This window comes from Phreatobacter cathodiphilus, assembly GCF_003008515.1.
GTDB classification, from domain to species: domain Bacteria; phylum Pseudomonadota; class Alphaproteobacteria; order Rhizobiales; family Phreatobacteraceae; genus Phreatobacter; species Phreatobacter cathodiphilus.
This window is the reverse complement of the sequence record NZ_CP027668.1, coordinates 917494-1032836: the sequence shown is the minus strand read 5'-3', so window position 1 is coordinate 1032836 and position 115343 is coordinate 917494. Positions and strand designations below refer to the sequence as shown.

Sequence of the window (115343 nt, the reverse complement as noted above, 5' to 3'; positions counted from 1 at the left end):
AGATCAAGGGCTATGCCCTCGACGACAGCCACATGGTGCTGCTGGAGCCGGAGGACATCGCCAAGGCGGTGCCGGAGAGCGACAAGCGGCTGACGGTGGAGGCCTTCATCGCCTGCGACGACATCGACACGGTGTTCTTCGACCGCCCCTACTATCTCGCGCCCGCCGGCGAGGTGGCGCGCGAGGCCTTCCTCGTCATCCGCGATGCGATGCGCGAGGAAAAGGTGGCGGCGCTCGCCCGCACCGTGCTGTTCAAACGTGTGCGGACGCTGATGATCCGCGCTCACGGCGAGGGTCTCATCGCCCACACCCTCAACTACGACTACGAGGTGCGGTCGGCGGCCACGGCCTTCGAGGATGTTGCCGACATCAAGATCAAGAAGGACATGCTCGACCTCGCCCGCCACATCGTCGAGACGAAGGCCGGCACCTTCGATCCCGCTGCCTTCGACGATCGCTACGAGGCGGCCGTGGCCGAGATGGTCCGGGCCAAGCTCTCCGGCAAGCCGCTGGCGCGCCGCAAGGACCCGAAACCCGCCAAGGTGGTGGACCTGATGGAGGCGCTGAGGGCGAGCGCCGGCATGAAGACGGACGACCCAGCAGCGCCAAAGAAGGCCGCGGGCTCAGCGGCCAAGAGGCCCCGCAAGGCCGCCGGCGGAAGCTCCCGCAAGGCGCGCGGCAAGAAGGCGGCGTGAGCGGTCGCAGCGCAGCCGGCCCAGGAACCAGTTCCCGGCCGGCACGTTGGCCTTCGCGTCCCGTCGAGCGGCGCGCGTGAGCACATGCCATGGATCTCGTCTTCGCCGACCTCTCCGCCCCGGGCATCACCCGCCATCGGCACGGCAAGGGCTTCTCCTACAGGGACGGAACAGGACGGCGCCTCACCGAGGCCGCAACGCTGCAGCGGGTCAGGGCGTTGGTGATCCCGCCGGCATGGCGGGACGTGTGGATCTGCACCGATCCCGCCGGCCACATCCAGGCGGTCGGCCGCGACGAGAAGGGCCGGCGGCAGTACATCTATCATCCCGGGTTCCGCGCCGAGCGCGAGGCGGAGAAGTTCGAAAAGCTCGTCTCCTTCGCGCAGATCCTGCCGCGGCTGCGCCGGCGGGTGGCGGCCGACATGGCGCTGCCGGGGCTCGAGCGCGACAAGGTGCTTGCGACGGTGGTCTATCTCCTCGACCGCACGCTCATCCGCATCGGCAACGAGACCTATGCCCGCGACAACGGCAGCTTCGGCCTGTCGACGCTGCGCAGTGGCCATGTGGCGGTGGCGGGCTCGACCATCCGCTTCACCTTCAAGGGCAAGAGCGGCAAGGAGTGGCGCCTGGCGATCTTCGACAAGCGGGTGAGCCGGATCGTCCGCACCTGCCAACACCTGCCGGGCCAGCACCTGTTCCAGTATCGCGACAGGGACGGGGATCTGCGGGCCGTCTCCTCCGACGAGGTCAACGACTATCTGCGCCGCGCCGCCGGCGGGCCGGTCAGCGCCAAGGACTTCCGCACCTGGGCGGGCACGGTTCTCTGCGGCCTCGCCCTGTCGCTGGCCCCTCCCCCGCCGAACGAGCGGCAGTTGCGCAAGCAGTTGGCGAGTGCGGTCAGGGCGGTGTCGCAGCGCCTCGGAAACACGCCCGCCGTCTGCCGCTCCTCCTACATCCACCCGAAGATCTTCACCGCCCATACCGAGGGCCTGCTGGCCCGCTATGCCCGCCGCATGTCCCATGCGCTCGCCCCCGAGGGCAAGCTGACGCCAGCGGAGCGGGCGGTCCTGAAGATCCTGACGGGGACGGTCGACCAGAAGCGGGCCGAGGCTTCCGGCGGCGCGCCGAGGCCCGGCAAGGCGGGGGCCGGCGAGGCCCGGCCGCAGGAGCTGACGGCGCAGGCCGCCTGAGCCGGTCCGGCGGAGAGTGACGGAGCGTCCGCCTCGGGTTCCAAGGGCCGACGAGGGAACAGCCGCGGTCGGGTCGACGTTGGACAGGGGCCAAAGGACGAGGTGACGACGATGGACAACCGGGACAGACTGATCCTGGCGCTCGCGGCCCAGCTCCGCGCCGAGCGCCAGACACGGCAGGCCTTCGCGGAGGCGGTGAGGTCGGGGCTCGGACGCGAGGTCATGGTCGCCATGCTGGAAGACCCAGTCCCCGCCATCACCCAGCTCGACCTGCTCGCCGCCGACGCCGTCGCGGCCTCGGCACCGCATTATCCGCGGGCGGCCTGATGGCGAAGGCGCAAGCGGCCGACCGGCTCGGCGCCTATCGCCAGAAGCGCAACTTTGCCAAGACCCGCGAGCCCGATGGGCGCCTTGAGGCCGAAGCCGGCAAGGCGCAGGGCGGCAGTTTCGTCATTCACAAACACGCCGCCCGCAGGCTCCACTACGATCTGCGCCTCGAACATGACGGCGCGCTGTGGAGCTGGGCGGTGACGCGCGGCCCGAGCCTCGACCCCGACGACAAGCGCCTCGCCGTCCATGTCGAGGACCACCCGCTGAGCTACGGCGGCTTCGAGGGCACGATCCCTGCGGGCGAATACGGAGCCGGCTCGGTCATCGTCTGGGATCGCGGCCGCTGGACACCGGAGATCGACCCGGCCAAGGCCATGGCCAAGGGCCACATCGCCTTCACCCTCGACGGCGAGCGGCTGAAGGGCGGCTGGCACCTCGTGCGGCTGAAGCCGCGCAAGGGCGAGAGCCGCGACAACTGGCTGCTGATGAAGTCCAAGGACGAGGCGGCCTCCGACCGCGACATCCTGGCGGAGGAGCCGACATCGCTCGTTTCCGGCCTGACGGTGGAAGAGGTGGCCGAAGGCAAGCCGCCGAAGACGGCGCCTGGGACGAAGATCCCCGCCGGGAAGGCGGGTGCGAAGAAGCCTCCCGGCAAGGCCGCAGCCGGGCCCGCGATGAAGCGGAAGGTCGCGGCGCGCGCGCCCGCCTTCGTGCCCCCCTGCCTCGCCAGCCTCAAGGAGCGGCCGGCAGAGGGCAAGGGCTGGATCCACGAGGTGAAGTTCGACGGCTACCGCGTCCAGGCCGTGGTGGCCGGCGGGGAGGCGCGCCTGCTGACGCGCACCGGCCTCGACTGGACCGAGCGGTTCGGCGGCGACCTCGCCGCATCCTTCGGCGACCTGCCCTGCGAGAGCGCCGTGATCGACGGCGAGGTGGTGGTGCTGAACGATTCCGGCGTCTCGTCCTTCGCCGCCCTGCAGGCGGCGCTGTCGGAGGGGCGGCGGGAGAATATGGTCTACTACGCCTTCGACCTGCTGCACCTGGACGGCGAGGACCTCACCGGCGAGCCCCTGGTGGCCCGCAAGGAGCGGCTGGCGGCGCTGATCGAGGGCGCGGACCCGGCGCGGCTGCGCTACAGCGAGCATTTCGCCGAGCCCGGCGAGATCATGCTCGCCCATGCCTGCCGGATGGGGCTGGAGGGGGTCATCTCGAAGCGGCTCGACGCCCCCTATCACAGCGGCCGGCGCGGCGACTGGATCAAGGCCAAGTGCACCCGCTCGCAGGAATTCGTCATCGCCGGATACGTGCCCTCGAAAGCCCATTCGGGGCGCATCGGCTCGCTGGTGGTGGCCTATCACGAGGACGACGCCCTGAAGCACGCGGGCCGGGTGGGAACCGGCTACACGGGCACGGTGGCGACGGCGCTGAAGCGCCGCCTCGACGGGCTGCGCGCGGAGCGCTCGCCCTTCTCGGGCAAGGAGGGACGCCAGAAGGACGTCGTCTGGGTCGAGCCGACGCTCGCCTGCGAGGTCGAATACCGGACCTGGACGGCCGACGGCCTGTTGCGCCAGGCCGCATTCAAGGGACTGCGCGAGGACAAGCCGGCCGGCGAGATCGTGCGCGAGGACGCGCCCGCCGCCGATCCGGTGCAGGAGGAGAGGCCGAAACGGGCGAAGAAGGCGCGCGCGCCGGCCGCCCCCGCTACGTCGGTGGTGCTGTCGAATGCCGACAAGGTGCTGTGGCCGGACAGGGGCCTGACCAAGGAAGGCCTGCTCGCCCATTACGGCGCCGTCTGGGCGCGCATGGAGCCACTGGTCGTCCGCCGCCCGCTGAGCCTGGTGCGCGCTCCCGACGGCATTTCCCGCCACTCCTTCTTCCAGAAACACGCCTCCCCCGGCATGGGCAAGACCATCCGCACCGTGAAACCGAAGGGCGAGAGCGACGCCCTGCTCTATGTGGAGGATTTCGACGGCATTGCCGCGCTGGTGCAGATGGGGGTTGTGGAGATCCACGTCTGGGGCTCGACGATCGACGATCTGGAGCGGCCCGACCAGGTGATCTTCGACCTCGATCCCGGCGAGGGCGTGAGCATGGATGCGGTGCGCGAGGGCGCACTGGCGGTCCGTGACCGGCTGAAGGGCATCGGGCTCGAGAGCTTCGTCAAGCTGTCGGGCGGCAAGGGATTCCACGTGACGGTTCCGCTGACGCCGGCCGCGGACTGGGCGGCGGTGAAGGGCTTTTCCCACGACTTCGCCCGCGCCATGGCCGCGACCGAGCCGGGGCGCTACACCGCGACCCTCGCCAAGAAGGCGCGGCGCGGCAAGATTTTCATCGACTATTTGCGCAACGGTCGCGGCGCGACGGCGGTGGCGCCCTATTCCACCCGCGCCAGGCCGGATGCTCCGTTCGCCATTCCGGCGATCTGGAAGGACGTGGAGGGCGGCCTGGAGCCAAACGCCTTCAAGGTGGGCGACGCCCTGCCCGCGCGCGACCCCTGGACGGGTTTCAGGGCCGCGGCGCAGCCGCTGGCTGCCATATGAACAGCCAAGCGCAACGGGGATCGCCGTCATGATGTCGCGCTGGCAGTGGGTCCTGACGCTGTTCGCCCGCAAGCTCTGGATCCGCGTCAGCGTGATGGCGCTGATCGGCGTGGCGACCGCCGTGGCCGGTATCGTCTTCGCGCCCTATGTGCCGGACACCTGGACGATCAAGATCGGCGCCCAGGCCATCGACGGCATCCTCAACGTGCTGGCCTCCAGCATGCTGTCGGTGACGGTGTTTTCCATGACCACGATGGTCTCGGCCTATGGCGCGGCGACCAGCAACGTCACCCCGCGGGCGACCCGTCTGCTGATGGAGGACAACACCAGCCAGAACGTGCTCGGGACGTTCATCGGCTCGTTCCTGTTCAGCCTCGTCGGCATCATCGCGCTCAGCACGGGCCTCTATGGCTCCGAGGGGCGCGCCATCCTGCTCGTCGTGACGATCGGGCTGATCGCGCTCATCGCCATCACCATTCTGCGCTGGATCGATTATCTCGCCCGTTTCGGCCGGCTGGGCGAAACCGTCGCGCGTGTCGAGGATGCGACCTGGGACGCGTTGCGGACGCGACGCGAACATCCCCACCTCGGCGGCCGGCCGATGGACGATCCTCCGCCGCCGGAGGCCCGTGCGGTGTTCGGCAATACCATCGGCTACGTCCAGTATATCGACATGGCCGCGCTGCAGGAGCTCGCCGCCGACGGCGGGCTGACCATCTTCGTCACCGCGCCGCCCGGCGTCTTCGCCGATCCGGCACGGCCCGTCGCCAGGGTCGCCGGAGAGATGGACGACAAGGGCGCCCTTGCCGTGGCGCAGGCCTTCACCATCGGCCCGGAACGCACGTTCGACCAGGACCCGCGCTTCGGCCTCTGCGTGCTCTCGGAGATCGCATCGCGGGCGCTGTCTCCCGCGGTGAACGATCCGGGCACCGCCATCGACGTGATCGGGCGGGCGGTACGGCTCCTGGTGCGCTGGAATGGCTGCGACGGCCCCGAGGACGATGCCGACGTCGCCTGCGAGGACGTCCGGGTTCCCGCCATTGCGGTCGACGACATGTTCGACGACGTCTTCGCGCCCATCGCCCGCGACGGCGCCGGCACTCTCGAGGTGCAGTTGCGGCTGCAGAAAGCCCTCGCGAGCCTGGCGGTAGCGGATGCGGAGGTTTTCGGCGCCGCGGCGCGCCGTCATTCGGCCACCGCGCTGCGGCGGGCCGAGGCGGCGCTCACGCTTCCCGAAGAGCGGGATGCCGTCGCCGCCCTCGCCGCGGGGATCGGCGCCGTCAGGACGGCCGGCTGACGCTCGCCAGCCGCTGCAGCGGCTCCAGCAGCGCGTCGTACCGATCGGCGCCGAGATGATCTCGCACCCTGTCGATATGGGCCTGGGCGGCGGCGTGGAGCCGGGCGAGCAGCGCTTCTCCCGCCGCCGTCAGCGACAGGGCCACCGAGCGCCGGTCTGTCGGCGAGGGCGCCCTCAGCACCAGGCCGCGCGCCTCCATCCGGCGGATCAGCGGGACGAAATTGGTCTTCTGGATGCCGAGGGTTTCCGCCACCTGCGACTGGCCCGCACCGGGATTGCGGTCGATGACGGTGAGCACCGCATAGTCGGCCGGCGAGACGTCGTGCTCGGCAAGGCTCGGCAGGATATCGGCAAAGACGGCGAGCTGGGCCCGGCGCAGCAGATAGCCGACATGGCTGTCGAGAGGACCCAGATCCAGCGCCATCACCACCTCGGAAAACTGCGTCACCGTGTGCCGATCGGTAAAGGCCCCGCCCCATTGACACAAGCGCGGCGGCGGAAAATAGTTATCCTCAATAACCAAAAACGATTGCCATGGGAGTGGCGCCCTTGTCTGTCCTGTCCCCCTGTCCCGGCCTGTCGGTTCATGCCGAGGGTGCCGTGGCCGTCATCCGGCTGTCGCGGCCGGCCAAGCGCAACGCGCTCAACGAAACCATGGTGTCCGGCCTGTCCAGGGCCGTCTCTTCCCTGCCGGCCGAGATCCGGGCGGTGGTGATCCACGGCGAGGGTGAGCATTTCTGCGCCGGGCTCGACCTCGGCGAGGTCGACGGCGAGCCGGACCTCGCCGCCGCCATCCAGCATTCCCTCGGCTGGCACCGCGCCTTCCAGGACATCCAGTACGGACGGGTGCCGGTCATCTCGGTGCTGCACGGCGCCGTGGTCGGCGGCGGGTTCGAACTGGCCGCCGCGACCCACATCCGCGTCGCCGAGCGCTCGGCCTTCTTCGCGCTGCCCGAGGGCCAGCGCGGCATCTTCCTCGGCGGCGGCGGATCGGTGCGCATTCCGCGGCTGATCGGCACGCCGCTCGTCCAGGACATGATGCTCACCGGCCGTTCGCTCTCCGCCGAGGAGGCGCGTGCGGCCGGCGCCTGCCAGTATCTGGTGGAGGACGGCGCGGGTCTCGCCTTCGCCATGGACCTCGCGCGCAAGGCGGCGGGCATCGCCGACATGACGCGCTTCGCGGTGATCCATGCCCTGCCCCGCATCGCGGAGGCCGACCCGCATATCGGCTACCTGACCGAGGCGCTGATGGCCTCGACCGCCCAGACCACGCCCGAGGCCAAGGCCCGCGTGCGCGACTTCCTCGCCAAGAAGGCGGCGAAGGTCGCCCGCCCCGGCTGATCGGTCGGGCCGGCCGCCGGCCCGTCCCAGTGCATTCCCTGATACCATCGCCTCGTCCCGCCGCAGTCGGCACCCCCGGAGGCCCCCGATGTCGCGTGTCGCCCCTCGCCCGATGCAGGCCGCCGATGGCGGCTGGCACAGGCTCGGCCGCCTCGATCCCCTGGTGGAGGACCGGGCGGACGGCACGCGGCTCGTCACGGTGCGCCAGCAGCTCGCCCCCTATCCCCGCGCCCTTCCCGACCGCCTCGTCCATTGGGCGGCGGCGGCGCCGGACCGCACCTTCCTTGCCGAGCGCGGACCGGACGGGGCCTGGCGCCGGCTGACCTATGGCGAGGCGCTGGGGCAGGTGCGGAGCCTCGCCGCGGGCCTGCTGCGCCATGATCTCTCCGCCGAGCGTCCCGTCGCCATTCTCTCCGGCAACAGCATCGACCACGCGCTGATGGCCCTCGCGGCGATGATGGTCGGCGTGCCCTATGCGCCGATCTCGCCGCCCTACAGCCTGGTGGCGCGGGATTTCGGCAAGCTCTCCTACTGCCTCGACCTACTGACGCCGGGCCTCGTCTTCGTTGCCGAGGCCGGGCCGTTCCGGGCGGCGCTCGCCGCCGTGGCGAGGCCGGACCGGGTGGTGGTGGCCGCCCGCGGAGCGGAAGCCGCCGGAGCCCTTCCGCTCGCGGAGCTGGCGGGCGATCCGGCGGATCCCGCCGTCGATGCCGCCCATGCCGCGATCGCGCCCGACACCATCGCGAAGTTCCTGCTCACCTCCGGCTCTACCGGCGAGCCGAAGGCCGTCATCAACACCCAGCGCATGCTGATGGCCAACCAGGTCATGCTGGAACAGTGTTTTCCCTTCCTGGCGGAGACGCCGCCGGTCTTCGTCGACTGGTTGCCGTGGAACCACACCTTCGGCTCGAACCACAATTTCGGCATGGTGCTGACCCACGGCGGCACGCTCTTCCTCGACGAGGGCAAGCCGGTGGCGGCGGGCATCCTGCCCACCGTGCGCAATCTCAGGGAAATCGCGCCGACCGCCTATTTCAACGTGCCGAAGGGCTATGAGGCGCTGCTGCCCCACCTCCAGGCGGATATCGCCTTCGCCCGCCAATTCTTCAGCCGGCTGGAAATGCTGTTCTACGCCGGGGCGGGCCTCGCCCAGCCGGTGTGGGACGGGTATGTGGCGCTCGCCCGCGAGGTAGCAGGCCGCGACGTGCCCTTCGTCACCGGGCTCGGCGCCACGGAGACGGCGCCCTCCGCCATCATGAACCTGCGCACCACGGGACAGGCCGGCGCCATCGGCCTGCCCATGGTGGGGGTGACGCTGAAGCTGGTTCCCGCCGGGGCGAAACTCGAAGCACGGGTGAAGGCGGAGACGGTGACGCCGGGCTACTGGCGGCGGCCGGACCTCACCGCCAAGGTCTTCGACGAGGAAGGCTTCTACTGCTTCGGCGATGCGGTGGCCTATGCCGATCCGGCGGACCTGTCGAAGGGCTTCCTGTTCGACGGACGCCTGTCGGAGGACTTCAAGCTCGCCACCGGCACCTGGGTCAGCGTCGGGCCGCTGCGCCACGTCCTGAACTCGGCCCTCGATCCGCTGATCCGCGACACCGTCGTCACCGGCCACGACCGGGACGAGGTCGGCGTGCTGCTGGTGCCGGACCGGGAGGCCTGCGCCTCGTTCACCGGGCTCGCGGCCGGCGACCCGGGCCTGCTGGCTCACGAAGCGCTGAGGGCGGAAGTCACGCGCCGTCTCGCCGGCCTCGCCGCGGCCGCCACCGGCTCGTCCAACCGTGTCGTCAGGGCGATGATCCTCGACGACCCGCCCTCGCTCGAGCACGGCGAGCTCACCGACAAGGGCTCCATCAACCAGCGCGCCGTGCTCGCCCGGCGGCCGGCGCTGGTCGCGAGCCTCCATGCGGCGGCGCCGCCGGCCGGCGTCATCGCCCTCGATATCCGTGCAGGAGAGACCCCATGAAGGTCGACGATCTCGTCGCCATCGACATCCACACCCATGCCGAGGTCTCCTGCCGGCAGGAGCCCGATCCCTACTGGGCGCCCTACGAGGAGGCGGCGGGCAAGTATTTCAAGGTCGGCAAGCGGCCGACCATCGCCGAGACCATCGCCCACTACAGGGCGCAGAAGATCGGCCTCGTGATGTTCACGGTCGACACCGAGACGCAGATCGGCAACCGGCGCATCCCCAACGACGAGATCGCCGACGCGGCGCGCGACAACGCCGACATGATGATCGCCTTCGCCTCCATCGACCCGCACAAGGGGCGGCTCGGCGCGCGGGAGGCCGAGGACCTCATCAAGGGCGGCGTGGTCAAGGGCTTCAAGTTCCACCCGACCTGCCAGGGCTTCTACCCCAACGACCGGATGGCCTATCAGCTCTACGAGGTGATCGCCCATCACAAGATGCCGGCGATCTTCCACACCGGCCATTCCGGCATCGGCACGGGCATGCGCGGCGGCGGCGGCATGCGGCTCAAATATTCCCAGCCGATCCACGTCGACGACGTCGCGGTGGACTTCCCCGACATGACCATCGTGCTCGCCCACCCGTCCTGGCCCTGGACCGACGAGGCCCTGTCCATGGCCCTGCACAAGCCCAACGTCTACATCGACCTGTCCGGCTGGATGCCGAAATACTTCCCGCCGCAGATCGTCCAGTATGCCAATGCGCAGTTGCGCACCAAGATGCTGTTCGGGTCGGATTTTCCGCTGATCGCGCCGGAGCGCTGGCTCGCCCAGTTCGCCGAGGTCGGGTTCAAGCCGGAGGTGCACGACCTGATCCTGAAGAAGAATGCCATGCGGGTGCTCGGTCTCGGCTCGTAGAGCCGGCCCTGCAGGAGGAAACGCCACGTATCGTGCGGTCCGACCGGCCAGGAGAAGCCGGCGCGCCGCCGCCACCAGAGGGAGGAACCCATGACGTCCTTGAATCGCCGCCGCATGCTCGGCCTTACCGCCGCAGCCCTGACCGCTTCCACCCTGCCCGCCCCGGCGCAGCTCGTCCGCGGCAACGGGCGCATCCTCGTCGGCTTCCCCGCGGGCGGGCCGACCGACACGCTGGCGCGCCGTCTGGCGGAGAGCCTGAAGGGCTCGGTTGCCGACAGCTTCGTGGTGGAGAACCGGCCGGGAGCCGCCGCCAAGATCGCCATCCAGGCCATGATCGACTCGCCGCCCGACGGCCGCACCATCCTGGTCAGCCCGGACGCGATGTTCACCATCTATCCGAGCGTCTACAAGAAGCTCACCTACAATGCCGCCACCGACGTGACGCCGGTGACGCCGGCCACCTACGCCGTCTTCGCCCTCGCCGTGGGGCCGATGGTGCCGGCGGAGGTCAAGGACGTGGCGAGCTTCGTCGCCTGGGCCAAGGCCAACCCGACGCGGGCCGCCTTCGGCTCGCCGGCCGCCGGCTCGACCCCGCATTTCCTCGGCGAGCTGCTCATCGCCGCCGCCGGAATCCAGCTCCGCCACGTGCCCTATCGCGGCTCCACCCCCGCGATCCAGGACCTGCTCGGCGGCCATGTCGCCTCGACCATCACCCCCATCGGCGACTATGTGCCGCATGTGGGCTCCGGCGTGCTGCGCGTCATCGGCGTGTCGGACCGTGAGCGTTCGGCCTTCCTGCCGAACGTGCCGACCTTCGCCGAGCAGGGCTTCGCCCAGGTGGTGGGACGCGACACGTTCGGCTGCTTCATGCCGAAGGGCACGGCTCCGGCGCTGGCGGCGCAGATCGCAGCCGCCGTGGCCGAGGCGGTGAAGGTGCCGGCCACCCGCGACACGCTGCGGGCGGTGGGCCAGGAGCCCTTCACCATGTCGCCGCCGGACTATGCGGCCTATCTCGACCAGGCGCGCAAGACCTGGGAGCCGATCGTCAAGGCCTCCGGCTTCTCGCTGGAGGAGTGATCCTCCTTCGCGGCGGGCAGGCCAGCAGTCGCGCCCGCCGCATATCACATACGACGCCCGCGTATTGTCCACGCATGTCCTCCATTCGCTGAGGCCATGCCGGAAGGCGCGGGCCAGGCGCTAGTCTCGCCCGACGGGGACAACCCCGCGATCCGCAGCACAATCACAAACGCGGACGAGATGGAGGAAGACATGAAACGCAGGACATTCATGGCCGGCGGCGCTGCAGGCGTCGCCGGGGCGGCGGTCGCGGCGCCCGCCATCGCCCAGACCATGCCGGAGGTGAGCTGGCGCTGCGCCTCCTCCTTCCCGAAGTCGCTGGACGCCCTCTACGGCCCGCTCGACACGATGACGAAGCAGATCGCCGAGGCGACCGACGGGCGCTTCAAGATCCAGTGCTTCGCGGCGGGCGAGATCGTCGGCGCCTTCCAGACCCTCGACGCGGTCTCCGCCGGCACGATCGAGATGTGCCAGTCGCCTGGCTACTACTTCGTCGGCAAGGATCCGGTGCTGGCGCTGATGGCGGACGTGCCCTTCATCATGAACGTGCGCCAGCGCAACGCCTGGCTCTACCAGGGCGGCGGCCAGCAGCTCGTCAACGACTACGTGAAGAAATACAACGTCCATACGGTTCCGGGCGGCAATACCGGAACGCAGATGGGCGGCTGGTTCCGCAAGGAGGTCCGGACCCTGGAGGACCTCAAGGGCCTCAAGTTCCGCATCGCCGGGCTCGCCGGACAGGTGGTGGCCAAGCTCGGCGTCGTGCCGCAGCAGATCCCCGGCGGCGACACCTATTCCTCGCTTGAGCGCGGTGTGATCGATGCGGCCGAGTGGGTCGGGCCTTACGACGACGAGAAGCTCGCCTTCGTCAGGGTCGCTCCCTACTACTACTATCCCGGCTTCTGGGAGGGCGCGCCGACGGTCCATTACTGGATCGGCACCGAGAAGTGGAACGCCCTGCCGAAGTCCTACCAGCAGATCTTCAACAACGCGGCAGCGGCCAACAATCTGGACATGACGGCGATCTACGACGCCCGCAACCCTGCCGCCCTCCGGCGTCTGGTGGCGGCCGGCGCGCAGCTCCGCGCCTTCAGCCCGGAAATCCTCGACGCGGCCTACAAGGCGGCCAACGAGATCTATGACGACCTGTCGAAGAGCAATGCCGACTTCAAGCGGATCTACGAGCACCTGCGCGCGTTCCGCAACGAGGAATATCTGTGGTGGCAGGTGGCAGAATATTCCTTCGACACCATGATGCTGCGGCTGCGGCAGCGCAGCTGACGCCCTCGGGATGCGCCGCAGGCCGGCGCATCCCCCCTTTCCTGCCTAGTCTTCGCGCGGCGGACGGCGGTTCGCCGGTGTATCCTTGTACTCGTCGACCTGGACGCCCTTGCTGTCGAGGCTCTGGCCCGGCCGCCTCTGGGCCTTGTCACGGTTGCTGAGGATGTCGTCCTTCCGGACCTTCTCGTCCTCGAGCTCGGTCATCGCCCCGGTCCCGCTGCTCTGTCCTCCAGCCATGTGCTGCGTCCTCCCTGGGCGCCGCGGTCATGCGGCGCCTTGCTGAAAGGGAACGTCCGCCGCGCTCCCGGGGTTCCGGTGGCGAGCCGGGCGCCGCAACCGTCCGGGCGACAAGGCGGCGCATGCCGGCCGCGCGGAGGGACTCGATGGATTTCGGCGGCATGATATTCCAGAACTGGTCCGGCATCGTCCGGACGATCATCGTCGGGACACTGGCCTATGCGACCCTCGTCATCTTCCTGCGCATTTCAGGCAAAAGGACCCTCGCCAAGCTCAATGCCTTCGATCTCGTGGTCACCGTCGCCCTGGGCTCGACGCTGTCGGCGATCCTGCTGCAGGAATCGGTGGCGTTGGCCGAGGGGGCAGCAGCCCTCGCCCTGCTCATCCTGCTGCAGTTTCTCGTCACGTTCTCCTCGGTCCGCTCCGATCGGTTCGCCTCTGCCATGCGGTCCGAGCCGGCGCTTCTGGTGCGAGACGGGGAGTTTTGTCCCGGCGCGATGAAGCGCCAGCGGGTCACACAGGACGAGGCGCTGAGCGCGATCCGGGCCGCCGGCGGTCGGGACGTCGAGGAGGCGGAGGCGGTGATCCTCGAGAGTGACGGAACGCTCAGCGTGGTGCTGCGGTCGTAACGCGGCCCGAGCCGGTCGGGCGGTGGCTACAGCTTGGCGAAGAAGCCGTCGGGGTCGGGGGGGCGCAGGGACGGGCCGAGCGCCAGCATGGTGAAGGTCATGCCGGAGGGCGGAAAGACGACGGAGGTGGTGGCGTCGAAATCGGCGGCGAGCACCCGCGAGACGAGGTGCAGGCCGAAGCCGTGGCGCGCTGGCTCCGAACAGGGAGGACCGCCACTCTCCTGCCAGGAGAATTCGAATTTCGGCTCCCCCTCCGGCTCGTGGATCACCCAGCGGATGTCAACACGGCCCCCCGGCTGCGACAGCGCCCCGTAGCGCCGGGCATTGACCGCCAGTTCGTGGACGGCGAGGGAGAGGGACAGGACCTGCCGCGAGCCGAGCGTGACGTCGGGCCCCTCCACAAAGAACCGGCCGCCCTGGGTCTGAAACGGCTGGACGGCGGAGGTGACGGCGCCGCGCACCGTTCCCGTCGCCCAGGTCTGCGGCGCGAGGATGTCGTGGGCGCGCGCATAGGCACTGATGCGGGCGCGCAGCGTCGCCAGCAGCTCGTCGTTGCCGCGGTTGCGCAGCGTCTGGTTGACGATGCCGGTGGTCACCGCGAGCGTGTTCTTCACCCGGTGCTTCAGCTCGTGGTTGATGAGGGTCAGGTTCTTCTCGGCGATGGCATGGGCGGTCACGTCGTGACCCTGGACGAAGATGCCGGAGATCTGGCCGTCGTCCTCGATGATCGGCTGGTAGATGAAGTCGAGGACGAAGTCCTGCCGTGTCCCCTCCCCGTCGACCAGCGTGAGCGGGACGCGACTGCCGACGTGGGGTTCGCCGGTGCGATAGACCTCGTCGAGCCGCTCCAGGAAGCCCTGGGCAGAGGCCTCCGGAAGGGCGTCTGCGACGGTCCGGCCGGTCAGCGGGCGATCCCCGACCAGGGCCCGGTAGGCCGCATTGGCGAACTGCACCACATGCTGCGGGCCGATCAGGATCGCGATGAAGCCGGGCGCTTGCTCGAAGAGCTGTTGCAGGCGCTCCGACTGCTGGCGGATGCGGTTGGTGAGGCGCTGCCGGGCCGTGACCTCCTGGCAGGAGAGGACCACGCCGGCGACGGCCCCGCCCGCGATGACGGGCGAGAAGCCGTAGGTCCACCAGAGGCTGCGCCGCATGCCGTGCCGGGTGATCTGGACGAGCTGTTCCTCGTTCCAGCGCGGCTCCCCTCCCCCGATGACATGGGTCACCTGCGGCTCGAAGGTTTCCCAGATCTCGCCCCAGCTCTCGCGCGCCGCCCCGGCGAAGGCGGCGGGGTGGCGCTCCGGGCCCATGAGGGAGGCGAAGGCGTCGTTGTAGATCTGCAGGAGATCGGTCCCCCACCAGACCATCATGGGCTGCGGGCTCGCCAGGACGAAGGCGGCGATGACCTTCAGCTCGGCCGGCCAGTCCGCGGGCGGGCCGAACGGGGTCGCAGCCCAGTCATGGCTGCGCATCAGCGCGCCCATCTGACCGCCTCCGGCCGGAAAATGGTGATCCTCAGTCATGCGTACCCGGCACCCGATCAGAGATGATCAACGGTTGCAGGGCAGCGAGGTTCCCGCGGAGGCCGGCAGTGCGGCGGGGCGCGCCGCGGCGGGAGGAGCCGGACAATCACGCCTCCTCAGCGCACCTGCCGCAGGGCGCGCTCCAGCGCTTCCACGAGCATGTGATCGTCATAGGGCTTGGGCAACTGGACGAAGCCGTCGCCACCGGCGGCGGCGCTGTCGTCGCCGGAGGCGATGATGACCGCCGTGGCCGGGTAGCTCACCCGCACCTCGGCGGCGAAATCCTTGCCCGAACCGTCGGGCAGGTTGACGTCCGCGATCAGCACGTCGAACCGGGCCGAGGCCATCTTCTGCCGCGCCTCGGCGACCTTACCAGCCTCGGCAGAGCTGTGGCCGAGATCCTCCAGCATGTCGACAAGGGCCATGCGGACGAGGGCCTCGTCCTCGAGCAGGAGCAGGCTGAGCCGCTCGCCCGCGGCGAGTGCGGATGCGGGCTCGTTGCGGGGCGCTTCGGCCGGCCGGTCGCGCCGGCTGCGGGCCAGCACCTGGCGTACCTTCTGGGCGAGTTCCTCGCGCGTGTAGGGCTTGCTGAGGAGTTCCACCCCTTCGTCCAGCCGACCGCCGTGGACGATGGCGTTCTGGGTGTAGCCGGAGGTGAAGAGCACGGCGAGATGGGGCATTCGGATCTGCGCCTTGCGGGCCAGTTCCGGGCTCCTGAGCTTGCCAGGCATTACCACGTCGGTGAACAGGAGGTCGATGGCGAGACCGCTCTCGACGATGGCCCAGGCGGCGTCGGCGTCCTTGGCGGTGAGGACGCGATAGCCCAGCTCGCCGAGCAGCTCGACGGCCGTCGTGCGCACGGCCTCGTCGTCCTCCACCACCAGGATGGTTTCAGAGCCTCCCTCGGCCTTGCCGTCGGTCGCGGGGGCGGCGACGACGTCCTCCTCGCTGACGTCGCGGGGGAAATAGAGGCGAACCGTGGTGCCCTCCCCCGGCTCGCTGTAGATCTGGATGTGGCCGCCGGACTGTTTGACGAGGCCATAGACCATGCTGAGCCCGAGACCCGTGCCCTGCCCCTCCGGCTTGGTGGTGAAGAAGGGCTCGAAGACCTGCCCGATGATCTCCGGCGGAATGCCCGTTCCGGTGTCGGTGACGGCGAGAACGACGTACTGACCGGGCTTCACGTTCTCGAACTGGCGGGCATATTTCTCGTCGAGATAGGCGTTGCCGCTCTCGATGGTCAGCTTGCCCTGGCCGCTCATGGCGTCGCGGGCGTTGATGGCGAGGTTGAGGAGGGCGTTTTCGAGCTGGGCGGGATCGACCAGCGTGTTCCACAGGCCGCCGGAAATCACCGTCTCGATCTCGATGGATTCGCCGAGCGCCCGGCGCAGCAGGTCGTCGAGACCCCGCACCAGGCGGCCGAGATTGACGACCTTGGGGGCCAGCGGCTGGCGCCGGCCGAAGGCGAGGAGCTGGGCGGCGAGCTTGGCACCGCGGTTGACGCCGGTCAGGGCGAGGTCGAGCCGCCGCTCCGCCTTGGCGTTGCCGGCGAGGTCCTTCTGCAGGAGCTGGAGGTTGCCGCCGATGATCTGCAGCAGGTTGTTGAAGTCGTGGGCGATGCCGCCGGTGAGCTTGCCGACCGCCTCCATCTTCTGCGACTGGCGAAGCTCCGCCTCCGCCTTTTCGCGCTGGGCGATCGCCTCGTCCACCTTGGAGTGAAGCAGTTCGTGGAAGGACGCCAGCGCCTCGCGGCTCTTCAGGTCCTCCGCGATGTTGCGCACCTCGATGACGGTGCCGATGGGTGTGCCCGCCTCGTCGCGGATCGGCGAGGCAGTGTAGCCGACCGGATAGAAGTGGCCGTCCTTGTGGATGAAGACGTCCTCTCCCTGGACCCGGCTCCGGTCGGGGAACGCGCGGTCGATGGCACATTCGCAGAGCGGAAAGGGGCGGCCGTCCGGATAGGTGTGGTGGATGACGTCGTGCAGGGGCCGGCCCTGCGTCTCGTGGAAGCGGAAACCGGTGAGCTTTTCGGCCGCCTCGTTCATGAAGGCGCAGTGCTGGCGCTCGTCCATCATGAAGACCGCCATGCTGGTGTTGTTGAGGATGGCGTTGAGGCGGCGCGTCGTCTGCCTCAGGGCCTCCTCGGCGGCCTTCCGGGAGGAGACGTCTTGAATGGCTGCGAAGAAGACTCTTTCGCCGCCGAAGTCGAGAAGCTGAAGCTTCACGTCGACGTCGTAACAGGTGCCGTCCTTGCGGCAATGGACGGTCTCGAAGTCGAGGCGGGGAACCGCGCCGCTGAGGAGCGGGTCCACATAGGCGATGAAGTCCTCGCGGGAGAATTTCGGCTTGAGGTCCCAGGGCGTCTTGAGGCGCAGTTCGTCCAGCGTGTAGCCGAGATTGTCGCGCGCGCCCTTGTTGACGAGGATGAACCGGTAGGTGGCGACGTCGAAGATATAGACCTCGCTGGCCGATTCCTCGACGATCCGTCCCAGCCGCTCGTTGACCGATTGCGAGACGGTCCGCTCGAGATGGGCTCCGATGCGCGTGGCATAGAGCTGAAGGACTTGCCGCAGAACGGGCGTCTCCTCCATCGGCGCGGTGTGGACGAGGGCGACGAGACCGATGGCGTCGCCGCGGGCCGAGCGCAGCGGCGCGCCCCAATAGGCCTCGGCCCGCATGGCAACGAGGAGCTCGTCCTGGGGATACAGCGCGGTGACGCCGCGGGGATGGAAGCAGGCCGCTTCCGCCAGGATGTCGGCGCAAGGCGTGCCGGCGAGGTCATAGGTGAAATTGGGCCGGCGCTCCCCGTCCTGAACGACGGCGACGGTCCGCGCCCGCGCGAGCGACCGCTCGTCCACCACGGAGACCAGGGCGCAACTGACGCCGAGATCGCCGGCCAGGGCCTCGAGGGCGGCATAGAGGTAGTCGTCACCGGTGATATGGGCGATGGACGCGAGCCTCGCTTCGGCCCTCCGGAGGTCAGCCTCACTGTCCGTAATGGGTGGGAGGGGCCTCGCATCCGCGGCTTCGTGATCGCTCATTCTGCCTCACCATGCCTGCTCGCGCGCACCGGCCCCCGGACCGGTCGGTCCCATCTAAAGCCCTTCTTCGGTCAATGCCAACGTCGAGTTGCCGCATCGTGACGCACCAGGGCAGGTCACGGCCCGTCCGGTGTCGCAATAGCGGAGGATGCCACTGTCAGGGCGGACGGCTCGGCGCGTCCGGAGCCCTGCCGTGCGAGGGCAGCGCTGGGGGATGGCCGTGGCCAGCCTCTCGCCGAGGATCTCGAAGGCCGCATCGAGGGCAAAGGAGCGACGACAGCCCATGGGCAGCGCCCATGCGCGGCCGACGCTGGTATTTCGCCACCAGACCGGGACGGAGGTCGATGCGGCTCCACGCGCCCGCGCCCTCAGACCACCGTGCCGTCGGCGGGAACAACCTCGATTGCGACCTTGGTGCCGTCGAAGATGGCGCAGCGGCCAAAACGCGCGAGGTCGGGAGCGGGCTCGTCCAAGGTCCACATCACGGCGTCCTCGGCCCGGCCGGCGGCCGAGACGCGCCAGACTCCCATCCGGCCGCGGGCGGGGTAATCGACCATGGCGTCGGTGCGGGAGAGGTAGTCGAAATAGACGTCGTCGAAGGGGATCAGATAGAGTGGCCCCTTCTCTGCATCCTCCATCACCGCCGCCCCGTTGGTCGAGGCGAGCATCGTGTCGAGGAAGCGGACGTGGACCGAACCGTCGAAGGTCCGAACGCCGCCCTGAATATCCGTCGCTGCCATGTGCCGGCCCTCCTCGGAGAGAAACGCCGCGGCGCGCCCCCCGTTCCCGCAGGGGGCGGCGACAAGACCTCGGATCGGGCCCTGCCCGTGCCGCGCCGGCCTAGACCTCCAGCCACTGCTGGCGCACGACCTCGTTGGCCTTGAGGTCGGCGGGCGTGCCCTCGAAGACGATGCGGCCGTGGCCCATCACATAGACGCGGTGGGAGATGTCGAGGGCGATGGAGAGCTTCTGCTCCACCAGGAGGATGGCGACGCCGCGGCGGGCGATCTCGGAGATGAGTTCGCCGACCTGGCGGACGATGAGCGGGGCGAGGCCCTCGGTCGGCTCGTCGATCATCACCAGGTCCGGGTCGCCCATCATGGTGCGGCACATGGTGAGCATCTGCTTCTCGCCGCCCGACAGGACGCCGGCCGGGGCGTCGGCGCGCGCCGCCAGGTTGGGGAACATGTCGAGCGAACCCTGGATGGTCCAGCGTCCCTCGCGGGCCGCGTCCTTCATGCCGAGCATCAGGTTCTGGCGGACGGTCAGGTCGGGGAAGATGTCGCGGTGCTCCGGCACATAGCCTATGCCGAGACGGGCGATGCGGTGGCTCGGCAGGCCGGCGATGTCCTTCCCCTTGAAGCGGACCGTGCCCTGCGGGCGCACCTCGCCCATGATCGCCTTGACCGTGGTCGAGCGCCCTACGCCGTTGCGGCCGAGCAGGCTGACGACCTCGCCGGCGCCGACCGCGAGGTCGACGCCCTGCAGGATGTGGCTCTTGCCGTAATAGGCGTGGAGATTGGAGACCTCCAGCATCAGGCCGCCTCCTCGCCGAGATAGGCCTCGCGCACCTTTCGGTCGGCCCGGATCTCGGCGGGCGTGCCGGAGGCGATGATCGCCCCGTAGACCAGCACGGAGATGCGGTCGGCGAGACCGAAGACGACGCTCATGTCGTGCTCCACGATGACCAGGGTCCGCCCCTCCGTGACCTTGCGGATGAGCGCCACCGCCCGCTCGGTCTCGTGGTGGCTCATGCCGGCGGTCGGCTCGTCCAGCAGGACGACCTTGGCGTCGCCGGCGATGGTCACGCCGATCTCGAGGGCGCGCTGGTCGGCATAGGAGAGGAGGCCGGCGGGCGTGTCCCGCACCGCCGCGAGCCCGATCAGGTCGAGCACCTCCTCGGTGCGCTGCTCCACGTCCTTCAGGCCGGACATGAAGCGCCAGAAGACGTAGCGGTAGCCGAGGGCCCAGAGTGTCGCGCAGCGGACGTTCTCGTAGACGCTCATGTTGTGGAAGATGTTGGTGACCTGGAAGGAGCGCGACAGGCCGCTGCGGTTGATCTGGAAGGGGCGCGTGCCGTCGGCGCGGATGCCGTTGATGTGGATGCTGCCGGACGAGGGCGGGAAGGCGCCGGAGATCAGGTTGAACAGGGTGGACTTGCCCGCCCCGTTCGGACCGATGATGGCGTGGCGCTCGCCGGCCGGAATGTCCAGAGAGACGTCACGGATGATCTGCGCCGGGCCGAAGTTCTTGTGGACGTTGCGCAGGCTGAGGGCGATGGCAGGCTCGGTCACGGCGTCGCCTCCTTCAGGCTGAGGGCCGCGCTCAGGGTTCCGCGGCGGCGCCAGCGGACGGCCACGACGAGGATGGCGAGCCCGACCGCGACGATGACGAGGGCGGCGATCCAGCTCGATGCGGCCTGATGGTGGAACTCTTGGCCGAAGAGGAGCACGGGATCGCCGTCCTCGCGCACCCGGTAGGCCATTTCGACGAGGAGCACGGTGCCGGTGAAGGCGACCACGGCGCCGGCGAGGCCGAGGAGCCAGCCCGGCGCCTTCTCCGCGAGTTCGCCGCGGCGGACGACCCCGAGGACATGGTGGACGACGCCGCCGATCCCATAGGGCGCGAACATGACGACAACGACGAACATCAGGCCGAGATAGAGCTGCCAGACCTTGGTGAAGTCGGAGAGCATGGACTGCATGATCGAGATCAGCACGGCGCCGATGATGGGGCCGTAGAAGACGCCGATGCCGCCGATATAGGCCATGAGCAGGACCGCACCGGAATTGATGGCGCCGAGCTTCTCCGGCGTGATGATCTCGAAATTGACGGCCGAGAGCGAGCCGGCGAGCCCGGCGAAGCCGCCGGAGATCAGGAAGACCATGTAGCGGACCCGCTGCGGGTCGTAGCCGATGAAGGAGACCCGGTCGGGGTTGTCGCGCACCGCATTGGCGAGACGGCCGAGCGGCGTGCGCGTGAAGGCCCACATGGCGAGGACCGAGACGAACATCCAGAAGGCGATGAAATAGTAGACGTTGAGCTGCGGCCCGAGCGAGAAGCCGAGGATGTCCGGCCCGGCGGCCCGGTCGCCCGAGATGCCTTCCTCGCCGCCGAAGACCGACACGAACATCAGGCCGGAGGCGGCGATGAGCTCGCCGACGCCGAGCGAGATCATGGCGAAGGCCGTGCCGGAGCGCCGGCAGGAGAACCAGCCGATGACGGCGCCCGCCGCCATGCCCGCCATGAAGCCGACCAGCGGCAGCGCGGCGACGGGGATCGGCAGGCCCTGGGACTTGATCGCAGCCATCATGTGGATGGCGGCATAGCCGCCGAGGCCGAAATAGACGGCGTGGCCGAAGGAGAGCATGCCCGCCTGTCCCAGCAGCATGTTGTAGGCGAGTGCGAAGACCACCCAGGAGCCGATCAGGTTCATCAGCGTGATGGAGGGGCGCGAAGAGAAGACCATCGGCAGGATGGCGAGGATCACGGCGAAGCCGATCCAGACCGCAAGGGTCCTGAACGTGGAGGCGGAGGTCATCCTTCGCGTGCTCCCATGAGGCCGCGGGGCCGGAAGATCAGCACCAGCACCAGAATGAGGAAGGGCAGCATCGGCGCGATCTGCGCCAGAGTGATGCGGCCGAGGTCGGAGCGGTTGGAGACGGCGATGCCGATCCGGGCGAGGAAGTCGGAGAGCGAGGCGTCGACGGCCACGGCGAAGGTCTGGATCAGCCCGATCAGCAGCGATGCGACGAAGGCGCCGCCCAGCGAACCCATGCCGCCCACCACCACCACGACGAAGACGATGGGGCCGAGGGTCAACGCCATGGCGGGGTCGGTAACCAGCAGCGCACCGCCCACCACGCCGGCGAGGCCGGCCATGGCGCTGCCGACGGCGAAGACGCCCATGAAGACCAGCGGCACGTTGTGGCCAAGATGGCCGACCATGTGGGGATGGGTCAGGGAGGCCTGGACGATGAGGCCGACGCGGGTGCGCTTCAGGAGCAGCCAGAGCACCACGAACATGCCGACGGCGACCGCCATCATGAAGATGCGCAGCGCGGGGTAATGGGTGTTCCAGAGGGTGAAGAGCGGCTGCTGGAGCACGGCGGGAGGGGTATAGGGCAGCGGGTTCTTGCCCCAGACGAGCTTGACGATCTCTTCGATCAGATAGGCCAGCCCGAAGGTGAAGAGCAGTTCGGCGACATGGCCGTTGCGGTGGACGTGGCGGAGGCCAAAGCGCTCGACCGCCGCGCCGAACAGGCCGACCAGCAGCGGCGCCACGACGATGGCGATCCAGAAGCCGGTGACCGCCCCCACCGTGTAGGCGAGATAGGCGCCGAGCATGTAGAAACTGGCATGGGCGAAATTGAGCACGCCCATCATCGAGAAGATGAGCGTCAGGCCGCTCGCCAGCATGAACAGCAGCAGGCCATACAACAGCCCATTCAGCGTGGAGAAGACGATCGTCTCCATGCGCGGGACCCTCCGGAATGTGCGGAATGGACTGCGGCGGGCCTCGGGGACCCGCCGCAGCGGCTGGGCTCAGCTCGCCGGCCGGCGCATGCGGCAGGTGGTGGGCATGGCGGTCGCCGCGCCTTCGATCTTGATGTCGGTCTTGAAGCCGAGGCCGGTATTGTCGACGTCGAACTTCACGTTCTCCGCCAGCGTGGAGATGTAGAGCGGCTGGATGAGCTGGTGGTTGTCCTTGCGCATCGAGGCCATGCCGGTCTCGATCTTCATCTCCAGCCCCTCGAGGGCCATCGCCACCTCGCGGACGTCCACCGACTTGGTGTCGTTCATGGTCTTGGCCAGCATGTCGAACATCACCTTGACCCGGTAATAGTAGTAGTCGAGGTCGCGGTGCTTGGCCTTGAAGGCGCGAACGGTGTCGTCCATCCCGATGTCCGGGATGTTGGAATGCCACTCGGTCACCTGCCGAACGAGCCCGACAGCCGAGCGGCCCATGCCGCCGACCGCACCGAGGCCGCCGCCGTAGAAGGTGAAGTAGGGCACGTTGAAGCCGGCATCCGACGAGGCCTTGATCAGCAACTGCATGTCGTTGCCCCAGTTGCCGGTGATGACGGCCTGGGCGCCCGAGGCGCGCATCTTGGTGATGTAGGGCGAGAAGTCGCGGACGCGGGCGAGAGGATGCAGCTCGTTGCCGACGATTTCGATGTCGGGGCGCTTCTCCTTCAGCATCTTCACCGAGGAATCCGCCACGGCCTTACCGAAGGAATAGTCCTGTCCGATGATGTAGATCTTCTTGATGTCCGTCAGACCCTTGATGTAATCGGTCATGGCGGAGAGCTTCATGTCGGCGTCGGCGTCGAAACGGAAGTGCCAGAACGAGCACTTGTCGTTGGTGAAGATCGGGTCGACCGCCGCGTAGTTCAGGTACATCACGGTCTGCCGCGGATTGCGGGCATTGTGCTTCTCGATGGCGTCCACCAGCGCCGAGGCCACCGACGAGCCGTTGCCCTGGGCGATGTAGCGCACGCCCTGGTCGATCGCCTTTTCGAGCTGGACGATGGATTCCTGCGGGTTGAGCTTGTTGTCGAGCCCGATGATCTCCAGCTTGCGGCCGCCGGCCACGCCGCCGGCGGCATTGATCCGCTCGGCCTCGAACTGGAACTGCTTGAGGCCGCCGTCGCCGACCGGGGCCATGAATCCCGAGAGCGGATCGATGAAGGCGATGCGGACGGGGCCGGACTGGGCGCGGACCGGCATGGTCGAAAGGGCGGCCGCGGCGATGCCGGAACCGACCACGTGGCGACGGGTGAGATTCATCGTGTCGTCCTCCTAGGGTAGCGCCCGTCACGGGCGCCGGTCGCGGCGCGAGCCGCAGCGTTTCCGATGGTTCTGACGGCCGCTTGGCGCGGCTCTGGCAGGTTAAGGAGGGGTGGAACCGTGCGACCCGCCGGCCAAGCCGGAAGCGGACCGTGGCCCTGTTCCGAGGCTCTGGCAGCTGACCGGTCGCCGCCTGGTCGGGCAGTCCGAGGCCAGTTCTCCCCATAGATGGCCAGGGGTCATGCCCCGGCTCGTTGATCGTCCGCCGAAGCGAACATTCTCAGCAGTATGTTCGGCAAGTCGGAGCTTGTCGAGCCGTTTATCGGGGCCGAGTGACGGATCCTCAGCGTCTGCGGGCCGGATTGCCGCCGTTTTCGCCGGCCATTCCGTTTCCCCCGCCTGGCCGGGGCGTCGAGCCCGCCGGGGGTCGGCGTGGTGAAATGCCACGTGCCGCGATTGTTCCAGGTCAACAGCCGGGAGGCCGCGGTCCGGCAGACTTGGCCGCAGCTTCGGGTGGAGGCGACGATGGCGCGATCAACAGCGGCGACGACACGACGAGCGACCGGCACCCCGTCGGTCCCGGCACGCAAGGCGAGGCCTGCAGCAGCGCCGGCGGCCTCGGCGAACCTGCTCGACCGCAAGCTGTGGGCGCTCGCAGGACAACTGAACGGCGGCGTTTCGGTGCTGGCGCTGACGGGCGCCTGGCTCGACTGGGCGTCGCACCTCGCCGTCTCTCCGGGCCGGCGGATGGACCTCGCAACCCTCGCCTTCAGCCAGGCGATGCAGCTCGCCGCCGACGGCGGACCGTTCGGCCCCTGCGGGGAGGCCCGCGAGGGCGACCGCCGCTTCCGCGACCCCGCCTGGGACCGCTGGCCCTACCGGCAGTTCGCCTGCACCCACCGCGCCGCGGAGGCCTGGTGGGAGGCTGCGACGCGCGGCGTCCACGGCGTGTCGCCCCAGAGCGCCGCGATGGTGGATTTCGCCGCCCGGCAGATCCTCGACTTCTGGTCACCGTCCAACTTCATGGCGACCAATCCGGAAGTGATGCAGAAGGCGGTCGCCACCGGCGGACAGTCGTTGGTCGAAGGGTTCCGCCATTGGCTGGAGGATGCACGGATCACGGCGACAGGGGCGACCGCGGCCGGTGCCGAGGCCTTCCGGGTCGGGGAGACCGTGGCGGTGACGCCCGGCAAGGTGGTGGCCCGCACGCCCCTCGCCGAGATCATCCAGTATGCGCCAGCGACGCCCGCCGTCCACGCGGAGCCGGTGGTGATCGTTCCGGCCTGGATCATGAAATACTACATCCTGGACCTGCGGCCCGAGAACTCGCTGGTCCGCCACCTCGTCGCCCAGGGCTTCACCGTCTTCGTCGTCTCCTGGAAGAACCCGACAGAGGCGGACCGTGACGTCGCCTTCGACCAGTACCGGACCGAGGGGGCGATGGCGGCCATCGCGGCGGCGACCCGGATCACCGGCTCCCCTCGGGTCCATGCCGTCGGCTACTGCCTCGGCGGCACGCTGATGGCGATCACCGCCGCCGCCATGGCGCGGGACGGCGACACCCGGCTCGCCAGCCTCACGCTGCTCGCCGCCCTCACCGACTTCCACGAGGCGGGCGAGTTGCGCCTGTTCATCAGCGACAGCCAGCTCGCCCTGCTCGAGGACATGATGGAGGAGCGCGGCTATCTCGAGGGGCCGCGCATGATGGGCACGTTCAACCTGTTGCGCGCCAACGATCTCATCTGGTCGCGCATGGTGCGCGAATACATGATGGGCGAGCGTCGGCGGCTGTTCGACATCATGGCCTGGTCGCAGGACGGCACGCGCATGCCGGCCCGCATGCACGCCCACTATCTGCGCTCGCTCTATCTCGCCAACGATCTCGCCGAGGGGCGCTTCACGGTGGAGGGCCGCACCATCGCCCTCCAGGACATCCGCGTGCCGCTCTTCGTGCTCGGCGCGGAATGGGATCACATCGCGCCCTGGCGCGCCGTCTACAAGCTCCACCTGTCGCTCGACACCCCCGTCACCTTCGCCCTCACCAACGGCGGCCACAACCAGGGGGTCGTCTCGCCGCCGGGGACGTCGGGCCGGGTCCATCGCATCGGCACGCGGGAAGACGGGGATCCGCATCTCGACGCGGACGCCTGGTTCGCCGCCCATGACCCCGTCGAGGGGAGCTGGTGGATGTCCTGGGGGGACTGGCTGAACCGGACGTCGACGGCCCCGATGCGCCCGCCTCCCCCTCTGGGCGACGCGGCGGCCGGCTACCCGGCTCTCGACGAGGCCCCCGGCACCTATGTGAGGGGATGAGGAGGCCGCCATGCAGCTGCTGCCCTGGCTCGCGCTCATCGACGCCTCGCTGGCGGCGGCGCGCCGGACGTTGGAGGTCATGGCATCCCCCTCGCATGACCGGCCGGAGCCGGACTGGGACTGGACGACGCCGAACACCGTCATCCGCGAACTGCCCACCATGCGTCTCAGGCAGTTCGGCGGCGGCCAGGGCCCGGCCGTGATCCTCGTGGCGCCCTATGCGCTGCACCGGGCGACCATCGCCGACCTGGCCCCCGGCCACAGCGTGATCGAGGCGCTGCTGGGCGCCGGCACGGGGCGGATCTGGCTCACCGACTGGCGCAGCGCCGACGGGACGCGCCGCCACCAGTCCATCGACCACCAGCTCGAGGACCTTACGGTGGCGGTGGACGATGCCGGTTCGCCGGCTGCGGTGGTGGGGCTCTGCCAGGGCGGGACGCTCGCCGCCATCCATGCGGCCCGGTTCCCGGCCAAGACGGCGCGGCTCGTCCTGGTCGGCGCTCCGATCGACATGGCGGCGGCCCCGAGCCTGCTCACCGGGCTGATCGACCGGACGCCGCCGGCGGCGGTGGAGCTGATGCTCGACCAGGGAGGCGGCCTCGTGCGCGGGCGGGCCATGCGGGAGGCCTGGCCGAACGCCGCCGCCGACGAGGCCCTGATGGCGGCGGTACTGCAGCGGCGCCGGGTGACCCCGGCGCTCGCCGCGCGCTTCCGCGCCTGGAACGAGGACGTCGTCGATCTTCCCGGCGCCTTCTACCGCCAGACGGTCGACTGGCTCTTCCGGGAGAACCGGCTGGCGCGCGGCACCTTCCCGGCCCTCGGGCGGGAGACCGGCCTCTACGCCGTCGTCTGTCCGCTGGTCCTGGTGGCGGCGCGGGAGGACGAGATCGTCAGCGCGCCGCAGGTCCTCGCCATGGCTCGTCACGTGGCGACCCCGCCTGACCGGATCGCCACGCACCTCGTCGCCGGACGCCATCTCAGCCTGTTCATGGGCCGTGACGTGCTCGACCGGACATGGCCGGAGATCGCCGCCTTCCTCGCCGCCGGGACGCCCCCGGCCGCTCGCCCGGGCAAGGCGCGGGGGAAGCGGGCCTAGCGCGACGGGAGGGCGCGCGGGGCCGCCTTGCCGTCCGCACAGCTCGCCTGGATGGCGACGATCTCGGACCAGACCGACATCATCGCATCCACACAGGCCGGGTCGAAATGGCGTCCGCGCTCGCCGAGAATGTAGGACCGCGCCTCCTCCGGGCTCCAGGCCTTCTTGTAGGGCCGGGCGGAGGTCAGCGCGTCGAAGACGTCGGCGAGGGACGTGATCCGTCCGGCCAGCGGAATCGCCTCGCCCGACAGGCCGAAGGGATAGCCGGTCCCGTCGAAACGCTCATGATGTGAAATGGCGATCTCGCCGGCGAGGCGGATGAGTTCGGACGTCGACCGTTCCAGGATCTCCCCGCCCTGCTGGGCGTGCTTCTGCATCTCCAGACGCTCGGACGGAGTGAGCGGCCCGGGCTTCAGGAGGATCGAGTCGGGAATGCCGATCTTGCCGATGTCGTGCATGGGGGCGGCGATGCGCATCCGCTCGCAGAATTCGTCGTCGAGCCCCATGGCCCTGGCGATCTTCTCGGCATAGCGGGACATGCGATCGAGATGCTGGCCTGTCTCGGGGTCGCGCAGCTCGGCGGCACGGGCCAGGCGCGTGACGATCTCGGCCTCGCGCCCGCGGGCGATGTCCAGGGCCTTTTGGACTTCGCCCGCCAGCCAGGCCGCCTGGTCCTTCAGCTTCTTCTGGGCTTCGGCCAGTTGCATGAGGTTGCGGATGCGCGCCTTGAACTCGGCGGGGTCGATCGGCTTGACGATGAAGTCCGTCGCTCCGGCCTCGAGCGCTTCGAGGCGGACGGAGCGCTGGTCGCTCGTGGTCACCATGACGACGGGCGTATCCACGAAGCGGGGCCGCGACCGGACGGCGCGGAGGAAGCCGATGCCGTCGAGCTCCGGCATCATATAGTCGACGAGGATCAGGGCGGGAGAGATGTCGTCGAGGCTGGCGACGGCATCGGTCGGGCTCCTGAACGTCTTGGAACCCGACACGCCGCAGGCGTCCACCAGTGACTTGATGACGAGAAGATTAGTCTCCGCGTCGTCAACGATCATCACGGACATCGGCTGTCCCACTCCTTCAACGGCCGGAGGTCGGCGGCCGGCCAACCTCCTCCGACATAGTGCAAGGAGGTAAACGACGTCACCACACGATCATCCTACAGCACCCACCCCCGGCGAAAGCCATTGTTAGCATGACTGCGAAGATCTGGTCCGAGGAAAGCCGATCTTTACCGCAGCGGAACTCCGGTCGTGACAATTGGCGGCTGTTTTCCGCCAGAAGGCTCATCCGATGGCCCATTCTCAAGCCAGCGCGCAAAGACCGGTCCGCCACATCATCGCTCTGGCCACCGCTCTCGGCTTCGCGGTGATCGGAATGATCTGGGCCGCCGTCGAGATGGACATCCACCAGGAGCGGGCCTTCGCCCGCAGGACGGCGAGCCAGACGGCCCAGAACTACGCCCGGCTGTTCGACGAGCATATCCGCCAGGCCATCAACCAGACCGACACCACGATCAAGTTCATCCGCCAGGACTACCTCAGGGCGGGAGGCGACTTCGACCTGCAGGCCTGGGTGAACAACCAGTACAATTTCAAGGACCTGGCGCTGCAGTTCACCATCATCGGCGCCGACGGCCGCATGGAGACGACGACGACGGCGGGAGCCGCGCCGAGGATGGACCTGGGCGACCGGGAACATTTCCGCGTCCATGTCGACGCCCGGCAGGACAGCCTCTTCATCAGCAAGCCCGTTCTGGGCCGAGCGTCGGGGCGCTGGTCGATCCAGCTGACGCGCCGGATCGCCGACCCGGACGGAACCTTCCGCGGGGTCATCGTCGCCTCGCTCGATCCCTATTTCCTCTCCCGGTTCTACGAGTCCATCGACCTCGGCAAGGGCGGCGGCATCGCGGTCGTCGGTCGCGACGGGATCGTGCGGGCCATGGCGGGTCTGAACCGACAGACCCTCGGCAGCCGCTACGAGAGCGGGCCGGGCCTGTCCAGGGTCCTGGTCGACAGCCTGTCCGTGGAGATGGGACAGGGCGAGGAGATCGGCCGCGCGACGGCCTACCGGGCCGTCAACGACTGGCCTCTCGTCGTGGCGGTGCGCGTCGACGACACGGACGCCAGGCAGCTCCGGATCGCCACCGCGGCCCGGATGAGGCTGATCGCCGCCGGCCTGACGGTGGGCGTCCTCGGCGTCATCCTGCTCGGCATCGCCTATTGGCGGCGCTTCGGAGCGGCCCTTGCCGAGCTCACCCGGAGCCGGGCCGCCGCCAAGGCCGCGAGCCACGAGCTCGACCTGACGCTGAACAACATGGCGCAGGGCATCCTGATGGTCGACGGCAACGGCGAGGTTGCTGTGGTCAACCAGAATGCGCTGGACCTCCTGGGACTGCCGGACAGCTTCACCCGGGCCGGCTTCCCCCTCGCCGACCTGCTCCTCCACGAGGCGACCGCGGGTGGGAGCATCGTCGGCGACGTCCACGGCGGCGCGGCCCCCGATCCGGACCTGCTCTCGATCCGCGAGCACGAGCGGAACGGCAGGGTCCTCGAAATCTGCACGCGCCCCCTCCCCGGCGGCGGCTTCGTCCAGACCTATACGGACATCACCGAGCGCAAGCGGTTCGAGACGGCTCTGCGGGATGCGCGCGACGCCGCCGAAAAGGCCTCCCAGGTCCGCACGGCCTTCCTCGCGACCATGAGCCACGAAATCCGTACGCCGCTGAACGGCATCATCGGCATGTCGTCCATCCTGGAGACGACGCGACTGTCGGCCGCGCAGCGCGGCCACCTGAAGTCCATTCACGAATGCGGCGAGGCCCTGCTCGATATCGTCAACGACGTGCTGGACTATGCCAAGCTCGATTCCGGAGCCGTCCAGCTGGAGCCGACGGTCGTGGATGTGCGGGCCCTGACGACCTCCGTGAAGGAGATGCTGGGGCAGCGGGCGCAGGAGAAGAACCTCCGCTTCGACATCGTCGTCGCCGACGACGTGCCGGCCCTCATCGAGACCGACGGCACGCGCATCCGGCAGGTGCTGATCAACCTGGTCGCCAATGCGCTGAAGTTCACCCTGCAGGGCGGCGTCGTCGTCTCGGTGGGAACGCGCACCCTCGCCACCGGCCGGCCGGGGCTGCGCTTCTCCATTATCGATTCGGGCATCGGCATCGCCGAGGATTCACACGCGCAGCTCTTCAAGGAGTTCTCGCAGGTCGACGCCTCCATCACCCGCCGGTTCGGCGGCACCGGCCTCGGCCTCGCCATCTGCAAGCGGATCGTCGATGCCATGGGCGGCGAGATCGGCGTCGAGAGCACTCTCGGCAAGGGCTCGGTCTTCTGGTTCGACGTGCCGGCGCCACAGGCCGACGGAGCCCTGAGGCCGGCCGAACGGGCCCCCAGACCGAAACTCCCGACCCAACTCTCCGTCCTGCTCGTCGAGGACAATGCCATCAACCAGCAGGTGGCGACCCTGCTCCTGACCGCGATGGGCCACACCGTGACGGTCGCGGACCACGGCGCGGCGGCTCTCGACCTCGCGGCGCAGCGGGGCTTCGACGTCATCCTGATGGACATGCACATGCCCGTCATGGACGGCACCCGGACGGCCCGCGCCCTGCGCGCCGGCGACGGCCCCAACGCCCAGACCGCCGTCATCGGGCTGACGGCGAACGCCTTCGCATCCGACCGGCAGGCCTGCCTCGACGCCGGCATGGACGACTTCATCGCCAAGCCCGTCACCCGCGCCAAGCTGGAGGCGGCCCTGGCGCGGTGTTCCTGGCCGGCGGCGCCCGCCGTGGCCGAGGAGGCTGTCGGCGTCGACGCCGCGCTCCGCCACGCCCTTTTTGGCGAGATCGGTCCCCAAGCGGGCCGCAGGCTCATCGAGACCTTCGTCGACGAATCGCGCCGCCTGCTGGCCGGCATCGGCGCCGCGGCCGGGCGGGGCGATCTCACCGCCCTCGAAGGACTTCTCCACCAGTTGAACGGTGCCGCGGCCAATCTGGGGCAGGTCGGGGTCGTCGGGCTGACGCGCGTCTCACCCGCGGACCTGACCGAGCCGGCCGCGCTCACGGCCTTCTCGGACGGGATCGAGGCCTATCTCTCGTCGGAGGAACGGGCCCTGCGCATCGCGGCCTGACGGCGAAGAGCGGAGGCCCATGCAGCGTCCTGCCGGTCAAGTTCGGCCCGCGGCTTCGGCCTGCAGGCCGCGAGGAATTCCGTGTCAGCCGCCAAGCATCCGCAACAACGACCGCAAGGAGCCGTCATCCTGGAGGTATCCGATATCGATCACCCGCCAGCCGCGATCGCCCTGCTCCAGTTGGAACCGCAGCCGGTAGCGCCCAGTCTGTCGGTCACGGCCACTGCCAAACTGCCACATAACCGTTCCAGTGATCGTTGCGCGATCGCCCTGAATGGCAGCTGGCGTCAACTGGACGCCGGTCCGCTCAAGCGCGTCCTGCATTCCGCTGAGAAGGCTGAAGTCGAGCCGGCCTGGCTCTCTGTCACGAGCGCTCCGGGCAAAGTCCTCTGCGATCAGTCGATTGAGACGGCGCGACAGATAGCGCTCGTAGTAGCGCAGGCGTGTGGCATTGTTCTGCGAGTCGACGTCCCTGTCCCGGAACATGGCCGCGACCAGCTCATCGGGCCCCGGCCCTACGCCCGCAAACTGGGACGGCACGGGGGGTGGCGTCGTGGCCTGGCCGGGAGGACGGGGATTTGCAGACGTGACGACACCCCGTCGCTGCACGCATTCCTCGACCTTCGTGATCGCAGCGGCCATTCCGGTCAGCGGGAAATCATGATAGGCGCGGCCGACACTGAGGTTGGCCTGCTGCCCCTGCCCGAGACGGCTCAGGTCTTCGCGTTGAAGCCAGGCGATCGCCCAGCCGTCCACGGCCGCCCCGCTCACCGACACCTGGCGGCCATCGATATCGAGCGTGCCCGACCAGTCGGGATCGGCTTCTGCCTGAACGGCGAGCTGCCATTGACCGGAGTCGTAGCCGATCCGAAGCACCCGGCCGCCCGGCTGTGCCTCGGCGGCGCAGTAGGCGAAGGCGCCGCCGACCCAGGAGGCGTTGACCCCCCAATCGCGCACGGGGGCATAAGGGCGTTCGCCGGACTGATTGGGCCCCACGATATCGTAGCCGCCGTAGGAGTTCTTGCCACCGCCCGGCTGCACGATCGACGGAACGGCCAGACGTTGTTGCGGCCGGCTCGTCGCGGGAGCGGGCGTGGTCGCCGACGTCGCGTCGACGACGAAGGTAATGGATCGCGCGCCCGCCTCGACCTGCTGATAGGCGCAGCTGCTGCCATCCGTGGCCATCCACATATGGCCGAGGTAGGTATTGATCTCGATCGACTGGCCCGGAGCCAACCGGCCATAGGGCTTCGCCTCCCCGCTGTGGTCGATCCAGAACAGGTTGAGCGCGCCGTTGACGGTTCGATCTGCCCGGAACGTGATGCGGGTTGGCCGCCCGTCCTGCTCGGTTCTCACGGATCCCGTCGGCTGGCACGCCTCGAATGTCGGTGACAGCGTCGATTGAGCGTCGGCGGATGCGCAGAACGCGATCAACCCAGCGCCGAGAATGCCGCATGCGAGCTTCATCGAGGCCCTCCCATGGGAGTTGAGTGAGGGAGAAGGCAGAATCCGGTGCTGGGCTCAGGCCAGCCGCGGTCCGGCTTCACTCAAAGACCGATGGTGCCGCCAGCCGGGGACACGGCGAAGGTGGAGACGCAGCGGCCGCGCTCGTTGAGCGCAACCCACACATGCCCCGCAAACGAGTTCACCTGATACTGTTGGCCCCGGTTGATCTTCGCATAGAATACCGAGTTGCCGTTGAAATCGACCCAGTAGAGGTGCGCTTCACGGTGCTGGCCATTGAAGAAGGTCACAGGAACGCGCTGCGAGCTGCGGGGGGATTTCGTGCCTGCTCTCGGGCAGCCCGGTCCCGCGATCGGAGGTTCAGGCTGACGCTGCTGCGCCTGAGTGGAAGATGGCACATTGCTTACGATCAACGCAGCGCAGAAGGCCAATACGACGGTGTAAGCTTTCATTTCGCGCCTCCCCTAGCGTAATGAAGCGTAAAAAGGTCCCCACCGAGACGCAAGAGGTATTTCTTGGCCGTCTTCGACCTGACTCGCGCTGGCAGCGCCGCCCGAGGGCGCCGATCGTCTGTCGCAATCGCACGGGTATCCGAGCAGATCTCCCGCTGTCCGATCGGTGCACCCGCGGGCGGGCCCGCCCACATCGCCATTCGCCTGCGATCGCTTGGGGATGTCCGCGTCGCCGGCGCAGAACTGACGCCGGCCCGGTCGCTCTTCGGCCTAACGGGGGGACGTCGACCTCTCCCACGGTCGATAACTCCTCCGGGTGATGTGGCAGCGTTGCGGGACCATCGAGCGCACGAAAAAGTCCGTTAGCCGCGAGGAGGGGCTGAAACGCTCGATGAAGCCGTCACTTGAGACGGCGGTGGCTGGGGGACCTGGATTCGAACCAAGATTCTCGGAGTCAGAGTCCGATGTTCTACCGTTGAACTATCCCCCAGCAGCGCTCCCCGGGGGGGCGCGATGCCGTGCGAGGCGCGGTCATAGTCGATTGCGCCGGGCTGTTCAAGCCCCGGGCCGCAGGCTTTTGTCGGCCGGTAGCGGAAGGCTTGCAGCAGGCCTGCTCCCTGATACACTCGGGGCCAACTGAACAGATCAGCCGGTCGTCCGTCGAGCGCTCGCGCGTTCCGGCACCCGGCGGGAAAGGTCGCCATGACCCACGAGCCGCCCCGCGGTTCGCCGGGAGATTCGGGCGTGCGTCCGGCGGAGGAGGGGCAGGCGGGCGCATCCCGTTCCCCCCAGCCGCACCGGCCGCGCAGGCTCTATGCCGCGCTGGATCTCGGAACCAACAATTGCCGCCTGCTGGTGGCCAAGCCCGAGGGCGCGAGCTTCCGCGTCGTCGACGCCTTCTCGCGAATCGTGCGCCTCGGCGAGGGCCTGGCGCAGACCGGCCGCCTGAGCGAGGCGGCGATGGACCGCGCCGTGGAGGCCCTGAAGGTCTGCCGCATGAAGCTGCGCGACCGGCAGGTGGCACGCGCCCGCCTGATCGCAACGGAAGCCTGCCGCCAGGCGACCAACGGCGACGCCTTCATCGCCCGCGTCAAGGCCGAGACCGGGCTGGCGCTCGAGGTGGTGGACCGGCGCACCGAGGCGCAGCTCGCCGCCCAGGGCTGCGTGCCCCTCGCCGATCCGCGCTCCCGCGGCGTCATCCTCTTCGACATCGGCGGCGGCTCCTCCGAGATCGTCTGGCTGCTGCCGCGCGGCCCCGGCCGCCAGGGCGGACCGCCGACGGCGGAGATCCTCGGCTGGACTTCGCTCCCCGTCGGCGTGGTGACGCTCGCCGAGCGGCACGACGGCAAGCACGTGACGCGCGAGAGCTTCGAGCGCATGGTCGACGAGGTCGCCGCCATGGTCGAGCCCTTCGCCCACCGCAAGGCGATCCAGTCGCAGATCGAGCACCTGCACATGCTCGGCACGTCGGGCACGGTGACGACCCTGGCGGGCGTCCATCTCGGCCTGCCGAAATACGACCGGCGCCGCGTCGACGGGGCCTGGCTCGGCGCCGGCGAGGTGGACGTCATCCTCGACCAGCTCCTCGACATGTCCTACGAGGACCGCATCGCCCATCCCTGCATCGGCGCGGAGCGGGCCGACCTCGTCCTCGCCGGCTGCGCCATCCTCGAGGGCATGCGGCGGCACTTCCCCTGCCAGCGGCTTCGGGTGGCCGACAGGGGCCTGCGCGAGGGCATCCTCGTCAGCCTGATGCGGCAGGACGGCGTCTGGCGGCGGCCCTTCCACCACCGTCAGGAACCGGGGCCCAGCGGAGCGGGAGGCGGCCGATGACGACGAAGACCGGGGGCGGCCGCCAGCTAGCGGTGCGCCTGAAGACCGCCAAGAAGCGCACCACCAGCCAGCAGAAATGGCTGGAGCGCCAGCTCAACGATCCCTATGTCGCCCGCGCCAAGCGCGAGGGCTGGCGCTCGCGAGCCGCCTTCAAGCTGATCGAGATCGACGACAGGGCGAAGATCCTGAAACCCGGCCAGCGCATCGTCGACCTCGGCGCCGCGCCCGGCGGCTGGCTGCAGGTGGCGGCCAAGCGCATCGGCCTCGACCAGGGCCGCGGCAAGATCGTCGGCATCGATCTCCTCGACATCGACCCCGTGCCGGGCGTCGCCTTCATGAAGGGCGACTTCACCGCCGACGACGCGCCGGACAGGCTGAAGGAGATGCTCGGCGGCGAGGCGGACGTGGTGCTCTCCGACATGGCGGCGAACGCCACGGGGCACCGCAAGACCGACCAGATCAAGATCATCTATCTCGCCGAGCTCGCCATCCAGTTCGCCCGCGAGGTGCTGGCGCCCGGCGGCCACTTCCTCTGCAAGGTGCTGCAGGGCGGGACCGAGGGCGACCTCCTCGGGGACCTCAAGCGCGATTTCGCCACGGTGAAGCACATCAAGCCCCAGGCGAGCCGGGCCGATTCGAAGGAACTCTACGTGCTCGCCATGGGGTTCCGGGGCCGCGGCCAGGGACCGACAGAAGGCAACGCGACGGACGGCTGACGGACCGCCGCGTCAGTCCGTGGCGATGGCCTGGAACGGCTCCGGGATGGGACGCCCTTGCCCTCTCAGATAGCCGAGCATCGGGCCGACCACGGCGCGAACGGCGGGCCGGCGGGCCATGCGCCGACGCCAGGCCATGAGGCGCGGCGTGTCGTCCGCGAGCCTCGCCCCCATCCGCTCGCCGAACAGCTGCGCCATGAAGAAGGCGATGTCGGCATAGGAATAGGCGCCGGCGAGATAGTCATGGTGATCGATCATATCCTCGAACCGTCGGCAGACGGCGGCGGCGGCCTCCCGCCCAGCCAGTGCGGCGGGGTCGTGCGGCCGGTCCTGCAGGCTCATCAGGCGGATCACTGACGGAAAATAGACCTCGTCCGAGAGATGCTCGATCAGCCGCGCCCGGGCGCGGTCCGCGGGCGGTTCCGGCCAGAGCGGCGGCTCAGGGCGCAGATGCTCCAGATATTCGAAGATCTGGGTCGAATCGAAGATCTCGACCGGCCCGTCGACGAGGACGGGCACCTGCCGCTTCGGATTGATCCGGGCCACCTCGGGATGCTTTGGCTCGTAGAGGCGCTGCATGTCGAATGGCACCATGACGAGATCGACGGGGATCGCCTTCTCACGCGCGGCAATCTCCGCTTTGGCGCCGAACATGCTGAGGGGGCCGGAGTAGAGCGTCATCGTCATGGGAAGGCCCTTCGCCGCGAGAAGCGCAAAGCGGATCATGCGACGCGCCGAAACAGGTCAGCAGGCTGCCGGATCGGCCTGCGCGTCGAGGGGAGGGTCACCCTGCGCCACCGCCACGCAGGCTTCGAAGTCCAGCACGTCTCCAGCCCGGTGGGCCATGACCATCACCAGCTTCGTCAGGAACAGCGCCTCGTTCGCCTCCCCCGCCCGGTCGAGCGCGGCGGCGAGTTGCTCATAGACCTGCTCCAGGGCCTCGAAGGGAAGCGGCGTCGGCATGCTCTGCGCGGTCATTGCGGCCTCCCGAGACCGGCGTCGAGGGTTGCGAGGACTTCCGCGGGCACCGCCCGCCGCCAGCGCCCGGCGACGTGCAGGTCCGGCCTGATCACGTAGAGCGTGCCCGGCGCCGCACCATAGGCCTTGGCGAGGCGGTCGCCGGGATCGGCAAGGCTCCGCGCGCAGGGGTGTTCCAGCGTGCCGCCGACGACGAGGGCGCGCAGGCGCGGCTCTCGCTCGGCCATGGCCGCGACGAGGGCGGCCACATCGTCGGATATGGCGCCGTCCACGAAGATCAGCGCGCTGAAGCCGTCGCCGATATGGTCGGAGAGGAAGCCGTCGCCGAGACGGACATTCGCCAGCGCGGCGCCCGAGACGGGACCTGCGGAAAATTCCGCATCGCGGGCGGCGAAGGGCGTCAGCGGGCTCTGCGCATAGGTATAGGGCTGCATCTGCCGCGGATTGGCGAAGCCCCTGGCAAAATCCTCGGTGAGCGCGAGGGAGAGCACCGCCTCGCGCACCAGACGGTGGCCCCGGGTCGGCGGCGTCATGAACCGCGTGCTCTTGGTGGCGTTGGCGAAGACGTCGAGGGTCGCGCCGCGCCGCTCCGGCGAATAGCTGTCGAGCAAAGCCTCGCCGGCTTCCCCCCGCAGCACATAGGCGAGCTTCCAGCCGATGTTGTGGGCGTCGGCGAGGCCGTTGTTGAGGCCGCGCACGCCGAAGATCGGCACGATATGCGCGCTGTCGCCGATGAAGATCACGCGTCCCTGGCGGTAGTCGTCGAGAGCGAGGGTGTTGGCGGTGTAGATCGACCACCATTCGAGCTCCCAGGGCCCGCGATGGCCGAGATCGACCAGGATGGCGCCGACGCGGGCGCGGATGGTCGCCTCGCGCACCGCCTCTTCCGGGCTCTCGCCGGGGCGCAGTTGGTAGTCTACGCGCCAGATGTCGTCCGGCTGCCTGTGCATCAGCACGGTGCCGCCGGGGTTGGAGGCGGGGTCGAACAGGGCGCGCCGCTCGGTCGGGTGGTCGAAGGCCATCTTCACGTCGGCGATGACGTAGCGCCCCTCGTAGTTGTCGCCCTTGAGGCGCAGGCCGAGCTGGCCGCGCAGCGCGCTCCGGGCGCCGTCGGCGGCGAGCACGAAAGCCGCGCGGAGCGGATAGGACCCGTGCGGGCTTTCCACCGTCAGGGTGACGCCGTCGGCGCGGTTTCCGGTCGCGGTCACCTCGCTCTGCCAGCGGAAGGCGACGTGGCCGCTCGCCATGCAGGCGTCATGGAGGAACTGCTCGGTGTATTGCTGTTGCAGATTGTACATGGGCCGGAACTTCTCGTCCTCGGAGTCCGGCATGGTGAGGCGGTAGATCTCGCGCCCGCGATAGGAGCTGCGGCCGGTCGTCCAGCCGAGCGCCTTGGCGAGGAAGGCGTCGACCGCGCCGACACGCTCCAGGATGTGGAAGCTCGACCGGGCGATGCAGGTGGCGCGGCTGCCGTCGTTGAAGGTGGGCTTGGCGTCGAGGACGAGGGAACGTACGCCGTAGCGCGCCAGCGTCAGGGCGGCGGTCATGCCGATGGGCCCGGCGCCGACGATGACCACGGGGTGCTGCGTCGCGTCCCCGTCGAGTTCCGGCGCGCGCGCGGCGGCGAAATGCGGATAGGTGAAATAGAGGGAGTCCAGCGGCCCCCTGCCCTCGGGTCTCACGGCTGCGTTTCCTTCCCGCCGCGTTGGTCGCGGCTTCTGCCGGCAGGGGACCGGGCGGCGCCATGGGTGTCAAGCCACCGCTTGAACCGGCGGCGGCGATGGCTGAAGGTCGCTCCATGGATCACCGAGCCAACCCTGCGGCCGCCGCGGAGGCGGGGATCGACCGTATCGCCGACTTCGCCGGTCTCGACGCAGAGGCCCGCGAGCAGGTGGCGCGGCGCGCCCGCGTGGTCCAACTGCCGAAGGACTCGCATCCCTTCGTGGCGGGCGCACCCTGCGAGGCCTATCTCATCGTCATCGAAGGCTGCGTGCGCGTGCAGATCGTCGCCGAATCCGGCCGGGAGATCGTCCTCTACCGCGTCGCCAGCGGGGAAAGCTGCGTGCTGACCACCTCCTGCCTGCTCAAGCACGAGCCCTATTCGGCGGAGGCCCTGTGCGAAAGCGTGGTCACCGCCCTGGCGATTCCCGCAGGACTGTTCCACGACCTCCTCGGCACGTCGTCGGCCTTCCGCAAGGCCGTGCTGGAGAGCTATGCGACGCGGGTGACCGATCTCATCATGACCTTCGAGGAGCTGGCCTTCCGCCGCCTCGACAGGCGGCTGGCCGAAGCGCTGGTCGAACGGGCGGTGGACGGTGCCGTCACCGCGACCCATCACGACCTCGCCGTCGAACTCGGATCGGCGCGCGAGGTGGTGAGCCGGGCGCTCAAGGCGCTGGAGCAGGACGGCCTCGTGGGGCTGGGTCGCGGCATGATCCGGATCACCGCTCCGGACAGGCTCGCGCGGCTCGCCCGATCCGTGTGACCAGGTCACCGACAAGGCCGGGGAAAGAGCGTCCACTGCATCCATCGGCACCGGCCTTCCGCCGGCGCCCTGACGGAGGCTCCCATGTTCAGCACCAATATCGGCGGCGTCGACCGCATCCTGCGCATCGTCGCCGGCGTCGCCCTTCTGCTCTTCGCCATCACCGGCGTTCCCGCGACCGGCTACAACTGGCTCGGCTGGATCGGCATCGTGCCGCTCGCCACCGCCGCGCTCGGCTGGTGCCCGGCCTATACGCTCTTCGGCATGAACACCTGCCCGGTGTCGAGCCGCCAGGGCTGATCAGGCGGCGGCTTCGAACCCGCCCAGCACGGCCGTGAGGTTCGGCCCGAGCTGGTCGGAGAGATAGCCGCCCTCCTGCACGAAGAGCGTCGGCAGGCCCATCCGCGCGATGGCCTCGCCGGCGCGGCGGAAGCCGGCCGCCGTCACCTTGGCGCCGCCGAAGGGATCGTCGGCCGAGGCGTCGAGGCCCAGCGCGATGACCAGCATGCCCGGCGTGAAGGCGGCGATGGTCTTCGCCGCTGCCTCGACCGCCGCGACATAGGCATCGTCGCCGGAGCCGACGGGGATCGGCAGGTTCAGATTGGCGCCCTCGCCGGCGCCGGTGCCGCGCTCGTGCGCATAGCCCCAGAAGAAGGGGTAGAAGCGCGAGGGATCGGCATGGACCGAGACGGTCAGCACGTCTGCGCGATCGTAGAAGATGTCCTGCGTGCCGTTGCCGTGGTGGATGTCGATGTCGAGGATCGCCACCCGGTCGTGGACGGAGCGCAGGTACTGCGCCGCGATGGCGGTGTTGTTGAGGAAGCAGTGGCCGCCGGCGGCGTCGCGATAGGCGTGGTGGCCAGGCGGCCGGCACAGCGCATAGGCGGCACGCTCGCCCTCGATGACGAGTTCGGCGGCCGTCACCGCCACGTCGGTGGCCGAGGAGGCCGCGAGCCAGGTGTCGGGGCCGATGCCGCAGGCCATGTCCTGCATGTACCAGCCGGCGCGGCCGGTGATGGACTGGGGCATGGTGCCGCCGCGGCGGACCGGATGAACGTTGCCCAGCACCTCGTCGGAGGCGTCCGCCAGCGTCTGCCACTCGGCGGCCGCCTCCTCCATGAAGCGCAGATAGTCGACGGAGTGGACGCCGAGCCGCGGTCCCTGGCCGAAGGCCTCGCTCGGCACGAGCTCGTGGTTCCCGGCCCTCAGGCCGGCCGTCAGCCGCTCGGCGCGCTCCGGGCGCTCCTCGCCTCGAGCGAACTTGCCGCGCAGGATGAAGCGCTTGGGATCGTGGCCTTTGTGGAGGTCGGTGAAGACGGCTTTCATGGACACTCTGTTCCGCAGTTGCGTGGCCGCAATTCCTCCGACGTACGGCTGCGATCTGCAAGCGCCCACCGGCGCATCTGAATTGCATCAGAGTGCTAGTTTTTCTTCTTTCGCCGTCTCCCCGGCGGAACCTTCGGTTGACGACGCGGCGTCAAGGCATTCGGATCAAACTCCTCCGCAGGACGGACATCGCTCCCAGCTCTGACGTCTGCGGATCGAACTTCCACACCAAAATCGAGGTGCGTCATTTGCTCGATCGCGCTGACCGTCGTCAGAAACTCCGAGACGCGTGCAAGTTCATGCGGATCGGTAAACTCTTCCGCCTCAGGGCTCAGGTTTTCGGGGAGTGCCTCGACGAGCTTGTACTGGTCCGCAAGCAAAGCGATCGCGCGCAATTGTTGGTTTTCAACCCATACGGCGATTTTCCAGTAGGTCATCGGAACCTTCGATCCGAAGCGATAGTCAGGATCATCGGCTCGGAACACGGGTCCGGCGAAAACAGAAACGCGCTGCTTTTCGACCAAGGCATTGCGGAGCACGTAACTTTCGACGGCGCGCCAGCGCAGTCGCCCCTTGGTCCCCGGCTTGTCGAACGCACTGCCCTGGTTGAAGAACCCGATCTGCGGGCCCGCATTGGTGTAGAAGAAGGTGTCCCGCTCTGCCGCCAGAGCCTCTTCCCGGGTACCCCAGGCCGGGTCGCTGCGAAGAACGATGTGCCCCTTTTGCAGCATCCGGGCGATCCGGTCGGGATCATTCCCTTTCGGAAAACCGGGCACCTTCTGCCCTTCATAGAAGGGCTTCGTCATCTGATTCTCGATGTCGATGCGCCTGTCCGGCCGGAAATCGTCGGAGGCCTCTGCAGCCTCAAGATTCTCCACGCCCAACTGCTTGGCAGTTGGATTTTCTGTAGCATCCTTGTTTTCGCGGTCGACGTGCCAGAGTCTCGATCCATCGATATTACAAGCGGTGAAGAACGCCAGCCTTCGGTCGGCGTTCATCTTGATAGAGAAGTGGTGATACTTCAGTTCGTGAGGATCGTCCCCTCGACCGGCCTCGAGGTTGGGAGCGATGCGGCCGGCCGCGGGCCGGATTGCCGGGAGTGGAACAATGAAGCCTGGCAGAAAGCCGGGTTCAAAGCCTCCGCGGTCAGCGAAGTTCTCCACAGACCAGGCAGGGGGGGGCCGACGGCCGGGCAGACGCTCGGCCAACCCGGCTAGAACCGCGGGCGCGGCGGGCGCGGCGGGCGCGACCGGAGTGCTGGCGGGAATGAGAGGAGCCCGGACGCTGATCTCGATGGGAAATATCCACGATGTGGTGCCATCCGGCCGGGTCCGCACCGAGGGTTGCAGCACGTCTGCGGCCCTCTCACCCGCCAGACTCTCGTCCTCCTCATAGGCACGAGGGGCCGCCCGCCAGAGGGCCAATGCTTCGGCGACGGCCGGAGAGCGCCCGGCCCAACGCGTTTGCAGGTCATTGACGATGGCACTCACCCTGATTCCCTCGTTGATCTCCCGCGTCAGCAGGCGACCGTCGGGCGTCTGGACTTCGAGATGCGGACCACCCCAATGATGGAGTGCGATCGGCTCCCACTGATTGTTGAAGACGGGTGAGCCCGACGATCCGGGCTCCGTGTCGGCGACATAGTGCAGAACCTGCGTGGTGTCTTCGCGATTGACCAGCCGGTTCTCCCGCAGGACGATTTCCTTCATTCGCCCAGCAGGGTGCTGGATGATGTTGGCGACTTCCCCGAGCATGTGCTTGTCGGCGGCATCAGACAGCGCCTTGTAGCCGAAAGCCCCGATGTCACGGTCGCCGTCAATGCGCGGCCCGACCGCGATCAGGCAGTAGTCGAGGCGGCGGACGTCGTCGAAAGCAAAGCAACGAGCCGGATCGAGTGCATATCGGCAGAACTTGCGTGAGCCCCCGACATCGTCGTGCTCGTAGTCGAACTGCAGCTCCAGCGTCTCCGCGTGCGCCGGGTCCTTGATCACGTGCTGATTGGTGAGAAAAAGGCCCGGCGCAACTAGGAAGCCGGAGCCTTGGGCGCGGCCGCTGCGATATGCTACCCGTGCGACGGCATCAGCCGCACGTCGTCCCCGCACGAAGAAGGAAACCGGGACGAAGTCGAGCGTACCCCAAACAGCTTCCGGACCCGTCGGCTTGCCGACACGGATGGTCAATTCCGGTGGTTCCGCGGCGAGCGTCTCTGGTCTCGGTTCGACGCGAGACGCCTGATGAGCAAAATCCTGGACTGCTCGCACAGCCAGGGCGGCCTCCTCCGCGGACAGGCCGGCTTTGGCCTGCAGGCGTGCCACCCCGCGGCGGATGCTTTGCTCAGCCCCCAGAGGATTGCCCCAAGAAATTTGCCGAAGCGAATATTCGATCGCCTCCCGACCCGCCATCAGGCGCGCCATCACGACCTGTTCGAGTTCCCGGTTTGAATCCTGGTCCATAGAAGCATCCTCCACCCCAGGACACAATTTCACGCCATCCGCGCGGAGACCATTCGATGTATGCCTTAGATTGAAACGAATCTGGGCCGCCGCCCCGCTCCGCGATACGCCGCGGGGCGCGCATCTCGGCTGCGCGGGCGGCGGTTGATCGGCGGACGGGCGCCGCTAGGCTCGCCGCGCCTCACCGGAGCCGCCATGCCTCTCGATCCCGCCCTCGCCGACAGACTCCTCGCCGCCGTCGATGCCGGCTTCGACCGCCAGATGGCGCTGACCGCCGATCTCGTGCGCTTCGCCTCGACGCGCGGGCGCGAGCACGCCTGCCAGGACTTCGTCCTCTCCCAGATGAAGGCGCGCGGCTGGGCGACCGAGCGCTTCGCCATGGAGCCGGCGGCGCTCGCCCGCCATCCCGGGGGATCGCCGGTGACGGCGGACCACTCCGACGCGCCGATCGTCGTCGGCATCCACCGCCCGCGGGCCGAGACCGGTCGCACGCTGATCCTGCAGAGCCACGTCGACGTGGTGCCGGCAGGCCCGCGCGAACTCTGGTCGCGCGATCCCTTCGCGCCGCACATGGAGGGCGACTGGTTCTACGGCCGCGGCGGCGCCGACATGAAGGCTGGCCACGCCGCCATGTTCGCCGTCTTCGACGCGCTGGCGAGCCTCGGCCTGCAGCCGGCCGCGACCGTCACCGTGCAGTCGGTGGTGGAAGAGGAATCGACGGGGAACGGCGCGCTGCAGTGCCACCTGCGCGGCTACAAGGCCGACGCCGTGCTGATTCCCGAACCCGAGGACGAGAAGATCATCCGCGCCAATACCGGCGTCGTCTGGTTCCGCGTCGAGGTGGCGGGCCTGCCCGTCCACGTCAGCCATGCCGGCTCCGGTCAGAACGCCATCGAGGCGACCCAGGGCGTCATCCGGGCGCTGCGCGAGCTCGAGGCGCGCTGGAACGCCAAGAAGGGCGAGTTCCGCCATTTCGAGGACGTCGACCACCCGATCAACCTCAACATCGGCATGATCGAGGGCGGCGACTGGGCGTCCTCCGTGCCCGCCTGGTGCGCCATCGACTGCCGCATCGCGATCTATCCGGGCGAGCGCGCCGAGACGATGATGCGCGCCGTCGAGGAGGCGGTCCTGGGTGCGGCGCGGGCCGACCGGTTCCTCGCCAACAGCCCGCCGCGGGTCACCTTCACCGGCTTCACCACGGAGGGCTACACGCTGGAGCCGGGGTCGGAGGCGGAAGCCGTGCTCGCCCGCGCCCACGAGCGCGCCACCGGCGCGAAGCTCCAGGACCTGGTGACGCCCGGCTATCTCGATACCCGCGTCTACGCCCTCTACGACAAGATTCCGGCGCTCTGCTACGGCCCGATCTCCGAGAACATCCACGGCTTCGACGAGCGCTTCTCCATCGCCAGCATGCGCCGCGTCACCCGGGCCATGGCGCTCTTCGTCGCCGAATGGTGCGGCACCGAGCCGGTCCAGCCCTGACCCTTCTACCCTTCCCTTCCCGCATCGCCGGAGCATCATCCATGGCCCTCGACCCCGCCCTCGCCGACCGCATCGTCAAGGCCGTCGACGACGGCTTCGACGCCCAGCTCGACTATCTGAAGACGCTGGTGCGCTATCCCTCCCAACGCGGCGACGAGCATGCGGTGCAGGACTTCGTCTTCCAGGAGCTGAGGAAGCGCGGCTTCGCCATGGAGCGCTTCGCCATGGACGAGGAGGCGATCAAGCGCCATCCCGGCGGCTCGCCCTTCTCCGACACCCATTCCACAGCGCCGATCGTCGTCGGCATCCACCGCCCCAAGGCGGAGACCGGCCGCAGCCTCATCATGCAGGGGCATATCGACATCGTGCCGCCCGGCCCCGAGGAGATGTGGACCTCGCCGCCCTACGAGCCGCGCATCGATGGCGACTGGTTCTACGGCCGCGGCGCCGGCGACATGAAGGCCGGCCACGGCGCCATGGTCGCCGTCTTCGACGCGCTGAAGCGCGCGGGCGTCCAGCCGGCCGCCACCGTCTACGTCCAGTCGGTGGTCGAGGAGGAATCCACCGGCAACGGCGCGCTGCAGTGCCACCTGCGCGGCTACAAGGCGGAAGCCGCCCTGATCCCCGAGCCGAGCCAGGGCAAGATCACCCGCGGCAACGTCGGCGTCGTCTGGTTCCAGTTCACCGTGCAGGGCCATCCGGTCCACGTCCGCGAGGCAGGCTCGGGGCAGAACGCCATCGAGGCGGCCTATGGCGTGATGCGGAAGCTTCGCGAGCTCGAGGCCTTCTGGAACACCAAGACCAAGGACCAGCCGCTGTTCAAGGACGAGGCACACCCGATCAACCTCAACTTCGGCAAGATCAAGGGCGGCGACTGGGCCTCCTCCGTACCGGCCTGGTGCACGGTCGACTGCCGTATCTCGATCTTCCCGGGCGAGAAGCCGCAAGACATGATGCGTGCCATCGAGGAGACCATCGCCAAGGCCGCGCGCGAGGACAGCTTCCTCGCCAACAACCCGCCGCGGGTCGTCTTCAACGGCTTCACCACCGAGGGCTACATCCTCGCGCCCGGCTCGGAGGCCGAAGCCGTGCTCGGCCGCGCCCACCAGCGCGCCTGGGGGGAGCCGCTGAAGGAGAGCGTCACACCGGCCTATCTCGACGGGCGCGTCTACGCGCTCTTCGACGAGATCCCGACGCTGAACTACGGCCCCTCGGCCGAGCGGGTGCATGGCTTCGACGAGCGCTTCTCCATCGAATCCTTGCGCAAGGCGACGAAGTCGATGGCGCTCTTCGTGGCGGAGTGGTGCGGGACCGAGCCGGTGTGATCGGTCGGGAGCGACGCGCCATCCGGCGCCCCCTGCCCATGCGGCAGACCCGCCTTGACCGCACCCCCCGCCATTGCCGACAGTCGCGCCCTCACCCTTGCCGGAGTGCCTCCCATGTCCACTGCCGTCCGCGATGCGCTCGAAGCCTCGCTCGCCCGCATCGACGACCCCTCTTCCGATGGACGCGTGACCTTCACCAAGGTCTATGCGGAGCGGGCGCGGGCGGAGGCGGACGCCGCCGATGCGCGCGCCAAGGCGGGCGTGAAGCTGTCGCCGCTCGACGGCTGGGTCATTTCGATCAAGGACCTGTTCGACGTCGCCGGCGAGGTGACCACCGCCGGCTCGGTCATCCTGAAGTCGCAGCCGCCGGCGGCCGCCGACGCGCCGACCGTCGCGCGCCTGCGCCAGGCGGGCGTCGTCATCGTCGGCAAGACCAACATGAGCGAATTCGCCTTTTCCGGCATCGGCATCAACCCGCATTTCGGAACGCCGGGCAACGCCGCCGACAAGAGCCGCGTGCCCGGCGGCTCCTCTTCCGGCGCCGGCGTCTCGGCGGCGGAGGGGACGGTGCGCATGGGCCTCGGCTCGGATACCGGCGGCTCCATCCGCATCCCCGCGGCGCTGAACGGCTGCGTCGGCTTCAAGCCAACCTATGGCCGCATTCCCCTGGAGGGCGCCTTCCCCCTCTCCTACGCGCTCGACACCATCGGCCCGCTGGCGAAGACGGTGGCCGACTGCGCCGCCACCGACGCGGTGCTCGCCGGCGAGCAGCCCTGGACGCCGACGCCGGCGCCGCTGGCCGGCCTCAGGCTCGCCATCCCGCGCGGGCGGCTCTTCGGCCAGATCGAGCCGGAGGTCGAGCAGGCCTTCGAGGCCGCCGCCTCCCGCCTGGGCAAGGCCGGCGCCCGCATCACCGACATCTCGATCGAGGACCTGCTGCAGGAGCTCGCCGACGCCATGGCGCGGGCGCCCTTCGTCGCCATGGAGGCAGCCGCCATCCACGCGGAGTGGATGGAGGAGCGGGCCCGCGACTTCGATCCGCGGGTGCTGGCGCGCATCCGCATCGGCGCCAAGGCGTCCGCCCCCGACTACATCCGCCTCGTCAACAAGCGCGCCGAGCTGGTGGCGCGCATGCGCGACCGCCTCGCCGACATCGACGCCTTGATCCTGCCGACGACGCCGATCCGCGCCCCGAAGATCTCGGACCTCATCGCCTCGGACGATCAGTTCTGGACGGCCAACGGGCTCATGCTCCGCAACACCACCGTCGGCAACATCTTCACCTTCACCGGCATCTCGATCCCCTGCCCGAAGGTGAAGGGCCTGCCGGTGGGCTTCATGATGACGGCGCTCGCCGGTCAGGACCGCCGCCTGCTCCGCATGGCCGCAGCGGTGGAGCAGGCCTTCACCGCCTGAGGGGGCTCCAAACGACAATGGCCGGGCGGAGCCTGGCCATCCCGTCAGTCCCGGCGCGGGTCGGGATCAGGCCGCCTTGACCTCGCTGAGGAAGGCGCCGACCGCCTGCCGCAGGCCGGCGATGTCGGTCTCCAGACCCTTGGCGACGTCGTTGAGGGCGCCGACGGCCGAGCCGGTCGCCTTGAGGCGCTCGGACACGGTGCCGATGGAGGCGCCGGCCGTCTGCGCGACGGAAGCCGTGCCCTCGACGCTGACGCCGATCTCCTGGGTCGCCTGAGCCTGCTGGTCGATGGCGGTGGAGATGGCGTCGCTGGCGCGACGCATGCGCACCACGGTCTCGGTGATGCCGCCCATGGAGGAGACGCTGCGGCCGGTCGCCTGCTGGATGGAGGCGACCTGGGCGGCGATGTCCTCGGTGGCGCGGGCGGTCTGCGAGGCGAGCTGCTTGACCTCCTGGGCGACCACCGCGAAGCCCTTGCCGGCCTCGCCGGCGCGCGCGGCCTCGATGGTGGCGTTGAGGGCGAGCAGGTTGGTCTGCTCGGCGATGGCGCGGATCAGCTCCACCACCGCCCCGATCTTCTCGCCCATGGCGGCGAGCCCGGAGACGTCGGCGGCGGCCGATTCCACGGCCTGGGTCGCCTCGGTGGAGACCTTCATCGCCTCCTCGGTCTGGCGGCGGATCTCGACGATGGCGGCGTTGAGCTCCTCGGTGGCACCCGCGATGCCGGTGACGCGGTGAAGCGTCTCCTCGGTGGCCTGGACGGTCTCGCGGACACCGGCCTCCGCCGCCTCGCCGGCGGCGTGGACCGTGCCGGTAGCGCCGGTGACGGCGACCGCGCGGGAGGCGACGCGGTCGATGACCGTGCCGATGGCGGCGTCGAACTGGGCGACCGCCTCTTCCATGGCGGTGCGGCGGGCCTGCTCAGCCGCGACGCGCTGATCCTCGGCGGCGCGCATTTCGGCCCGCTCCGCGAGGCTGCGCGACAGGCTGTCGACGGCGCGTGCGATCAGGCCGATCTCGTCCTGGCGACGGGCATGGACCAGCGGCGGCACGGACTTGCCCTCGGCGAGATCGTCGATGGCGGCGGACACCTCGCGCACGGGCCGCAGCAGGACGGTCAGGACGAGGAAGACGCCCAGGGAGGCGAAGATGGTCAGCGCGGCCATGGCGACGAGAACGCCCTGGCGCATGTTGGCGGCCAGCGCCACCGCCTCGTTCAGGCCGAGGCCGGTGCCGACGGAGCCGAGGACCTTGTTGTCAGGCCCGACCAGGGGCACGTAGCGGGCGATGCTGTGCGAACCGCCGACGAAGACGCGGTCGGTGAGCGCCTCACCGCGGCCGATGACCTGGGCGATGCGGGAGGCGGCGGGAATGCGGCTGCCGATGACGCGGGTGCCGTCGGCGTTCTTCACCGAGCTGGAATGGCGGATGAGATCGCCGGTCGCCGGGTCGAGGCGGGCGATGGTGGCGCCGCCGATGGAGGCATCGACGATGCGGTGATCGCCCGCGACCGGCAGGGCCGGAACCCTCACCCGGAGGATCGTTCCGCCGCGATCGGTCTCCACCTTCGCGCCCTCGATCAGCGCCTCGACCGAGCGCGCGAGGCCCACCGTCCGGTCGGTGATCTGGCGGTCGATGATGACGTCCATGTCGGCGTTGATCTGCATCGCCGAATACCACGAGGCGGCCCCGGCCACGGCGGTGATCATCAATGCCGCGGTGCAGGCGACCTTGGCGGCGAGAGGTAGGCGGGAAAAGAAGCGCATGTCAGCCCCAGGAGTTCAACTCCGAAAACCATTGGGGAAATGCGATTAACAAATGGTACCTCGTGACCGTTCCTTTGCGGAAAAAGTGGCAGGAATCGCCCCTTCCCAAAGGGAATGCGGCCGTTTTTCCTCTCATTTTCCCAGTGGTGCGGTCATCCGCTTCAACCAGGCGAGATCCTTGCCGATGAGGCGCGGCTGCAGCAAGCGCCAGGTGCGGGCGTGATAGCGATCGAGCCAGTCGCGCTCGGCGGCCGTCAGCAGGCCCGTGACGATGGCCCGGCGGTCGAAGGGGCAGAAGGTGATGGTCTCGAACTCAAGGAAGCCCGGCATCGTGCTTTCGGTGACCACGACGAGGTTCTCCAGCCGGATCCCGTGCGATCCGGTCTCGTAGAAGCCGGGCTCGTTGGACAGGATCATGCCCGGCTCCAGCGGCACCTGCGAGAGGGGCGAGATGCGCGCCGGTCCCTCGTGCACGCCGAGATAGACGCCGACGCCGTGCCCCGTGCCGTGGTCGAAGTCGAGGCCCGCCTGCCAGAGGGCGCGCCGGGCGAAGCCGTCGATGGCGATGCCGCCCGTGCCCTTCGGAAAACGCGCGGTGGCCACCGCGATATGGCCCTTGAGCACCAGCGTGTAATGCTCCTTCAGCCGCTTCGGCACGCTGCCGACGGCGATGGTGCGGGTGATGTCGGTGGTGCCGTCCAGGTATTGCGCGCCGGAATCCACCAGCAGAAACGTGCCCTTTTCGACCGCCCTCTCCGTGGCGGGGGAGGAGCGGTAGTGGACGATGGCGCCGTTGGAGCCGGCGCCGGCGATGGTGGTGAAGCAGGCGCCCCGGTGGAGAGGGTCGGCGCCGCGAATCTCTTCCAGCTTCGCCATGACGGCGAGTTCCCCCTGCCCCGGCGCCTCGCGGTCGACCCAGTGGAGGAAGCGCGCCATGGCGGCGCCGTCTCGCAGATGGGCCTTGCGGGTGCCGGCGAGCTCGACCGGGTTCTTGCGGGCCTTCGGGAGCACGCAGGGATCGGTGCCGTGGACGAGTGTGGCCCCGGCCGCCGTCAGCCGGTCGGCGATCCAGGCGGTGGCGGTCTCCGGCTCGATGGTCACGGGCTTGCCCGCAAGATCCGTCAGCCCGTCGCCGAAGGCCTCCATGGGCCTCACCGTGACGCCGTTGCCGAGATGGGCGGGGAGAGCCGGCGTGAACTTCGCCTGATCCACATACCAGGTGGCGTGGCCGTCGTCGGCGAGGATCAGGAAGCTCTGGACGAGGGGCGTCGCCGGCGTGTCGCCGCCGCGGACGTTGAGCAGCCAGGCGATGGAATCGAGCTGGTTCAGCACCGCGGCCTTGGCACCGCGGGCGGCGATGTCCCGGCCGAGCCGCGACCGCTTGTCGGCGCTCGCCTCGCCGGCATATTTCAGCGGCTGGGGCACGACGGCGGAATAGGGATCGCCGGGCTGGTCGGCCCAGATGGCGTCGACCGGATTGCGGTCGACCCCGACGAGCTCGGCACCGACCTTGGCGAGAGCGTCGCGCCAGCGCTCGGCCTCCTTCACCGGGGTGATGCGCGGGTCGAAACCGACCCGGTCGCCCGCCTTCACCTTGCCGGCCAGCCATTCGATGGCCGGCGGCTTCTTGAAGTGGCGGCACTCGATGACGGAGGCGTCCGTCTCGGCGGGGGCCTGCAGCGTGTAGCGGCCGTCGACGAAGAGCGCCGCCTCCGTCTGCAGGACGATGACGAAGCCCGCCGAGCCGGTGAAGCCGGTGAGCCACCGCAGCCGCTCGGCGCGCGCCACGAGATATTCGCCCTGGTGCTCATCGGCCCGCGGCACGAGGAAGGCGGCGAGCTTCTCCTTGCGGAGGATCTTCTGCAGCGCCGGGATGCGGGAGGCGTCGGACGCGAAGGAGGGTTCGGGCACGGCGGCGAGAGCGGCCGCGATGCGCTCCCGGTCGGCGGCGGAGGCACCGGGGCAGGCCGCCTCCATCCAGCCGTCGGCGACCTTGGCCGGAGGCGTCGCGCGCACGCGGGCGAGAAGGGGCTTCAGGGCCTCGAGGTCGACGGGCATGAGGGCTCTCAGGGTTGGGCGGACGCGAGACGGGCCGCCTCGCCGCCGGCGATGCGTCCCAGCACCACGGCGGTCAGAAGCCCGTTGCCGGAAAGATAGCCGGAGGCCTCCGGTCCCGACACCCCCACGGCGGCGCCCCCAGCCGCGAAAAGATTGGGGAGCGCCTCGCCGCCGGGGCGCAGCACCCGGGCGCTGCCGTCCACGGCGAGGCCGCCCTGGGTATGGAACAGCGCGCCGGTCACCTTCACGGCCCGGTAGGGCGGCGCGAGGTCGGGCACGCCGGCCCAGTCCCGGCCGAAGCCGTCGGTAGCTCGACGTCGCTTGAGGTCGGCGACGGATTCGAGAGTCGCGCGAATCACTTGCCGCGGGATGCTGAGGCGGTTTGCCAGTTCATCCGATGATTCCGCTTGAAGAACGGCGCCCGCCGCCTCGGCCCGGCGGAAGTCCTCGAACTGCCGGGCGATGCCGGCGATGCGGTCGTCGAAGATGTCGAAGGCGATGCCGCCCGGCCGACCGAGCACGGCGAGCGCGGCCTCAGAGTAGCCGGAGGCCTCGTTCCAGAAGCGCCCGCCCGCGGCATCGATCTGGAACCCGCCCTCCATGATCACCGCCCAGGTGACCAGAATGCCGTGGGGGTGGGCGACGGAACCGTGGCCCTGGTGGCCGCTCATCTGGCGCAGCTCGGCGCCGAGCGCCCGCCCCCAGATCACCGCATCGCCCTGGTTGCCGGGGTGGCCGAAATAGAGCGCGTCCTTCAGGGCCGGGATGTGCTCGGCAACCAGGGCGCGGTTGCCGCCATAGCCGTTGCAGGCGAGGACGAGGGCGTCGCAGCCGATGCGCTCCTCAGACCCGTCCGGGCGGCTCACCACGAGCCCGCGCACCCGGCCGGCGGGCGTCGCCACCAGCGCCGTGACGTGGGCCCCGGTGACGATGTCGACGCCCGCCGCCTCCGCGGCGGCGCGCAGCCGGTCGATCAGTTCCGCGCCGGAGCGGGAGGCGAGCCCGTGCATGCGCCGGGCGGAATGGCCGGGATAGGAGAAGTCGGCGACGACGGTGAAGGCGAGGCCGTGGCGCTCGCTCAGCCAGTCGACGGCGGGGCCGGCTCCTTCCGTCACGGCGCGCATCACGACCGGATCGGCGGCGCCATGGGCCTTGGCCTGGATGTCGGCGGCAAAGGCGGCGACGCCGTCGGCGATGCCGGCGGCGCGCTGGGCGGCGGTGCCGGCGGCCGGGATCAGTCCTGCGGAGAGCGCCGTGGAGCCCTGGGGCAGCGCATCGCGCTCGAAGACGACGAGGTCGGCGCCGGCCTCCCTGGCGGCGAGGGCCGCACAGAGCCCCGCAGCGCCCCCGCCGACGATGGCGACGGGGACCGTGAGGTCGAAGGGCAGGTCGTCGGTCAGGATGCGGGACATGCGCAGCTTCCCGCGTGTGCGCGATGAGGCCCCTCACCCTTCCCTCTCCCCGCAGGCGGGGAGAGGGGGACTTCGACGCTGAGCCCCTTCTCGACCCCGATGCCAGGAACCGGGACTCCGGATGTCTCGCGACGCTGGTGCGCCCTCTCCCCGTGGGCGGGGAGAGGGAAGGGTGAGGGGCACGAATACGCCGCCCTCACCCGCCGATCTCCGCCATCAGCTCCGCAACCGTGGCGATGCGCGCGACCGGCCTCAGACCCGCGATGGCCTCGTCGTGCACCTTCGGGGAAAAGGCGGCGCAGCCGTCGGCGATGACGGTCACGTGGAAATCGCGGACATGGGCGTCGCGCACGGTGGAGGCGACGCCGCCATTGGTGACGATGCCGCAGGCGAGCAGGGTCTCGATCCCGGCCTTCCGCAGCACCCATTCCAGCCGCGACATGTAGAAGGCGGAATAGGCGACCTTCTCCACCCTGATATCGACCGGCTGGAGGGCGTCCACCGTGTCGTGGCCCCAGGAGCCCGGCACGAAGTCGCCCTTCTTCAGGAAGGGTCGCAACGTCCTGAGGTGGTCGGAGATGAAGGGCTCACCGCCCTTGCCCGGCACCAGGGTGAAGTGGGTCGAGACGATCCAGCCGCCCCTCGCCCGGATGAGATCGGCGAGCGGCCTCAACCGGTCGGGCAGTGCCGCGATCTCGGGGGCCGACTGGCCGGCGCGGCCATAGGCGCCGTTAGGGTGGAGGAAGTCGTTCTGCAGGTCGCAGACGAGCAGGGCCGTGCGGGAGAGGTCCATCACAGGCGCTCCATGACGAGGTTGCCGAAGCGGTCGACGCGCGCGCGCTGGCCGGGCGGCACCAGGATGGTGGCGTCCGGCTGCTCCAGCACGGCGGGCCCCTCCACCACCGCATCCACCGGCAGGTCGAGGCGGGCGAAGACCGCCGCCTCACGCCAGCCGCCGAACCAGACCGGCCGCGCCCCGGTGCGGGCGGCCTCCAGCGTCGCGGAGGCCGGCGGCGCCAGCGCCGCGAGGTCGATGGCCGGACGCCGGCCAATGGCGGCGGTTCGCAGGTTGACGATGCGGATGCCGAGGCCGGGCAGCAGGCGGGAGAAGGCGCGGGAATAGGCGGCCTCGAAGGCCTTTCGCACGACGGCCTCGGTGATGCCGGTGCGGCCCTGCGCCAGCGTCACCGGAAGGGGCACGGCGACGGTATGGGTCTGCCCGAGATAATGCATGTCGAGTTCGAACGTCACGTCGATGCGCCCGACGGTGAGGCCGGCGCCGGCGACGACGGCATGGGCGGCGGCGCCCTCTTCACCCATGCGACGGTCGAGGGCGTCCGCGTCGAGCCCGTCGAGGAGGAGGTTCAGCGTCTGCACCTGATCGTGGCGAATGTCGGCCATGACGCAGCCCATGGCCGAGGTGACGCCGGGAAAGCGCGGCACGAGAGCGGCCTTCAGCCCGATGTCGGCGATGAGCGCGCCGGCATGGAGCGCGCCGCCGCCGCCGAAGGGCACGAAGGCGAAGGTCGCGGGATCGTGGCCGCGCTCCACCGAGACGAGGCGGATCGCGCCGGCCATGCGGGCATCGGCGATGCGGACGACCGCCTCGGCGGCCTCCTCCGGCGACAGACCCAGCGGCTCGCCGACATGGACCGCCAGCGCCCGTCGCGCCGCCTCCACGTCGAGGCGGGCGAGCTTGCCGCCGATGGGGCGCTCGGCGTTGATGCGGCCGAGGACGATGTTGGCGTCGGTGAGGGTGGGGCGCTCATTGCCCTGGCCATAGGCGACCGGGCCGGGGCGCGAGCCGGCGCTCTCGGGTCCGACCTCGAGGAAGCCGCCGCGGTCGACGCGGGCGATGGAGCCGCCGCCGGCGCCGATGGTGGTGATCTCGATCATCGGCGAGCGGATGACGAGGCCGAAATCGATCGTCGTCTGGGCGGCGAGCGAGGCCTCGCCCCCGGCGATCAGCGACACGTCGAAGGAGGTGCCGCCGAGGTCGCCGGTGATGATGTCGGGATAGCCGGCCGCAGTGGAGATGGCCGCCGCCGCGATGACGCCGGCGGCCGGCCCCGACAGCGCCGTGCGGACGGGCAGGCGCCGGGCGCCGGCCGTCGACATGACGCCGCCGTTCGACTGGACGATGTGGAAGGCGCCGGAAAAGGCCTCGCCCGCGAGCGCCGTCTCGAGCTTGGCGAGATAGGAGCCGACGACCGGCTGGAGATAGGCGTTGAGGGCGGTGGTGGAGGCGCGCTCGAACTCGCGGATCTCGGGAAGAATCTCGGAAGAGACGGAGACGTGCTCGTTCGGCCAGACGGCGCGGGCGGCCGAGGCCGCGGCGCGCTCGTTGGCGGGATTGGCGTAGGCGTTGACGAAGACGATGGCGAGGGCGGTGGCGCCGGCCGCAGCCAGGGCCTTGGCTGCCGTTGCGACCTCCACCGGATCGACCGCGGTGCGCACCGTGCCGTTGGCGAGGGTGCGCTCGGCGACCTCGACGCGCATGTCCCGGTCGGCCACGGGGGTGAAGTCGCCCCACAGGCCCCAGGTGTTGCGGCGGTCGCGGCGGCGCATCTCCAGCACGTCGCGGAAACCGGCCGTGGTGATGACGCCGATGCGGGCGCCCTTACGCTCCAGGAGCGCATTGGTGCCGACCGTGGTGCCATGGACGATGGAGCCGAGGGCAGAGAGCGCCCCGAAGGTCTTCAGCCCTTCGAGGAAGCCGACGGCCTCGTCGCCGCGGTTCGACGGCACCTTGGCCGTGCGGAACGTGCCGGAAGCCTCGTCGAGGAAGAACAGGTCGGTGAAGGTCCCACCGACATCGACGCCGACGAGGGTGGTCATGGGCATGCCCTGCTGTATGTCCGCGTGGTCGCGGAGGAATCGATATCATTGGGGACCATGCCCCCCACCCCTGACCCCTCCCCGCCGCAAGCGGGGGGAGGGGAGACGAGCGACATCCGCGGGCGCGCCACCGAAGCCGCCGCAGTGAGGAAGGGGGCGCCCTTCCCCTCTCCCCGCTTGCGGCGGGGAGGGGTCAGGGGTGGGGGGCCACCGGGCCGAAGGGAGCGGGCCGCCATCATGCCCCTGCCCCCGTCACATAGCCCAGCCTGAGATCCCGTTCGCGCGCCGCCGGGTCGCGGCCGGTGGGATCGCCGAAGCCGCCGCCGCCGGGTGTTTCGAGCCTCACCCGGCCGCCCTGCGGCAGTTTCACGCCGGTGACCTTGGAGGCCATGGGCGGCGAACCGGTGGTTGCGCCGTCGCTCCATGTGAAGCGGTTGAGGGCCCCCTCCCCGCCGCCATTGACACCGAAAGGGGCGTAGCGGCCGCGCTCGCCGAGGAGGAAGACCTCGGCGCCGCGCGCGTCCAGCACCTCGATCTCGTAGACGGCGCCGAGGCCGCCGCGCCGGGTGCCCTCGCCGCCGGAATCGGGCCTGAGCGCCCATTGCGTGAACATGACGGGATAGGCCGCCTCGAGGATTTCCACGGGCGGCATGGTGGCGGTGGAGATGGGGTTGTTGGCGTGGTTGAGCCCGTCGCTCTCGGGATTGCCGCCGAGGCCGCCGCCGAAGAAGTTGAACATCACCCAGCGCTGGCCGTTCGCCCGGTGGCCGGCCATGGAGAGGGCGTTGATCGTGCCGAAGGGCCCCGCGGTAGCACGCTCCGGCACCGCCTTGGCGAGCGCGCCGAAGACGACGCCGATGAGGCGCAGGATGGTCTCGGTATAGCCGGCCATGGGCCGTGGCGCCGTCGCGCCGAGCAGCGTCGTGTCCGGCACCACGAAGGTGATGGGCCTGAGGCAGCCGGCATTGGCGGGCACGTCGGTGAAGACGTGTTTCAGCGCCACGTAGCAGGCGGCGATGGTGGTCGGCACCGAGATGTTGATCGGGCCGGCGCAGGGCGGCGAAGAGCGCGAGACGTCGAGCACCATGGTCTCGCCGGCGATGGTCAGGTCGAGGGCGACGGTGAGCGGGGCATCGACGATGCCGTCGTTGTCGAGATAATCCTCGAAGGCATACGTGCCGTCGGGCAGCGCCGCGATGGCCTCGCGCATCAGCGCCTCGGCGCGCAGCGAGAAGGCCTCGAAGGCGGCCTCGACGGTCGCCGCGCCGTACTGGTCGAGCAGCGCGTTCAGCCGGCTCTCGCCGAGGTCGAGGGCGTTGAGCTGGCCGTTGAGGTCGCCCCAGTTGGAGTTCGGCAGGCGCGAATTGGCGGCGAGGATGTCGAGGATGTCCTGGCGCATCTCGCCGCCGGCGACGAGCTTCACCACCGGGATCAGCACGCCCTCCTGGAAGCTCTCGGTGGCGACGGGGTTGTAGCCACCGGGCACGTTGCCGCCGAGGTCGAGCCAGTGGCCGGCGGAAGCGAGCCAGCAGAACAGTTCGCCGTCGCGGAAGACCGGCCGCACCAGGCGGATGTCGTTGAGATGGGTGCCGCCGGCATAGGGATCGTTGAAGATGAAGGTGTCGCCGGGCTTCAGGCCGCCCTGCGCCTTCACCTTGTCGATCACCGCCTTCACCGCGAAGGCCATGGCGCCGACGAAGATGGGCAGGCCCTTGGTGCCCTGGACGAGGGTGTCGCCGGTGTCGCGGTGGTAGAGGCCGTGGCAGGCGTCTCGCGCCTCGGCGATGATCGGGTTGAAGGCCGAGCGGTAGAGCGTCGCGTCCATCTCGTCGGCGATCTGCTCGAGCCGCCCCTTGAGGACCGCGAGGGTGACCGGATCGAGGCTCATGCCCCGTCCCCGGTCGTGTCGTAGCGCTTGCCGATTTCCAGGAGGTCGGTGGTGCCGACGATGTCGGCGAGCTCGTCGAAGCCGTACATGTCCTCGCGGATCGAGTCGGTCGTGCCTTCGGCGCGCAGCGTGTCGTAGAAGCGGCGGGCGGTCTTCGCCATGGCACGGACGACGCCGGCGGAGAAGACGACGAGGCTGAAGCCCATCGCCTCGAGGTCGGCGACGGGGGTCATGGGCGTGCGGCCGCCCTCGACCATATTGGCCATCAGCGGGCGGATGGAGCCGAGCCGCTTCGGCACCGAGGCGAGTTCCTCTCGGGTGCGCGGCGCCTCGACGAAGATGATGTCGGCGCCCGCCTCGGCATAGCGCTCGGCGCGCTCGAAGGCGCGCTCGAAGCCCTCCACGGCCCCGGCGTCGGTGCGGCCGACGACGAGCAGTCCGTTCTGGCGGGCGTCCACCGCCGCCTTGATCTTGCCGACCATCTCCTCGGTCGGTACCACGGCCTTGCCCCTGAGATGGCCGCAGCGCTTGGGAAAGGTCTGGTCCTCGAGCTGGATGGCGGCCGCCCCCGCCCTCTCGAAGCAGCGCACCGTGCGCTGGACGTTGATGGCGTTGCCGAAGCCGGTGTCGCCGTCGACGATGAGCGGCACCGAAACCTTGTCGGCGATGCGCATGATGACGTCGGTGACGTCGCTCATGGTGGTGAGGCCGATGTCGGGCATGCCGAGCCGGGTGTAGGCGATGCCCGCGCCGGTCAGATAGACCGCCTCGAAGCCGGCGAGGACGGCGATCTGGGCCGTCAGCGGATCCACCGCGCCCGGTGCCAGCAGGACCGGCCGCTGGTCGAGCCGAGCGCGCAGGGTGTCAGCAGGGCGGGTCATCGAAAGTCTCCGGCAAGGCCTTGGTCATGAATGGCAGGCGTGGACAGGGGCATGGTCTAGAGCCCCAGATAGGCGCGGCGCAGGTCGTCGCTGGCCGCGAGGTCCGCGGCCGGACCCGATAGTGCGAAGACGCCGTTTTCGAGGATGAAGGCGCGCGAGGCGACCTCCAGCGACTGCACGACGTTCTGCTCGACCAGCAGCACGGCGAGACCGTCGGCATGGATGCGCCGGACCAGCGCGAACATCTCCTCGACGAGGAGCGGCGAGAGGCCGAGAGAGGGCTCGTCGAGGATGAGGAGCTTGGGCTCGGCCATCAGGCCGCGGCCGATGGCGAGCATCTGCTGCTCGCCGCCGGAGAGGGTGCCGGCGAACTGGCCGCCGCGCTCGGCGAGGCGCGGGAAGGTTGCGAAGACCCGGTCGAGGTTGGCGGTGCGGGCCGGCCTGCCGCGCCGGTAGGAGCCGAGCACGAGGTTCTCGCGCACCGTCATGTTGGGGAAGATCTTGCGCCCCTCGGGCACGTGGATGAGGCCGCGGGAGACGATGTCGCCCGGCGTCGCGCGGGTGACGTCCTCGCCGAGGAAGCGGACGGTGCCGGACGAGGCCCGCAGGATGCCGGAGAGGACCATGTTCAGCGTCGTCTTGCCGACGCCGTTGGAGCCGAGGACGGCGACGATCTCCCCCGGCGCGACGCTCATCGACAGACCGCGCAGGATCTCGGTCGCGCCATAACCGGCGACGAGGTTCTCGACCGCGAGGATCGGCTCAGCCATGGGCGGCCCCCCTCTGCAGGCGGCCGGCGGCGCCGGGGCCGAGATAGGCCTCCACCACCGCCGGATCGGCCACCACCTCGCCGGGCGAGCCGGCGGCGATGAGGCGGCCGTTGGCGAGGACGTGGACGTGCTCGCACAGGCTCATCACCGCTTGCATGACGTGCTCGATCATCAGGATGGTCACGCCGCTCTCGCGGATGGCGCGGATGACCGGAATGATGTCGCGGATCTCGGAGGGGTTGAGCCCCGCCAGCACCTCGTCGAGCAGCAGGAGACGGGGACCCGTGGCGAGGGCGCGGGCGAGTTCCAGCCGCTTGCGCCCGGCGACCGTGAGCGAGGAGGCGGGACGGCCGAGGTCGGTCAGGCCGACCTGGGCGGCAACCGCCTCGGCATGGGCCATGGCCTCGCTGCGGCCGGGATGGCGAAGATAGGCGCCGACGGCCACGTTCTCCAGCACCGAGAGACCGGCGAAGGGCTGGACGATCTGGAAGGTGCGGGCGATGCCGCGCAGCGCCAGCCGTTCCGGCGTCTCGCCCGTGACGTCCTCGCCGGCGAAGAGCACGCGCCCGGCGCTCGGCGCCTGGAAGCCGGAGACGAGCGTGAAGAGCGTGGTCTTGCCGGCGCCGTTGGGGCCGATGAGCCCGGTGATCGACCCTTCGGGCACGGTGAGGCTGACGTCGCTGACGGCGACGAGGCCGCCGAAGCGCTTGGTGAGGCCCTCGACCACCAGCATCAGCGCCCTCCCAGGCTCTTGAGGAGGCCGATGAGGCCGCGCGGCGCGAAGGCGATGACCAGGATCAGCAGCACGCCGTAGACGACGAGGTCGACGCCCGGCACGGCGGAGCCGAAGGCGGCGTGGATGACGGTCTTGGCCGCCTCGCCGAGGCCGATCAGCGCCATGGCGCCGAGGAGCGGGCCGAAGACGGTGCCGATACCGCCGACGATGGGTGCGAGCAGCGCCTCGACCGAGATCCAGGCGCCATAGGCGATGTTGGCGTCCACATAGAGAAATTTCTGGGTGTAGAGCGCGCCGGCGACCGCCGTGATCGCCGCGGACAGCGTGATGGCCTTGAGCTTGACCTTCAGGGTGTCGACTCCGAGCGCCCGGGCGGCATCCTCGTTCTCCCTGACGGCCACCAGCCAGGCGCCGAAGCGCGAGCGCTCCAGCACCCGGTTGAGGACCAGCACCCCGGCCACGAAGGCGAGCGCGAGGTAGAAGAAGGCGGCCGGGGCCTCGAACTGCATCTGGCCAAAACCGATGCGCAGCGGCACCAGCGTGCCGGCGGCGCCGCCGGTGACCGGCGTGGCGTTGGCGAGGATGCGGAAGACCTCGGCGAAGGCGAGGGTGACGAGGGCGAAGTAGGAGCCGCGCAGGCGGGCGCGGAAGGCGAGAATGCCGATCACCGCGCCGACGAGGCCGCCGAGCGCCATAGCGGCCGGCAGCGCCGCCCAGGCGTTGACCCCGTAGCGGGTCTGCAGCACCGCCTGGGCATAGGCCCCGGTGCCGAAGAAGGCGGCGTGGCCGAAGGAGAACTGCCCGCCATAGCCGCCGGCGATGTTCCAGCCCTGCGCCGCGAGCGTGATGATCAGGATGAAGATCATCAGGTTGAAGAAGGTGTTGGCCCCGGCGAAGAGGCCGGCGCCGACGAGCAGCGGCACGGCCAGCGGCAGCAGCGCCAGAGCGGCAATCGCGAGCAGAATGGAGCGGTAGGCGGCGACGGTGCCGGGGGTCATCGCGGAGCCTCCCCGGATGCCTGGCGGAGACTCGACGGGACGAGGCTCTCATGCGACCACCCCCCACCCCTCACCCCTCCCCGCCGCAAGCGGGGGGAGGGGAAAAGCGCGGTCCCTGCACCATCGCGGAATATGGTGCTTGCCAGGAAGCACCAACGCCTCCCCTCCCCCCGCTTGCGGCGGGGAGGGGTCAGGGGTGGGGGGCAGATTTGGGCAACTCTCATGCCCTGGCTCCGAACAGGCCGGTCGGCCGGACGAGCAGGACGAGGATGAAGATGAGGAAGATGCCGATCTGGCCGAGGCTTTCGCCGAGATAGAGACCCGACAGGCTCTCGACCACGCCGATGACCAGGCCGCCGAGCAATGCCCCCGCGATGGAGCCCATGCCGCCGAGCACCACGACGGTGAAGGCGACGAGGACGAAGGCATTGCCGACGCGCGGATTGACGTAGAAGGACGGCATCAGGAGGCAGGCGGCCACCGCCAGCGTCGCGGCGCCCAGCCCGAAGGTGACCGCATAGATGTGGTTGACGTCGATGCCGACGAGGTAGGCGCCGAGCTTCTCCTTCGCCACGGCGCGGATCGCCTTGCCGGTGTCGGTGAGGGCGAGGATCGCCCACAGGCCGGCCGCAACCACGATGGCGACGCCGAAGCCGATGACCCGCGGCAGCGACAAGAGCGCGAAGCCGAGGTCCACCACCGAGAAGGAATAGTCCAGCGTCAGCGCCCGCGTGTCCGAGCGGAAGACGGCGAGCAGCAGGTTCTCCAGAACGATCGACAGGCCGAGGGTGACGAGGAGGATGGCGCCGTCGTCGTTCCGGCTCGCCGGCGAGATGACGAAGCGCTGCAGCCCGTAGCCGAAGGCGAAGAAGAGTGGGGTCAGCGGCAGGATGGCGAGATAGGGGTCGATGCCGAAGCCGAGATGAGCCACCAGAACCGCGAACATCGCCAGCGTCAGCATGGCGCCGTGGGCGAAGTTGATGATGTGCAGCACGCCGTAGACCAGCGTCAGCCCCAGCGCGACCAGGGCATAGACGGCGCCGGTGAGGAGGCCGTTGAGCACGGCTTCGAGCACGATCTGCGGCGGATAGGACCTGAACACGGGAGAGAGACCTCACCGGCATGACGACCCCGCGGCAGGTGGCCGGCCGCGGGGTGGAGGGACTGCGGAGCGACGGCCTCAGCCGGTCACCGGGAAGACCGGCTTGGCGTCGGCGAAGGTGTCGGGGAAGATCACCTTGATGTCGCCGTTCTGCACCTGGGTGTTGACCGGGGCGGCGGCGGTGTTCTGGCCGTTTTCGAACTTCGTCGTCCCGTAGGGCATGATGTGGTCGGCGAAGGTGGAGGCGGCCATGGCCTCGATGATCTTGATGCGGTCGCGGGAGCCCGCCCGCTCGACGGCATCGGCCACCAGCCGCACCGAGGAATAGTTCAGCGGCACGTTGTAGAGCCAGAAGCGGCCCATGGCCTCCACCTGCCGGCGCAGCTCGGCCGTCTTCGGCTTGCGCGGATCGGCCCAGTGGTTGCAGTCCATGACGTTGTTGGCGGCGTCCGGGAATTCCTTGACGAAGCGGAAGTTCGAGGCGGCGCCGTTGAGCACCGCATAGATGCCCTTCGGCCGAATGCGCTGCTGCTGCATGGTGCGGGCGAGCAGCACGAACTCGCCGTAGTAGCTCGAGGGGATGACGAGATCGGGGTTCAGCGCGCGGATACGCAGGGCGACATTGGACATGTCGCGGGCCGGCGTCGGGTGCGGGATGGTCTCGAGGATCTGGAAGCCGAGAGCCGAGAGCCGGTCGTTCATCAGCTTGGCGAGGCCGGTGCCGAACAGGCCGTCCTCGTGAACCAGCACCACCGTCTTGGCCGGCTTGCCGGCGGCGTCGTTGAGCTTGACGAGGTTCTCGATGGCGGCGCGGGTGACCGCGCCGAAGCCGGGGCCGAAGCGGAAGGTGTTCTTCAGGCCGCGCGAGACGATCTGGTCGGAGACGCCGACATCGACCGCATAGGCGATGTCGTAGCGCGAGGCCGCCTGGGAGGCGGCGAGGCAGATGGGCGAGGCGAAGCCGCCGACGATGGCGGAGACGCCCTCGGCATGCATCTTCTCGACCTCCTGGGTGCCGGCCTCCGGGTTGGAGCGGGCGTCGCCGAAGACCATCTCGATCATGGCGCCGCCCAGCGACTTGATGCCGCCGGCCTTGTTGATCTCGTCAATGGCGAGCTGGGCGCCGAGCCGGCCATATTCACCGTCCTGAGCGAGGGCGCCGGTGACCGGCTGGAGGATGCCGAGCTTCACCACGGGGGCCTGGGCCCTGACGAGGCCCGGTGCGGCGATGATGGCGGCTCCGGCGGCGCCGGTCTTCAGGAGGCTACGTCGCGTCGTTGCAGTCCAGTCGGTCATGGTGGCTGGTCTCCGTCCGTTACACTCTGGAAGCGGCAGGCGTTGATCGCCCGCTCGTGTCGTCTTTGCGGGGCGCCCGAGGCGCCGGTGTCCCGTCAATCGTTGGCGTCCGCTCCGTTGAGTCCGACGCCCATGCGCAGGCGCTCCACCGGCGACCACAGGCGGTCGCCGCCGGAATCGATGCGGACGAGGTCCATCTGGAACGAATAGCGGTCCGGTCGGTAGAAGGCGGTCAGATGCTCGATGCCACGCCGTTTCACGTCGAAGACGACGCGGTTGAGAGCGAGGAGCGGCGCGCCGATGTCGACGCCGAGCGCCTCGGCGACGTCGGGGCCGGCGAGCGCCGCCGTGATGGTCTGCGTGGCGCGGTCGACCTTGACGCCGGAGCGCTCGATGAGCGTCAGCAGCGGCTGGGCCCCGAGCTCGGCCTCCGTATAGGTCGTGCCGATGCGCTGCGGCACGTGGGTGACGAGATAGGAGAAGGGCTCGCCGTCGATGATGCGGACGCGCACCGAGCGCTGTACCCGCTCGCCGGCCTCGAGCTTCAGCGCCTCGGCGACGTCGGGGTTGGCCTCGACATAGCCGAATTGCAGCAGCCGGACGTCGGTGGACCGCCCCATCTCGACGAGATGGGCGAGCGCATTGGACAGGTCCGCGACGATCGGTCGCTTGATCATGCGGGCCGTGATGAAGGTTCCAGCCCCCGGCCGGCGCGAGATCAGCCCTTCGCGCTCCAGCTCGGCGAGGGCCCGGCGGATGGTCACACGCGACACGTCGTGCAGGCCGGCGAGGTCGGGCTCGGACGGGAGGCGCGTGCCCGGTGTCAGCTCGCCGGAGGAAATCCGGTCCCTCAACGTCAGATAGACGCGCCGCGTCTTCGATGTCTCGATTGCTTCCGCCATGACCTCTCTCCCCCTCAGGCCGGGAGTCGCACCGGGGCGCCTTGGCGCGGGCCCCTTGTTCGGCAGTGCGACGGTCTGCATTTGTCTGCCAGCCTGTTCGATGGATAGAGATAGAGAAATTTCGAGCTTTGTCTATCCTATGATACAATGTTTGTCCGTCAAGCATCGTCGTGGAGATGAGAGTGGATCTGCCGGCCACACTGTTCGACCGATTGTGGGACAGCCACGTGGTGAAGCGCCGCGCGGACGGGCTTTCGCTGCTGTGGATCGATCGCCATTTCGTGCATGAGGGCTCTCACCACGCCTTCGGCCAGATTGCAGCTCGCGGCGCGGCGGTGGCACGGCCGGACCTCACCTTCGGCGTCGCCGACCATTACGTCCCGACGCGCGGACGCGGCGGCCCGGTGGCGGACGCCTCCATCGCCCGCATGGTCGACCAGCTCAGCGCCAACACCGCCGCCCACGGCATTACCCTGTTCGGGCTTGACGACCCGCGGCAGGGCATCGTCCACGTGACCGGCACCGAACAGGGCCTGACGCTGCCGGGGCTGACGGTGGTCTGCGGCGACAGTCACACCTCCACCCACGGCGCCTTCGGAGCCTATGCCTTCGGAATCGGGGCCTCCGAGGTCGCCCACGTCCTGGCGACGCAGACCCTGTGGCAGAAGAAGCCGAAACGCATGCGGATCAACGTGGACGGACGGACCGCGCCGGGCATCACTGCCAAGGACATCATGCTGACCGTCATCGCGACCATCGGCGCCGACGGCGCGGCGGGCCACGCGATCGAGTTTGCGGGGGACGCCATCCGAACGCTGTCGATGGAGGGGCGCATGACCCTCTGCAACATGTCGATCGAGGCCGGCGGGCGCTGCGGCATGGTGGCGCCCGACGCCACCACCTTCGCCTATCTGAAGGGGCGTCCCTTCGCGCCGGAGGGCGCACTGTGGGACCGGGCGGTGGAGGCCTGGGCGGGGCTCGCCGGCGATCCCGATGCCGCCTTCGACCGCGAGGTGAACCTCGCCGGCGGCGACGTCGCGCCCACCGTCACCTGGGGCATCAGCCCCGAACAGGCGCTGCCGATCACCGCCGCCGTGCCCGATCCGGGGCGGATCGCCGATCCGGTGAAGGCGGCGGCGGCGCGCGACGCGCTCGACTACATGGCGCTGGCGCCGGGACAGGCGCTGCAATCGGTCGCCATCGACCGGGTCTTCATCGGCTCCTGCACCAATGCGCGGATCGAGGACCTGCGTGCCGCAGCGCAGATCCTGGCGGGCCGCAAGGCGGTGGTGCCGGGGCTCGTGTCGCCCGGCTCGTCGCTGGTCAAGCAGCAGGCGGAGGAGGAGGGCCTCGCCCGCATCTTCACCGAGGCCGGGCTCGAATGGGTCGCCTCCGGCTGTTCCATGTGCGTCGGCATGAACGGCGACACGGTGCCGGCCGGCGAGCGCTGCGCCTCCACCACCAACCGCAACTTCAAGGGCCGGCAGGGGCCGGGTGCGCGCACGCATCTGATGTCGCCGGCCATGGCGGCGGCCGCCGCCGTCACCGGCACGCTCACCGACGTCAGGCGGTTCGCATGAAACCCTTCACGCGTGACACGGCCGCGATGCTGAAGCTGCCGGTGGCCAATGTCGACACGGACCAGCTGATCCCCGCGCGTTTCATGAAGGAGCCGCGCCAGCCCGAGGGCTATGGCCGCTTCCTGCTCCACGACCTCGTGGCCGAAGGCGGCGCGCCGGCCCCCTCCTCCGGCCAGACGATCCTGGTGGCGCGCCGCAATTTCGGCTGCGGCTCGTCGCGCGAGGCGGCGGTCTACGCGCTCGCCGATCATGGATTCCGTGCGGTGATCGCCCCGAGCTTCGGCGACATCTTCGCCTCAAACTGCGTGAAGAACGGCGTGGTTCCGGCGAGGGTGAGCGAGGAGGACGCTGAACGGCTGCTCGACACCGCCGATCTTCCCGTCACCGTGGATCTCGCCGCACAGACCATCGTCTGCGGCAACATCGTGGTGCCCTTCGCCATCGATCCGGTCTGGCGCACCCAGCTCCTCAACGGCTGGGACGACATCGACCTGACCCTGGCCGAGGCCGGCTCCATCGCCGCCTTCACGGCGCGCGATGCCGGCGAGAGACCCTGGGCGACACCGCGCCGCGGTTGAGATTGCGTACGTTTTGGCGTACATTCTCACCATGCGCGTCAAGACCTCGACCGAACTCCGCAAGACCCTCGCCGCCACCCTCGACCAGGTGACGGCGGACCATGCGCCGGTGCTGATCACCCGCGAGGGCGGCAAGCCGCCCGCGGTGCTGATCTCGCTGGAGGACTACACGTCGATGGAAGAGACGACCTATCTGACGAAGAGCCCCGAGAACCGTCGGCGCCTGCTGGAAGCGATCACCGGGCTCGATGAGGGCAAAGGCATCGTGCGCGATCTCCTGGAATGACCGTCGCGTTCCACCCCCTTGCTTGGGAGGATTACCTGCACTGGCAGGAGGCAGATCGCAGGATTCTTAAGAAGCTGAACGCCTTGATCCGCGAGTGCCGACGCACGCCGTTCACCGGCACCGGCAAGCCGGAGCCGCTGAAGAACGAATTCCAGGGCTGGTGGTCGCGGCGGATCGACCAGGAGCACCGCCTCGTCTACCGCATGCGCGGCGAGGTGCTCGAGATCGCCCAGTGCCGCTACCACTACTGAGGGATCATTCCCCGGCGAGGGCCGCCTGCACCGCGGGACGCTCGCCCATGCGCTTCATGTGGTCGGCGACGCGCGGGAACTGCGCCACGTCGACACCGTCGCCCTCCAGCCAGCGCGTCACCGTGAAGAGATAGGCGTCGGCGACCGAATAGGCCTCGCCCATGACCCAGGGGCCGCGGAAGAACTCGGTCTCGATGAGGCGGAAGCTCGCCGCCATGGTCTCCGGCACCTTGCGGCGCATGTCGAGGAAGGAGCTCTCCTCGGTCGCCCAGCGGGCGCCACGGTGCTTATGGGCGTGGTTCACGTGCACGGTGGAGGCGAGATAGGAATTGAAGGCCTGCATCTCGGCGAAGGCGAAGGGGTCGGCGAGCGGGGCCAGCTTCTTCTCGGGGTGGCTCTGCGCCACGAAGGCGAGAATCGCGACGTTTTCGGTGAGAACGCCGCGGTCGGTGACGAGGGCCGGCACCCGGCCCTTGGGGTTCACGGCGAGATAGGCGGGCTTGGTCTGCTCGCCCGAGGCGAAGTCGACGCGGACGGGCTCGTAAGACGCGCCCGCCTCTTCCAGCGCGATGCGCGAGGCCAGCGCGCAGGTCTTCGGGCCATAGAAGAACTTCATCGTCATCGTCTCATCCCACCTTCACGAGCACATGCTTCTTGCGGCCGAAGGACAGCTTGGCGACGCCGTCCTTCAGGGCTGCTGCGGTGACCACCGCCTGCGGATCGGTCACGGCCTCGTCGTTGAGCTTCAGGCCGCCGCCGGCGACCTGACGACGCGCCTCGCCGTTGGAGGCGACGAGGCCGGCCCGGACGAAGAGCGAGAGCACGCCGATACCCGCCGCGAGCTCGGCCGCCGGAACCGTCACCACCGGCAGGTCGTCGCCGAGAGCGCCCTGCTCGAAGGTCTTCCGCGCTGTCTCGGCGGCGGCCTCGGCCGCCTCGCGGCCGCGCACCAGCGCCGTCGCCTCGGTGGCGAGAACCTTCTTTGCCTCGTTGATCTCGGCGCCCTGGAGCGCGGCGAGACGGTCGATCTCGGCCATCGGCAGCAGGGTGAACAGCTTGAGGAAGCGGGCGACGTCGCCGTCCTCAGTGTTCCGCCAGAACTGCCAGTAATCGTAGTTCGACAGCATGTCGGCATTGAGCCAGACGGCGCCGGCAGCGGTCTTGCCCATCTTGGCGCCGGAGGCGGTCGTCAGCAGCGGGCAGGTCAGAGCGTAGAGCTGGTGCGTGCCCATGCGCCGGCCGAGATCGACGCCGGTGACGATGTTGCCCCACTGATCGGAGCCGCCCATCTGCAGGTTGGTGCCGTAGCGCCGGGCGAGTTCGACGAAGTCGTAGGACTGCAGGATCATGTAGTTGAATTCGATGAAGGAGAGCTCCTGCTCGCGCTCCAGCCGCATGCGCACCGAATCCATGGTCATCATGCGGTTCACCGAGAAGTGCCGGCCGATGTCGCGCAGCATCTCGATGTAGTTGAGCTTGGTCAGCCACTCCGCATTGTCGGGCATGATGGCGTCGGTCTTGCCGTCACCGAAGGTGAGCAGCTTCGCGAACACGCCCTTCAGCGCGTCCTTGTTGGCGTTGATGTCGTCGATCGAGAGGATCTTGCGCGTCTCGTCGCGGCCCGAGGGGTCGCCGACCCGCGTCGTGCCGCCGCCCATCAGCGTGATCGGCTTGCCGGCGCCGGTCTTCTGCAGCCAGTGCAGCATCATGATCGACAGGAGGTGGCCGACATGGAGCGAGGGGGCCGTGCAGTCATAGCCCACATAGGCGACGACTTCCCCCTTGGCCGCCAGGGCGTCGAGGCCCTGCATGTCGGAACACTGGTGGATGAACCCGCGCTCGGTGAGGATGCGCAGGAAGTCGGACTGAGGGGCGGCCATGATCTTTCCAGTTGGGGCTGAGTGCCGGACACTCGCGCCCGGCGGAGGCGCGGTGTAGCAGAGGCGGGCTGCAATTTCATCCTTCGAATCGGCGGGACCCATGCGCGCCATCGGCCTGATGTCGGGAACCTCCCTGGACGGCGTCGACGTGGCGCTGCTCGACACCGACGGCGAAACCATCGCCGGCTTCGGTCCGACCGGCTACCGCGCCTATAGCGACGACGAGCGCGCCCTCTTGCGCGCCGCGCTGAAGGAAGGCGCGCAGCTCACCGACCGGACGCAGCGCACGCCGCTCCTCGCCCGCGCCGACGCCCTCGTCACCCGCGCCCATGCGGAGGCCGTGGAACTGTTCCTCGAAAGGAACGGCCTGTCGCGCGCCGATATCGGTGTCGTCGGCTTCCACGGCCAGACGGTGCTGCACCGCCCGGCGCTCGGCCTGACGGTGCAGATCGGCGACGGAGAGGCGTTGCGCCAGCGGCTCGGGATCCCGGTCGTCTACGACCTCAGGCAAGCGGATGTCGCCGCCGGCGGCCAGGGTGCGCCGCTGGTTCCGGTCTTCCACCGGGCGCTCGCGGCTGCGGCCGCTCTCCCCCGCCCGCTCGCCGTCATCAACATCGGCGGCGTCGCCAACGTCACGCTGATCGGCGCGGGCGAGACGCTGCTCGCCTTCGACACCGGGCCGGGCAATGCGCTGATCGACGACTGGATGGGCGAGCGAACCGGCGAGCGCATGGATGAGGGCGGCGCTGCCGCGGCGCGCGGCCGGGCGGACGAGGCGCTCCTCGCCTGGCTCCTGGTCCACCCCTTCTTCGCCAAGCCGCCGCCGAAGTCGCTCGACCGCAACGCCTTCGCCTTCTCGATCGTCGGCAATGTCGCGACCGAGGACGGCGCGGCGACGCTGACTGCCTTCACTGCCCGCTCCATCGCCCGCGCCGCCGATTTCGTGCGCGAGCCGCCGGTGCTGTGGATCGTCTGTGGCGGCGGAGCGAAGAACCCGGAGTTGCTGCGTCTCCTCGCCCATGTCACCGGCGCGGAGATCCGCACCGGCGAGGACGTCGGCTGGTCCTCGGATTTTCTGGAGGCTCAGGCCTTCGCCTATCTCGCCGTACGCAGCCTGAAGAGCCTGCCGCTGACCTATCCGTCCACGACCGGGGTGAAGGAGCCGCTGACGGGCGGGGTGATCCTCGCCTGAGGGCGCCGGTCCACGATGGACGGGCGATGCGCGGCGCCGGCCTGCTGCTATGATGGCCCCGTCCGGTCCTCCAGGGAGATGCCAGTGCCTGTCCACAACCTCACCCCCGACGACGTCGCCCGCGGCCTGGCGGAGGACACCATCCTCCTCGTCGACGTGCGCGAGCCCCACGAGGTCGCCATGGCGGGCATCCCGGACGCGGTGAACCTGCCGCTGTCGCAGTTCGACCCGTCGGCCATCCCGGCCCCGGCCGGCCGGCGCGTGGTCTTCCTCTGCGCCGCCGGCGTGCGCTCGATCCATGCCAGTGAAGCCGCGCAGGCGGCGGGCCTGCCCTATGACGCCCATCTCGCCGGCGGGCTGAAGGCCTGGGTGATGGACGGGCAGGAGATCGTCCGCGGCTGAGGTCGGTCAGCGCCGGGCGGCATCGCCCGGCATGGGCGGCGGGGTGTTGGACGCAGCGCCGCGGAACTCGAACATCTTGCGCAGGAAGCCCGGCGTCACCGCAGAGAGCGGGTTGATGGTGAGCCGCGGCGCGCTGACGGCGCCGGCGATCTGGTAGGTGATGCCGAAGACGCCTTCGTCCGGCGCGCCGCCGAGGAAGAAGCCGAGCACCGGAATGCGGGCAAAGATGTTGTTCAGCGCATAGGCCGGCACATAGGTGCCGCGCAGCAGCAACCGGTCGCGGCCGGGATCGAACTCGCCCTCCACCGTGGCGCCGATCGCCGCCCCCCAGAGCAGGCCGTCTGAGACCGTCACCTTGCTGGCGGTGCGGGCGAAATTGGCGCGCAGGCGGGAAAAGGCGAAGGCGTCGTTCTGCTGCTGTTGCTGGCGCGGTGCGTTGGGCGCGCTGCCGGCGGCGGCCACCATGCCGGAGATGGCCTGGTCGCCACGGATGCGGAAATCGGTGATCTCGACACTGCCGTCGCGGATGTTCCCGTTGGGCAGCGGCGGGGTCATGATCAGAGCCAGCGTGCCGCCCTGCAATGAGCGGTAGATGTCGAGGAAGCGCAGCAGCGCCCCGGCGTCGCCGGCGCTGACGGCCAGGCGCTGGGTATTGCCCTGGCCACGCTGCTCCACGGCGAAGGGGGCGTCGCGGCCGACGCGTCCGCTGGCGGTCAAGGACCGGATCGCCTGGCCGTTGCGCGCCATCCGCATCTCGAACTGGCGGATGACCTCGCCGTTGCCGCCCACCACCGCATTGGCCTTGAAGTCGATGTCGAGCTCGGTCGGCGCCGCGCCGGCCGTGGCGGGCCCGGGCCGCGGCGGCTCGGAGAGCGACTTGATGATGTGGCGGGCATCGATCATCTCGCCCCGGCCGATCACCCGGTGGCCCGTGCCGGCGCGCTCGATGCGGATGTTCATCCGGTCGCCGTCGGAGAGGTTGTAGGCGGGGAAGACGCCGGAGACGAGGCCGCCCTTGTCGTCGAAGGTCACCGAACCGCGCACCAGCAGCCCGCGGCTCTCGACGATGAGGTCTTCGAGCTTCCAGCCCCCCTCCCCCTCGACGGCGACGAAGCGGGCCTTGGCCGCCTGTCCACGCGGCTTGCTCCAGCCGGGCAGCAGGTCGGAGAGCGTCGCCGGGCCGAGATCGACCTCGACGTTGTAGCGGCCGGAGTCCTCGCCGACGGTCATCACCTTGACCGGCGTCGGGCCGACGATGCGGGTGCCGATGTTCAGGCCGAGGCGGGCACGGCCGCGGTCGTCGAGGGTCGCGGTGAGGCGGATCTCGGGCTTCGCGTCGGGGCGCGGCTTGCGGTAGTCGAAATTGGCCTGGGCGCCGCCGAGCACGCCCTGGCCGCGCATGGTGAGGCTGCGCGGCGTCGTCAGGACCTTGAAGGCGGCGCGCTCGACGCGCATCTCGCCGAAGGCGTTGTCGGCGGAGAAGCCGGTGAAGTCGGCATCGACGGCGTAATCGATCAGATTGGGCTGGAAGGTCTCCGTCAGAGGCACGTTGACGGTGACCTGCGCCGTCACCATGCCCTCGACCTTGCCCGTGGGCAGGGTGGGCCCGGTCGCGGCGCCTTTGAACGCCTCCTCGCCGAGGAGCGCGAAGGCGGCCGAGGCGGTGCCCTGCAGGCGGAACTTGGTCACCGACTGCGGCGGCTGGATGCGGTGGTCGATGATCTCGAACGTCCCCTGGGTGAGGGAGAGGACCTGCCCCGGGGCCGGCTCGACGCGGCCGCGCTGCACCACCAGGCTCGCCATCTGGCCGTCGACGTCGACGTCGATGTCGGCCTCCTTCAGCGGCGACATTCCAGGCATGACCCGAAGCGAGGTGCCACGCAGCCGGGAGCGCACCGACAGTGCGTGCTTTTCCAGCACCCAGGGTTGCCGCGCCAGCAGGCCGGCCGGAACCGAGACGCGGATGGCGGTGTCCTCGGCGGTGCCGCCGCTCATGTTGTCGGCGACCCAGTCGCGGGCATGAGGGTTGGAGGCGCGCGGCCAGAGCGCCAGGGCGGTGGCGAGCGGCATCTTCGCGGCGGCGACGTCGAGGTGGATGGCCGGGGAACCCTCGGCGAAGACGACCTTGCCCGCCAGCCGTGCCAGCGGATCGGCACCCTGGTCGACCGTCAGTCCCTCCACCGCGAGGCTGCGGGAGAGCGGGTCGAAGGTGAAGCGGGCGCCGCGGACGTTGATGGGCACCGGCGGCTCGTGCGGGTTGAGCACCGAGGTGACGGCCTGGAGCGCCTGCAGCTCGACGACGAAGGGCTCGCCACGGCGCGTCGGCGGGGTGACGATGCCGTTGAGGGAGGCGCGGTTGTGTCCGGCCACCACCTCGACCCGATCGACGACGAGACCGGGAGAGAGGGCCTGCCAATGGACGTCGGCGGCGACGCTGTCGATGGCGATCCGCATGGCCTCGTCGTTGACGTCGCCGACCTTGCCGGCGCCCATGGTGACGCGGCCGGTGAAGGCGACGGGGTCGCCGTCCTCGCCGACGGTGGCGCGCAGCGTGCCGGAAATGGGCGTGTCGGCGAAGACGACCTGCGGTCCCTGCAGGGCCAGCGACAGGTCGCGGGGCGCCATGTCTCGCATGGAGAGGTCGATCTGCCGGCGGCCGGAGCCGTCACGCGGCGTGACCGTGGCGGTGGAGGTCCAGCGGGCGCCGGAGCCGGAAGCGTCGAGCTCGACCGACAGGCCACCGGTCGCCGGTACGGTGAGATCGAGGTCGATGCCGGCGAAGATGAAGCGCTTGCCGGAGCGGACGTCGTCGACGATCACCGTGCCGTTGCGCAGGCCGAAGCCGGCGAGACGGTGGCCGTCGAGGCCCGATTTCTCGATGAGGTCGAGCCAGATGCCGAGCCGCCGGAACGGCGACATCTCGGGTTCGGGAAGGGTGGAGATCACCTCGGCGGCAGGAGCCGCGGCGCCCGGGGTGGCGGCGCCCGGGTCTTCGGGAAGCTGGGTGCGGAAGCGCCCGGCGGCCAGCGCGATCTGGCCGTCCTCGCCGACCTTGAGGGCCACGGAGGCGCCGACGAGGTCGATGCGCCGGATGGAGGGCCGGCCGAGAATGGGCAGCGAATCGAGGCCGAGTGCGACGCGCGGCATGGAGGCGACGCGGCGGCCGTCGCCGTCGTGGATGATGACGTCACGCGCCTCGACCTCGACCTTGCCGCTGCCGTCGCGGACCATGACGGCGGCGCCGATGGTGACGGTGCGGCCGTCTCCGAGCTGGTCGGAGAGAGACCGCGCGATCCAGGGCGTGACCATGTCGAGGCCCATGCCGCCGCGCTGGATCTGCCAGCCGAGAAAGAGAATCGGGCCGACGACCAGCAGCAGCAGCCCGGCCAGGGCGCCGGTGCAGACGCGCCGGCGGGTCGACCAGCAGGAGGGCCGGCCGCCGAGGACCGCGGTCAACAGGGCGGGAACGCGGCGGTTGGCCCACCACCCGGCGAGGGCCCGGCCCGGCGTGCGATGCCAGCCGCGCGTGCGGCCTTCCATCGTCGTCCGGTCGCAGGGAGCCCTGCCCTGGTCGGGGCGCCAATCCATTCCGTCTCCCATCCCGCCGGCCCGGAATTGCCGCGCAGGCTGCACGGCCGTCAATGTGACCCGGACCGGCTTAACCGAATGTTAGGCACGGTTCCACGGCTCAGATCGCACACGCGACCCCGTCACCGGTTTTCTGGTGGCCGGAGCGAGCGAAAATCCGTTGATCTCGCGCGAGCGTATGGATCATCCGTATCGCAGCGAAAACCGACGAAAGGATGGCACCATGGGGTTGAACGTGGGGGACGAGGCGCCGGCAGTGGCGATTCCGGGTGGCGGCGGAAAGGGAATCGACCTCGCCGCGCTGAAGGGCCGCAAGGTGGTGATCTACTTCTATCCGAAGGCCGACACCCCCGGCTGCACCCAGGAGGCGAAGGACTTCACCGAGCTGAAGCCGCGGTTTGAGGCGGCCGACACCACCGTCATCGGCGTCTCCCGCGACCCGGCGAAGGCCCTCGACCGATTCCAGGCCAAGCACGGCCTCGGCGTCGCCCTCGGCTCGGACGAGGAAGGCAAGGTGGTGGAGGCCTATGGCGTCTGGGTCGAGAAGAGCATGTACGGCAAGGCCTATATGGGCATCGAGCGCGCCACCTTTCTGATCGACCGGGCGGGGCGGATCGCCCGCATCTGGCCGAAGGTCAAGGTGAAGGGCCACGCCGCCGAGGTGCTGGCGGCGGCGGAGGCGCTCTGAGCGGACGCGTCCGCCGCCCCTCCCTCCCCTTGCGGCAAGCCTGGGCCGGCGGGCACGGTTCGTTAACCTTAATCGGCGGTAATGGGGCGTCACGTTCGCGTATGGATGGACGCCGATGCCGCAGCCCAGCCAGCGATACAATCGCGCGCAGCTCGCCCACGAAGCCAATCTGCGGGCCCAGGTTCCCACCGGGGCCCTCACCTTCGCCTGGCGCGGCCGCTCCGGCACGCGGACGCTGTCGCTGTCCTATGCGCTGAGCGGTACGGTCGTCGCCACGGCACTCGCCTTGTCGCTCTGGGGCGTCGCCGTCACCAGCTATCTGGCCTTCAAGGACGACATCATCGGCGGCGTGATGAGTCGCCAGGCGAGCCTCCAGCACGCCTACGAGGATCGCATCCGGGAGCTGCGCGCGCAGCTCGACCGGATGACCAGCCGGCAGATGGTCGATCAGACCGAACTCGAGCGGCGGGTCGACCAGGTGGCCCGGCGCCAGGCCCTGCTGGAGACGCGGCAGGCCATCGTCACCTCGCTCAAGGAATCGGCCGGCGACGTCCACGGGCCGGCGCGTCCCGGCGCTGCCGGGCGCAATGCGGCGGCTCCCGCGCCACGCCCGGCCGTCGCCGGCGACACCGTGCGCCTCACCCCGCCCGCCGGCCGGCACACGCGGCTTGAATCGCGCGAGGTCGTGGCGGCGGCGCCGGCGCAATCCGCCTTCGCCCTCGCCTCGGCTCCGACGCGGCTCGACGTCGTCGCCGGCGTCGAACGTTCACTCGATCGGGTCGAGCAGAACCAGCAGAGCCTGCTGCAGGGCCTGGAGACCCGCGCCGAACGGCGGGCCCGGCGAGTCCGCGCCATGCTCGCCGAACTGGGGCTCGCCGAGACCCGGCTCGCGCCCACAGCCCGCGGCGGCTCCACCGCCGGAACGGGCGGCCCGCTCATCCCCCTGCCCGCCCCGACCCCGGACGCCTCGCCCTTCGAGAAGCAGGTCTTTCGGCTGCAGACGGTCATCCGCGACCAGGACCGCCTGAACCGGCTCGTCGCCAGCATCCCGATCGCCCGCCCCCATGCCGGCGAACTCGAACTCTCCTCCGGCTTCGGTGCCCGCCTCGACCCGTTCCTCAGGAGCTGGGCCATGCATTCGGGCATCGACTTCCGCGGTGCCACCGGAGAGCCCGTCTTCGCCGCCGCCAGCGGCCGGGTGACCCACGCGGGATCGCTCGGCGGCTACGGCCTCCTCGTCGAGGTCGACCACGGCAACGGCATCGCCACCCGCTACGCCCACCTCTCCCGCATCGAGGTGAAGGAGGGCGACCTGGTGGGCGTCGGCCAGCGCGTCGGGCGGATCGGCTCCACCGGCCGCTCGACGGGGCCGCACCTGCACTACGAGACCCGCATCAACGGCGAGGCCGTCGATCCCATGCGCTTCGTGCGCGCGGGCGTGAGGCTCGCCTCCGCCGATTGAGGTCCGCGGCCGCCCGCCGGCCGCACCTCGCTGACGTGCATGCCACCTGGCTCTTTCCCGCCCCGTCGGCGGCGGGACAACACGGGAGAAGATCCGTGACGGATCTGTTTCTGGCCTATCGGCGCTCCGACCGGAGCCGCGTCGAGGTCGTCCGGCAGGCGCTGGCCGATCTCGGCCTGACCATCCACCCCGACATCGAGCCCAAGGGCCGCGGCGCGGCCAAGGCGCTGCGCGAGGCGGCGGCGGGCGCACGCGTCCTCTTCGCCCTCTGGCCGGCGGAGATCCTCGACCCCACCGAGAACCATGCCGGGCTCTTGACGCTGGCGCGCGGCGCCCACCAGACCGGCCGTCTCGTCACGGCGAGGCTCAGCCCGCTGGCGACGGACAAGCTGGAACCGCCCTTCGACGCCGTTCCCGCGCCCGATCTGTCGGCCTGGCTCGACCAGGCCAACCACCCGGCGGAAGACGGGGCCTGGCAGGCCCTGCTCGCCGCCCTCGGCGAGAAGCTGGGGCGCCCGGGCCTTCCCGAACTCGCAACCGCCGTCGCCGCCGATCGCGGCCAGGCCGGCGAGCCGGCGCAGGTCGCCTTCGCCCGCCGTCACCCCGAAGATCCCGCCGCGGCGGCGATCTGGACGCGATTCGACGCCGCCGAGCGGGAGCGCTTCGCCGTCGAGTTCCGCAAGATTCACGGCGTTCTTCAGGAGCGCAGCACCGCCGCGCAGGACAGGTTGAAGGCGACGCTCGAGGCCTTCGCCGCCTATCTCAAGGCCGTGCGCACCGACGCCGGCGCGACGCCGCCCGACCCGCGCGAGGCCCTCGCCGACGGCGCCGGTGCGTTGCGCGAGAGCGTCGCGCGCCTCTCCTCCGAGAACGACCGGCTGCGCACCGCGCTCGACCGGGCCGTGGCCGCGCCACCCCCGGCGCCCGCCAACGGCAATCTGCCGTTCAAGTGGATCGGCATCTCCGCCGCCGCCTTCCTCGTCGGCAGCATGGCGGCGGCCGGCGTCACGGAATTCGCAGGTCCCCTTCGCGGCGATGCCCATCCCCGCATCGCCGCCCTCTCCCGGGCGGCCGGCGAGAAGGCGGAGGTCGCCGCCGGCGCCGCCGCCGAGCTGGCGCGGTTGCGCGATCAGGCCCGGACCGCAGCCCGTCGTGCCGAGACGGCCGAGGCCAATCTGCGTGTCGCCCGCACCCAACTCGCCCACAGCCAGACCGAACTGATCCAGCGGCAGAACCAGACGGCGGAGGCGGCCGGCCAGATCCGGCGCAGCCAGACGGACCTGCAGGCCGCCCAGAGTGCCGTCGCCGCAGCCGAAAAGAAGGCCCAGGAGGCCGCGGCGCGGGTCGCCAGCCTGGAAGGCGAGCTCCAGACGCTGCGCCAGGCGGCCACGGCCGCGGCCGACAGTGCCGTCACCACCGGGACGGTGCGCCCCCGGCCGGCCGACGAGGCCGCCGCGCCGGCCGCCGCGGCCGAGCCGCAGGCCGCGCCGCTGCCGCAGCCGCGCCCCGAGAGCGATGCGACCGGCTCCGTGCCGCCGCCCGGCCCTGCGGCGGTCGAGGGCCCCTATCGCCACCGCCGCGACCGCTGGTCCTTCGCCATTCCCCCGGGCTTCCGCCTCGACAGCGACAACGACCTGCCCGGGCCGGTCAACTCCGTCCTTATCCACGAGCAGAACCGCGACGCCGTTGTGGTGGTGAGCGCCAACAGTGCCCGTGGCTCCTGCACCGCCCAGTCGTGGTACTGGGACACGATCGTCGAGGGCCCCCGCCCGCGCCGCGGCGAGATCAGTCACGATTCCGATCTTCCGCAGGGCCAGGCCGGGTTCCGCGGCTTCACGGTGCGCGGGCGCGGCGTGCTGCAGGGCGACCGCTTCCGCACCGACCTCGAATACTACGACCTGGTCGCGCAGAAGCGGAACGAGCCGGGCGTGGTCTATCTCGTACAGGCGCGCTTTCCGCGGGCGATGGCGGCAGAGATGGTCCGCTCGGTCAACGCCATGTGGCGGGACTTCGAGGTGACCGGCCAACGCGCCTATCCGACGCGGTGCTGACGGGGCTGCGGGACGGTGGCCGAATCGAGTCCCACTCATGCAGCCGGGCCCGGACCAGGCTACCGCGTGGAACCCTCGCGGGGCAGTTTGCGTGATCCGGCGCGCGCGGTCGGCGGCGCCCCTGATTCCCGGAGACGATACGCATGCGCCCGCTGTTTCCCGCCCTGTGCCTCGCCCTTGCCGTGCAGGCGGCGCCCGCCCTCGCCCAGAGCCCCGATCCCGGCAGCTACTACAAGCTGACCACGCAGTTCCGCGGCACGGGCATGCCGATGGACGTGTTCAACGGCGGTCCGCGGAACAACCAGGCGCGGCTCGACCGCGACCAGAACGTCTCCGGCCAGAACTGGCGCTTCATCCCGACCGGCGACGGTTCCTGGCGGCTCACCACGGAGTTCCGGGGATCACGCATGTGTCTCGACATCAACCCGCCGACCAACCGCCCGGAGCTGAGGCCCTGTGGCAACTTCACCGGCCAGTTCTGGCAGATCGTGCCGGCGGGCAACTGGGTGCGCCTCACCACGACGTTCCGCGGACCGCGCATGTGCCTCGACATCGATCCCGACAGCGACCAGCCGGAGCTCAGGCCCTGCGGGAATTATTCGGGACAGTTCTGGCGGCTGGGACGCACGGGCAGGGCCGTCCGGTAGGCACGGCAGACAGCATTGAAACCAAAAAGGCCGCCCCGAGAGGCGGCCTTTTTGGTCGTGACGACGATCGGCGATCAGTAGCGCGCGACCACGGCAGAGGGGCCGGTGGAGAAGAGGTAGGTCACGCCGACGCGCACCGCGTGGGAGCGCGGGTTGTGACGGTAGGTCCAGCCGGGGAAAACGACGGCGCTGGCGTTCGACACGCGGCCGTAGTCCGAGTAGCGGTATTCGAGCCGGGCGGTCCAGTTCGGCGTGACGGCGTATTCGACACCGGCGCCGACCGTCCAGCCGGCCTGGGTGCGGCTGACGTACTCGATGACGGTGGGGCTGAAGTAGCCGTAGCGCAACTGGGCGACGGCGAGACCGCCGGTCACGTAGAACAGCGTCCGATCCACCGCGACGCCGGCGCGCAGGCGGACCGACCCTTGGAAGTTGGAGCGAAAACGCCAACCGTTGCCGTTGCCGACCGGGTAGTTGCCGTTGACGCCGGAGGCTTCGAGATCACCCTCGAGGCCGACGACGAAGTTCTTGACCTGATAGTTGAAGCCGGCGTGGATACCGCCGGTGACGCCGCTGGTGTTGAAGCCCTGGTCGAAGCCGGTGGCGACGCCCGTCGCGGTGACCAACTCGCGGGTCCGGTCGTTGTACCAGACGCCGCCGACCTGGCCGCCGATGTAGAACCCGCTCCAGCTGAAGGCCGGAGCCGTCGCGACGCTTGCGATCGGCATGCGCGGCGACCCGAGATCAGCGGCCAGGGCGCCGAAGCAGGATGCGAAGACCGCTGTGGAAGCGAGCAGACACTTTTTCATGGGAACCCAGCATGCACGGAAAGATCGACATCGCCTCTTGTGCACAGATGCGGGCGACCATCAACCGTGGGTTCGTATCGTCGTGTTTCCGGGCTGTATGGGGGCACAATTTTAGGGTATAATGGTACCCTCGCTGCTTTGCCGCCCGGCCCCCGACTCCCCCCGCCCGAACGCAAAAAGGCCGCCCTTGCAGGCGGCCTTCTGCTGTCGGAAACGGTGATCGGCGATCAGTAGCGCGCGACGACCGCCGAGGGGCCGGTGGAGAAGAGGTAGGTCACGCCGACGCGCACCGCGTGGGAGCGCGGGTTGTGGCGGTAGGTGAAGCCCGGGAAGGCGACGGCGCTGGCGTTCGACACGCGGCCGTAGTCCGAGTAGCGATACTCGAGCCGGGCGGTCCAGTTCGGCGTGAAGGCGTATTCGACACCCGCACCGACCGTCCAGCCGGCCTGGGTGCGGCTGAAGTTCTCGATGACGGCGGGCGTGAAGTAGCCGTAGCGCATCTGGGCGACGGCGAGACCGCCGGTCACGTAGAACAGCGCCCGATCGACCGCGACACCGGCGCGCAGGCGGACCGACCCCTGGAAGTTGGAGCGGAAGCGCGTCCCGTTGCCGTTGCCGAGCGTGTAGCCGCCGTTGACGCCGGAGGCTTCGATGTCACCCTCGAGACCGAGCACGAAGTTGTTCACCTGGTAGTTCACGCCGGCATGGAGACCGCCGGTGATGCCGCCGGTGTTGAACCCCTGGCTGAAGCCCGAGGCCACGCCCGTGGCGGTGATGAACTCGCGGGTCCGGTCGTTGTACCAGACGCCACCGACCTGGCCGCCGATGTAGAACCCGCTCCAGCTGAAGGCCGGAGCCACGACGGCAGCCGCGATAGGCATGCGCGGCGCGCCGAGGTCAGCGGCCTGAGCGCCAGCCGCCGAGGCGGCGAGGAAGGCGGATGCAATGATGAGCTTCTTCATGATTCCACATCCGGTGGGTTTGGACTGGCGCGAGCTTCGATGCCCTGTGTTTCTGAAATGTGGCACGCTGCCATAATTCAGAGTATCGGAATGCCGGTGTTGCCTCCAGGTCACAGGTGGTCGGCAGGCCCAGTGCCCAAACGCAAAAGGGCCGCCTCCGGGCGGCCCTCTCCAGATGGTCGCTGCGGCGCCCGTCATTCCACGTCTTCGGTATCGCCGGCCTTGGTGCCATAGGCGCGCATGGCCAGCGTCGCCTCCATGAAGCCGTCGAGGTCTCCGTCGAGAACGTCGGACGGCACACCGGAGGTCTTGCCGGTGCGCAGGTCCTTCACGAGCTGGTAGGGCTGCAGCACGTAGGAGCGGATCTGGTGGCCCCAGCCGATGTCCGTCTTGGAGGCGAAGTCGGCCGCGGCCGCCTCCTCCCGGATCTTCAGCTCGCGCTCGTAGAGCTTGGCGCGCAGCATCTGCCAGGCGACCGCCCGGTTGGCGTGCTGTGAGCGCGAGCCCTGGCTGACCACCATGACGCCCGTCGGATTGTGGACGAGGCGCACGGCCGATTCGGTTTTGTTCACGTGCTGGCCGCCGGCGCCGCCCGAGCGCATCGTGTCGATGCGCACGTCGCTGTCGTTGATCTGGATGTCGATCTTGTCGTCGATCACCGGATAGACCGTCGCCGAGGCGAAGGAGGTGTGGCGGCGGGCGTTGGAATCGAAGGGCGAGATGCGCACGAGGCGATGCACGCCGGCTTCCGTCTTCAGCCAGCCATAGGCGTTGTGGCCCTTGATGAGCAGGGTGGCCGACTTGATGCCGGCTTCTTCGCCCTCGCTCTCCTCGACCACCTCGACCTTGAAGCCGCGGCGCTCGGCCCAGCGCGTGTACATGCGCATGAGCATGAGGGCCCAGTCCTGGCTTTCGGTGCCGCCGGCGCCCGCATGGACCTCGAGATAGGTATCGTTGGCGTCGGCTTCGCCGGAGAGAAGCGCTTCGAGCTGCAGGCGCTCGGCCTTGGCCCGGGTCTCGACCAGGGCCTTCGCGGCCTCGTCGAGGGTGGCGGCGTCGTCCTCCGCCTCGGCGAGTTCGGCGAGTTCGAGATTGTCGGCGAGGTCACGGTTGATGGTGGTGAGGGCGGTCATGCGGGCATCGAGCGCGTTGCGCTCCTGCATGACCTTCTGCGCCTTGTCCGGATCGTTCCAGAGATCGTTGGATTCGGCGAGGGCGTTCAGTTCGGCGAGGCGCTTGACCGAGACATCCCAGTCAAAGATGCCTCCTCAGGAGCCCGACAGACTCCTTGATGGCCTCGGCGGTGGCGACGATGTCGGCACGCATGGGGCACTTCCCTTCGGGGTGGACGAAAAAGAGGGCGCACCCTAGTCACGTGCGCCCTCGTGTCAATGCGGCGGGCGCGCCGCCATGGGGCTGCCGGCCCGGCGCCGAGGAGGCGCTTTTCCGGTGGATGACGCCGCCGCGGCCTGTAGCGCGCGCCCGTTCGGGCCTAATGTCGCCGCCATCGCCCGAAACCGGCACCACCAACCGGGCGGCGCATCACGGAGGCTGATCATGGCGGACGGCTATTTTCCGAAGTGGACCGAGAAGAGCGGCGGCATCGTCATGCCGGACGAGCGGCTGCCGCTCGGCCAGACCGTCGTCGTCGGCCTGCAGCACGTCGTCGCCATGTTCGGCGCCACGGTTCTGGCGCCCATCCTCATGGGCTTCGATCCCAACGTCGCCATCCTGTTCTCCGGCATCGCAACGTTGATCTTCTTCGTCGTCACCGGCGGCCGGGTGCCGAGCTATCTCGGCTCGTCCTTCGCCTTCATCGGTCCGGTGCTCGCGGCGATCGCCGCCGGCACGGCGGCGGGCGGCGCCCCCAATATCGGCCTCGCCCTCGGCGGCATCATCGCGGCGGGCGCGTTCTACACGGTCATCGGCCTCGTGGTGATGGCCATCGGCCACGGCTGGGTGGAGAAGGTCATGCCGCCGGTCGTCACCGGCGCCATCGTCGCCGCCATCGGCCTGGTGCTGGCACCTATCGCCATCGGCATGGCATCCGGCACCGGCCCGGGCAACGCGGAGGGCGCCGCCTTCCCGCGCTGGATCGCGCTGTTCACGGTGGTCGCGGTCGGCGCCTTCGCCGTCTATGCGCCTGGCCTGTGGCGGCGCCTGCCGATCCTGCTCGGCGCGATCGCCGGCTATGTCCTCTATCTCGTCCTCGCCAACGGCATGGGCCTCGGCGCGCCGATCGATTTCGCGAAGGTGGCGGCGGCCCCCCTCTTCGGCCTGCCCAACTTCACCGCCCCCGTCTTCGACGCCCGCGCCATGGTGCTGATCGCCCCGGTGGCGATCATCCTGGTCGCGGAGAACCTCGGCCACCTCAAGGGCATCGCCGCCATGACCGGCCGCAACCTCGACCCCTATATCGGCCGCGCCTTCGTCGGCGACGGCATCGCCACCATGCTCTCGGGCTCGGCGGGCGGCACGGGCGTCACCACCTATGCGGAGAACATGGGCGTCATGGCGGTGACCCGCATCTATTCGACGCTGATGTTCGTCGCCGCGGCGCTCATCGCCATCCTGCTCGGCTTCTCGCCGAAGTTCGGCGCGCTCATCCTCACGATTCCCGTGCCGGTGCTGGGCGGCCTCGCCATCGTCGTCTTCGGCCTCATCGCCGCGACGGCGGGGCGCATCTGGGTGGAGAACAAGGTCGACTTCTCCAACCCGCGCAACCTCATCACCGTGGCGGTGGCGCTGGTGCTCGGCGCCGGCAACTTCAAGCTGACCATCGCCGGCTTCACCCTCGACGGCATCGGCACCGCGACCTTCGGCGCCATCATCCTCTACCACCTGCTGCGCGACCCGCAGCCGGAGGCCTGAGGCATCATGACGACCAGCGCCTATGTGCCGGTGCCCCTGCCCGACCATGTCGGCCTGCCGGAGGAGGAGATGCAGGCGCGGGCTGACGCCTTTCTCGCCGACATCCGCCGCCGGCACACGGTGCGCGACTTCTCCGGCCGGCCGGTGCCGCGCGCCCTGATCGAGACCTGCATCAGGGCCGCCGGCACGGCGCCGAACGGGGCCAATCACCAGCCCTGGCACTTCTGCGTCATCGGCGATCCAGCCGTGAAGCGCCGCATCCGCGAGGCGGCGGAGGCGGAGGAACGGGAGTTCTATGCCGGCAAGGCGGGCGAAGAATGGCTGAAGGCGCTGGGCCCGCTCGGCACCGATCCCGAAAAGCCCTTCCTGGAGACGGCGCCCTGGCTGATCGCGGTGTTCGGTGCCCGGCGTTCGGCGAGTGCCGACGGCGTCATGCGTAAGAACTATTACGTGCCGGAATCGGTCTCCATCGCGGTCGGCTTCCTTATCGTGGCGCTGCACCGGGCCGGGCTCGTCAGCCTGACCCATACGCCGGCGCCGATGGGCTTCCTCAACGCCATCTGCGGCCGTCCCGCTGACGAGAAGCCCTATATCCTGATGGTGGTGGGCCATCCGGCCGAGGGCGCCACCATCCCAGCCCATGCGCTGGAGAAGAAGCCGCTGGAGGCGATCGCCAGCTTCCTGTGATGCCGGCGCCGGCTCAGCGGTAGGCCGCCGCCTTCAGCGTCCAGGTCCAGCGCCGCAGCGGTACGCGGCAGTCGCCGATGGGAACGTCGGCGCAGGTGCCCGGCGGATTCTCCGTCTCCAGGAAGACGATGACGCTCACGCCGTCGCGGCTGTAGCGCCTGACGAGGCTCATCGGCCCGTCGGCGTCGAACGGGACGTCGTGCCGCCAGCCCCGCAGCGCCGCGACGAGCCGATCCGAGACCTCGCCGAACCGCCGCGTCAGGCCGGTGGCCGTGCCGGTGACGACGCAGGCCTCGCCGCGCGGGGCGCGATCGTCGACGGTACGGGCGGGCCCGGTCGCCGCCCGGACGGCGATGCCGGTGGCCTCCGACAGCGACCGCGCGACAGCCTGGCAGTCCTCGGCGGCGACGGGTGTGGCCGCGCGCTGCGCAGCAGCCGGCGCGGCGGCGGGAACGGCGGCGAGAAGCAGCACGAGGCCGACGGTGAACGAGGGGGCATGCATGGGAGCGGTTCCGGGACGGGGGCTGGACCCGAGGGCTTAGGCCGCTTGTCTCAATGTCCGGTAAACCTGCCCGCCGCACGAAAAAGGCGGCCCGCAGGCCGCCTCGTCGTCTAACCTGCCCCGGAACGCCGCGTCAGTAGAGGCCGCCCGTACCGGTGCCGATGGCGCGGTTGCTCTCGTTCGAGGGGCCGCGGCGGGGGCCGCCGGCCGCCGCCGAGTCGAAGGGATTGATCAGCTGATAGCTGTCGGGCGGTGCGGTGCCGGGCTTGAAGGCCTCGAGAATGGCACCGCCGGAGCCGGCGCCGGCGCGAAGGCCGGTGCGCGGGTCGATGCGGATCAGCTTGATGCCGGTCGGCACGCGGAAGGGCACGGCCGGGCGGTCGGCGAGCGCGACCTTCATGAAGTCGTGGAAGATCGGCACGGCGAGCGCGCCGCCGGTGGCGCTGGCGCCGAGGCTGCGCGGATTGTCGTAGCCGACATAGACGCCCACCGCGAGGTCCGGCGAGAAGCCGACGAACCAGGCGTCCTTGGCGTCGTTGGTGGTGCCGGTCTTGCCGGCGATCGGCTTGCCCAGCGCCCGAAGCGAGGTGGCGGTGCCGCGCAGCACGACGCCCTCCATCATCGAGGTCATCTGGTAGGCCGTCATCGGGTCGAGCACCTGCTCGCGCCGGTCGACGAGGATCGGCTCGTCCTGGTTCTGCCAGCGCGGCGCCGTGCAGCCCTGGCACTGGCGGTCGTCGTGGCGGAAGATGGTGGAGCCGGTGCGGTCCTGGATCCGGTCGATCAGCGTCGGGCGGATGCGGCGGCCGCCGTTGGCGAACATGGAATAGGCGGCGGTCATGCGCATGACCGTCGTCTCGCCGGCGCCCAGCGAATAGGACAGGAACGAGGGCATGTCGTCATAGACGCCGAAGCGCTTGGCATATTCGGCGATGAGCGGCATGCCGACGTCGTTGGCGAGGCGCACGGTCATGACGTTGCGCGACCGCTCGATGCCGAAGCGCAGGGTCTGCGGCCCGTAGAACTGGCCGGAATAGTTTTCCGGTCGCCAGACCTCGCCGGTGCCGGTGGCGAGTTCGAACGGCGCGTCCATGACGACGGTCGAGGGCGTGTAACCGTTGTCGAGAGCGGCGGCATAGACGAAGGGCTTGAAGGACGAACCCGGCTGGCGGCGCGCCTGGGTGGCGCGGTTGAACTGGCTCTGGTCGAAGGAGAAGCCGCCGACCATGGCGAGCACGCGGCCGGTATAGGGGTCCATGGCGACGAGGCCGCCGGAGACTTCCGGAATCTGGCGAAGGCGGAACTGGCCCTCCTTGCCGGCCAGCGGTTCGACATAGACCACGTCGCCGGCATTGAGCGTGCGGCTCACCGGCCGGCGCGTCCAGCGGGCGCCCTCGGCGGTGATGAGGCCGAGGTCGCGGGCGGAGCTGACCTGGCCGGAGGCCTCACGGCCCGGCTGCAGGCCGATGCGGGCGGTCTCGCCCTGGGCGTCGATGACGACGGCGAGGCGCCAGCCGATGTCGTTGAAGTTGCGGATCTCGGCGAGCTTCATGCCCCAGTCGCCGCGCATGTCCTCGATGCGGGTGACGGGACCGCGCCAGCCGCGCTGCTCGTCGAAGCGGATCAGGCCGGCGGTCAGCGCCTGGCGGGCGGCGACCTGCAGCTTCGGGTCCAGCGTGGTGCGGATCGACAGGCCGCCTTCCAGCAGCTTCTTGTCGCCGAACCGGTCGGTCATCTCGCGGCGGACCTCCTCGGCGAAGAAATCGGCGGCGAACTGCTGCTGGCGCGGCGAACGCGGGTTGACGGTCAGCGGCGAGCGGCGGGCGGCCTCGCCCTGCTCGGCGGTGATGTGGCCGTCCTCGACCATGCGGGTGATGACGTAGTTGCGGCGCTCCAGGGCCCGGTCGCGGTTGCGGAACGGGTGGAGCTGCGTCGGGCTCTTCGGCAGGGCGGCGAGATAGGCCGCCTCGGGAATGGTCAACTCGTGCACCGACTTGTCGAAATAGACGAGCGCGGCGGCGGCGACGCCATAGGCGCCGTAACCGGGAATGACGAAGCCGAGATAGATCTCGTTCAGGTAGAGCTCGAGGATCTGGTCCTTGGTGAAGGCCGATTCCATGCGCATGGCGATGAGAGCCTCGCGCACCTTGCGGTCCACCGTCTGCTCGCCGGACAGGAGGAAGTTCTTCGCCACCTGCTGGGTGATGGTGGAGGCGCCCTGGGGGCGGCGGTTGGAGCCGCGGTTCTGGAAATTGGTGAGGGCGGCGCGGGCGATGCCGGTGAAGTCGATGCCGTTGTGGGTGTAGAAGTTCTTGTCCTCGGCGGAGAGGAAGGCCTGGACGACGAGCTTCGGCACCGCCTGGATCGGCAGGTAGAGGCGGCGCTCGCGGGCATATTCGGCCATGAGCTGGCCGTCCGAGGCGTGGACGCGGCTCATGATCGGCGGCTCGTAATTGCGCAGGGTGTTGTAGTCCGGCAGCTCCTTCGTCACCTGCGTGACGTAGACCGCCACGCCGGCGGCGCCGAGCAGGAACGCGATCGTCCCCAACCCGAAGGCCCAGCCGAAAAATCGAAAAACCAGCCTCATCCGCTCAATTCGCGCCCGCTGGGGCTGCGCCTCTCATCGTCCCCGGAAGGGGGCCGGCCCGAAAACCGGCTGGGGTGCCCTGTCCAAACGTCTCGCCATCCTAGCATGAGGCCGGCGCGCCGCCCATCGGCAAGACCCGGCCGGCACCCCGATTCCGGCAGCGGGAAGCGCGTGGCAAGCACGGATGTCCTGCGACTGTGGCGGGGATGTGACCCGTTCGGGGCGCCCTGCGAGCGGGCCTGAGGGTGCGGTTCTCCCGCCACAGGACGCAGGGGCGTCGGCGATGCGTCACGCACCGGTCATGGGCCCTGCCTAGCGTCACCCCGTGGTGCTGTCCATCGCGGTGATCGCGGTGCTCCACGGGTCTTGCGGGTTACAGGGGGCGTTTCATGCAGGTCGATGTGTTCACCCAGGTCATCGTGCCTGTGATCGGAGGTCTCGGCATCTTCATGCTGGGCCTCGAATTCATGTCCAACGGCATCCAGTCGCTGGCGGTCAACAAGATGAGGGCGCTGCTGGCGAAGCTCGCGGGCACCCCGTCCAAGGGCGTGCTGGCCGGCACCTTCATCACCGGCATCATCCAGTCCTCCACCGCCATGACCGTGATGGTCGTCGGCCTCGTCAACGCCGGGGTGATCGGCCTGCGGCCGGCCATCGCCGTCATCATGGGCGCCAATATCGGCACGACGCTGGGCAATGGCCTGATCGCGCTGCCGCTCGGCCCCCTCGGTCTCCTGCTCGGCGGCATTTTCGCGCTGGTCTATATATTCGCCAAGTCGGACAAGGTGAAGAACATCGCCCTGGCCTGCATGGGCTTCGCGCTGATCTTCTACGGCCTCAACCTGATGACCGGCGGCCTGCGCCCGCTGCGCTCCATGCCGGAGGTGATGAGCGTCATCTCCACCCTGAAGGCCGACACCTACGTCAACCTCCTCTACTGCGTGCTGATCGCCGCCTTCATCACGGCGATGATCCACTCCTCCTCCGCCACCATCGGCATCGTCATGGGCCTCGGCGCGGCGGGCATCCTCGACTGGAAGACGGCGGTGGCCTTCTCGCTGGGCGCCGACCTCGGCACCACGATCACGTCTTGGATGGCCTCGCTGAACCTGTCGAAGAACGCCAAGCGGGCGGCCTACGCCCACATCAGCTTCAACATCATCGGCGTCTGCGTCACCATTCCGCTGTTCTTCGTCTCGATGGACGTGCTGACCTGGGCGATGCAGTGGTTCGGCGGCGATCCCGGCGTGCCGGTCGTCGTCAACGGCAAGGAGACCTTCCCGCTCGTTCCCGTGGCGGTCGGCGTCTATTCGACCTTTTTCAACATCTTCAACGTGCTCCTGCTCTTCCCCTTCGTCGGCGTCTTCGAGCGGGTTCTGATGAAGGTCGGCGCCTCCTCGCTGGACGACGTGGAGGACTATTCGCAGCCGCGCTTCCTCACCGAAGCCGCGGCGGGTGATCCCGCCAGGGCGGTGCCGGCGGTGCTGCAGGAGACCGGGCGCTATCTCGAGGCGGCGGAGAAGTTCCTCGACATCGCCCGTGGCGACGAAAACGCGCCGGACAAGGTGGAGGAGCACTGGGCCGCCATGGACCTGCTCAACCGGGAAATCCGGTCCTACACCTCCGGCATGTTCAAGGCCGACCTGCCCTATGCGCGGGCCGACCTCGTGGCAAGCCTCATCGAGGAGGAGGACTTCACCGCCAGCCTCGGCGAGGCGCTTTACCAGATCGCCCGGCGCGTCGAGCGCCAGCCCTTCGGACCGGCCGGCCGCCAGCTCGTCGACGCCATGCTGGCGGAGGTGACCACCGCCATGCGCGCCATCGTGCCAATCGACCAGCCGGACCGCGACGTGCCGGCGGCGGCCGAACCGCGGATCGCCAGGCTCGGCGAGCTGCGCACCCAGGCGCTGCGCCTCGGTGCCGACCTCCCTTGGGTGGAGCGCGGCGCCATCCTCGCCCTGCTCGGCAGCGCGGAGCGGGCCTATTTCCTGATCGAGCGCATCGACGCCGAGCGCCGCTCGGTGTCCCGCTCCGTGCCCGTCGCCGAGACGGTGAACCAGACGCAGGCCAGCGGCGGACTGACCCCCGCCCCGGCACGGGCGTGAGGCGCACCGCCATGGTCCGCACCGCCCTCGCCCTCCTCGTCGGACTGGCGCTTGTCACGCCGGCCCCGGCCGCCGCGCAGACCTTCACCGGCGCCGGCTCCACCTTCGCCTACCAGCTGCTCATCCGCTGGTCCCAGGCCTACCAGCGCTCCCAGCGCGACGGCGACTATCAGCCCGTCGGCGCGCTGTTCGACTACGAGCCCAGCGGCTCGGAGGCGGGCATCCAGCGCCTGCAGCAGCGGGCGGTGGACTTCGGGGCCACCGAGGCGCCGCTCTCCGACGAGGAGCTCCATCGCTACAACGCGGTGCAGTTCCCCGTCGTCGCCGGCGGCATCGCCATGGTCACCAACATCGACGGCATCGGGCCCGGCCGGCTCAGGCTGACCAGCGACACCATCGCGGCGATCTATGCCGGACGGATCACCCGCTGGTCGGACCCGGCCATCCGCGCCGACAATCCGGGCCTCGCCCTGCCGGACACCGCCATCGTGCCGGTGCGGCGCGCCGACGGCTCGGGCACGACGGCGGCCTTCACCACCTACCTCTCCAAGGTGAACGCCGACTGGCGCGGCACCATCGGCAGCGGCCAGACGGTCCGCTGGCCGGTGGGCGTGCCGGCGCGCGGCAATCTCGGGGTCGCCACGACGGTGCGGACCACGCCGAACGCCATCGGCTACGTGGACCTCGCGACGGCACGGGCGATGAACCTGCCGCCGGCCGCGGTGCGCAACGCCGCCGGTGCCTTCGTCACGCCGGATCTCGCCAGCCTGCGCGCGGCGGTGCAGGTGGCGGCGGCCGCAACCGACCTTCGGACCGTGCTCGTCGACCCGCCCGGCGCGGGAGCCTATCCCCTCGTCGCGACGGTCTTCGTCGCCGTGCCGCGGGAGGCCGCCAACACCGGTCGCTCCCGGGCGATGATGGCCTTCTTCGCCTGGGGCGTGGAGAACGGCGCCGCGGACGCGGAAGCGCTCGGCTATGTCGCGTTGCCGGCGACGGCGGCCGGCGTCGTGTCGGACAGCCTGCGTCGGCGGGCGCCCGCCATGCGCTGACGCGGAGCCGTCAGCGGCGTGCCGCGGGGGCCACCGGCCCGCCGTTGCGGGCGGCGAAGAACTGGTCGACCGCCTTGGCGACGGAATCCGCCGTGCGGTCGCGCCAGATGGCGGAGGTCAGCATCTCGACGTCGCGGCGGCTGGTGACGAAGCCGAGCTCGACCAGCACCGAGGGAATGTCGTGGGCGCGCAGCACCTGGAAGCCGGCCGAGCGCAGCGGCAGGCGGTGCATGCGCGTCACCTGGCGCATCTCGCCGGCGAGCGTGCGGGCGAAATTGGCCGAGTAGATGCGCGTCTCGCGGCGTGTGAGGTCGATGAGGATGTCGGCGATCTCCGAGGGTTCGTCGGAGAGGTCGAGGCCGGCAATGGCGTCGGCCTTGTTCTCGCGCTCGGCGAGGCGCTCGGAATCGGCGTCGGAAGCGCGGTCGGAGAGGGTATAGACAGTGACGCCGCGGGCGTTCTCGTTGGCGCCGCTGATGGAATCGGCGTGGACCGAGATGAAGAGCTGGGCGCGGGCCTCGCGCGCCACCCGCACCCGGTCGGCGAGCGGAATGAAGATGTCGCGGTCGCGGGTCATCACCACCCGGTAGCGTCCGCCGGCGGCGAGCTTGTCGCGCAGCACCTTGGCGAAGTCGAGGACGATCATCTTCTCCTCGTCGCCCGTGGAGGGGGCGGTGGCGCCGGGGTCGATGCCGCCGTGGCCGGGATCGATGACGACGACCGGCGGCCCGCTGCCCTCCTCGGCGCGCGGCGACAGGCGCGGCCCCAGCGTCTCGCGGTCGCCGCGGCGGGCGATGTTGCTGACGGCCCTGTCGGCGAGGGCGCGGCGGAAGCCGTCGGCGTCGGTGCGCACGAGGTCGAGATGGAGGCGCGGCGGGCGCCCCTCCTCGCCCTCGATGGTGAGCGCCCGCTCGACGACGGCGGGGCCGGTCAGCTCGACGACGATGCGCGACTTGCCCGGGGCGAAGAGGCCGAAGCGGAAGGTCTTGACCAGGCCGCGGCGCTCAGCGGCGGGCGGGGCGATGTGGAAGTTCACCTCGTCGAGGTCGATGATGACGCGGTAGGGGTCGGCCAGGGCGAAGGCGCGCATCTCGACGGCGCGGGTGAGGTCGAAGGTGAGGCGCGTGCGGGGCCCGTCGACGGAGAGGTGCGCCGCCGCGACGACGGCCGGCAGCGCGCTGCGGGCGCCGTCCGAGGATGCCGGCTGCGCTCGGCCAGCTCCCGAGACGGCGCCGGTCGTCTGCGCATGGGCAGCCGTGGCGAGGGTGATCGCGGCCAGCAACAGGACGGAGAGGCGGCGAGCGACCATGATCCCCCGAGAATCGCGGCGGTGACGGCACGACGGCCGCCAGCCTGCGATAGCTCATAGGGCGGGCGCGGTTAACTCCCCGTTAAGCAAGCCGACGGTTTCCCGGCGGCGCCGTTGCGCGGCGGCAACGGGCGCTCAGGTGTCGCGGGCGCGGGTCTTCTCGACGAGATCCCGGTAGGCCGGCGTGCCGATGCCGACCTGGCCCCAGATCGGCCGCCGCCGCCCGCCGGGTGCGAGAAGGTCATATTGCTCGTCGGCGGCCCAGAGCGCGACGATCTGGCGGGGGAAGAGGTGGCCGTCTGGATCGAAGGCGGCGGCGCTCCCGCCCTCGGCCGCGGCCAGGGCGCGAAACAGGTCGGCGGCGGGGGTGTCGGCACAGTCGAGCCCGAGCAGGACGGCACGGTGGACCGCCGGCAGCGGCGCGATACCGATGAAGCGGACGCGGCCGGCCTCGTCATAGTCGACCTGGACCGTGTCCTCGGCGAAGGAATCGGATTCGGCATGGGTCTCGCCGGCGGCGAGGCCGGCCGAGGTGGCGGCGGCACGCAGCGCCTGCCGGGCCGCACCGAGCTTGAGCGGCCCGAGGCCGTCATGGGGAACGAGTTGCAGCGTGATCATGAACGCCCCTGCCGGAAGTGTCCGCCCTGCATCCCCGCCCATTGCGGCGGCGGCGTGACCTTCCCTTAAGCGGCACCCCTTCGCATAGGTCACGACTGTGGGAAATGGGCAACAGCAGGGAGCCGACGGCGCCCGAAACCGCGCCTTCTCGCGGCTTCGTGATTGCGGCTTTTTCGCGAACAGGTCACGTCTAGCATCCGGGTTAACCACGACTCAGCGCAGGGCAACGCAGTGATGCAGAACGACTTCGAGAGTGCCGCGTCCCCGTCCACCGCTACCGTCGGCGAGCCGCTGCGGCTGTCGCGACGGTTATTCGTGCTGGCCGCTCCCGCCATCCTCACCACGGCCTGCACGACGGCCGGTGGCGGCTCGGGCTCCTACGGCACCGTCACCGAAGGGCGCGTGACGCTCCCGGCCATGGACACCTCGGGCGTCAATCCGCGCTGGCTGCGCCAGACGGTGGCCTATAGCGGCAGCGAGGCTCCCGGCACCGTCGTGGTGCGGCCCTCCGAGCGCCATCTTTATTTCGTTACCGGCCGCGGCACCGCCATCCGCTACGGCGTCGGCGTCGGCCGCCAGGGTGCGCTCTGGCACGGCCGGGCGGTCATCGGGCGCAAGGGCTCCTGGCCGAACTGGACGCCGACGGCGAACATGATCCGCTACGACCCCCGCAACGCCCGCTATGCCGGCGGCATGCCCGGCGGCATCAACAATCCGCTCGGCGCCCGCGCCCTCTACCTGCATCGCGGCGGCCGGGACACGATGTACCGCCTGCACGGCACCAACGTGCCCTCCTCCATCGGCACGGCGGTTTCGTCAGGCTGCATCCGCCTCTTCAACCACGACATCATCGACCTGCACGACCGCGTGCGCATCGGCACACCGGTCGTCGTGCTGGCCGGCTGACGCGACAGGGAAGGCCGGCGGGCGGGGGCTGCGCGCCCCCTCCCCCCTTATCCGGCTTGCCAATCGGCCCCTCGCGCCGTTACAACCCCTCCAGCATGGTTCGTGAGCCCGAGGGTGGCGAGTCGCGACTGGCGCCGGTGAACAGATCCGGCTCCGCGGCTTCCCCGTCCGACACGCGCTCCGTTCAGGTTTCTCCCGGAGCCCAGACGACCGTGCCCCTGCGCCGCATCTGTCTTGCGGCACGTCACGTTCACGGGTGTACGGCATGCCGGCATCGACGGTTATCGGGTCAGGACGAACGAGCGGTTCCACCGCTTTCGCTCGCCGCCCCGTCGTCTGCCTTCCGTCCGGCCCTACCCCCTTCCTTTCCACAGCATTGACGGCCGTGCGCCGGCGCCATGTCGGCGCCGCCCCGGCATTTCTCGCCGAGCGGGGCCCTGTCGGGCCGGCGCGAGCGGCCGTCCCAACACACAAGAGTTCATCCGATGGCCAACAAGATGCTCATCGATGCCGCCCACCCGGAAGAAACCCGGGTCGTGGTGGTCCGTGGTAATCGCGTCGAGGAATTCGATTTCGAGAGCCAGTCCCGCAAGCAGCTGCGCGGCAATATCTATCTCGCCAAGGTGACACGGGTCGAACCGTCGCTGCAGGCGGCCTTCATCGAATATGGCGGCAACCGCCATGGCTTTCTCGCCTTCTCCGAGATCCACCCCGACTATTACCAGATTCCGGTCGCCGACCGCGAGGCGCTGCTCGCCGACGAGGCGCGCCAACACCGCGAGGAAGACGACGAGGACAACGGCCGCGGCCGGCGTTCCGAGCGGCCGGGCAAGGGCGGCAACGGCCGCCGTCGCCGCCGCAACGAGCGTCGTCCCCGCAACGAGGCCGCCGAGGCGAAGACCTCGGAGAGCGTGACCGGCGAGGCCGAGCTCGAGGCCGATACCGAAACCGGGATCGAGGCCGGCGCTCCCGAGACGACGGCCGAGGCCGCGGGCGAGGCCCCGGCCGCCGAGGCCGCCGCCATGGCCGAAGCCTCGGACGCCGTGGAGGCCGCTCCGGCCGAGATCCGTGACACCGCTTCCACCGACGATGCGGCCGACGGCGAGGCCGCCGGAAGCGACGACGACGAGGACGAGGACGACGGTGAGGACGAGGACGGCAACGGCGACGAGGAGAACGGCGAGGGTCCGCGCGAGGAGGACCAGGTCGAATCCGTCGGCGCGGGCGACGCCTACGAGGACATGCCGGACCGCACCTTCCGGCCGCGCAAGCAGTACAAGATCCAGGAAGTGATCAAGCGCCGGCAGGTCATGCTGGTGCAGGTCGTCAAGGAGGAGCGCGGCAACAAGGGCGCGGCGCTGACCACCTATCTCTCGCTCGCCGGCCGCTATTCGGTGCTGATGCCCAACACGGCGCGCGGCGGCGGCATTTCCCGCAAGATCACCAATGCGGTCGACCGCAAGCGGCTGAAGGCCATCGCCGGCGACCTCGAGGTTCCGGACGGCATGGGCGTGATCCTGCGCACGGCCGGCGCCAACCGCACCAAGACCGAGGTGAAGCGCGACTTCGAATATCTCCTGCGCATGTGGGAGACGGTGCGCGAGACCACCCTCAAGTCGCACGCCCCGACGCTGGTCTACGAAGAGGGCTCGCTGATCAAGCGCTCCATCCGCGACCTCTACAACAAGGACATCGACGAGGTCCTGGTCGCCGGCGAGGAGGGCTACAAGGAGGCCAAGGACTTCATGCGCATGCTCATGCCGAGCCATGCGAAGAACGTGAAGCCCTATCGCGAGCCGCAGCCGCTCTTCGCCCGTTCGGGCGTCGAGGCGCAGCTCGACGCGATGTTCTCCAACACGGTGCAGCTCAAGTCCGGCGGCTACATCGTCATCAATCCGACGGAAGCGCTGGTCGCCATCGACGTGAACTCCGGGCGCTCGACCCGCGAGCACAACATCGAGGACACGGCGCTCCGCACCAACCTCGAGGCGGCCGACGAGGTCGCCCGCCAGCTGCGTCTGCGCGATCTCGCGGGCCTCATCGTCGTCGACTTCATCGACATGGACGAGGGCCGCAACAACCGCGCCGTCGAAAAGCGCATGAAGGATGCGCTGAAGAACGACCGGGCGCGCATCCAGGTCGGCCGCATCTCGCATTTCGGCCTGCTCGAGATGAGCCGCCAGCGCATCCGCACCGGCGTGCTCGAAAGCTCGACCGAGACCTGCCCGACCTGCGGCGGCCTCGGCCATGTGCGCTCCGTCTCCTCGGTGGCGCTGCATCTGCTGCGCTCGGTCGAGGAGCAGCTGCTGCGCGCGGCGACGCACAACGTGATCGTGCGCACGCGCACGGCGGTGGCGCTCTACGTGCTCAACAACAAGCGCGCCCACCTGCACGAGCTGGAAACGCGCTTCCGGGTGAGCGTCGACATCAGCGCCGACGAGACCATCACCGGCCAGCACATGTTCGCCATCGAGAAGGGCGCCCAGGTGCACACGCCGGAGACCGCCTACAAGCCGCCGGCCGCCCTGCCCGTCCCCGTCGAGCCCGAAGACCTCGTCGAGGAGGAGTTCGAGGAGGACGAGGAGATCGTCGAAGCGGAAGCCGAAGCCGGCGAGGGCCGCGAGCGTTCGCGCTCCGGCGAACCGGGCGAGGCCGAGAGCGAGGAGAGCAGCGAGCGTCGCCGCAAGCGCCGCCGCCGTCGCCGTCGCGGCCGCAACGGCGAGCGCGAGGACGGTGAGCGCGGCGGCCAGTTCGCCGACGACGAGACCTCGGCCCAGGGCGAGGACGCCGAGGGCGAGGACGACGAGGACGCCGCCGTGACCGCCGAGGGCGAGGCCGGCTCCGACGAGGCGGGCGAGGCCGAGCGCCGCCGCCGCCGCCGCGGCCGCCGTGGCGGACGCCGTTCGCGCCATGAGGGTGAGGCCGGCAACGGCAGCGCCGAGGCCATGGACGCCGCCGAGGAGGCGCCGCCCGCGGGCGACGATCCCTTCCCCGTGCCGGCCGAGGCGGAAGCCGCCGGCGAGATCGAAGCAGGACGTGGACCGCGCCATGCGGGTCGCCGCGGACGCACCCCGCGTGCGGTCGCGATTACCGAGGACGGTGCCGAGCCGGCGCCGGCCGCAGCGCCGAGCGAGCCGGAGGCCGCCGCGGCCGAACCGCCGCCGCGCCGTCGCCGCACGCCACCGGCGGAGCCCATCGTGGTGGACGCGCCTGCCCCCGCCACCGTCGCCGCCCCCGCCCCCGAGCCGGAGCCCGCCCCCGTGGCGGAACCGGTGAAGCGGCGCAGGACGCCCGACCCCGAGCCGGTGGACACGATCCAGCCGGCGGCCGCCTCCGCCCGGCGGGCCGGATGGTGGAACCGCAAAGGCGCCGAGTAAGGCTGCCCGGCAAACACTGGAACGAGGCGACGGCCGGGGTGACCCGGCCGTTTCCTTTTGTCCGGGCCGATTCGGCGGCGCCCGCGATTCGCCTGCGATTCGAAAGGCCTGGCCGGGGCGACACGACGTAGCGGAAGGCGGGCTCCGGCGGTTCCGGCCGGCGAACGAAGCGGCAACCGCGACCGCGGCCTGTCACGCAATTGCCACATGACGGCATGGTGGCCCTGGGGATGAAGGGGCGACTTATCCCTTGCATCGGCGGGAATCGGCGGGGCGCCTCCGGGCCGGCCAGAATCCGCTTGCCGAATCTCCCCGCGATTTCCGAGACTTGCTTCGGGTCGAGCGCGCTCCCTAGAAAATCTCCCTCATCCACACCATATTTAGGGGCTCGTTTACCGGTGCCCACTATATCTTGACGTCGTCAGTGCCTGCCGCATAGGTTGCCAACGGTTCGGCGGATCGTTTCCAGTCCCTGCCGGGCCTTCCCCAGACGGTTTTGAGAGCGGCCGGCGCGCTGACGCGTTGGAGCTTGAAAAGTGTCTCCGCAACCGATGGCCGGTGCCGCACCCGCGGACCACCACCAGCGGCGGGCGGAGCGACGGCGGGGCCGTGCGACAGGCACGGGAGAGACTTCAACGAGCCGGTCCCCGCTCCCTGTGGAGAGCGGGAACAAGCCGGCCGAGGCGACAGACGGGACCCGGATAACCCGGGTGGGGCAGGTCCGGCTCGCTGGACCCAATGACGGCGCGGGAGCACACTCCCGGCCTGAGACGAGGATCGACAGATGCGCATCGACAGGCGTTACACCACGGCCGGACAGTCGCCCTATCAGGGGATCGCCTTCCGCAAGGCGACGTCGGAAATCCGCAATCCGGACGGCTCCATCGTCTTCCGCCTGGAGGGCATCGAGGTGCCGGAGGCGTGGAGCCAGGTGGCCGCCGACATCCTCGCGCAGAAGTATTTCCGCAAGGCCGGCGTTCCCGCGCGCCTGAAGAAGGTCGAGGAGAATTCCGTTCCCTCGTGGCTGTGGCGCTCGGCGCCGGACGAGAAGGCGCTGAAGGAGCTGCCCGAGAAGGAGCGCTGGGTGGGTGAGACCACCTCGCAGCAGGTCTTCGACCGCCTCGCCGGCACCTGGACCTACTGGGGCTGGAAGGGCGGCTATTTCGACCAGGAGGCCGACGCCCAGGCCTTCTTCGACGAGTTGCGCTTCATGCTGGCTCGCCAGATGGTGGCGCCGAACTCGCCGCAGTGGTTCAACACCGGCCTGCACTGGGCCTATGGCATCGACGGCCCCGGCCAGGGCCACTATTACGTCGACTTCGAGACCGGCAAGCTGACCAAGTCCAAGTCGGCCTACGAGCACCCGCAGCCGCATGCTTGCTTCATCCAGTCGGTCGCCGACGACCTCGTCAACGAGGGCGGCATCATGGACCTGTGGGTGCGCGAGGCGCGCCTGTTCAAATACGGCTCGGGCACTGGCTCCAACTTCTCCTACCTGCGCGGCGAGGGCGAGAAGCTCGCCGGCGGCGGCCGCTCCTCCGGCCTGATGAGCTTCCTGAAGATCGGCGACCGCGCCGCCGGTGCCATCAAGTCGGGCGGCACGACGCGCCGCGCCGCCAAGATGGTGGTGGTCGACGCCGACCATCCGGACATTGAGGCCTATATCGACTGGAAGGTCATCGAGGAGCAGAAGGTCGCCTCGCTGGTGACCGGCTCGAAGATCGTCGCCAAGCACCTGAAGGCCATCATGAAGGCCTGCCTCAACTGCGAGGGCGCGAATGGCGAGAAGCTGGACGCCTGCTTCGACCCGAACCAGAACCCGGCGCTGAAGCGCGAGGTGAAGGCGGCGCGCAAGTCCATGGTGCCCGACAACTACATCAAGCGGGTCATCCAGTTCGCCCGCCAGGGCTACAAGGACATCGAGTTCCCGACCTACGACACGGACTGGGACTCCGACGCCTACCTGACGGTGGCCGGCCAGAACTCCAACAACTCCGTCTCGCTGAAGGACGACTTCCTGCAGGCGGTGGAGACCGACGGCGACTGGAACCTCACCGCCCGCATCTCCGGCAAGGTGATGAAGACGCTGAAGGCCCGCGACCTCTGGGAGAAGATCGGCCACGCCGCCTGGGCTTCCGCCGATCCGGGCCTGCACTTCAACACGACCATGAACGACTGGCACACCTGTCCGGCGGCCGGCCCGATCCGCGCGTCGAACCCGTGCTCGGAGTACATGTTCCTCGACGACACGGCGTGCAACCTCGCCTCGGCGAACCTGCTGCAGTTCTATGATCCGAAGGCCAAGCGCTTCGACATCGAGGGGTACGAGCACCTCTGCCGCCTGTGGACGGTCGTGCTCGAGATCTCCGTGCTGATGGCGCAGTTCCCCTCGCGCCAGATCGCCGAGCTCTCCTACGAGTACCGCACCCTCGGCCTCGGCTACGCCAATATCGGCGGCCTGCTCATGACCATGGGTATCCCCTACGACTCCGACGAGGGCCGTTCGCTCGCCGGCGTGCTGACCGCCGTCATGACCGGCGTCTCCTACAAGACCTCGGCGGAGATGGCGGGCGAACTCGGGCCCTTCCCCGGCTACGCCCCGAACCGCGAGCACATGCTGCGCGTCATCCGCAACCATCGCCGCGCCGCCCACGGGGAGACCTCGGGCTACGAGGCGCTGTCGGTGAACCCGGTCGCCCTCGACCATGCCAACTGCCCGGTGCCGGGCCTCGTCGCCCACGCTACCCGCGCCTGGGACGAGGCGCTCGCCCTCGGCGAAAAGAACGGCTACCGCAACGCCCAGGTCTCGGTCATCGCGCCCACCGGCACGATCGGCCTGGTCATGGACTGCGACACGACCGGCATCGAGCCCGACTTCGCGCTGGTGAAGTTCAAGAAGCTGGCCGGCGGCGGCTACTTCAAGATCATCAACCAGGCGGTGCCGGAGGCGCTGCGCACCCTCGGCTATCGCGAGAGCGAGATCGCCGAGATGGAGGCCTATGCGGTCGGCCACGGCTCGCTCGCCCAGGCCCCGGCCATCAACGCCTCGACCCTGCGCGCCAAGGGCTTCACCGACGAGGCCCTGGCCAAGGTCGAGGCGCAGCTGAAGACCGCCTTCGACATCAAGTTCGTGTTCAACAAGTGGACGCTCGGCGAGGACTTCGTGGTGAAGACCCTCGGCATTCCGGCCGAGGAGGTGAACGCCCCCGGTTTCGAGCTGCTGGCCCGCATCGGCTTCTCCAAGAAGGACATCGAGGCGGCCAACGAGCACGTCTGCGGCGCCATGACGCTGGAAGGCGCGCCCTACCTCAAGGCCGAGCACTATGCGGTGTTCGACTGCGCCAATCCCTGCGGCCGCAAGGGCAAGCGCTACCTCTCGGTGGAGAGCCACATCCGCATGATGGCGGCGGCGCAGCCCTTCATCTCCGGGGCCATCTCCAAGACCATCAACATGCCGAACGAGGCCACCGTCGACGACTGCAAGAGCGCCTACATGCTCTCGTGGAAGCTGGCGCTGAAGGCCAACGCCCTCTACCGCGACGGCTCCAAGCTCTCCCAGCCGCTGAACTCGCAGCTCATCGAGGACGACGAGGACGAGGACGGCGTCGAGGAGTTCATGGAGAAGCCGCAGGCGGCCCGCGCCGCGGCGCTGGCCGAGCGCATCGTCGAGAAGGTGGTGGAGCGCGTCCAGGTGATCCGCGAGCGCGAGAAGCTCCCGGACCGCCGCAAGGGCTACACCCAGAAGGCCGTCGTCGGCGGTCACAAGGTCTACCTGCGTACCGGCGAATATGACGACGGCCGCATCGGCGAGATCTTCATCGACATGCACAAGGAGGGCGCGGCGCTGCGCTCGCTCCTCAACAACTTCGCCATCGCCATCTCGCTGGGCCTCCAGTACGGCGTGCCGCTCGACGAATATGTCGAGGCCTTCACCTTCACCCGCTTCGAGCCCGCGGGCCCGGTGCAGGGCAACGACACGATCAAATACGCCACCTCGATCCTCGACTACGTGTTCCGCGAGCTCGCCGTGAGCTATCTCGGCCGCTCGGACCTCGGCCATGTCGATCCCGGCGAGAGCCGCTACGACGCGCTCGGCACCGGGGCCTCGGAAGGAGTCGCCAAGGCGGTGCTGTCGAAGGGTCTCGTGCGCGGCAAGACCGACAAGTTCACCGTGGTGGCCGGCCAGAGCGGCCAGCCGACCCCGGGCTCGCTGTCGAGCGACGGCCGCTCGGGCACGGTGGTGACCATGGCCCGCGGCCCCGCCACCATCGGCGCCACGGCGCTGAAGGAGGAGGTGGCCGCCGCCGTCTCCCCCACCCTCAACACCCTCTTCGACGAGGCGGAGGCGGCACCCGAGGCCAAGTCCGTTTCGTCGGAGCGCTCGACCGCCGACCGGCGGGCGGAGGCCAAGCTGCGCGGCTATGTGGGCGACGCCTGCCCCGAATGCTCGAACTTCACGCTGGTGCGCAACGGCACCTGTCTGAAGTGCGACACGTGCGGCTCGACGACGGGGTGCAGCTGAACGCCCTGTGGCGTGTGTGAACCGGAACACGGTTCGTGCTCGCGACCTGGACGTGGCGGCTCGTCGACGGCGGAAGCCCTCGGCGTCCGCTTCGTCGCTTCGTCCGAGCACGAGCAGATCGTGTGCCGCCGGGCGCTGCCGACGGCCGTACGGCCAGAGCACCTCGTGCGGTTCGCCGAAGCCCGACCCGTTGCGGTTCCGCCGGCGCCTCATCCGTGAGGCGCCACTCCGGTCTCCCGAGCGCGCTCGCCGGGCGACGGGCGACCTGCCCTATTTCATCTGGATCGTCCTGGGGGTCTTGCCCAGGATTCTCGCACCCGTCTCGGTGATGCAGATGGATTCGCTGATGCCGATGGTGAAGACGCCATAGTCGCGCAGCGCCGGCACGACATGGAAGCACATGCCGGGTTCCAGCGGGATGTCGACCGTGTCGTGGAGGCTTGCCACCTGCCACTCGCCCCAGTCCGGCGCAAACGAAATGCCGAGGCTGTAGCCCGTGCGCTTGCGGTAGCGCTCGGTCATGCCGGCGGCATCGATGATCCTCTGCGCGGCGATGTGGGGCGCGGCGCAGGTGGCCCCGGGCCTGGCGGCGCCGATGGCGGCGTCGAGAGCGGCCAGCACCACCTTTTCCAGTTCGCGGGCGAGCGCTGGCGGCTCGCCGACCCAGGCCGTTCGCATCAGGCCCGAGTGATAGCGGTCGTAGCAGCCGGACATTTCCATGAACACGCCGTCACCCGCTTCGAGTTTCCGCCGGCGCCAGGTGGCGTGCGGCACGCCCGATCGCGGCCCCGAGGACACGAGCGGCTCCATGCCCATATACTCGGCGCCGCCCTTGATCGCCGCGTGCATCATCTCGGCGACGATGTCGTTCTCGCTGACGCCCTCGCGCACCGCCGCGATGCCGGCCTGGATACCGAGATCGGCCTGCCGCACGGACTGCTCGATCTTGGCGATCTCCGCCGCGGACTTCACGCGCCGCATGGCTTCGACGATGCCGGTCGCGTCCTCGATGCGGGGCAACACGGCGGCCAGCGCCTCGTAGAACGCGATCGGCAGGAACCAGCCGCCCTTCTCGATGCCGATGCGCTTGCCGGTGAGGCCGCGCTTGGCGAGGGCATCGACCACCAGTTCGGCCGGCCGCTGGCCGTCGCCATAGGCCTCGTATTCGGGGAGGTAGGTGTTGCGCAGGAAGTTCGTCACCTCGAGCTGGCGCAGCAGGAAGACCGGCTCGCCCTCGGCCGGCAGAACCAGGCACTGGAAGGTGTAGTAGCCGGGCGTCTGCTGCCCCGTGAGATAGAAGATGTTCTCCGGACCGGTGAACACCGCAGCGTCCAGGCCGCGGGCCGCAAGGCCGTTGCGGGCGGCAGCGAGGCGCGCCTCGAACTCGGCGGCGGGAAATGCCGCCTCGATGCCCCGCGCGAGGCCTGAAGTCGCAGTGCTGTTGGTCATGACGTGTGGTCCCAGTGAAGGTCGCAATCGGGCGGATGGGGATGGGAGGCGAGCCCGAGGCCGGGCCCGGCGGGCAGCCGCAGAACGCCGTCCGCATAGACGAGCGCGGGCTCGGCGGGTTCGTCGGCGAGCTGATCGGCGCCATAGAGTTCGCGCAGCGGCGCCGCGAGGGCGATCGCGGCATGGGCGGCGGCCAGCGTCGAGGGCGCGCCCTCGTTCATCTGCCCGATCATGATGCCGACGCCCGCTGCCTGCAGCAGGCGGGCCGCGCTCATCATCCGGTCGAGGCCGCCGAGCTTGGCGAGCTTGAGATGCGCGAGCTGCGCGGCGCCCGTCTCCGCCAGCCGCTCGATGGCCTCATAGGAGGACAGGGCTTCGTCGAGCATGATGGGGACAGGCGTCGCGCGCGCCAGACGCACCGTGCCCGCCCAGTCGGACGCGGCCAACGGCTGCTCGACGTATTCGACGCCGAGCCTTGCCAGACCCTCGAGCCGGCCCGGCGCGGAGGCTTCGTCCCAGGTCCCGTTGGCATCGACCGACAGGCGGGCTGCGGGCCCGATCTCGCTCCGCAACAGGGCGAGTCTGCGCAGATCGTCGGCAAAGTCCGCAATGCCGATCCGCAGCTTCAGCTGGAGGAAGCCCCGCTCCGCATAGGCCCGGGCGCGGGCAACGAGGCTGTCATCGTCCTGCCAGAACAGCGTCTGGTTGGTGTCCGACGTCAGGGGGGCCGGTGCGACCCCGCCTCCCAGCGAGGCCGCCAGGGTCCTGCCCTCAGCGCGCGCACGGCCATCGGCCGCCGCCATTTCGAACAGCATGCGTACGGGGGCGGGCAGGCCGGGAAAGCGCTCGTCGATCTGGTCCGGCCAGTCGGCGGGCGGACCCGACCAGTCCAGCTTGGAGGCCACGGCGAGGATCGCCGCTTTCAGCTCGGCGGCGGGAATGCCGCTGAGATACGCGATGTTGAGGCGCGTCGCGCCGATTGCCGCAAGGGCGCCGTCCTCCTCGACGATGAGGCGAAGCTCGTCGAGCCGGGGAACCGACCCGGATGACGCCGTGTGCAGCACCAGCCCGCCGGCATAGCCGAGCGACAGGCCGATGATCCGGATGCGGCGGCTCATGACCGTGGCAACATGGCGAGCGCGATGTCGCGATAGATGAGGGCCGCGGCCTCCAGCTCGGCGCGCGGGACATATTCGTCGGGCTTGTGGGCGACCGCGAGATCGCCGGGGCCCAGCACGACACCCTGCGCGCCCACCTCGCGGAAATGGACGAAGTCGCAGGCGCCCTGGAAACCGATGGGACGGGCATCGCCCACGCCGTGGCGCTCGCCGGCCGCGCTCGCCGCCAGCACGATCGGATGGTCGGCCGGGGTATCGGCAGCCCCGCCGGTGGTCGGCTTCAGCTCGACGATGCGCGCGGCGATGCCGTCCTCGTCGCCGGCGGCCTGAAGCATGGCCTCGATCTCGGCCACCGCAGCCGCTTCGGTCTCGCCGGGGATAAGCCGCCGGTCGAGCAGCAGGTCGCAGGCGTCGGGCACGACATTGTCGGCGACCCCGGCGTTCGCCCGGGTGACGGTCAGGCTCGGCGAGCCGATCAGCGGATGCACCTTCGCCTTCAGCGCCGCATGGGCGGCGGCAATCCTCGGCAGCAGCCGGCCGGCTTCGAAAATGGCGTTCAGCCCGAGATCGGGCGTTCCGGAATGGGCGGTGCGGCCGCCGACGCGGACCAGCGGCCTCAGGCTGCCCTTGTGCGCGATGATCGGCGCATTGCCGCTCGGCTCGCCCACGACGACATAGTCGATCGGGGGCTTGGTCGCGGCATAGCGGCGTGCGCCGCGGGACGAGGCTTCCTCGTCGGCGACGAAGACCGCCATCAGCGTGCCGGACCACCGGCTGCGGCCGGCGGCCAGCATGTCCACGGCCTCGAGCATGGCGGCGAGCGGGCCCTTGGCGTCGCAGGCGCCGCGTCCGTGCAGCCTGTCGCCGACGGCCGTCAGTCGCATGGGATCGGTGGTCCAGCCGGCGCCGACCGGCACGACGTCCATATGGGTGTTGAAGGCGAAGCAGGGGCCGGGCCCGTTCTCGAGGGTCGCCACCACATTGGCCCTGCCCTCGTCGAAGCCGTCGATCTCGACGGCTAAGCCGAGCGCACGCAGCTCCGCCGCCACCCAGTCGGCGCAGGCCGCCTCCCGCGCGCCCGGGGGGTTCTGCGTGTCGAACCCGACCAGCCTTTCGAGCCTTGCGATCAGGCGCTCTGCAGTCATCGTCATATCCGGGATGCTCAATGCGAAAGCCGTCCGAGGAACCGCGCGAGCCGCTCCGGCACAGTGGCATCGGGTGAGAAGAAGTCGGCCGGCGGCGCCTCGTGCACGAACAGGCCGCCGTCCATGAACATCACGCGATCGGCGGCGCGGCGGGCAAAGCCCATCTCGTGGGTCACGACGATGCTGGTGCGGCCCTCTTCGGCCAGTTCCTGCATGACCTGCAGCACCTCGCCGACGGTCTCGGGATCGAGCGCGCTGGTCGGCTCGTCGTAGAGCATGAGGGCCGGCTCCATGGCGAGGGCGCGGGCGATCGCGACGCGCTGCTGCTGGCCGCCCGACAACTCGTCGGGGAAAGCGTCGCCCTTGTCGGGCAGGTGCACCTTCTCCAGCAGCATCTGGGCGCGCTCCAGGGCCTGCGTGCGCGACATCCCCTTCACCTTGACGGGCGCCAGCGCGACGTTGTCGCGTGCCGAGAGGTGCTGGAACAGCTCGAAATTTTGGAAGACCATGCCGATCCGCTGGCGAACGGCCGGGGCCCGCGACTTGGGAGCGCCGGCGATATCGTCGCCCTCGAACAGGATGCGGCCGCTCTCGATCGGCTCCAGCAGGTTGATGCAGCGCAGGAGCGTCGACTTGCCGGAGCCGGACGGGCCGACGATGCACAGGCATTCGCCGCGCGTCACCTTCAGATCGACGCCACGCAGCACGCTGAGATCGCCGTAGCTCTTGTGGATGGCCGAGGCCTTGAGAAGCGGAACCTTCGCATCGGCGCTCATCGCACCCTCCCCAGATCGGCTGTGGCGCTCAGCATGCGCTGGGTCAGCCCGCCCCGGGTGCCGCTCCGGCCACGGCGGCGCAGTGCCCGCTCGATCAGGCTCTGCAGCAGCATGAACACGGTGGTCATCGCGAGGTAGTAGATGCCGGCCGCCGCCAGCGCCTCGAGATAGCGGAAGTTCGACGAGGCCGTCTGGTTCGCGACCAGCAGCAGTTCCTCGACCGCGATCACCGAGACGAGGGCCGACAGCTTCAGCATGCCGATGAACTGGTTGCCGATCGGCGGAATGATCACGCGCAGCGCCTGGGGCAGGATGATCCAGCGCATCACCTGCCATTCCGGCATGCCGAGCGCGCGAGCCGCATTGCGCTGGCCGGCGCCGACCGTGCGGATGCCGGAGCGCATGATCTCGGCCATGTAAGCTCCCTCGTTGAGCGACAGGGCCAGGATGGCGCAGGCAAAGCCCGAGAGCACGAAGCCGAAGGACGGCAACACGTTGAAGACGAAGATCAGCTGGAAAAGCACCGGCGTGCCGCGGAACAGCCAGAGATAGCCGACCGCCAGCATCCGCGGCGGAGCCCATTTCGCTTCCTGCATGAGGGCCAGCACGAGGCCGACCACCATGCCGCCGACGAGCGAGCAGATGCTGATCAGCAGCGTCATCAGCGCGGCATGGTAGAACCTCTCACTGATGAGATAGGTCCATATCAGGTCGGGTGCGTCGAAGATCATAGGCCCTGCTATCGGCACTCACTGACGGAAGGTTGGGCGCCGGGCCCGCCTGCGGCCCCGGCGCCCATGGATGGCGAGGATCAGAAGAGGCTGCCTTCCGGCGGCAGGTTGTACTTCTGCATCAGCTGCTTGTAGGTGCCGTCGGCGACCACCTTGGCGATGGCCTCGGCGATCAGCCGGGCCATGACGGTGTCGCCCTTGCGCACGGCGATCCCGATCTGCGTGCCGAACTCGAAGACTTCGCCCACCGCCTCGAAGACGTCGGACCGCTCGAGGACGATCTTGGCGACCCCTGCCGTGCTCTCGTAATAGGCATCGGCACGGCCCTGACGGACCGACAGGGCCGAATCCTGCGCCGTCGGGAAGGTCATGACCGTCAGGTCGGGACGACCGGCCGTCTTGCACCGCTCCGCGTCCTGGCGGGCATAGGTCTCCTGGATTCCGCCGAGGGTCACGGCCACCTTGCGGCCGCAGAGGTCATCGCGCCCGCGAATGGCGAGGGGGTTGCCGCGGCGCACCACCATCTGCTGCCCGATCTTCATGTAGGGCACGAAATCGACCTGCTCGGAGCGGGCCGGGTTGATGTACATCGCCGAGTTGATGATATCGACGCGGCGCCCCTGCAGCGCCGGGATGAGCCCGCGGAACTCGATGTTGAGGGGCGCAGGCTCGAGCGTCAGTTTCCGGGCGATGGCCTCGATGAAATCGATGTCGAACCCGGTCAGCTTGCCGTCCACCGTGTATTCGAAGGGCGCGAAGGTGGCGGCGGTGCCATAGGTCAGCTTGCCCGTCGACACCAGAGCCGGTGCAGCCGGCTGGGCTTTTGCAACGCCGATGGCGAACAGTGTCGCGGCTGCGGCTACAAGGCAGGCTGCAGCGCGATGCAGCGGATGAGTGGACGATCGAGACATGGGGACTCCTGGTGGTTGAGCAGTGCAGAGCGGAGTTCGCGCGGGACAGGGTCGACACCTGCCATCAGCGGCGGAACTGCCGCATTCGGAGGCAATCGGCGCGCGAACGATCATCGTGGTCCTCAGGATTGCTGCATTGTTCTAATTGCGACAGTTAGTACAATGCAGGGCGTAGAAACTCGCATCGACAAAGCAAGGCGCGTGCCGCAGCCATGAAGCCGCCCCGTTCACGCACCATCGCCCTCGCCCGCCAGATTGCCGACCTGGCTGCCCGCTGCGGCTGGAGCGAGGGCCGGCATGTCACCGAACTGGAGCTGGCCCGGCAGCTCGGCCTGTCGCGCACGCCGGTGCGCGCCGCCATGAAGGTGCTAATCGAACTGAGGCTCGTCGAAGCCCGGCCGAACCAGGGATTCTTTCTGTTGCGGGACGGCGCGGCGTTCGGAAGCCTGCACCTCGAAGCTCCCGCGGCTCCCGAGGACCTGCTCTACGGACAGATTCTGAAGGACAGGATCTCCAACGCGCTTCCCTCCGAGGTCTCTCGCGGCGTGTTGTCGGCCCGCTATGCCGTCAGCCGGCCGATCCTCGATCACGTGGTCGGGCGGCTGGTGGATGACGGGCTGCTCATGCGGGGGGCTGGCCGCTCATGGCGCTTCGTCGAAACGATGAACGATATCGACAGCGTTCGCGCGAGCTATGATTTCCGCCTGATGCTGGAGCCTGCCAGCTTGCTGCTGGACACGTTCCGACCCGATAGCGGGGTGCTGAACACGCTGCGCGAACGTCATGTCGCGCTGCTGACCGACATCGGCGACGCCACGGTCCCGGAGGATATCCGCAGGCAGCGGCTGATGCGCCGTTCGATCGCCGTGGCACTGGATGCCGACTTCCACGGAGGGCTTGCCGGGTTCACCGGAAATCCATTTCTGGTGGCGGCCGTGCGGCAGCAGATCGATCTGCGCCGGCTTCTCGAGCTTGGCACCTACGAGGAGGCCGAAAGGGTCATGGCCTGGTCGAACGAGCATATCGTCGTCATCGACGCGCTTCTCGCCGGCGATCCTGGCGCGGCGGCGGCCGCGCTGCGCCACCACCTCGCCCGCGCCGAGCGGGATGCCCTCCGTTCGATCGAGGTCAGCAAGGCCGGCCGCGACGAGGAGCAGCCGGCGAGCCGATGAACGGCGCTGCGGCCGAGGGGCAAGCGCGGGCTCTGGCTCGACACACCGCGTCCATCGAGAGGATGTGCTGCCATGACGCGCCGCAGCTCGAAGCACTGGCGCGCCGGTTGGCGAGCATCGGGCGACCTTCCTCCACCTGTCTCCCGTCTTCTCGGCGGGCCTCGCGATCCTGGTGCTCGGCGAGCGCCTCGAATGGTTCCACCGCGGCGCCGGGATCGAGCGCAGCCGTATCGATCCTCCCCTCGGCCCCGCGGGCCCGTCAGGCGCCGCGATATCGGAGGACACGGGCTCAGAACCCACGGCTCTCAGGATTGTGAAGACGGCCGGCGTCGAAGCGGGTTGTGCCTGCGGTCCGACCAAGATGGACTCGTTCCAGACAAGAGCCTGGGAAGGGCCGGTCGAACGAGGGAGACGGCGGTGGCGAAACTCAACATCAACGGCCAGGTGGTCGACGTTCAGGCGGCGGACGACACGCCGCTGCTCTGGGCCCTGCGCGAGCAGGCGGGCCTCACCGGCACGAAGTACGGCTGCGGCATCGCCGCCTGCGGCGCCTGCACGGTGCATATCGACGGTCAGGCGGTGCGCTCCTGCGCGATGCCGCTGAGCGCGGTCACCCCCGACCAGAAGATCGTCACCATCGAGGGCCTGTCGCCGAACGGCATGCACCCCATCCAGGTCGCCTGGCGCGACCTCGACGTGCCCCAGTGCGGCTATTGCCAGTCCGGCATGATCATGGCCGCCGCCGCCCTGCTCGCGGAGAAGCCGAACCCGACGGACGAGGACATCGACAATGCGATGACCAACATCTGCCGGTGCGGCACCTACAACCGCGTCCGCGCCGGCATCAAGCAGGCCGCCGCGAACCGCCAGGGCTGAGGGAGGCCGACATGACGCTCATCGAGACCACGACCGCCTCCCGCCGCGCCGTCCTCAAGGCCGCCGCCGGCCTCACCGTCGGCTTCTGCCTGCCGACCGATGCCTTCGCCCAGCAGCCGGCGCCCGCCGCAACCCCTGAGATCAACGCCTGGGTCGTCATCCGTCCCGACGACACGGTGGTGCTGCGCATGGCGCGCTCCGAGATGGGCCAGGGCACGCGCACCGGGCTCTGCCAGATGATCGCGGAGGAGCTGCACTGCGACTGGTCGAAGATCGTCACCGAATACGTGACGCCCGGCCAGTCCCTCGCCCGCAACCGCGCCTGGGGCGCCTTCCTCACCGCCGGCAGCCAGGGCATCCGCCAGAGCCACGAATACGTCCGCCGCGGCGGCGCCACCGCCCGCGTCATGCTGATCCAGGCGGCCGCCGACGCCTGGGGCGTACCGGCCGCGCAGTGCACCGCCAAGGACAGCGTCATCACCCACGCCGCGTCCGGCCGGTCCGTGCGCTACGGGCAGGTCGCGGCCGCCGCCGCCCGCCTGACGCCGCCCGCCAACGTGCCCTTGAAGGACCCGAAGGACTGGACCGTCATCGGCACCTCGGCGAAGCGTCTCGATACCGCCGCGAAGACCACCGGCGCGCTTGTCTACGGCTCGGACCTGAAGATGCCCGGCATGCTGGTGGCCGTACCGAAGGAATGCCCCGTGTTCGGCGGCAAGGTCGCGTCCTTCGACGCCGCCAAGGTCTCCTCCATGCCCGGCGTGCGGCACGTGCTGAAGGTCGCCGACACCGCGGTCGCCGTGGTGGCCGACACGTTCTGGCAGGCGAAGACCGCCCTCGACGCCCTGCCCGTCACCTGGGACTACGGGCCGAACCGGGCGGTGTCCTCCGAAACCATCGCGGCGCAGTTGCGCGAGGGGCTCGATGCGCAGGAGGCCTTCGTCGGCAACACCAACGGCGACGCCCGCGCCGCCATCGCCGGGGCGGCCCGGAAGCTGGAGGCCGTCTACGAGTACCCCTTCCAGAATCACGCGCCGATGGAGCCGATGAACGCCACGGTGGTGTGGACACCGACGCGCTGTGACGTCTGGTGCCCCACCCAGAACGGCGAGGCGGCGCTGGCCGCGACCGCCCAGGCCGCCGGCCTGCCGCAGACGGCGTGCGACGTGCACCGCGTCGATCTCGGCGGCGGCTTCGGCCGGCGAACCACCCACGACTGGCTCATCCAGGCCGTCACCATCGCCAGGCAGGTGCCGGGCGTGCCGATCAAGACGCAATGGACGCGCGAGGAGGACATGGTGCAGGGGCGCTACCACCCCGTCACCATGTGCAAGCTCACCGGCGGCCTCGACGCACAGGGAAACGTCGTCGGTCTGCACATGCGCATCTCCGGCCAGTCGATCCTCTCCTACGTTTTCCCCACGGCGCTGCAGAGCGGCCGCGATCCCGTGCAGTTCCAGGGGCTGAACGCCGGCGGCAACGACAGCCAGATCGGCTATTCCTTCCCCAACCTGCTGATCGACCACGCCATGCGGAACACCCACGTGCCGCCGCATTTCTGGCGGGGCGTGAACCACAACCAGAATGCCATCTACCTGGAGTGCTTCCTCGACGAGCTCGCCCACGCGGCGGGGCAGGATCCCCTCGCCTTCCGCCGCAAGCTGATGGGCAACCATCCCCGCCACCTCGCCGTGCTGAACGCGGTGGCCGAGAGGATCGGCTGGGACAAGCCGCCGCCGGCAGGCGTCCACCGCGGCATCGCCCAGCAGATGGGCTTCGGCAGCTATGTGGCCGCCGCTGCCGAGGTCTCGGTCGATGCGGCGGGCAAGCTGCGCATGCACCGCATCGTGGCGGCCACCGACTGCGGCCATGCCGTCAACCCGCGGCAGATCGAGATGCAGGTGGAGGGCTCCTTCGTCTACGGCCTCTCGGCCCTGCTCTACGGCGCCTGCACGGTGAAGGACGGGCAGATCGTCGAGACCAATTTCGACAGCTACAACGTCCTGCGCATGGACGAGATGCCGAAGGTCGAGACCATCGTCATGCCCTCCGGCGGCTTCTGGGGCGGCGTCGGCGAGCCGACCATCATGGTGGCGGCGCCGGCCGTGCTGAACGCGATCTTCGCCGCCACGGGCAAGCGCATCCGCTCGGTGCCGCTGAAGGACCAGGACCTCAGGCGGGCGTGAGGGGCTTCCGCGCCGCCCTGGTCGTCCTCGGCCTCGCCGCACCGGCGGCGGGACAGGAGGTTGCGCCCTTCGTCGTCTCGGGCGATGCCGTGGCGGCGCCGCTCGGCGGGCTCACCGGATCGGCCGAGCGCGGCGCGCGGATCGTCCGCAACCGGGAGACGGCCAATTGTCTCATCTGCCACACGATCCCCGATCCGGCGGAGACGTTCATGGGCGAGGTGGGGCCGCTGCTCGCGGGTGTCGGCGCCCGCCTCACCCCCGGCCAGATCAGGCTGCGGGTCATCGATCCGACGCTCGCCAACCCCGCGGCGGTGATGCCGGCCTATCATCGCGTTGCGGGCCTTGCCCATGTCGACGAGCGCTGGCGGGGACGGCCGGTGCTCTCCGCTCAGGAGATCGAGGACGTGGTCGCCTATCTGTCCGCCCTGAAGGAGTGAACCATGCCCAAACCTTCCCCTGAACGGCCGGATCTCCTGACGCGGCGCGTCGCCATCGCCGCGGCGGCCGCTGTCGCCCTCGCTCCCGCCGCGGCTTCGGGCCAGGCGGCATCAGCCGAGACCTTCGCCGCCGCGGAGCGGGCGATCCTCGCCGGGCGCGAGCCGGCGGCGGCGGGCCTGTCCATCGAGATGCCGCAGCTCTCGGAGAACGGCAATGCTGTGGACATCGCGGTCAGGATCGACAGCCCGATGAGCGCCGAGGACCATGTCGCCCGCATTCACATCCTGGCCGAGAAGAACCCCTTCCCGCGGATCGCGACTTTCCACATCGGCCCGCAGGCCGGCCGCGCCGACGTCGCCACGCGGATCCGCCTGGCGGAGACGCAGACCATCGTGGTGCTCGCCGAGACGAGCCGCGGCGTCGTCCATCGCGGCAGCCGCGAGGTCATCGTCATCCTCGGCGCCTGCGTGGACGGAGGCTGAGCCATGGCCAGCGCCACCCTTCCCGCCCGCATCACCATGCCGGCAGAGGCCCGCCGCAGCGAGATCGTCGAGATCCGCGTGCTCGCTCGCCATCCGATGGAGCGCGCCATCGACGCGCCGGGGCTGAGACCAGTGGCGCGCAAGATCATCCACACGCTGCGCGTGACCCAGGAGGGGCAGGAGCTCTTCCGCATAGAGCTTTCGCCCGGCATCGCCGCCAATCCCTATGTCGCCTTCACCACCCGCGCCGAGCGCAGCGGCGAACTCGTGTTCGAATGGATCGAGGACGGCGGCGTCACCTACGAGCGCCGCCAGAGCCTGACGGTGACATGAGGGCGACGATCGCTTTCGCCCTGATGCTCGCGGCGACGGCGGCCGGCGCCGGCGAGGTGCGCGCGCCCGCGACCTTCCTGTCGCCGGACCTCCGGGCGTTGCAGGACGATCCCTCCCGCCACCCGGGCTGGCTGTGGGTGGATTCGGGCGAGACGCTCTGGCGGGCGGCGCCGGCGGGCGGACGCCCGTCCTGCCAGGGCTGCCACGGCGACATCGGCGGGATGCGCGGCGCGGCGACCCGCTATCCGCAGGTGGCCGGTGACGGGCGCCTTCTCAATCTCGAAGGCCGCATCGAGACATGCCGCAGCCGCCACCAGCAGGCGCCGGCCTTCGGCTATGAGAGCGACGACCTGCTTGCCCTCACCGCGGCGGTGGCGGTGCAGTCGCGCGGGCTGCCGACGGCTGTCGCCACCGACGGACCGGCCGCATCCTTCGTCGCCGAGGGACGGCGGCTGTTCGAGACGCGCATGGGCCAGCTCAACCTGTCCTGCGCCCATTGCCACGAGGCGAACGTCGGCCGTCGCCTGCGCGGCGACGTCATCTCCAGCGGGGTCGGCACCGGATTTCCCGCCTACCGGCTCGAATGGAACACGATGGGCTCGCTGCACCGCCGGCTGCGCGCCTGCTCGCTCGGCGTCAGGGCGACCCAGTTTTCCTATGGATCGGCGGAATATCTGGCGCTCGAGCTCTATCTCGCCGTACGTGCCCGCGGCCTGCCGGTCGAATCTCCGGGCCTGCGTCGCTAGTCGCAGGGCCGCGAGGACACGCGGGCTGTCACAGGGGCCAGGCGATCCCTCCGGCATCACCAAAGGGCAAGACGCCGGCGCCCCTTTGGAGCCGGGCCGCACGACGCGGTCCGGCTCCCGACGTCGTCACTTGCTGATGTTCCAGTAGACCGGCAGCCCCGCCGTCAGCAGACCCTTGAGGCTCGCCTGGTGGCCACGCACCAGCCAGAACTGGCCGACCGGCACATAGGGCACCGTTTCAACCGCCCGCTCCTGGATCTGCCGGGCGATGGCCTGCCGGCCGGCGAGGTCCGGCGCGGTGGTGAAGGCGGCGCGGAGCTTCTCGATGGCCTCATCGCAAGGCCAGCCGAACCAGGCGCGGTCGCAGTTCGAGCGGAGCGCCAGGTGCCCGACCGGCTCCCACATGTCGGGGGCCGCGGGACCCGACAGGAAGGCCGACCAGCCCCCTTGCGCGACCGGGTTCTTCGAGGTGCGGCGGCTCGACAGCGTGCCCCAGTCCATCGCCTGGTAGTCGACGTTGAGGCCGATGTCGCGCATGGCCTGTGCCACCACCAAGGTGGCCGGGCTCAGCGCCGTCTCGGTGGCGTCGAGCAGCACGATCTTTTCGCCGTTGTAGCCGCTCTCGCGCACCAGGGCGCGCGCCGCGGCAACGTCGGCGGGCTTCCAGGCCGCATTCGTGAAATAGGGCGAGTCGCACATAAAGAACGACGGGCAGTTCGTGTAGAGGGCCTTGTCGTCGACATAGGCCCTGAGCGTCTGCTCCTGATCGACGAGGCGCAGGATCGCCTGCCGCAGCTTCGCGTTGTTGAAGGGTGGCTGGAGCTGGTTCATGCGCATGACGCCCTGGAGCGCCGACAGCCTGCTGATGGCGATCCGCGCGTTGGACTTCACCAGCGGGATCATGTCGGGCGGCAACTCCTCGAAAATGTCGATCTCGCCCGCCTGCAGCGCGTTCAGTGCGGTCTGCGCGTCGGGCATGATGATCCACTCGACGCGGTCGACCTGAGCCCGCTTGCCCCCGGCGAGGCCGTCGGCCGGTTCGGCGCGGGGCACGTACATCGGCGCGCGGGCATAGACGATCTTCGCGCCCGGCGACCATTCGGCCCTGATCATCATGAAGGGGCCGGAGCCGATGGGATCGGTGATGTTCTGGTTGGCCGGCGTGGCGGCGATCCGCGCCGGCATGATGAAGGGCACCATCGAGCTCGGCTTGCCGAGGGCCTCCAGCACGAGGCCCCAGCGCTCCTTCAGGACGAGCGTCACCGTCCTGGCGTCGGTGGCGGTGAGCGAGGCCGTCTGCCCCATGAGCTGCTGACCGAGCCCGTCGCGCTCGCCCCAGCGCTTGAGCGAGGCGACGACGTCCTCCGCCGTGACCGGCTGGTTGTCGTGGAACTTCAGGCCCTCGCGCAGCACGAAGGTCCAGGTCTTGCCGTCGTCCGAGACCGTGTGGCGCTCCACCATCTGCGGCTTGATGGCGCCGGAACCGTCCTGAGCGAACAGCGTGTCGTAGACCATGTAGCCGTGGTTGCGGACCATGTAGTCCGACGTGGTGATCGGGTCGATGGTGCGCAGGTCGCCGAAGGGGCGCACCTTCAGCACCGTCTGCGCCATGGCCGGCAGAGCCGTCATGATGAGCATGGCCGCTGTGGCGGCCGTCGTCAGTCGTCGTGTCCAGTGGGTCATTCCCGTCTCCTCCCGCTCTGTCGTTTCGTCGTATGGCGCCGTTGCCCGGCGCTCTTGCCCGCGTGGCGGGGCAATCAGGTGCGCAGTTGCCGCGCGAGTTTCGGATCGATGGCGTCGCGCAGCGCGTCGCCCAGCACGTTGACGGTCAGCACCAGCAGCGCGAGCGCGACGCCGGGGAAGGCGATCATCCACGGCGCGCGCTGCATGAAGGCGCGTCCCTCGGCCAGCATGTTGCCCCAGCTCGGAACGGTCGGCGGCGTGCCGGCACCGAGGAAGGACAGGACCGATTCCACGATCATCGCGGAGGCGAAGACGTAGGTCGCCTGGACGATCACGGGCGCCGCGACGTTCGGCAGGATGTGCTGGACGAGAAGCCGCGGCGTGCGGGTGCCTGCGGCGCGCGCCGCCTCCACATAGGGCTGCTCGCGGATCACCAGCACGGAGGAGCGGACGATCCGCGCCAT

At 69.7% G+C, this 115343-nt stretch carries 94 protein-coding genes and 1 tRNA gene (2 of these 95 only partly in view); 45 read left to right on the top strand and 50 right to left on the bottom strand.

Annotated elements, in window-relative coordinates; genetic code table 11:
* The 5 genes from ku to C6569_RS04925 form a co-directional block, all read left to right on the top strand.
* On the top strand, positions 1-695 hold the 3' portion of the coding sequence (ku, locus tag C6569_RS04945; protein ID WP_106747791.1) for a non-homologous end joining protein Ku. 190 nt of this gene lie to the left of the window's left edge; only the last 695 of its 885 coding nucleotides appear in the window; its start codon lies beyond the left edge, outside the window; its stop codon occupies positions 693-695.
* An 89-nt stretch (positions 696-784) separates the two neighbouring features.
* Positions 785-1885: a DNA topoisomerase IB gene (locus tag C6569_RS04940; protein WP_106747790.1), complete on the top strand. Its 1101-nt coding sequence runs from the start codon at positions 785-787 to the stop codon at positions 1883-1885.
* 111 nt (positions 1886-1996) lie between these two features.
* Entirely contained in the window at positions 1997-2212 is a 216-nt protein-coding gene (locus C6569_RS04935; RefSeq protein ID WP_106747789.1) for a hypothetical protein, read from the top strand.
* Positions 2212-4752: a DNA ligase D gene (gene ligD, locus C6569_RS04930; protein WP_106747788.1), complete on the top strand. Its 2541-nt coding sequence runs from the start codon at positions 2212-2214 to the stop codon at positions 4750-4752. The genes C6569_RS04935 and ligD overlap by 1 nt, the downstream gene beginning before the upstream one ends.
* A 28-nt stretch (positions 4753-4780) precedes the next feature.
* The gene (locus C6569_RS04925; protein WP_106747787.1) at positions 4781-6049 is read left to right on the top strand and encodes a DUF2254 domain-containing protein; all 1269 of its coding nucleotides are present in this window, start codon (positions 4781-4783) and stop codon (positions 6047-6049) included.
* Here the strand turns inward: C6569_RS04925 and C6569_RS04920 are convergent.
* Entirely contained in the window at positions 6033-6497 is a 465-nt protein-coding gene (locus tag C6569_RS04920; RefSeq protein ID WP_106747786.1) for a MarR family winged helix-turn-helix transcriptional regulator, read from the bottom strand. The two genes, C6569_RS04925 and C6569_RS04920, sit on opposite strands and share 17 nt — an antisense overlap.
* An 86-nt stretch (positions 6498-6583) precedes the next feature.
* On the opposite strand from C6569_RS04920, the gene C6569_RS04915 reads away from it, so the two are divergent.
* The 5 genes from C6569_RS04915 to C6569_RS04895 all read left to right on the top strand — a co-directional run bounded on the left by C6569_RS04915 (position 6584) and on the right by C6569_RS04895 (position 12580).
* Entirely contained in the window at positions 6584-7390 is an 807-nt protein-coding gene (locus tag C6569_RS04915) for a crotonase/enoyl-CoA hydratase family protein (RefSeq protein WP_106747785.1), read from the top strand.
* Between the two features lie 88 nt (positions 7391-7478).
* Positions 7479-9359, top strand: a complete 1881-nt coding sequence (locus C6569_RS04910; RefSeq protein WP_106747784.1) for a feruloyl-CoA synthase — start codon at positions 7479-7481, stop codon at positions 9357-9359.
* Entirely contained in the window at positions 9356-10222 is an 867-nt protein-coding gene (locus C6569_RS04905; RefSeq protein WP_106747783.1) for an amidohydrolase family protein, read from the top strand. Before C6569_RS04910 ends, C6569_RS04905 begins: the two co-directional genes overlap by 4 nt.
* 90 nt (positions 10223-10312) lie before the next feature.
* Entirely contained in the window at positions 10313-11299 is a 987-nt protein-coding gene (locus tag C6569_RS04900; protein ID WP_106747782.1) for a tripartite tricarboxylate transporter substrate-binding protein, read from the top strand.
* Positions 11300-11491: 192 nt separating this feature from the next.
* Entirely contained in the window at positions 11492-12580 is a 1089-nt protein-coding gene (locus tag C6569_RS04895) for a TRAP transporter substrate-binding protein (protein WP_106750903.1), read from the top strand.
* A 45-nt stretch (positions 12581-12625) separates the two neighbouring features.
* Here the strand turns inward: C6569_RS04895 and C6569_RS04890 are convergent, their stop codons facing one another.
* Complete coding sequence (locus tag C6569_RS04890; protein ID WP_245898239.1) at positions 12626-12784, bottom strand: hypothetical protein; 159 nt, start codon at positions 12782-12784, stop codon at positions 12626-12628.
* Between the two features lie 62 nt (positions 12785-12846).
* On the opposite strand from C6569_RS04890, the gene C6569_RS04885 reads away from it, so the two are divergent.
* Positions 12847-13446, top strand: a complete 600-nt coding sequence (locus C6569_RS04885) for a DUF421 domain-containing protein (protein WP_245898238.1) — start codon at positions 12847-12849, stop codon at positions 13444-13446.
* A 26-nt stretch (positions 13447-13472) separates the two neighbouring features.
* Here the strand turns inward: C6569_RS04885 and C6569_RS04880 are convergent, their stop codons facing one another.
* The 8 genes from C6569_RS04880 to C6569_RS04845 all read right to left on the bottom strand — a co-directional run bounded on the left by C6569_RS04880 (position 13473) and on the right by C6569_RS04845 (position 23800).
* On the bottom strand, positions 13473-14930 hold the full coding sequence (locus C6569_RS04880; RefSeq protein ID WP_181313910.1) for a sensor histidine kinase: 1458 nt from the start codon (positions 14928-14930) through the stop codon (positions 13473-13475).
* Positions 14931-15085: 155 nt separating this feature from the next.
* Positions 15086-18010, bottom strand: coding sequence for a PAS domain S-box protein (locus C6569_RS04875; protein ID WP_106747778.1), 2925 nt, complete (start codon positions 18008-18010; stop codon positions 15086-15088).
* Positions 18011-18378: 368 nt separating this feature from the next.
* Positions 18379-18750 (bottom strand): DUF427 domain-containing protein, encoded by a 372-nt coding sequence (locus C6569_RS04870; protein WP_106747777.1) that lies wholly within the window; start codon positions 18748-18750, stop codon positions 18379-18381.
* 100 nt (positions 18751-18850) lie between these two features.
* A complete protein-coding gene (locus tag C6569_RS04865; RefSeq protein WP_106747776.1) occupies positions 18851-19546 on the bottom strand; it encodes an ABC transporter ATP-binding protein in 696 nt (231 codons plus the stop codon).
* Positions 19546-20304, bottom strand: a complete 759-nt coding sequence (locus C6569_RS04860) for an ABC transporter ATP-binding protein (RefSeq protein WP_106747775.1) — start codon at positions 20302-20304, stop codon at positions 19546-19548. The genes C6569_RS04865 and C6569_RS04860 overlap by 1 nt, the downstream gene beginning before the upstream one ends.
* On the bottom strand, positions 20301-21551 hold the full coding sequence (locus C6569_RS04855; protein ID WP_106747774.1) for a branched-chain amino acid ABC transporter permease: 1251 nt from the start codon (positions 21549-21551) through the stop codon (positions 20301-20303). Before C6569_RS04855 ends, C6569_RS04860 begins: the two co-directional genes overlap by 4 nt.
* Positions 21548-22486, bottom strand: a complete 939-nt coding sequence (locus C6569_RS04850; protein ID WP_106747773.1) for a branched-chain amino acid ABC transporter permease — start codon at positions 22484-22486, stop codon at positions 21548-21550. Before C6569_RS04850 ends, C6569_RS04855 begins: the two co-directional genes overlap by 4 nt.
* A 69-nt stretch (positions 22487-22555) precedes the next feature.
* Complete coding sequence (locus tag C6569_RS04845) at positions 22556-23800, bottom strand: branched-chain amino acid ABC transporter substrate-binding protein (protein WP_215905794.1); 1245 nt, start codon at positions 23798-23800, stop codon at positions 22556-22558.
* A 525-nt stretch (positions 23801-24325) separates the two neighbouring features.
* On the opposite strand from C6569_RS04845, the gene C6569_RS04840 reads away from it, so the two are divergent.
* Positions 24326-26113 (top strand): PHA/PHB synthase family protein, encoded by a 1788-nt coding sequence (locus tag C6569_RS04840; RefSeq protein ID WP_106747772.1) that lies wholly within the window; start codon positions 24326-24328, stop codon positions 26111-26113.
* Positions 26114-26123: 10 nt separating this feature from the next.
* The gene (locus C6569_RS04835) at positions 26124-27209 is read left to right on the top strand and encodes an alpha/beta fold hydrolase (protein WP_106747771.1); all 1086 of its coding nucleotides are present in this window, start codon (positions 26124-26126) and stop codon (positions 27207-27209) included.
* Here C6569_RS04835 and C6569_RS04830 read toward each other — a convergent pair.
* Positions 27206-28261: an HD domain-containing phosphohydrolase gene (locus tag C6569_RS04830; RefSeq protein WP_245898237.1), complete on the bottom strand. Its 1056-nt coding sequence runs from the start codon at positions 28259-28261 to the stop codon at positions 27206-27208. The two genes, C6569_RS04835 and C6569_RS04830, sit on opposite strands and share 4 nt — an antisense overlap.
* Positions 28262-28499: 238 nt before the next feature.
* On the opposite strand from C6569_RS04830, the gene C6569_RS04825 reads away from it, so the two are divergent.
* Positions 28500-31343 carry an ATP-binding protein gene (locus tag C6569_RS04825; protein ID WP_106747769.1) on the top strand — a complete coding sequence of 948 codons (2844 nt, stop codon included), beginning with the start codon at positions 28500-28502 and terminating at the stop codon, positions 31341-31343.
* A gap of 84 nt (positions 31344-31427) precedes the next feature.
* Here C6569_RS04825 and C6569_RS04820 read toward each other — a convergent pair whose 3' ends face one another.
* The 3 genes from C6569_RS04820 to C6569_RS04810 all read right to left on the bottom strand — a co-directional run bounded on the left by C6569_RS04820 (position 31428) and on the right by C6569_RS04810 (position 33749).
* Positions 31428-32810, bottom strand: a complete 1383-nt coding sequence (locus C6569_RS04820) for a VHL beta domain-containing protein (RefSeq protein ID WP_106747768.1) — start codon at positions 32808-32810, stop codon at positions 31428-31430.
* An 80-nt stretch (positions 32811-32890) separates the two neighbouring features.
* The gene (locus tag C6569_RS04815) at positions 32891-33259 is read right to left on the bottom strand and encodes a VHL beta domain-containing protein (RefSeq protein ID WP_106747767.1); all 369 of its coding nucleotides are present in this window, start codon (positions 33257-33259) and stop codon (positions 32891-32893) included.
* A 416-nt stretch (positions 33260-33675) separates the two neighbouring features.
* Positions 33676-33749 (bottom strand) — tRNA-Gln (locus C6569_RS04810).
* A gap of 212 nt (positions 33750-33961) precedes the next feature.
* On the opposite strand from C6569_RS04810, the gene C6569_RS04805 reads away from it, so the two are divergent.
* Both C6569_RS04805 and C6569_RS04800 read left to right on the top strand, forming a co-directional pair.
* On the top strand, positions 33962-35092 hold the full coding sequence (locus C6569_RS04805) for a Ppx/GppA phosphatase family protein (RefSeq protein WP_106747766.1): 1131 nt from the start codon (positions 33962-33964) through the stop codon (positions 35090-35092).
* Positions 35089-35808 (top strand): RlmE family RNA methyltransferase, encoded by a 720-nt coding sequence (locus C6569_RS04800; protein ID WP_106747765.1) that lies wholly within the window; start codon positions 35089-35091, stop codon positions 35806-35808. The genes C6569_RS04805 and C6569_RS04800 overlap by 4 nt, the downstream gene beginning before the upstream one ends.
* Positions 35809-35820: 12 nt before the next feature.
* Here the strand turns inward: C6569_RS04800 and C6569_RS04795 are convergent, their stop codons facing one another.
* The 3 genes from C6569_RS04795 to C6569_RS04785 are packed head-to-tail and all read right to left on the bottom strand — an operon-like array spanning position 35821 to position 38468.
* Complete coding sequence (locus C6569_RS04795; RefSeq protein WP_215905793.1) at positions 35821-36534, bottom strand: glutathione S-transferase family protein; 714 nt, start codon at positions 36532-36534, stop codon at positions 35821-35823.
* A gap of 18 nt (positions 36535-36552) precedes the next feature.
* The gene (locus tag C6569_RS04790; protein ID WP_106747764.1) at positions 36553-36786 is read right to left on the bottom strand and encodes a hypothetical protein; all 234 of its coding nucleotides are present in this window, start codon (positions 36784-36786) and stop codon (positions 36553-36555) included.
* A complete protein-coding gene (locus C6569_RS04785) occupies positions 36783-38468 on the bottom strand; it encodes an FAD-dependent monooxygenase (RefSeq protein ID WP_106747763.1) in 1686 nt (561 codons plus the stop codon). The genes C6569_RS04790 and C6569_RS04785 overlap by 4 nt, the downstream gene beginning before the upstream one ends.
* A gap of 116 nt (positions 38469-38584) precedes the next feature.
* Between C6569_RS04785 and C6569_RS04780 the strand changes: the two genes are divergently transcribed.
* Entirely contained in the window at positions 38585-39271 is a 687-nt protein-coding gene (locus C6569_RS04780) for a Crp/Fnr family transcriptional regulator (protein ID WP_106747762.1), read from the top strand.
* Between the two features lie 84 nt (positions 39272-39355).
* A complete protein-coding gene (locus tag C6569_RS04775; RefSeq protein ID WP_106747761.1) occupies positions 39356-39571 on the top strand; it encodes a YgaP family membrane protein in 216 nt (71 codons plus the stop codon).
* On the opposite strand, the gene C6569_RS04770 is transcribed toward C6569_RS04775, so the two are convergent.
* Together C6569_RS04770 and C6569_RS04765 are read right to left on the bottom strand one after the other, a co-directional pair.
* Positions 39572-40597, bottom strand: a complete 1026-nt coding sequence (locus C6569_RS04770) for a histone deacetylase family protein (protein ID WP_106747760.1) — start codon at positions 40595-40597, stop codon at positions 39572-39574.
* A gap of 95 nt (positions 40598-40692) precedes the next feature.
* The gene (locus C6569_RS04765) at positions 40693-43050 is read right to left on the bottom strand and encodes a DNA/RNA non-specific endonuclease (protein ID WP_106747759.1); all 2358 of its coding nucleotides are present in this window, start codon (positions 43048-43050) and stop codon (positions 40693-40695) included.
* A gap of 195 nt (positions 43051-43245) precedes the next feature.
* Between C6569_RS04765 and C6569_RS04760 the strand changes: the two genes are divergently transcribed.
* The 3 genes from C6569_RS04760 (at position 43246) to C6569_RS04750 (ending at position 47276) form a co-directional block, all read left to right on the top strand.
* Positions 43246-44535, top strand: coding sequence for an ArgE/DapE family deacylase (locus tag C6569_RS04760; protein WP_106747758.1), 1290 nt, complete (start codon positions 43246-43248; stop codon positions 44533-44535).
* A 41-nt stretch (positions 44536-44576) separates the two neighbouring features.
* On the top strand, positions 44577-45860 hold the full coding sequence (locus C6569_RS04755; protein WP_106747757.1) for an ArgE/DapE family deacylase: 1284 nt from the start codon (positions 44577-44579) through the stop codon (positions 45858-45860).
* A 114-nt stretch (positions 45861-45974) separates the two neighbouring features.
* Positions 45975-47276 (top strand): amidase, encoded by a 1302-nt coding sequence (locus C6569_RS04750; protein ID WP_106747756.1) that lies wholly within the window; start codon positions 45975-45977, stop codon positions 47274-47276.
* Positions 47277-47342: 66 nt separating this feature from the next.
* Here the strand turns inward: C6569_RS04750 and C6569_RS04745 are convergent, their stop codons facing one another.
* The 13 genes from C6569_RS04745 to C6569_RS04685 form a co-directional block, all read right to left on the bottom strand.
* The gene (locus C6569_RS04745; RefSeq protein WP_106747755.1) at positions 47343-49043 is read right to left on the bottom strand and encodes a methyl-accepting chemotaxis protein; all 1701 of its coding nucleotides are present in this window, start codon (positions 49041-49043) and stop codon (positions 47343-47345) included.
* Between the two features lie 132 nt (positions 49044-49175).
* Positions 49176-51101 carry an aminopeptidase P family protein gene (locus tag C6569_RS04740; protein WP_245898236.1) on the bottom strand — a complete coding sequence of 642 codons (1926 nt, stop codon included), beginning with the start codon at positions 51099-51101 and terminating at the stop codon, positions 49176-49178.
* Between the two features lie 8 nt (positions 51102-51109).
* Complete coding sequence (locus C6569_RS04735) at positions 51110-52513, bottom strand: FAD-dependent oxidoreductase (RefSeq protein WP_106747754.1); 1404 nt, start codon at positions 52511-52513, stop codon at positions 51110-51112.
* 196 nt (positions 52514-52709) lie between these two features.
* Complete coding sequence (locus C6569_RS04730) at positions 52710-53306, bottom strand: cysteine hydrolase family protein (protein ID WP_106747753.1); 597 nt, start codon at positions 53304-53306, stop codon at positions 52710-52712.
* On the bottom strand, positions 53306-55357 hold the full coding sequence (locus C6569_RS04725) for a hydantoinase/oxoprolinase family protein (RefSeq protein WP_106747752.1): 2052 nt from the start codon (positions 55355-55357) through the stop codon (positions 53306-53308). The genes C6569_RS04730 and C6569_RS04725 overlap by 1 nt, the downstream gene beginning before the upstream one ends.
* Before the next feature lie 229 nt (positions 55358-55586).
* A complete protein-coding gene (locus C6569_RS04720) occupies positions 55587-57239 on the bottom strand; it encodes a hydantoinase B/oxoprolinase family protein (RefSeq protein ID WP_106747751.1) in 1653 nt (550 codons plus the stop codon).
* Positions 57236-58120: an isocitrate lyase/PEP mutase family protein gene (locus tag C6569_RS04715; RefSeq protein ID WP_106747750.1), complete on the bottom strand. Its 885-nt coding sequence runs from the start codon at positions 58118-58120 to the stop codon at positions 57236-57238. Before C6569_RS04715 ends, C6569_RS04720 begins: the two co-directional genes overlap by 4 nt.
* Before the next feature lie 56 nt (positions 58121-58176).
* The gene (locus tag C6569_RS04710) at positions 58177-58878 is read right to left on the bottom strand and encodes an ABC transporter ATP-binding protein (RefSeq protein ID WP_106750899.1); all 702 of its coding nucleotides are present in this window, start codon (positions 58876-58878) and stop codon (positions 58177-58179) included.
* A gap of 4 nt (positions 58879-58882) precedes the next feature.
* Positions 58883-59623 (bottom strand): ABC transporter ATP-binding protein, encoded by a 741-nt coding sequence (locus C6569_RS04705; RefSeq protein WP_106747749.1) that lies wholly within the window; start codon positions 59621-59623, stop codon positions 58883-58885.
* On the bottom strand, positions 59623-60624 hold the full coding sequence (locus tag C6569_RS04700) for a branched-chain amino acid ABC transporter permease (protein ID WP_106747748.1): 1002 nt from the start codon (positions 60622-60624) through the stop codon (positions 59623-59625). Before C6569_RS04700 ends, C6569_RS04705 begins: the two co-directional genes overlap by 1 nt.
* Before the next feature lie 220 nt (positions 60625-60844).
* Positions 60845-61726: a branched-chain amino acid ABC transporter permease gene (locus C6569_RS04695; RefSeq protein WP_215905792.1), complete on the bottom strand. Its 882-nt coding sequence runs from the start codon at positions 61724-61726 to the stop codon at positions 60845-60847.
* A gap of 78 nt (positions 61727-61804) precedes the next feature.
* On the bottom strand, positions 61805-63022 hold the full coding sequence (locus C6569_RS04690) for an ABC transporter substrate-binding protein (RefSeq protein ID WP_106747747.1): 1218 nt from the start codon (positions 63020-63022) through the stop codon (positions 61805-61807).
* A gap of 95 nt (positions 63023-63117) precedes the next feature.
* A complete protein-coding gene (locus tag C6569_RS04685; RefSeq protein WP_106747746.1) occupies positions 63118-63924 on the bottom strand; it encodes a GntR family transcriptional regulator in 807 nt (268 codons plus the stop codon).
* A 182-nt stretch (positions 63925-64106) separates the two neighbouring features.
* Between C6569_RS04685 and leuC the strand changes: the two genes are divergently transcribed.
* The 4 genes from leuC to C6569_RS04665 are packed head-to-tail and all read left to right on the top strand — an operon-like array spanning position 64107 to position 66619.
* A complete protein-coding gene (leuC, locus tag C6569_RS04680; protein WP_245898234.1) occupies positions 64107-65504 on the top strand; it encodes a 3-isopropylmalate dehydratase large subunit in 1398 nt (465 codons plus the stop codon).
* Positions 65501-66082 carry a 3-isopropylmalate dehydratase small subunit gene (gene leuD, locus C6569_RS04675; RefSeq protein WP_106747744.1) on the top strand — a complete coding sequence of 194 codons (582 nt, stop codon included), beginning with the start codon at positions 65501-65503 and terminating at the stop codon, positions 66080-66082. The genes leuC and leuD overlap by 4 nt, the downstream gene beginning before the upstream one ends.
* 31 nt (positions 66083-66113) lie before the next feature.
* A complete protein-coding gene (locus C6569_RS04670) occupies positions 66114-66368 on the top strand; it encodes a type II toxin-antitoxin system Phd/YefM family antitoxin (protein WP_106747743.1) in 255 nt (84 codons plus the stop codon).
* The gene (locus tag C6569_RS04665) at positions 66365-66619 is read left to right on the top strand and encodes a Txe/YoeB family addiction module toxin (RefSeq protein WP_106747742.1); all 255 of its coding nucleotides are present in this window, start codon (positions 66365-66367) and stop codon (positions 66617-66619) included. The genes C6569_RS04670 and C6569_RS04665 overlap by 4 nt, the downstream gene beginning before the upstream one ends.
* A 4-nt stretch (positions 66620-66623) precedes the next feature.
* Here C6569_RS04665 and C6569_RS04660 read toward each other — a convergent pair whose 3' ends face one another.
* Positions 66624-67241: a glutathione S-transferase family protein gene (locus C6569_RS04660; protein ID WP_245898233.1), complete on the bottom strand. Its 618-nt coding sequence runs from the start codon at positions 67239-67241 to the stop codon at positions 66624-66626.
* A 4-nt stretch (positions 67242-67245) separates the two neighbouring features.
* Positions 67246-68499: a tyrosine--tRNA ligase gene (gene tyrS / locus C6569_RS04655; protein WP_106747741.1), complete on the bottom strand. Its 1254-nt coding sequence runs from the start codon at positions 68497-68499 to the stop codon at positions 67246-67248.
* Positions 68500-68599: 100 nt separating this feature from the next.
* On the opposite strand from tyrS, the gene C6569_RS04650 reads away from it, so the two are divergent.
* Both C6569_RS04650 and C6569_RS04645 read left to right on the top strand, forming a co-directional pair.
* Positions 68600-69691, top strand: a complete 1092-nt coding sequence (locus C6569_RS04650) for an anhydro-N-acetylmuramic acid kinase (RefSeq protein ID WP_106747740.1) — start codon at positions 68600-68602, stop codon at positions 69689-69691.
* Between the two features lie 84 nt (positions 69692-69775).
* Entirely contained in the window at positions 69776-70093 is a 318-nt protein-coding gene (locus C6569_RS04645) for a rhodanese-like domain-containing protein (protein ID WP_425440699.1), read from the top strand.
* A 6-nt stretch (positions 70094-70099) separates the two neighbouring features.
* On the opposite strand, the gene C6569_RS04640 is transcribed toward C6569_RS04645, so the two are convergent.
* On the bottom strand, positions 70100-73681 hold the full coding sequence (locus tag C6569_RS04640) for a YhdP family protein (protein ID WP_146144730.1): 3582 nt from the start codon (positions 73679-73681) through the stop codon (positions 70100-70102).
* Between the two features lie 223 nt (positions 73682-73904).
* On the opposite strand from C6569_RS04640, the gene C6569_RS04635 reads away from it, so the two are divergent.
* The 4 genes from C6569_RS04635 (at position 73905) to C6569_RS04620 (ending at position 78529) form a co-directional block, all read left to right on the top strand.
* Positions 73905-74369 carry a peroxiredoxin gene (locus C6569_RS04635; RefSeq protein ID WP_106747737.1) on the top strand — a complete coding sequence of 155 codons (465 nt, stop codon included), beginning with the start codon at positions 73905-73907 and terminating at the stop codon, positions 74367-74369.
* A gap of 115 nt (positions 74370-74484) precedes the next feature.
* Positions 74485-75831: a M23 family metallopeptidase gene (locus C6569_RS04630; RefSeq protein ID WP_106747736.1), complete on the top strand. Its 1347-nt coding sequence runs from the start codon at positions 74485-74487 to the stop codon at positions 75829-75831.
* A 95-nt stretch (positions 75832-75926) separates the two neighbouring features.
* The gene (locus C6569_RS04625) at positions 75927-77882 is read left to right on the top strand and encodes a hypothetical protein (protein WP_106747735.1); all 1956 of its coding nucleotides are present in this window, start codon (positions 75927-75929) and stop codon (positions 77880-77882) included.
* A gap of 143 nt (positions 77883-78025) precedes the next feature.
* Complete coding sequence (locus tag C6569_RS04620; RefSeq protein WP_106747734.1) at positions 78026-78529, top strand: RICIN domain-containing protein; 504 nt, start codon at positions 78026-78028, stop codon at positions 78527-78529.
* A gap of 74 nt (positions 78530-78603) precedes the next feature.
* On the opposite strand, the gene C6569_RS04615 is transcribed toward C6569_RS04620, so the two are convergent.
* The 3 genes from C6569_RS04615 to prfB all read right to left on the bottom strand — a co-directional run bounded on the left by C6569_RS04615 (position 78604) and on the right by prfB (position 81626).
* The gene (locus tag C6569_RS04615; RefSeq protein ID WP_181313909.1) at positions 78604-79257 is read right to left on the bottom strand and encodes an outer membrane protein; all 654 of its coding nucleotides are present in this window, start codon (positions 79255-79257) and stop codon (positions 78604-78606) included.
* A gap of 308 nt (positions 79258-79565) precedes the next feature.
* Positions 79566-80300 carry an outer membrane protein gene (locus tag C6569_RS04610; protein ID WP_181313908.1) on the bottom strand — a complete coding sequence of 245 codons (735 nt, stop codon included), beginning with the start codon at positions 80298-80300 and terminating at the stop codon, positions 79566-79568.
* Positions 80301-80494: 194 nt separating this feature from the next.
* Positions 80495-81626 (bottom strand): peptide chain release factor 2 gene (prfB, locus tag C6569_RS04605; protein ID WP_106747731.1). Its coding sequence is split into 2 segments (ribosomal slippage): positions 80495-81556 and positions 81558-81626, totalling 1131 coding nucleotides; the frame shifts between segments, so codons are not numbered across the junction.
* 231 nt (positions 81627-81857) lie between these two features.
* Between prfB and C6569_RS04600 the strand changes: the two genes are divergently transcribed.
* The gene (locus tag C6569_RS04600; protein ID WP_106747730.1) at positions 81858-83171 is read left to right on the top strand and encodes a solute carrier family 23 protein; all 1314 of its coding nucleotides are present in this window, start codon (positions 81858-81860) and stop codon (positions 83169-83171) included.
* 6 nt (positions 83172-83177) lie between these two features.
* On the top strand, positions 83178-83858 hold the full coding sequence (locus C6569_RS04595; protein ID WP_106747729.1) for a nitroreductase family protein: 681 nt from the start codon (positions 83178-83180) through the stop codon (positions 83856-83858).
* Between the two features lie 13 nt (positions 83859-83871).
* Here the strand turns inward: C6569_RS04595 and C6569_RS04590 are convergent, their stop codons facing one another.
* Entirely contained in the window at positions 83872-84360 is a 489-nt protein-coding gene (locus C6569_RS04590) for a hypothetical protein (protein WP_106747728.1), read from the bottom strand.
* A gap of 133 nt (positions 84361-84493) precedes the next feature.
* The gene (locus C6569_RS04585; protein ID WP_106747727.1) at positions 84494-86947 is read right to left on the bottom strand and encodes a penicillin-binding protein 1A; all 2454 of its coding nucleotides are present in this window, start codon (positions 86945-86947) and stop codon (positions 84494-84496) included.
* A 389-nt stretch (positions 86948-87336) separates the two neighbouring features.
* On the opposite strand from C6569_RS04585, the gene C6569_RS04580 reads away from it, so the two are divergent.
* Positions 87337-89052 carry a Na/Pi cotransporter family protein gene (locus C6569_RS04580; protein ID WP_106747726.1) on the top strand — a complete coding sequence of 572 codons (1716 nt, stop codon included), beginning with the start codon at positions 87337-87339 and terminating at the stop codon, positions 89050-89052.
* Positions 89053-89063: 11 nt separating this feature from the next.
* Complete coding sequence (pstS, locus tag C6569_RS04575; protein WP_106747725.1) at positions 89064-90101, top strand: phosphate ABC transporter substrate-binding protein PstS; 1038 nt, start codon at positions 89064-89066, stop codon at positions 90099-90101.
* A 10-nt stretch (positions 90102-90111) separates the two neighbouring features.
* On the opposite strand, the gene C6569_RS04570 is transcribed toward pstS, so the two are convergent.
* Both C6569_RS04570 and C6569_RS04565 read right to left on the bottom strand, forming a co-directional pair.
* Complete coding sequence (locus C6569_RS04570) at positions 90112-91410, bottom strand: N-acetylmuramoyl-L-alanine amidase (protein WP_106747724.1); 1299 nt, start codon at positions 91408-91410, stop codon at positions 90112-90114.
* A 135-nt stretch (positions 91411-91545) separates the two neighbouring features.
* Positions 91546-92028: a hypothetical protein gene (locus C6569_RS04565; protein ID WP_106747723.1), complete on the bottom strand. Its 483-nt coding sequence runs from the start codon at positions 92026-92028 to the stop codon at positions 91546-91548.
* Between the two features lie 234 nt (positions 92029-92262).
* Between C6569_RS04565 and C6569_RS04560 the strand changes: the two genes are divergently transcribed.
* The 3 genes from C6569_RS04560 (at position 92263) to C6569_RS04550 (ending at position 100833) form a co-directional block, all read left to right on the top strand.
* Positions 92263-92934: a L,D-transpeptidase gene (locus tag C6569_RS04560; RefSeq protein ID WP_106747722.1), complete on the top strand. Its 672-nt coding sequence runs from the start codon at positions 92263-92265 to the stop codon at positions 92932-92934.
* A gap of 485 nt (positions 92935-93419) precedes the next feature.
* Entirely contained in the window at positions 93420-96311 is a 2892-nt protein-coding gene (locus C6569_RS04555) for an Rne/Rng family ribonuclease (RefSeq protein WP_106747721.1), read from the top strand.
* A gap of 784 nt (positions 96312-97095) precedes the next feature.
* Positions 97096-100833, top strand: a complete 3738-nt coding sequence (locus tag C6569_RS04550; RefSeq protein ID WP_106747720.1) for a vitamin B12-dependent ribonucleotide reductase — start codon at positions 97096-97098, stop codon at positions 100831-100833.
* Positions 100834-101103: 270 nt separating this feature from the next.
* Here the strand turns inward: C6569_RS04550 and C6569_RS04545 are convergent, their stop codons facing one another.
* From C6569_RS04545 to C6569_RS04520, 6 genes are all read right to left on the bottom strand, one after another.
* Positions 101104-102282: a M24 family metallopeptidase gene (locus tag C6569_RS04545; RefSeq protein WP_106747719.1), complete on the bottom strand. Its 1179-nt coding sequence runs from the start codon at positions 102280-102282 to the stop codon at positions 101104-101106.
* Positions 102279-103400 carry a mandelate racemase/muconate lactonizing enzyme family protein gene (locus C6569_RS04540; RefSeq protein ID WP_106747718.1) on the bottom strand — a complete coding sequence of 374 codons (1122 nt, stop codon included), beginning with the start codon at positions 103398-103400 and terminating at the stop codon, positions 102279-102281. Before C6569_RS04540 ends, C6569_RS04545 begins: the two co-directional genes overlap by 4 nt.
* Positions 103397-104545 carry a M20 family metallopeptidase gene (locus tag C6569_RS04535; RefSeq protein WP_106747717.1) on the bottom strand — a complete coding sequence of 383 codons (1149 nt, stop codon included), beginning with the start codon at positions 104543-104545 and terminating at the stop codon, positions 103397-103399. The genes C6569_RS04540 and C6569_RS04535 overlap by 4 nt, the downstream gene beginning before the upstream one ends.
* A gap of 17 nt (positions 104546-104562) precedes the next feature.
* On the bottom strand, positions 104563-105321 hold the full coding sequence (locus C6569_RS04530) for an amino acid ABC transporter ATP-binding protein (RefSeq protein ID WP_106747716.1): 759 nt from the start codon (positions 105319-105321) through the stop codon (positions 104563-104565).
* Entirely contained in the window at positions 105318-106052 is a 735-nt protein-coding gene (locus C6569_RS04525) for an amino acid ABC transporter permease (protein ID WP_106747715.1), read from the bottom strand. Before C6569_RS04525 ends, C6569_RS04530 begins: the two co-directional genes overlap by 4 nt.
* 80 nt (positions 106053-106132) lie before the next feature.
* On the bottom strand, positions 106133-106963 hold the full coding sequence (locus C6569_RS04520; protein WP_106747714.1) for an ABC transporter substrate-binding protein: 831 nt from the start codon (positions 106961-106963) through the stop codon (positions 106133-106135).
* A gap of 212 nt (positions 106964-107175) precedes the next feature.
* Between C6569_RS04520 and C6569_RS04515 the strand changes: the two genes are divergently transcribed.
* The 7 genes from C6569_RS04515 to soxA all read left to right on the top strand — a co-directional run bounded on the left by C6569_RS04515 (position 107176) and on the right by soxA (position 113196).
* Complete coding sequence (locus C6569_RS04515) at positions 107176-108135, top strand: FCD domain-containing protein (protein WP_106747713.1); 960 nt, start codon at positions 107176-107178, stop codon at positions 108133-108135.
* A 417-nt stretch (positions 108136-108552) separates the two neighbouring features.
* On the top strand, positions 108553-109011 hold the full coding sequence (locus C6569_RS04510) for a (2Fe-2S)-binding protein (RefSeq protein ID WP_106747712.1): 459 nt from the start codon (positions 108553-108555) through the stop codon (positions 109009-109011).
* Between the two features lie 11 nt (positions 109012-109022).
* Entirely contained in the window at positions 109023-111197 is a 2175-nt protein-coding gene (locus C6569_RS04505; RefSeq protein WP_106747711.1) for a xanthine dehydrogenase family protein molybdopterin-binding subunit, read from the top strand.
* On the top strand, positions 111194-111634 hold the full coding sequence (soxX, locus tag C6569_RS04500; protein ID WP_106747710.1) for a sulfur oxidation c-type cytochrome SoxX: 441 nt from the start codon (positions 111194-111196) through the stop codon (positions 111632-111634). The genes C6569_RS04505 and soxX overlap by 4 nt, the downstream gene beginning before the upstream one ends.
* Positions 111635-111637: 3 nt before the next feature.
* Positions 111638-112117: a thiosulfate oxidation carrier protein SoxY gene (locus C6569_RS04495; protein ID WP_106747709.1), complete on the top strand. Its 480-nt coding sequence runs from the start codon at positions 111638-111640 to the stop codon at positions 112115-112117.
* 3 nt (positions 112118-112120) lie between these two features.
* On the top strand, positions 112121-112450 hold the full coding sequence (locus tag C6569_RS04490; RefSeq protein WP_106747708.1) for a thiosulfate oxidation carrier complex protein SoxZ: 330 nt from the start codon (positions 112121-112123) through the stop codon (positions 112448-112450).
* Positions 112447-113196: a sulfur oxidation c-type cytochrome SoxA gene (soxA, locus tag C6569_RS04485; protein ID WP_106747707.1), complete on the top strand. Its 750-nt coding sequence runs from the start codon at positions 112447-112449 to the stop codon at positions 113194-113196. Before C6569_RS04490 ends, soxA begins: the two co-directional genes overlap by 4 nt.
* 126 nt (positions 113197-113322) lie before the next feature.
* On the opposite strand, the gene C6569_RS04480 is transcribed toward soxA, so the two are convergent.
* Together C6569_RS04480 and C6569_RS04475 are read right to left on the bottom strand one after the other, a co-directional pair.
* Positions 113323-114879 carry an ABC transporter substrate-binding protein gene (locus tag C6569_RS04480; protein WP_245898232.1) on the bottom strand — a complete coding sequence of 519 codons (1557 nt, stop codon included), beginning with the start codon at positions 114877-114879 and terminating at the stop codon, positions 113323-113325.
* Positions 114880-114953: 74 nt separating this feature from the next.
* Positions 114954-115343 carry the end of an ABC transporter permease gene (locus tag C6569_RS04475; protein ID WP_106750896.1) on the bottom strand. Its footprint extends 501 nt past the window's final position, so the window shows 390 of its 891 coding nt (coding positions 502-891); its start codon lies beyond the right edge, outside the window — the gene reads right to left on this strand; it ends in the stop codon at positions 114954-114956.

What these genes read in the sequence shown, in the direction of transcription:
- C6569_RS04940 (WP_106747790.1), top strand. Translation starts at nt 785, where the DNA reads ATGGATCTCGTCTTCGCCGACCTCTCCGCCCCGGGCATCACCCGCCAT.
- C6569_RS04935 (WP_106747789.1), top strand. Translation starts at nt 1,997, where the DNA reads ATGGACAACCGGGACAGACTGATCCTGGCGCTCGCGGCCCAGCTCCGC.
- ligD (WP_106747788.1), top strand. Translation starts at nt 2,212, where the DNA reads ATGGCGAAGGCGCAAGCGGCCGACCGGCTCGGCGCCTATCGCCAGAAG.
- C6569_RS04925 (WP_106747787.1), top strand. Translation starts at nt 4,781, where the DNA reads ATGATGTCGCGCTGGCAGTGGGTCCTGACGCTGTTCGCCCGCAAGCTC.
- C6569_RS04915 (WP_106747785.1), top strand. Translation starts at nt 6,584, where the DNA reads ATGGGAGTGGCGCCCTTGTCTGTCCTGTCCCCCTGTCCCGGCCTGTCG.
- C6569_RS04910 (WP_106747784.1), top strand. Translation starts at nt 7,479, where the DNA reads ATGTCGCGTGTCGCCCCTCGCCCGATGCAGGCCGCCGATGGCGGCTGG.
- C6569_RS04905 (WP_106747783.1), top strand. Translation starts at nt 9,356, where the DNA reads ATGAAGGTCGACGATCTCGTCGCCATCGACATCCACACCCATGCCGAG.
- C6569_RS04900 (WP_106747782.1), top strand. Translation starts at nt 10,313, where the DNA reads ATGACGTCCTTGAATCGCCGCCGCATGCTCGGCCTTACCGCCGCAGCC.
- C6569_RS04895 (WP_106750903.1), top strand. Translation starts at nt 11,492, where the DNA reads ATGAAACGCAGGACATTCATGGCCGGCGGCGCTGCAGGCGTCGCCGGG.
- C6569_RS04890 (WP_245898239.1), bottom strand. Translation starts at nt 12,784, where the DNA reads ATGACCGAGCTCGAGGACGAGAAGGTCCGGAAGGACGACATCCTCAGC.
- C6569_RS04885 (WP_245898238.1), top strand. Translation starts at nt 12,847, where the DNA reads ATGCGGCGCCTTGCTGAAAGGGAACGTCCGCCGCGCTCCCGGGGTTCC.
- C6569_RS04880 (WP_181313910.1), bottom strand. Translation starts at nt 14,930, where the DNA reads ATGGGCGCGCTGATGCGCAGCCATGACTGGGCTGCGACCCCGTTCGGC.
- C6569_RS04875 (WP_106747778.1), bottom strand. Translation starts at nt 18,010, where the DNA reads ATGAGCGATCACGAAGCCGCGGATGCGAGGCCCCTCCCACCCATTACG.
- C6569_RS04870 (WP_106747777.1), bottom strand. Translation starts at nt 18,750, where the DNA reads ATGGCAGCGACGGATATTCAGGGCGGCGTTCGGACCTTCGACGGTTCG.
- C6569_RS04865 (WP_106747776.1), bottom strand. Translation starts at nt 19,546, where the DNA reads ATGCTGGAGGTCTCCAATCTCCACGCCTATTACGGCAAGAGCCACATC.
- C6569_RS04855 (WP_106747774.1), bottom strand. Translation starts at nt 21,551, where the DNA reads ATGACCTCCGCCTCCACGTTCAGGACCCTTGCGGTCTGGATCGGCTTC.
- C6569_RS04850 (WP_106747773.1), bottom strand. Translation starts at nt 22,486, where the DNA reads ATGGAGACGATCGTCTTCTCCACGCTGAATGGGCTGTTGTATGGCCTG.
- C6569_RS04845 (WP_215905794.1), bottom strand. Translation starts at nt 23,800, where the DNA reads ATGAATCTCACCCGTCGCCACGTGGTCGGTTCCGGCATCGCCGCGGCC.
- C6569_RS04840 (WP_106747772.1), top strand. Translation starts at nt 24,326, where the DNA reads ATGGCGCGATCAACAGCGGCGACGACACGACGAGCGACCGGCACCCCG.
- C6569_RS04835 (WP_106747771.1), top strand. Translation starts at nt 26,124, where the DNA reads ATGCAGCTGCTGCCCTGGCTCGCGCTCATCGACGCCTCGCTGGCGGCG.
- C6569_RS04830 (WP_245898237.1), bottom strand. Translation starts at nt 28,261, where the DNA reads ATGATCGTTGACGACGCGGAGACTAATCTTCTCGTCATCAAGTCACTG.
- C6569_RS04825 (WP_106747769.1), top strand. Translation starts at nt 28,500, where the DNA reads ATGGCCCATTCTCAAGCCAGCGCGCAAAGACCGGTCCGCCACATCATC.
- C6569_RS04820 (WP_106747768.1), bottom strand. Translation starts at nt 32,810, where the DNA reads ATGAAGCTCGCATGCGGCATTCTCGGCGCTGGGTTGATCGCGTTCTGC.
- C6569_RS04815 (WP_106747767.1), bottom strand. Translation starts at nt 33,259, where the DNA reads ATGAAAGCTTACACCGTCGTATTGGCCTTCTGCGCTGCGTTGATCGTA.
- C6569_RS04805 (WP_106747766.1), top strand. Translation starts at nt 33,962, where the DNA reads ATGACCCACGAGCCGCCCCGCGGTTCGCCGGGAGATTCGGGCGTGCGT.
- C6569_RS04800 (WP_106747765.1), top strand. Translation starts at nt 35,089, where the DNA reads ATGACGACGAAGACCGGGGGCGGCCGCCAGCTAGCGGTGCGCCTGAAG.
- C6569_RS04795 (WP_215905793.1), bottom strand. Translation starts at nt 36,534, where the DNA reads ATGATCCGCTTTGCGCTTCTCGCGGCGAAGGGCCTTCCCATGACGATG.
- C6569_RS04790 (WP_106747764.1), bottom strand. Translation starts at nt 36,786, where the DNA reads ATGACCGCGCAGAGCATGCCGACGCCGCTTCCCTTCGAGGCCCTGGAG.
- C6569_RS04780 (WP_106747762.1), top strand. Translation starts at nt 38,585, where the DNA reads ATGGATCACCGAGCCAACCCTGCGGCCGCCGCGGAGGCGGGGATCGAC.
- C6569_RS04775 (WP_106747761.1), top strand. Translation starts at nt 39,356, where the DNA reads ATGTTCAGCACCAATATCGGCGGCGTCGACCGCATCCTGCGCATCGTC.
- C6569_RS04770 (WP_106747760.1), bottom strand. Translation starts at nt 40,597, where the DNA reads ATGAAAGCCGTCTTCACCGACCTCCACAAAGGCCACGATCCCAAGCGC.
- C6569_RS04765 (WP_106747759.1), bottom strand. Translation starts at nt 43,050, where the DNA reads ATGGACCAGGATTCAAACCGGGAACTCGAACAGGTCGTGATGGCGCGC.
- C6569_RS04760 (WP_106747758.1), top strand. Translation starts at nt 43,246, where the DNA reads ATGCCTCTCGATCCCGCCCTCGCCGACAGACTCCTCGCCGCCGTCGAT.
- C6569_RS04755 (WP_106747757.1), top strand. Translation starts at nt 44,577, where the DNA reads ATGGCCCTCGACCCCGCCCTCGCCGACCGCATCGTCAAGGCCGTCGAC.
- C6569_RS04750 (WP_106747756.1), top strand. Translation starts at nt 45,975, where the DNA reads ATGTCCACTGCCGTCCGCGATGCGCTCGAAGCCTCGCTCGCCCGCATC.
- C6569_RS04745 (WP_106747755.1), bottom strand. Translation starts at nt 49,043, where the DNA reads ATGCGCTTCTTTTCCCGCCTACCTCTCGCCGCCAAGGTCGCCTGCACC.
- C6569_RS04740 (WP_245898236.1), bottom strand. Translation starts at nt 51,101, where the DNA reads ATGCCCGTCGACCTCGAGGCCCTGAAGCCCCTTCTCGCCCGCGTGCGC.
- C6569_RS04735 (WP_106747754.1), bottom strand. Translation starts at nt 52,513, where the DNA reads ATGTCCCGCATCCTGACCGACGACCTGCCCTTCGACCTCACGGTCCCC.
- C6569_RS04730 (WP_106747753.1), bottom strand. Translation starts at nt 53,306, where the DNA reads ATGGACCTCTCCCGCACGGCCCTGCTCGTCTGCGACCTGCAGAACGAC.
- C6569_RS04725 (WP_106747752.1), bottom strand. Translation starts at nt 55,357, where the DNA reads ATGCCCATGACCACCCTCGTCGGCGTCGATGTCGGTGGGACCTTCACC.
- C6569_RS04720 (WP_106747751.1), bottom strand. Translation starts at nt 57,239, where the DNA reads ATGAGCCTCGATCCGGTCACCCTCGCGGTCCTCAAGGGGCGGCTCGAG.
- C6569_RS04715 (WP_106747750.1), bottom strand. Translation starts at nt 58,120, where the DNA reads ATGACCCGCCCTGCTGACACCCTGCGCGCTCGGCTCGACCAGCGGCCG.
- C6569_RS04705 (WP_106747749.1), bottom strand. Translation starts at nt 59,623, where the DNA reads ATGCTGGTGGTCGAGGGCCTCACCAAGCGCTTCGGCGGCCTCGTCGCC.
- C6569_RS04700 (WP_106747748.1), bottom strand. Translation starts at nt 60,624, where the DNA reads ATGACCCCCGGCACCGTCGCCGCCTACCGCTCCATTCTGCTCGCGATT.
- C6569_RS04690 (WP_106747747.1), bottom strand. Translation starts at nt 63,022, where the DNA reads ATGACCGACTGGACTGCAACGACGCGACGTAGCCTCCTGAAGACCGGC.
- C6569_RS04685 (WP_106747746.1), bottom strand. Translation starts at nt 63,924, where the DNA reads ATGGCGGAAGCAATCGAGACATCGAAGACGCGGCGCGTCTATCTGACG.
- leuD (WP_106747744.1), top strand. Translation starts at nt 65,501, where the DNA reads ATGAAACCCTTCACGCGTGACACGGCCGCGATGCTGAAGCTGCCGGTG.
- C6569_RS04670 (WP_106747743.1), top strand. Translation starts at nt 66,114, where the DNA reads ATGCGCGTCAAGACCTCGACCGAACTCCGCAAGACCCTCGCCGCCACC.
- C6569_RS04665 (WP_106747742.1), top strand. Translation starts at nt 66,365, where the DNA reads ATGACCGTCGCGTTCCACCCCCTTGCTTGGGAGGATTACCTGCACTGG.
- C6569_RS04660 (WP_245898233.1), bottom strand. Translation starts at nt 67,241, where the DNA reads ATGACGATGAAGTTCTTCTATGGCCCGAAGACCTGCGCGCTGGCCTCG.
- tyrS (WP_106747741.1), bottom strand. Translation starts at nt 68,499, where the DNA reads ATGGCCGCCCCTCAGTCCGACTTCCTGCGCATCCTCACCGAGCGCGGG.
- C6569_RS04650 (WP_106747740.1), top strand. Translation starts at nt 68,600, where the DNA reads ATGCGCGCCATCGGCCTGATGTCGGGAACCTCCCTGGACGGCGTCGAC.
- C6569_RS04640 (WP_146144730.1), bottom strand. Translation starts at nt 73,681, where the DNA reads ATGGATTGGCGCCCCGACCAGGGCAGGGCTCCCTGCGACCGGACGACG.
- C6569_RS04635 (WP_106747737.1), top strand. Translation starts at nt 73,905, where the DNA reads ATGGGGTTGAACGTGGGGGACGAGGCGCCGGCAGTGGCGATTCCGGGT.
- C6569_RS04630 (WP_106747736.1), top strand. Translation starts at nt 74,485, where the DNA reads ATGCCGCAGCCCAGCCAGCGATACAATCGCGCGCAGCTCGCCCACGAA.
- C6569_RS04620 (WP_106747734.1), top strand. Translation starts at nt 78,026, where the DNA reads ATGCGCCCGCTGTTTCCCGCCCTGTGCCTCGCCCTTGCCGTGCAGGCG.
- C6569_RS04615 (WP_181313909.1), bottom strand. Translation starts at nt 79,257, where the DNA reads ATGCCGATCGCAAGCGTCGCGACGGCTCCGGCCTTCAGCTGGAGCGGG.
- C6569_RS04610 (WP_181313908.1), bottom strand. Translation starts at nt 80,300, where the DNA reads ATGAAGAAGCTCATCATTGCATCCGCCTTCCTCGCCGCCTCGGCGGCT.
- C6569_RS04600 (WP_106747730.1), top strand. Translation starts at nt 81,858, where the DNA reads ATGGCGGACGGCTATTTTCCGAAGTGGACCGAGAAGAGCGGCGGCATC.
- C6569_RS04595 (WP_106747729.1), top strand. Translation starts at nt 83,178, where the DNA reads ATGACGACCAGCGCCTATGTGCCGGTGCCCCTGCCCGACCATGTCGGC.
- C6569_RS04590 (WP_106747728.1), bottom strand. Translation starts at nt 84,360, where the DNA reads ATGCATGCCCCCTCGTTCACCGTCGGCCTCGTGCTGCTTCTCGCCGCC.
- C6569_RS04585 (WP_106747727.1), bottom strand. Translation starts at nt 86,947, where the DNA reads ATGAGGCTGGTTTTTCGATTTTTCGGCTGGGCCTTCGGGTTGGGGACG.
- C6569_RS04580 (WP_106747726.1), top strand. Translation starts at nt 87,337, where the DNA reads ATGCAGGTCGATGTGTTCACCCAGGTCATCGTGCCTGTGATCGGAGGT.
- pstS (WP_106747725.1), top strand. Translation starts at nt 89,064, where the DNA reads ATGGTCCGCACCGCCCTCGCCCTCCTCGTCGGACTGGCGCTTGTCACG.
- C6569_RS04570 (WP_106747724.1), bottom strand. Translation starts at nt 91,410, where the DNA reads ATGGTCGCTCGCCGCCTCTCCGTCCTGTTGCTGGCCGCGATCACCCTC.
- C6569_RS04565 (WP_106747723.1), bottom strand. Translation starts at nt 92,028, where the DNA reads ATGATCACGCTGCAACTCGTTCCCCATGACGGCCTCGGGCCGCTCAAG.
- C6569_RS04560 (WP_106747722.1), top strand. Translation starts at nt 92,263, where the DNA reads ATGCAGAACGACTTCGAGAGTGCCGCGTCCCCGTCCACCGCTACCGTC.
- C6569_RS04555 (WP_106747721.1), top strand. Translation starts at nt 93,420, where the DNA reads ATGGCCAACAAGATGCTCATCGATGCCGCCCACCCGGAAGAAACCCGG.
- C6569_RS04550 (WP_106747720.1), top strand. Translation starts at nt 97,096, where the DNA reads ATGCGCATCGACAGGCGTTACACCACGGCCGGACAGTCGCCCTATCAG.
- C6569_RS04545 (WP_106747719.1), bottom strand. Translation starts at nt 102,282, where the DNA reads ATGACCAACAGCACTGCGACTTCAGGCCTCGCGCGGGGCATCGAGGCG.
- C6569_RS04540 (WP_106747718.1), bottom strand. Translation starts at nt 103,400, where the DNA reads ATGAGCCGCCGCATCCGGATCATCGGCCTGTCGCTCGGCTATGCCGGC.
- C6569_RS04535 (WP_106747717.1), bottom strand. Translation starts at nt 104,545, where the DNA reads ATGACTGCAGAGCGCCTGATCGCAAGGCTCGAAAGGCTGGTCGGGTTC.
- C6569_RS04530 (WP_106747716.1), bottom strand. Translation starts at nt 105,321, where the DNA reads ATGAGCGCCGATGCGAAGGTTCCGCTTCTCAAGGCCTCGGCCATCCAC.
- C6569_RS04525 (WP_106747715.1), bottom strand. Translation starts at nt 106,052, where the DNA reads ATGATCTTCGACGCACCCGACCTGATATGGACCTATCTCATCAGTGAG.
- C6569_RS04520 (WP_106747714.1), bottom strand. Translation starts at nt 106,963, where the DNA reads ATGTCTCGATCGTCCACTCATCCGCTGCATCGCGCTGCAGCCTGCCTT.
- C6569_RS04515 (WP_106747713.1), top strand. Translation starts at nt 107,176, where the DNA reads ATGAAGCCGCCCCGTTCACGCACCATCGCCCTCGCCCGCCAGATTGCC.
- C6569_RS04505 (WP_106747711.1), top strand. Translation starts at nt 109,023, where the DNA reads ATGACGCTCATCGAGACCACGACCGCCTCCCGCCGCGCCGTCCTCAAG.
- C6569_RS04495 (WP_106747709.1), top strand. Translation starts at nt 111,638, where the DNA reads ATGCCCAAACCTTCCCCTGAACGGCCGGATCTCCTGACGCGGCGCGTC.
- C6569_RS04490 (WP_106747708.1), top strand. Translation starts at nt 112,121, where the DNA reads ATGGCCAGCGCCACCCTTCCCGCCCGCATCACCATGCCGGCAGAGGCC.
- soxA (WP_106747707.1), top strand. Translation starts at nt 112,447, where the DNA reads ATGAGGGCGACGATCGCTTTCGCCCTGATGCTCGCGGCGACGGCGGCC.
- C6569_RS04480 (WP_245898232.1), bottom strand. Translation starts at nt 114,879, where the DNA reads ATGACCCACTGGACACGACGACTGACGACGGCCGCCACAGCGGCCATG.